Genomic DNA, 112,647 nt, shown 5'->3' on the forward strand with positions numbered 1-112,647 from the left:
CGCGGGAGCCGGCGGGGAAGATGAAGAGTCGGACCCTCGTGCTCGTAGCAACAATGCGCAGCCCCTCGAAGCGGCTCCCAGCGTCAAACAGCTTGCCGGCCTCACCAGCGCCATGAAAGTAACGACATCGGCGGGCGACCCCGCCCACGATTTTCCTGCATGCGCAGCGCCCGGAAGAGACCCAGAAACAGCTTGGGAATCGGGTTGATCGACGGCTTGGGTAGCCGCGCCAACTGATGGAGAAGCCTCGGCCGTTCAGCTTGAGGCTCGTCAACGTGCCGCCGATGGCCGCTGTTGACCGTTACATCGGGCACGTAACGGGCGCGGGCGTCGAGCTGGGCTCGCTATCCCTCAGGCCATGAGTGGGGCTCAATCAACCATGGCTGGCCGGGGTTCTCGCGGTGGGCCACCTGGCCGATCGGAAGGCTCGCCAGCTGAGCCACCGACGAGTTCCGCTCAACGACGTGCATCATGCACGTCACGACCACAGCGCCGGGTTGATTCGGGTCGTTCACGCCGTCACCGACAAGCCAGGAGTTCTCGCCGGTATGGATGACCTCACGCGCTGGCTCTACACCGTCCAGCACGGTTCGTTGGACGACCGCCCCGAGGTTGTCGGGGAACCGGCCATCGCTGAAGGGGAAGGGCAAGGACCTGAACACCTCATGCTGGTCCGAGTGCTCATGAGCCTCGACGTTGCGATCGTCCACGGCGACACCATAGACGCGCCTTGCCTGCCCGGCTGCCACTGTCTGCCGCCGACCCGCCCTCCTGGGGAGCGGGCCGCCGCCCGGTCCGCCACGGTTACACGGCGATCCAGGCCATCCCCGGTCTCGGGACCTGCGGGTCGCCAAGGCGTACCGTCTGCTGCGCGCTGCCCTGAACACCGCCGTTGATGATGAACTCATCCGGCGCAACCCCTGCCGGGTCAAGGGTGCCGGCATCGAGCGCACGGCTGAGCGACCTACTGCCACTGTGGCCCAGGTCTTCCAGCTCGCCGACATCGTGCCTGGCCGGTTTCGCGCCCTGATCCTGCTCGCCGCCTTCGCAAGCCTCCGATACGGAGAGCTGGCCGCCCTACGTCGCCGCGACTTCGACCCCCGCTGTCGGACCCTCACGGTCCGCGCGACCCTGGTCGAGCGCTCAGACGGAAGCCTCACCTTCGGACCGCCCAAGACCGATGCTGGCATCCGGACCGTCACCATTCCCGACGCGATCCGCCGCGACATCCGCGCACACCTGGACGACTTCGTCGACGAGGACCAGGACGCGATCGTCTTCACGGGCGCGAAGGGTGCCGCCCTACGCCGCTCCAACTTCCAGACCGCCTGCAAGTGGCGGGAATCGGTGGCGGCGACCGGGCTGCCCGGCTTCCACTTCCACGACCTGCGGCACACGGGCAACACCCTGGCGTCCCGGACCGGTGCCAGCCTGGCCGACCTGATGGCCCGGATGGGCCATGCCTCCACCCGGGCGGCGATGATCTATCAGCACACGGCCCGCGAGCGCGACGAACACATCGCTGACGCTCAGCTCGCAGATCAAGCAGAGCGGGATCGGGCACGTAACGGGCACGGCCAGCGCAAGAAGCGGTAGCAACGGCTGAGGCCCCAGCCAGGAAACCTGTCCTGAGCTGGGGCCTCGCGTTGGAGCGGGTGACGGGAATCGAACCCGCACTGTCAGCTTGGGAAGCTGATGTTCTGCCATTGAACTACACCCGCAGGCGGCACCACTGTACCTGAGGTCACCGCCTCCGTGCACCCAGGTACCCCATGGCGGCTCCCACGCGCCGCGAACCGGCTCGAAACGATCTTGCAACCTGAGCGCCCGGCCTCAGCAGGAGAAAGTTTCACGGCGGCAAAACATGGCCATTCTCAAATCTGTCGATCGGTTGTAACGTCTCCCCAACGTTTCAGCCACGGCGTGACACACCCCCGGTCGCGCCGCCAGAAAGAGGTGGGCCCATGGGACTTCGTCCCAACCTGCTGACCCGGCGTACCGCCGGTGTCGCGTCGACGACGCTCGCGCTGCTGCTCAGCACCGCCGCGGTGGGCGTCGTCCCGGCCGCTTCGGCCTTCTCGGCCGCCCCGGTGGGCGGCTGCGTCGAGCCGGCCGACGTCCACTCGGACGCCCGGGTCAAGGCCGGCGCGCACGCCAAGCACGAGCCGAACGAGCTCACCGCCGCCCAGGTCCGTGAGCGGGAGGCGGATCTCGCCGCCGCCCAGGCCGAGCGGGCCCGGTTCCGGGCCGGCGCCGGGGTCGCACCCCTGGCAACCGTGACCATCCCGGTCGTGGTGCACGTCATCCAGCGAGACAGCACCCGCGCCGGCGGCAACATCCCGGATTCGATGATCACGCAGCAGATCAGCGTGCTCAACCAGGCCTACAGCGGCGCCACCGGCGGCGCACCCACCGCGTTCAGCTTCCAGCTCCAGAAGATCAACCGGGTCACCAACCCGTCCTGGTACCCGATCATCTCGGGTTCCTCGGCTGAGCGGTCGATGAAGACCACCCTGCGCGAGGGCGGCAAGAACACGCTGAACATGTACCTCGGCGAACTCAGCGACGGCCTGCTCGGCTGGGCAACCTTCCCGAAGCGCAAGCTCGACAGCATGGACGGCGTGGTCGTGCTGAGCGAGTCGCTGCCGGGTGGCACCGCCACCAACTACAACCAGGGCGACACCGGCACCCACGAGATCGGCCACTGGCTGAACCTCTACCACACCTTCCAGGGCGGCTGCTCGGGCTCGGGCGACAGCGTGGACGACACCGCGGCCGAGGCCTCGCCGGCGTACCAGTGCCCGACCGGTCGGGACACCTGCACGGCGCCGGGCCTGGACCCGATCACCAACTTCATGGACTACACCTACGACTCGTGCATGTACCAGTTCACCTCGGGCCAGGCGAGCCGGATGCTGACCGCATGGAACGCCTACCGCGCGGCGTGACCGCCGAGCACAGCGAACCGGTGCCGGCCTCGTCCTCGGACGGGGCCGGCACCGGTGTTCATACGGTCAGGCGGCCGGGCGGCGGGTGTCGAAGCCGTGACGGCCGCGCCGCCCCTCGGGCACAGCCGGGGCACGCCGCGCGGGAGCGGCCGCCTGCGGGTCGAGCCAGACCCGCACCTGCGGCCGGCCCGCGCCGAGGTGGGCCGCCTGGTCGCGCCGGGTCAGCATCGCCACGTCGACGGTGAACTCGAACAGCCGCCAGTCGACGTGCGGCGCGGCCCGGCCGATCCCGGCCACTCGGGCCACGGTCGCCGGGTCGGTCACCGGATGGGCCCGGCCGGCGACGTACGCCTCGTCGTCGCTCTCCTCAGGCGGGAACGAGTGCAGCGCGTAGCGGCCGTCGCGTTCGAGGTCGCGGCGCTTGGGCGAGTCGATGACGAAGCAGTAGAGCCCGTCGTCGGTGATGACCGGGGAGACCGGGTGGACCCGGGGGCCGCCGTCGGCGCGGACCGTGGCGAGGTAGCCGAAGCCCGGCCCGTACTGCTGCAGGAGAACGCGGATCTCGTCGGCGAGCCGGGGCTCGTCGGCGGCGAATTCGGACCAGGAAGCCATGCGGACATTCTATCGAACACGTGTACGAAGATGTAGTCCGACACGCAGGTCGCCCGTACCGGTCGCTATGGTGTTCCGATGCTGCTCTCCGACCGCGACCTGGTCTCCGAGATCAAGGCGGGCGCACTCGCGCTGGAGCCCTTCGAGCCTACGCTGGTGCAGCCGTCCAGCATCGACGTACGCCTGGACCGGCTCTTCCGGGTCTTCAACAACCACCTCTACACGCACATCGACCCGTCCCAGCAGCAGGACGACCTGACCTCGATGGTGGAGGTACCCGAGGGCGAGCCGTTCGTGCTGCACCCGGGCGAGTTCGTGCTCGCCTCAACGCTCGAGGTGATCTCGCTGGGCGACCAGCTGGCCGGCCGGCTCGAGGGCAAGTCCAGCCTGGGCCGACTCGGGCTGCTCACCCACTCCACCGCCGGTTTCATCGACCCGGGCTTCTCCGGGCACGTCACGCTGGAACTCTCCAACGTGGCCAATCTGCCGATCACGCTCTGGCCCGGCATGAAGATCGGCCAGCTCTGCATCTTCCGGCTCTCGTCGCCGGCCGAGCACCCGTACGGCTCGGCGGTCTACGGCTCGCGCTACCAGGGGCAGCGCGGGCCGACCCCGAGCCGGTCCTGGCAGAACTGGCGTACCTGGCCGACCCGCTGAGCACGACGCAGGGGCTTCCGCGACGCGGAAGCCCCTGCGTACCCGTCAGCCCGGGCGGCCGTAGCTGTTGATCTGGCCGTCGTCGACGCGTTTCATCGTGATCGGCTTGCCGGACTGGGAGGCGTGCACCACCCAGCCGCCGCCGACGTACATCCCGACGTGGTGCAGGTCGCTGTAGTAGAAGACCAGGTCACCGGGGCGTAGCTCGCCGCGGCTCACCCGCCGGGTGACGTCGTGCTGCTCGCGGGCGTTGTGCGGCAGGGAGACCCCGGCCTTGGCCCAGGCCGCCATGGTCAGGCCGGAGCAGTCGTAGTGGTCCGGGCCGGCGGCGCCCCAGACGTAGATCTTGCCGATCTGGGCGCAGGCGAACTTGACCGCGACACCGGCCGGGCCGCCCGGGTAGCCGGCGGGGCAGGGCGCGGGACGCAGCGGTCCGCCGCCGCCGTTGCCGTACACCTTGAGCCGGAGCTTCTGGAGCCGGGCGATCTCGGCGTCGATCTGCTTCTTCTGGGCCGCGAGCTGAGCTTCGGTACGGGCCAACTGGGCGACCATCGCGTCCAGCGGCTTCTTCTTCGCGGCCAACTGGTCGCGCAGCTCCATGACGGCCTGCACCTGCTCGTGCTGGTGGTGCGCGTAGCGGTCGAGCAGTTCGAGGCTGTTGACCACCTCGCTCGGCGACCGGCTGCCCAGCAGGGCGTTGACGGTGCTGAGGTTGTTGCCCTTGTACGCGTCGGCAGCCAGCCCGCCGACCTGCCCGAGGGCGGCGTCGACCTGGGCCTCGAGCGGGGCGATCTGCTTCTCCAGCGCGTCGGCCTGCTTGCGCCGGACGGCGAGCTTCTCGCGGGTGGAGTTGACCTGTTCGATGATCGGTTCGAGCTTGTTCCAGTCCTGGTCGATCTGGCGCTCGATCTCGGTGACCGACGGTTCGGCGTGGGCCGCCGTGGCGCCGCCGGTCAGGACGACGGCGGTGCCGACCAGGGCGGCGAGGGCGGTGGTGAAGCGGGACCAGCGTGAACGCGGCGCAGCCGTCGACCGGTCGACCGACCGGTCCGACGGTGGCCGCGGGGCATGGTTTGCCACCGGGCTCCGTACTCCTTCTTCCTGCCCGCCTACCGGGTTAGCTGACGGGTTCGGGCGGGAAGGGAGCCGCCCTACCGCAGTGGCTGCGGATTCACCCCAGGTACCTGGGTCCCCGGCTCGCCTGGCGGCGACTCGGCGGTGTCGGACCGTCACCACCCGGGATGGACGGTGAACCTACCGGTCGACAACTGACCAGAGTAGGGACCGTCGTTATCAATCCGCAACCCGATCCGCCGTGACACTCCGTACGCAGATTCGGAAACCACCCGGCGGTGAAGGTTTTTTACGCCCATCATCACCACCTGGAAAGGTATTGACCTGGGGCCATCTGCGGAGTGAGGGTGGGGACGCAGTCACCCCCATCCCTATCTGGAGGTTCGATGCACCTCTCAGCCCTGCCATCGCGCAGACGGATACTGCTGGCCGCCGCCGTCGCGGCGGCCACCGCTCTCGCGACCAGCGGTCCCACTGTGGCGGCGCCCCTCACCGCCGCCGGCACCACCGACAGCCCGGACCGCCAGCAGCAGTACGCCGCCGCGGCGGCGGAGTACGGCGTGCCGCAGAGCGTCCTGCTGGGCGTCTCCTACCTGGAGTCCCGCTGGGACACCCACTCCGGCCAGCCCAGCACCAGCGGCGGCTACGGCCCGATGCACCTCACCGACGCCGAGCAGGTCGCCTCGACTCCGTCCAGCGCGCACGTGGACGAGAACGAGGACCCCCGCGGCGACGACTCCCGCCCGCTCACCGTCGACCTGACCGCCGCCGCCGCGCCTTCCGGGGACACCCTGCCCGAGGCGTCCCTGCAGACCCTCGACGCCGCCGCCGACCTCACCGGCGTGTCGAAGGAGACCCTGCGCGACGAGGCAGCGGCCAACATCCGGGGCGGCGCGGCGCTGCTGGCCTCGTACCAGCAGGACCTGGGCGGGCCGGTCGGCGCCGGCAGCGACCCGGCGGCCTGGTACGGCGCGGTGGCCCGATACTCCGGCGCGGACACCGAGGACGCCGCGGCGGCCTTCGCCGACGAGGTGTACGACCAGATCGGCCAGGGTGCCAGCCGGACCACCGACGACGGCCAGCGGGTGACCCTCGCCGCCACCACGGTGACGCCGGACCAGTCCGGGCTGCACAAGCTCGGCCTGCGCCGCGCCGAGCGGCCGGATGGCCTGGAGTGCCCGGTCCGCCTCGCCTGCGAGTGGATTCCCGCGCCGTACGGGGAGTACACGATCCCCAAGACGAACATCGTGGACTACGGCAACTACGACATCGGCAACCGGCCGGCCCAGCAGAAGCTCGAATACATCATCATCCACGACACCGAGGGCTCTTTCCGGGGCAGCGTGAACGCGGTCCAGGACGTGACCTACCTGGGCTGGCACTACACGTTGCGTTCGGTGGACGGCTACGTGGCCCAGCACATCAAGGCCAAGGACGTCGGCTGGCAGGCCGGCAACTGGTACGTCAACGCCAAGTCCATCGGCGTCGAACACGAGGGCTACGCCGGCCGCGGCACCTGGTACACCGAGGCGATGTACCGGGCCTCGGCCAAGCTGGTCCGGCACCTGGCGCTGCGGTTCCAGATCCCGCTGGACCGGCAGCACATCCTCGGCCACGACAACGTCCCCGGCATCCTCGCCGGGAACGTCGCCGGGATGCACTGGGACCCGGGCCCGTACTGGGACTGGTCGCACTACTTCGATCTGCTGAAGGCGCCGTTCCACTCGACCGGCACGCCGAACACCGGCCTGGTCACCATCGACCCGGACTACGCCAGCAACCAGCCGGCCTTCACCGGCTGCAACCAGCAGCCCCCGTTGCCACCGGGACCGGTGCCGCCGACGGCCGAGCCCTGCCCGCTGCGGGGCTCCTCCTCCGTCATCCTGCGCACCGCCCCGAGCCCGACCGCGCCGCTGGTCAACGACCTGGGGCTGCGCCCGAACGGCACGCCGAACACCATGTACATCAAGGATCACGGCGCCCGCGCCTCGGCCGGTCAGACGTACGCCCTCGCGGGCATCCAGGGCGACTGGACCGCGATCTGGTACCTCGGCCAGAAGGCCTGGTTCTACAACCCGACCTCGGCGCCGACGGCGAAGTGGGCGAACGGCTTCGTGGTGACCCCCAAGCCGGGCAAGACCAGCATCCCGGTGTACGGGCGGGCCTACCCCGAACGGGCCGCCTACCCGGCCACGATCCCGTACCAGGCCATCTCGCCGCTGCAGTACACCTTCCCGGCCGGTCAGCGGTACGCGGTCGGCGGCGTCCTCCCGGGCGAGTACTACCGGGCCGTCTCCTTCGACGGTTCGGCGCCGGGTGACCGGACGGTGGTCCGCGGCGAGAACAAGTACGTCCAGGTGCAGTTCGGCCACCGGGTGATGTACGTGAACCTCGACGACGTGCAGATCACGCCGGCGTCGATCGGCTCCCCCAGCTGACCCTCGGCGAAACGACGGCCCCCGGTCCACACGGACCGGGGGCCTTCGTGCTGCTCGAGAGGGTTAGCTGACGCGGCGGAAGCCGGCGACCGGCATGTAGCTGATCTTGGTTACCTGGACCGGTTTGCCGGTCCGTGGCGCGTGCACCATCATGCCGTTGCCGAGATACAGGCCGACATGGTGCAGGTCGCTGTAGAAGAAGACCAGGTCACCGGGGCGCGCGTCGCTGCGGGACACGGCCCTGCCCTCGTTCCACTGCGCTCCCGTGAAGTGGGTGAGGGAGATGCCCGCGGCCTTGTAGGCGTACTGGGTGAGGCCGGAGCAGTCGAAGGCGTTCGGGCCGGTGGCGCCCCACACGTACGGATCGCCGACCTGGGCGCACGCGGTCTTGATCGCGGTCCGCGCGGCGCTGCTCACCACGCCGTCGATGGCCGGGCAGCCCGCCGGACGGATCGAGGTCACCGGCAGCATCGCGGTCAGCCGCTTGATCTCGCTGTCGATCTGCTTCTTCTTCGCCGCCAGCTCATTGCTCTGCTTCGTCTGGGTGGCGATCAGCTCGTCCAGCTTCCGCTTCTGCCGGTTGTACTTGTCCCGGACGGCGAGCACGCTGGCGACCTGCTTCTTCTGCTCGGCGGCCAGGTGATCGAGGATGACGAGCTGCTCACCGAGGATGCCCGGCTTGGTGCTCGTCAGCAGGGCACCGATCTCCTGCGAGGGCCCGCGCATGTAGTAGCGGGCCGCCATGTCGCCAACCTGGTTCATCGCCAGGTCCGACTGCAGCTGCAACGGCACCATCTTCTTCTCAAGGTCGTCCGACTTCTTCTTGTTGACCTTGAGCTGGGCGCGGACCTTGTTGTAGTTCTCAATCGTGGGCTCGAGCTGTTCCCACTGCTTGTCGATCTGCGCGTCGATCTCATCCACGGACGGCGCCGCGTGCGCCGGAGCCGCCAGCAGCCCGGCACCGACCGCGACGGCCGCGACCAGGGTGAGGAGACGGCGTACGACCCGGCGCGCCCCGACCGGTGGGGCGGGCGGCTGGCTCGGGGCGTGACGATGAGGGGGCATGGTTGCCACCGGCACGGACTCCTTTGCAACCGACCGCCGGGCGCCTCGCGAGAGGGGAAGTCGAGGCAGACGACCACAGCGGTCGGTGCCCCACATTAGGGAAGGCGACGGGGTGGAATCAAGGCGGCGTATCGCTATATCACGTATGCGCAACCGCTTGCACACAAACGGTGTTCAATCACTTCCCAACGATTGCCGTCAATACATCGTCGAGCGTCACCACACCCAGAGGTCGACGTCCGTCACTCACCAGGACCATGTGCCGTCGCTCGCGCCGCATCGAGAGCAACAGGTCGGCCAGCGTACGGTCGGGTGGCACCACCGCCAGCGGCCGGTAGACCTCGGCGGGCACCGGCGCGCGCCGACTCGCGCCCGCGTACCCGAGCACGTCCTTCACGTGGACGAAGCCGAGCACCCGCCGGGTGGACCGTTGCACCACCGGGAACCGGGACCGGCCGGTACGGGTCGCCAGCACCTCCAGCGAGGCCGGTGACACGTCCTCGGCCACCGTGGTCACCGTCGACCAGGGTTGCAGCGCGTCCGCCGCGGTACGGCTGTGCAGAGCCAGCGCGCCGGTGATCCGGGCATGCTCCTCGGCGTCCAGCAGCCCCTCGGTCCGCGCCTGGGAGACCAGCCCGGCCAGTTCCTCGGCCGTGAACACGGTCTTCACGGCGTCCGTCGCCTCGACCCGCCACCACCGCAGCACCTGCCGGGCCGACCACTTCATGGCCAGCAGCAGCGGCTTGGTGGCCAGGCAGAACGCCAGCATCGCCGGGCCCAGCCAGAGCGCCGACAGCTCCGGACCGGCCAGGGTGATGTTCTTCGGCACCATCTCGCCGACCACGGTGTGCAGGTAGACCACCACGCCCAGGGCGAACACGAAGGCCACCGGGTGCACCCCGGAGGCGGGCAGCCCGAGCGCCTCGAACGGCGTCTCCAGCAGGTGGGCCAGCGCCGGCTCGGCGATCGCGCCGAGGCCGAGCGAGCAGACCGTGATGCCGAGCTGCGCCCCGGCGATCATCAGCGGGATCTGGTTCATCGCGGCGAGCGCCCACCGGGCGCGTTTCGAGGTCACCGCGAGCGGCTCGATCACCGTACGGCGGGAGGCGATCAGCGCGAACTCGCTGCCCACGAAGAAGGCGTTGCCGAACAGCAGCAGGACGGCGACGGCCAGCTCACTCATCGTCGTCCGGCTCCTCGGGGCGGACCACCCGGACCTGCTCGATCCGGTGCCGCTCGACCTCGACCACGGTGAACTCGTACCCGCCCGCCTCGACGGTCTCCCCGGGTACGGGGATATGCCCGAGGCGGGCCATCAGGAAGCCGGCGAGGGTCTCGTACGGGCCCTCGGGCAGCCGGAACCCGGTCTGCTCGGCCAACTCGTCCGCGCGCAGCACGCCGTCCACCAGGACGGTCCGCTCCCCACCCGGCACGGTCAGCTCCACCGGCCCGAGCTCGTCCACCGCGTCCGGGTCGAACTCGTCGGCGATCTCCCCGACCAGCTCCTCGACCAGGTCCTCCACGGTCACCACGCCGTCGGTGCCGCCGTACTCGTCGACCACGATGGCCAGGTCGGCGCCGGCCGACTTGAGGGCGGCGAGCACGCCGTCCAGATCGAGGCTCTCCGGCACGTACACCGGTTCGCGGGCGACCGCGGCGACGGTCGTCCTCGTCCGCTGCGCCAGCGGTACGCCGAGCGCGTCCGGCACCCCGGCGACGCCGGTGACGAGGTCCAGCGTCTCCTCGTAGACGGGGAACCGGGTCCGGCCGGTCTCCCGGGACAGGTCCAGCAGCTCGGCGACGGTCGCGGTGGCCCGCAGCGCAATCACGTCCACCCGGGGCGTCATCGCCTCCGCGGCCCGCTTGTCGCCGAAGCGGATGGTGCGGCGCAGCAGCATCGCTGTGTCCGGCGGGAGCGCACCGGCCCGGGCCGAGATCGCGGCGAGCAGGCCCAGTTCCTCCGGCGACCGGGCGCTGGCCAGTTCCTCCTGCGGCTCCACCCCGAGCCGGCGGACCAGCCGGTTCGCCGAGTCGTTCAGCAACCGGATCAGCCAGCCGAAGGTCCGGGCGAAGGTCCGCATCGGCCCGGCGGTGGCGAGCGCGGCCGGCATCGGCCGGGCCAGCGCGAGGTTCTTCGGCACCAGCTCGCCGAAGAGCATCGAGATCAGCGTGGCCAGCGCGAGGGCGAGCAGCGTACTGAACCGCTCCGCCCCGCTGAGCGGGCGCAGCAGCGGGGCGAAGAGCCGGGCCAGGGCGGGTTCGGCCAGGTAGCCCGTGAGCAGCGCGGTGATGGTGATGCCGAGCTGCGCGCCGGAGAGCTGGAAGGAGAGCTCGCGCAGCGCCCGGCGTACCGTGGCGGCCCGGCCGTCGCCCTCGCCGGCCCGCCGGTCGATCTCCGCGCGGTCCACCGTGACCAGGGCGAACTCGGCCGCGACGAAGAACGCGTTGCCGGCGGTCAGCAGGACGAAGCCGACCAGGGGCAACAGCGTGGTGACCAACAGGGCATCGATGATCGGCTCACCTCGGCGCGATTCTTCCACGGCCCCGCCAGCGGCACGAGTGGACGTGAGCCCGGGGTGGCCCGGCCGGGCTAGCGTGGCGGCCATGAACGGGCTCACTCTCGCCGACGAACTGGTCCTCCTCGCCTACGACGACGCCGGCACCAACCGGCTGGGCCGCCCGCACCTGGACTACGGGCTCGCCGGGGCGGTGCTGCTGGAGCTGACCCTCGCCGGCCGCGTCGAGGTGGTCGAGGGCCGGCTGGCCGTCGTCGACCCGACCCCGGTCGGGCACCCGGTGCTGGACGAGGCCCTGGCCAGGGTCGGCGCGGAGGGCAAGCGCCGCCGGCCCAAGGACTGGGTCGGGCGGCTGGCCCGGCAGCTCTCCGACCGGGTGCTGGCCGGGCTGGTCGAGGCCGGTGTGCTCCGACGCGAGTCGGACCGGGTGCTCGGGCTCTTCCCGCGTACCCGGTATCCCTCGCCCACCGGCGGCGAGCCGGTGCCGGAGACGCAGGCCCGGCGGCGGATGCACGCCGCAGTCGTGGCCGACGGGCCGGTCGACGCGCGGACCGCCGCGCTGATCGCGCTGAGCCGGTCGGTCGGGCTGGACCGCAAACTCTTCCCGGACCTGCCGAAGGACCGGGTCAAGGCCCGGCTGGCCGAGATCACGGCCGGCGACTGGGCGTCCGCGGCGACCCGGAAGGCGATCGAGGAGACCCAGGCGGCGGTGCTCACGGCCATCACGGCCGCCGTCATCGCCACCACCGCCGCCACCTAGACACCACGACGGCGGTGGCACCGCCGGGGGCCACCGCCGTCGAGTGCCGGGCTGTCCCGGCGTACGCCTCAGCCGGCGACCGGCTCGGCTTCCTTGTCGCCCCGGGTGCTCTCCGGCTTGACCGAGCGGAGCAGCACGCTGGCGACGTCGATCACCTCGACCTGCTCCCCGGCGCCCTTGCCGTTGACCCCGTCGTTGAGCATCGTCGAGCAGAACGGGCAGCCGACCGCGATGGTCCTCGCCCCGGTGGACATGGCCTCCTCGACCCGGTCCACGTTGATCCGCTTGCCGATCTTCTCCTCCATCCACATCCGGGCACCGCCGGCACCGCAGCAGAAGGAGCGCTCGCTGTTCCGCGGCATCTCGATCAGGCCGCTGTCGCGGCCCGCACCGGAAGCGCCGGCTGGGCCGCCCTGGCCGCCGCCGAGGGCGGCGCCCAACACCTCGCGCGGCGGGGTGAATACCCGGTTGTGCCGGCCCAGGTAGCAGGGGTCGTGGTAGGTGAGGCCGCCATCCACGGGCTGCACCGGGGTGAGCTTGCCGGTGGCGACCAGGTGGGCCAGGAGTTGGGTGTGGTGAACCACCTCGAACTCGCCGCCGAGCTGGCCGTACTCGTTGCCCAGGGTGTTGAAGCAGTGCGGGCAGGTGGCGACGATCTTGCGCTTGCTCCGCTCCCGGCCCTCGAACGCCTCGTTCAGCGTCTCGACGTTCTGCTGGGCGAGCATCTGGAAGACGAACTCGTTGCCGATCCGGCGGGCCGGGTCACCGGTGCAGGTCTCGCCCTCACCGAGGATGGCGAAGGTGACGCCGGCCTCGTGCAGCAGCGTGGCGACCGCGCGGGTGGTCTTCTTGGCCCGGTCCTCGAACGCGCCGGCGCAGCCGACCCAGAACAGGTACTCGAAGTCCTCGACCTCGCCGACCCGGGGCACCTCGAAGCCGAGGCCCTTGGTCCAGTCCTCCCGGGTGTTCTGCGGGGCGCCCCACGGGTTGCCCTTGTTCTCCAGGTTGCGGAGCATGACGCCGGCCTCGGACGGGAAGCTCGACTCGATCAGCACCTGGTAGCGGCGCATGTCGACGATGTGGTCGACGTGCTCGATGTCCACCGGGCACTGCTCGACGCAGGCGCCGCAGGTGGTGCAGGACCAGAGCACGTCCGGATCGATGACGCCACCGTCGGCGGCGGTGCCGATCAGCGGCCGGTCGGCCTCGGCCAGAGCCAGCACGTCGACGTTCGCCAGTTGCTCCTGGGTGGCCTTCTCCTCACCGGTCAGGTCCTTGCCGCCGCCGGCCAGCAGGTACGGCGCCTTGGCGTACGCGTGGTCGCGCAGACTCAGCACCAGCAGCTTCGGCGACAGCGGCTTGCCGGTGTTCCACGCCGGGCACTGCGACTGGCAGCGGCCGCACTCGGTGCAGGTGCTGAAGTCCAGCAGGCCCTTCCAGGTGAACTGCTCGACCTGGGCGACACCGAACTGGTCCTTCTCCGGGTCGGCCTCCTCGAAGTCGAGCGGCTTGCCGCCGCTCGTCATCGGCCGCAGCGGGCCGAGGCCGGAGCCGGCCGGCTTCTCCGGGTCGCGCTTGAAGAAGATGTTGGGGAACGCGAGGAAGCGGTGCCAGGCGACGCCCATGGTGACGTTCAGCGAGATCACGATGAGCCAGGTCATCGAGATGACGATCTTGACGAGCGCGGCGATGCTCACGCCGGCCGTCCAAGCCGGGAGCGCCGCGCCGACCGCGTGGCTGAGCGGGGTGGCCCAGACCGGGAACTCGAAGTGGTCGGTGGCGACCTTGAAGCCCCGGATCACGAAGCCGAAGATCAGGACCAGCAGGACGACCCACTCCACGAAGTAGCCCTGCCACATGGTGGAGCCGGTGAACCGGGACCGGTTGCCGGGCCGGTTCGGCCGGTTGCGCAGCCGAATCGCCATCAGCACCAGGATGCCGAGCAGGCCGAAGATGCCGATCAGCTCGGTGACCAGGCCGAAGAACGTCCAGTGCCCGATGATCGGCAGGCCGCCGCCGGGCGTGACCACCTCGAAGTACGCCTCGAGCACCAGCAGCGACAGCACGATGAACCCGACCATCACGAACCAGTGCGCGGTGCCCACCACGCTCCACTTGAGCATGCGGGTGTGACCGGCGGTCTCCACCAGCATCTTCGTCGTGCGGGCGCCCTTGTCGGCGAACCGCTCCGGGGCCGGTTGCCCGAGCCGGATGACGGCCACCATCTGCATGACCGCGCGCACCGCAAGCCCCACCGCCACGGCGGTGACGGCGGCCGCGAGGATCGTGGTGACGATCTGGACGCTGCCCATCGAGTTGGCCTCCCGGTCTGCTGCCTGTCGAGCGGCTCGGCGACCGCGCGGGGCTCAGGGCTGGGCCGGCGTTGCGCCGCTCCCACCACCCCGACCCGACCGGTCGATGACCTCGCTCCGCTCGGTCATGCAGTGCAGCCTACGCGCAAGGTTACCCAGCAGTAACGTGAGTCATCTCGCATCCGGCCACGCCGCCCTGCCGACACCTTAGGGGGACCGGGCGCCGTCCGCCGGGCAGGGGCGTCGCGGCGTGACATAACCCCATGGAGCGGATGGTGGAACCGGTCAGCGGCGGCCGCCCGGGGCAGGACAGGGCCGACAGCCCGCCCCGGTACGACAGCTTCAGATCGCTGTGCGGCGTCAGCCGCGCCGAACTGAAGGGTCGCGGGGGGCGGGCCGGACGTCGACCGGTCAGCGCCAGCGGGAGAGCAGGATCAGCGAGGCGACCATCGCGCCGAAGCCCACCGCGAGGTTCCAGTAACCCCACGACATGACCGGGTATGCCTGCTCGGAGAGGTAGTACACGACCAGCCAGCCGATGCCGACGACGATCAGCGTCACGGCCGTGATCGGCAGCCAGATGGGGCTCGGCTTGCGCGTCGCCGCCGTTGCCGTGGGACGAACGTCCGTCGGCGGGGTGTACACCTTCTTCTTGCGGACCTGAGACTTGGGCACGACGCTCTCCAGAGGGGGGTACGACCTCGTCCGGCCTGACAACCGGGCGCGGGGGCGACGGTCCATGGCCAATAATGGTTCGACAGCTAGCGTAGTCCCGACGGAGCGTCCAGGCCACGAATGGGGTCAGGCCAGTGCGCGGAGTGACCGAAAAGGCGGGACTTTTCGGGTCGAACACACCGGTCCGGGTCGACGCGGACCGGAACGAGACGACGGGAAAGGGAACGCCCGGTGGAGTACACGTCCGGCGCCGCCTCCTGGCAGAAGGTCCTCCGGCGGGCGGTCGCCGGCCTGCTGCCCCGACGGCCGCGGCAACGCCGCCCGGGCTGGTCGATCGGCGTACCCCTGATCGCCGCCGCGGCGGGGCTGCTGTTCACCACGACCGCGACCACCGCCGGCGGCACGCCGCTGCGGGAGGACCGCCGGCCCCAGCTCACCCAGTTGATCGAGGACCGGCGGGAAGAGGTTGCGGCGAGCGAGAAGCAGGCCGCCGAGCTGCGCGCCGAGGTCGAGGAGCAGACCGCCGCGCTGGCCGACACCGACGGCCCGATCAAGGCCCAGCGCGACCGGGCCGCCGCCAGCCGGCAGGCTGCCGGGTTCACCGCGCTCACCGGCACCGGGGTCACCATCGAGCTGGACGACGCGCCCCGGCGGGCCGACCAGGCCCTGCCCAAAGGTGCCAGCAATGACGACCTGGTCGTCCACCAGGGCGATGTCCAGGCGGTCGTGAACGCGCTCTGGGCGGGTGGAGCCGAGGCGATGTCAATCATGGACGTCCGCGTCCTCAGCACCAGCGCGGTACGCTGCGTCGGTAACACCCTGCTGTTGCACGGCCGGGTGTACTCCCCTCCGTTCAAGATCGTGGCAATCGGCGACCCCGCCGCTCTTCAGCGCGCGCTCGCCGCCTCCGAGGGAGTCCGGTTGTTCAGGGAAGCGGTCGACCACTACCAGCTCGGGTACAAGGAGACCGCCTCCACGGTCACCGTGCCGGCGTTCGAGGACTCGACCGCGCTCCAGTCCGCGAAGGTGCTGCAGTGAGGCCGGAGGACGCGCGGGAGCGCCACGACGACCGCGAGGGGCCGACCGCGTTCATCCCGAAGGTCGACCGGCCCGCACCGCCCCCGGCCCGGCCCGCGCTCGACCTGCCCTGGCCGGAGGCGGAGGCGCTCGATGCGCCGGGCGGCCGGCCGGCCGCCCGGTTCCCGTCCCCGCCCCCGCCCTGGACCGGTGACTCACAGGCCCGCCCGCCGGCGCCCGCCGCCGGCCCGGAGCGCCGCCACCACGAGCCCCGCCAGCCGGCCTCGGGCAGCTGGGCGGACATCCAGCCGGCCGGCGGCCCCGCCGAGCCGGCCAGCCGCTGGCCGGCGGACCCGGCCACCGCCGGCCCACGCACCAACACAGCCGACGACCGGTTCGACCGCCGGCCGGGGCCGCCGGGCCCGGGGGGCACCGCGCCGGGCCGCTGGAGTGGCGACGACCCCATCGCCCGGTCAGGGCTCAGCACCCACACGCCGGGCCGCCGGACCGCCGACGAGCCGAGCGCAGGCCGGCCGGAGGGCCGCACCGCCACGCCCGGCCACCGCACCTTCGACGGCCCCGGCGCCCGCCGGACAGAGGGTCCCACCGCCGCGCCTGGGCACCGCGCCCCCGATGGCCCCGGCACCCGCCGGGCGGACGGCCCCACCGGCGCGCCCGGGCTCCCTACGCACGTACCGGGCCACCGCGCCCCCGACGAGCCGGTCGCCCGCGGGTTCGACACCGCGGCGGTACGACCGGCCGCGCCGGGCGACGGGCCGACCGCGTTCATCCCCCCGGTCGGCGACCGACCCGCACGCCGCTCCGCCGGGCACCCGTACGAGGGCCATGGCGTTCCGCCGACCGGACGGCCCGGCCGAGACGCGGCCGGCGCCGCCCCTCGGGGCGGGTCACCGGCCGCCGGCGTCCCCCGGGCGGCGGGTCCGACCGGGAGCGGCCCGGGTGGACCGGCCGGCGCCCCGGCGGACCCGGGCGCGACCGCCCTGATCCCCGCTGTCCCGAACCGGCCGGCCCGGAACCCGGCCCTGGACTCGACCGCGCTGATGGGTGCGGTGCCCCCCGTCCAGGACTCCGGCGACGAGCCCGACACCCCCGCCGCGCCGCCCACGCCCCGTCGGGGCGAGCGGGTGGTGCAGCTACGCCCCGAGCAGACCGGCGAGGGCTACAAGAGCGTCTACTCGGAGCTGACCCGGCCCACCGTCGGTTCCCGCCTGCGTACCGTCGTGCGGGGCACCGGCGAACTGCTGATCACCTTCGGCCTGGTGGTGCTGCTCTTCGCCGGGTACGAGATCTGGGGCAAGACGGTGATCGTCGACGCCCACCAGAACGACCTGAACAGCCAGCTCGCCCAGGAGTGGGGGCCCACCGGGGACCCGACGGTCAGCCCGAGCGCGCCCGCGGCGAAGCCCACGCCACCGGCGGAGGGCAAGCCGGTCGCCGGGCTCTACATCCCGAAGTTCGACAAGCACTGGGTGGTGGTCGAGGGAGTCAGCCCGGCCGACATCCGGTACGCCCCCGGCCACTATCCGAAGAGCGCCCTGCCGGGCCAGGTGGGCAACTTCTCCGTGGCCGGGCACCGCATCCGGGCCACCTTCTGGCGGCTGGACGAGCTCCGCACCGGTGACAACATCGTGGTGGAGTCCAAGAGCGACTGGTTCGTCTACAAGGTCTACGAGCAGCGCATCGTCCGGCCGAACCAGGTCGAGGTGGTGGCCCCGGTGCCCGGCAAACCGGGCGCGAAGCCGACCGAGAAGCTGCTCACCCTGACCACCTGCAACCCCAAGTTCGACAACTACCAGCGGCTGATCATCCATGCCCGGCTGGACCACGTGCAGGCGAAGTCGGCGGGCCGCCCGGCCGAGCTGGAAGGTTGACGATGTACGGGTGGATCTGGCGCAAACTCCCCTTCGGGCTGGCGGGCAAGCTGGCCGGCTCGGTGCTGCTCACCGCGGCGGCGGTCGCCCTGCTCTGGTTCGTGGTCTTCCCGTGGGCGGAGCCCCTGCTCCCCTTCGACGACGTGCAGGTCACCCAGGAGTCCGGCGTACCGGGTGAGGATTCGGGCGGCGGGCTCAACGACCCGGGGGTGACCCCGAGCCACGAGGAGATCCCGTACAGCACGGAGACGAACAACGCCCCGCCCCCCACCCCGAACAGGTGACTCCGATGCGCGTCCTGGTGATCGACAACTACGACTCGTTCGTCTTCAATCTGGTGCAGTACCTCGGCCAGCTCGGCGTGGACTGCGACGTCCGGCGCAACGACGAGATCGACGTCGCCGAGGTGGGCCGGGTGGGCGCGGCCGGCGTGCTGCTGTCGCCCGGGCCGGGGAGCCCGGACCGCGCCGGCATCTGCCTCGACGTCATCAAGGAGTACGCCGGCAAGCTGCCCCTCTTCGGGGTCTGCCTCGGCCACCAGGCCATCGGTGAGGCGTTCGGCGCGACCGTGACCCGGGCGCCCGAGCTGCTGCACGGCAAGACTTCCGAGGTGAGCCACCACGGGGTCGGCGTGCTTGCCGGCCTGCCCGACCCGTTCACCGCCACCCGGTACCACTCACTCGCCGTGCTGCCCGAGACCCTTCCGGAGGAGCTGGAGGTCACCGGCTGGACCGGCTCCGGCGTGGTCATGGCGATGCGGCACCGGACCCTGCCGATCGAGGGGGTCCAGTTCCACCCCGAGTCGGTGCTGACCGAGGGCGGGCACCTCATGCTGGCGAACTGGCTGGCCACGTGCGGCTTCCCGGAGGCGCTGGAGCGGGCTCCGGAACTCGCCGCCGAGGTGGACGCCCGCCGCCGGGCCGCCTTCGCCGCCGCCTGACCGTCAGCTCCCCGACCCGGGCGCCGCCGCCCGGCTTGATCCACTCCGCTTACGCGACATCGCGGTGTCGTATGGACTCGGACGCCGCCATGTCGGCGACATTGAGTCGATCATGATGGGCCAAGGCCCGACCGAATCGAGGCCCCGACACGGGGTCGGGGCCCCGATTCGTCACGGCCTGGCGTTGTACGCCGTCGGCGGGGTCGGGAAGGGGAAGCCTCCGCCGCCCCCGGTCGGCGAACCGGTGGGGTCCGGCGTCGCGGTCGCCGAGTCGGACGGCTCCGGCTCGGGGATGTCGACATCGATGGTAACCGTGCTGCCCTTGGGGAGCTTCGTGCCCGATTTCGGGTTCTGTCCGCTCACCTTGCCGGCCTGGTCCGGCGGCACCAGATCGCCATCCCGGGTGCGTACTTCGTAGCCGGCGTCCTTCAGGCGCTTGATGGCCTGTTCCTTGGTGTAGCCACGGACATCCGGCACCTCGTTGACGTTCCCCTTGGAGACCTGCACCTTGACGGTGGAGCCCACCGGCACGGTGGTGCCCTCCTTGGGATCGACGTTGACGACGATGCCCTTAGGCAGGCCGCTGTCAACGTTCTCGGAGTCGACTCTGAGTTCGAGTTTCTTGAGCTGCTGCTCAACATTCGTGAACTGGGAGTTCTCCAACCCGGTCGGGATGGTGGCCATCTTCGGGCCGCCGCAGATCTGGAGCGTCACCACCGAGTTCTTGGCCGCCTCGGTGTTCGGATCTGGGCTCTGGCCGACGACGGTGTCCTTTTCACAGGTGGCGTTCTGCACCGGGTCGCCGAGCTCCCAGCGGAGCCCGGCCTGCTGGATCACCGCCTGCGCCTCCACCTGGCTCTTGCCCTGCACCCCCGGGACCTGGACCTTGTCGGCGCCGGCCTGGCTGAGCCAGAGGGCGGCGGCCAGGGCGATCACCGCGAGTACGCCGAGCGCGGCGAAGGTGGCGATCACCCAGGCAGAGCTCTTGCGCTTGCGCGGGTCGCCGACCCGGGCCGGGACCTGCTGCCGGGTCTGCGGCCCCATCACCTGCGTCTGGTAGCCCCCCGCCCCGGCCGGGGCCATCGGGGCGGTCTCGTCGGCGGGCATGACCGGGGTGGCCAGCACCGGCCGGCCGGCGGCGGCACGGAGCAGGTCCGCCCGCATCTCGCCGGCGCTCTGGTAGCGGTTCAGCGGATTCTTGGACAGCGCCTTGAGCACGATGGCGTCGACCGCGGGGTTGACGTCCGGGTTGATGCTGCTCGGCGTCGGCGGGGCCTCCCGCACGTGCTGGTACGCGACGCTGACCGGGCTGTCCCCGACGAACGGCGGGTGCCCGCAGAGCAGCTCGAAGAGCACGCAGCCGGCCGCGTAGACGTCGGAGCGCGCGTCGACCGCCTCACCGCGGGCCTGCTCGGGGGAGAGGTACTGCGCGGTGCCGATGACGGCGCTGGTCTGCGTCATCGTGGTGGCCCCGCTGGCCAGCGCCCGGGCGATGCCGAAGTCCATCACCTTGACCTGGCCGGTCTGGGTGAGCATGACGTTGCCGGGCTTGATGTCCCGGTGGATGATCCCGTGGCGGTGGCTGAACTCCAGCGCCGCGCACATGTCGGCGCAGATCTCCAGCGCCCGCCGCGGCTGCAGCCGACCCTCGGCGCCCAGCACCTCCTTGAGGGTCCGCCCGTTGACGAACTCCATCACGATGAAGGGCAGCGTCTCGCCGGTCGGCGCGGTCTCCTCGCCGGTGTCGTACACGGCGACGATGGCCGGGTGGTTGAGCGAGGCGGCGTTCTGCGCCTCACGCCGGAACCGCATCTGGAAAGTGGCGTCCCGGGCCAGGTCCGCCCGGAGCATCTTGATCGCGACATCCCGACCGAGCCGGAGATCGCGACCGCGGTGCACCTCCGCCATGCCGCCGTAGCCGAGCAGCTCGCCGACCTGGTACCTGCCACCGAGCAGGCGGGCCTGCGCTGTCATCGCGTCTCTCGTCCTTCGCTCGTCGTCGTGTCGCCGCCAGCCGGCTGGAGCCGTACCTCACGACGGTACGACGTCCGGACCAGATCGTCCCCTCCGTGGGCCCGCACCGCGCCGGAGGTCACGCTCACCGGGGCAAGCGCGCCGGGGTCCCCGGCCAACGTGCCCTTCTTGTACTTGTACGAAATCACGCCCGAGCAGAGCACGACCAGTATGGCCACCACGATCGCGATCACCCACCGCCCGGACCGGGACCCGCGGGGAGCCGGGGCGGCCGGCGGGCTGGCGTACCCGAGGGGGTTGGGCTGCCGGGGCGGCGGGACGGTCGCCGCGCCGCGTGGGGCCAGCGGTGGGCGGGGCTGCGGGGCGGGCGGTGCCACCGCGGCCGGCCGGGCGGCGACCGGCGGGCGGCCGGCCACCGTGGGCGGGTGGGGTTGCGGTCGCGGCGCGGCCGGGACCTGCGCCCGGGCCGCCGGTGCCGCCGACGAGGAGGGTACGGCGGAGACGGGCCCGGGACGTCCGCCGGCACGTGCCTGCTGCGACAGGGCGAGCTTGGCCTGCCGGGCCACGCTGGCCAGGGCGGCGGCGCTGGGCCAGCGGGCCGCGGGGTCCTTCGCCAGGGCCCGCTCGACGATGGCGCGGACCTGGGGCGGGATGTCGGCGGGGAGCGGCCGGGGAGCCTCCCGGACGTGCTTCATGGCGATTTCGAGGGGGTTGTCCCCCTCGAACGGCCGCCGGCCGGCGAGGCACTGGTACGCGACCACGCCGAGCGCGTACACGTCGGAGGCGGGGGTGGCGACGGCGCCGGTGGCCTGCTCCGGGGAGATGTACGAGGCCGTGCCGAGCACCGATCCGGCGGCGGTGAGCTGGCCGACCAGGTCGGAACGGGCGATCCCGAAGTCGGTGAGCACCAGCGTGCCGTTCGGCCGGACCAGCAGGTTGCCCGGCTTCACGTCGCGGTGCACGATGCCCTTCTCGTGGGCCGCGTGGAGCGCGTCGGCGGCCTGCGCGAGCAGGGCCATCGTCCGGGCGGGGGTGAGCCGCCCGACCCGGCTGAGCGTGGCGGAGAGCGCATCGCCCTCGACGTACTCCATGACCAGGAAGGCGATCTGCTGGTCGCTGCCGAAGTCGTAGACGTCCACCACGCCGGGGTGGTTGATGGTGGCCATGGTCCGAGCCTCGCCGCGGAACCGCTCGGCGAAGCCGGGCTCGTCCAGCAGGGCGGGGAGCAGGCTCTTCACGGCGACCGTACGACCCAGCACCTGATCGGTGCCGCGCCAGACGTCGCCCATGCCACCGCTGGCGATCCGCTCGTCGAGGCGGTAGCGGTTGCCGAGCTGCACCCCTGGGCTGAGCATGTCAGCGGCCTCCGGAGCCGGCGATGGCCGCCTCCATGATCCGGCCGGCGATCCGGGCCGCCTCGGCGCTGCCGCCCTTGCCGGCCCGCTCCAGCTCCACGCAGACGGCGGAGATCGGGGTGCCGTTCTTGTCCAGCGCGAAGCCGATGAACCAGCCGTGGTCGGGCGTGTCCGGGCCGGACTGGGCGGTACCGGTCTTGCCGCCGACCGTGTAGCCCTTGATGGCGGCGTTCTCGCCGGTGCCCTTCTTGACGACGCTGACCATCATGTCCTGCAGGTCGGCAGCCACCTGGCCGCTCACCGGCCGGCGCAGCTCGCGCGGCTTGGCGGTGTAGTAGCTGGTGGTGCGGTCCGGGGCGAGCAACTGCTTGACCAGGTACGGCCGCATCTGGCTGCCGCCGTTGGCGACCGAGGCGGCGATCAGCGCGCCCTGCAGCGGCGTCATCCGCACGTTGTTCTGCCCGATCGAGGACTGGGCCAGCGCGGCCGGGTCGGTGCCCCCGTCCGGGTTCTGCATGTCACCGGTCCGGCTGGCCGCCACCGGCAGGCCGCCCTCGTTGAGCTGCCCGACGGTGAGGTCGTCCTGCTCGAAGCCGAACTGGCGGGCCTTCTCCTTGACCTTGTCGGCCCCGAGCTTTACGCCGAGCTGGGCGAAGCCGGTGTTGCAGGAGAAGGTGACGGCGTCCTTGAGGGTCACCGGGGTGCCGGTCGGCCCGGGGCAGATGGTCGTGGCGGCGTTCTTGATCGGCGAGCCTGAGGTCGGCGGGGTGTAGGTCGACCCGGCCGGGATCTCGGTCTGCGGGCCGATGCCGCTCTCCAGGGCCGCCGCGGCCATCACGATCTTGAAGGTGGAGCCGGGGGGCAGGGTTTCGGACAGGGCCCGGTTGGCCAGTGGGCGGTCCGGATCCTTGTTGAGCTTGTTGTACGCCGTCTGGGCCGCCTCCGTGTCGTGGCTGACCAGCGGGTTCGGGTCGAAGCTCGGCATGGAGACCAGCGCCTGCACCGCCCCGGTACGCGGGTCGATCGCGATCGCCGCGCCCCGGGTGGCCCCGACCCGGTTGTTCTGCAGCTGCTTGAAGGCCGTCGCCTGCGCCCCCTTGGAGAGGGTCAGCAGCACGTTGCCGCCACCGGTCTTGTTCCCGGTGAACATGTCCTTCACCCGGTCGCCGATGAGCTGGTCGCTGGTGCCGGCGAGGAAGTCGTTCTCGACCTGCTCGATGCCGATGTCGCCCAGGTTGACCGGCTTGTAGCCGAGCACGTGCGCGTACATCTCGCCGTCCGGGTAGCTGCGCTGGAACTTCAGCTTCCCGCCGGTCTCCTTGCTGAGGGCGTACGCGGTGCCGCCGACCTCGATGTTGCCGCGCTTGCGCTCGTACTCGGCGACCTGGACCCGGCCGTTGTAGTCGCTGTTGCGGTATTCGTCGGCCTTGTAGGCCTGAATCCAGTTCAGGTTCGCGAAGAGCAGCCCGAAAAGGATCATCACGACCACGCCGACGCGGCGCAGGGGTGCGTTCACGGCCGGATCACCTCCGTGGGAGCACCGTGCAGCTGCTCGGGCGGGCCGCCGGACGGCCGGACCGCCGGGCCACCGGGCGCCACCGGCCGGCGAGCGCCGTCGGAGACCCGGAGCAGGACCGCGATGAGCAGCCAGTTCGCCATCAGCGACGAGCCACCGGCGGAGAGGAACGGGGTGGTCTGACCGGTCAGCGGGATGAGCTTGCTGATCCCGCCGACGATGACGAAGACCTGCAGGCCCAGGGTGAAGGCCAGGCCGCCGGCGAGCAGCTTGCCGAACGAGTCCCGCACCGCGAGGGCGGCCCGCAGCCCCCGCTCGACGATCAGCAGGTAGACCACGAGCAGCGCGGAGAGGCCGAAGAGTCCGATCTCCTCGCCAATGCCGGCGAAGATGAAGTCCGTCTGCACCTCGGGCAGCAGGGTCGGCTGGCCACCGCCCGGTCCGGCCCCGAAGAGGCCGCCGGTACCGAGCGTGAGCAGACCCTGGACGAGCTGGTAACCCTTGTCGTACGGGTCACCGAACGGGTCCAGCCAGATCTCCGCCCGTAGGTAGAAGTTGGCGAATGGACCGCCCACCGTCCCGCCCAGCAGGTAGGCCAGGTAGGCGCCGCCGAAGAACAGGATCAGACCGATGAGCAGCCAACTGACCCGTTCGGTGGCGATGTAGAGCGTCACCACGAACATGCCGAAGTAGAGCAGCGAGGTGCCCAGGTCCTTCTCGAAGACCAGGACCAGGAGGCTGATGATCCAAACCACCAGGACCGGCCCGAGGTCCCGCCCGCGCGGGAAGTCGATGCCGAGCACCCGCCGGCTGGCCAGCGACAGCACCTCCCGCTTGCGGACCAGGTAGTAGGCGAAGAAGGCGAGCAGGGCGAGCTTGGCGAACTCACCCGGCTGGATCGAGAACCCGCCGATCCGAATCCACAGCTTGGCGTTGTTGATCTCGGAGAACCGGGCCGGCAGCACCGCCGGGATCATCACCAGCACGATGCCGGCCAGCCCCAGGGTGTACGCGTACCGGGAGAGCGACCGGTGGTCCCGCATGATCGCCAGCAGGGCGGCGGCGAGGATCACCGCGGCGAGCGTCCAGGCGAGCTGCCGGCCGCCCGTACCGGCGAAGATGGCGAGGTGCTCCCGGTCGGCCGGGGCGGCCTGGGCCAGGTCGTAACGGCGCAGGAAGCCCACGCCGATGCCGTTGAGCAGGGCGACCGCCGGCAGCAACGCCGGGTCGGCGAAGGGCGCCAGCCAGCGGATGATCAGGTGCAGGCCGAGGAAGACCAGCCCCAGCGCGGCGGCCGGGATCCAGAAGTCCGGGGTGACCGTGTCCAGCACGGTCGCCTCGACCGTCGCCGAGTATGCCGCCACCAGCACCATGGCGAGCAGGAGCAGGGACAGCTCGGCGTTACGCCGGGACCGGGCCAGGCGCACGCCAGGCTGCTCGCCCGTCGAGACGGGCGAGGTTGCCGGTACGGCGGCTGCGGTCACGGATGAGTCCTCGGGCTCGAGCCGACGGTCACTCCGGCGACCGGCAGCCTGCCGGGTCGACCGGCGGGACCGTGTCGGAGGGGGCGACGTCGGGCGTGGTGGTGGGCGCGGTCGGGGCGGTGGCCGGCGCGCTGGCGGTGGCGCTGACGGCCGGGGCCAGCGGGCTGGCCGTCCCGGTCGGGACAGCGGTCGGGGAGACGGTCGGCGTCGGGCTGACCGCGACCGCCGTCGGGCTGGGCGGGCAGGTCGGCTTGAGGTTCGGGTTGGCCGGATCGTCGCTGGTCAACTCGGCCAGCCGACGCTCGGCGTCCGGCTCGCTCTTCGCCTGGATGCCCTGCTTCACCTGCTCCTGCGCGGCCAGGGTGAGGTCGTCCAGCTTGGCCGGGCTGGTGGCGTGCACGTTCGACAGGTCGAGCCCGGCGATCTGGCCCGGCACCCCGCGGAAGACCGCGAGCTTGCCGTCCTCGGTGGCGCCGACGTAGTACTGGCGCTGGGTGTAGCTCCACCCACCGAAGAGGCCACCGCCGAGGATGACCAGCAGCGCCAGCAGCATCGCCGCGGTGCGCACCGGGCGGTGCCGACGGCGTTCCGGCTCGTCCTCGCGGTCCACCGGATCCTCCGGCGCGGGCGGCCGCGGCGCGGACAGGGCCGAGGCGCGGGCCGCCGGGGTGGACCCGTCCGCAGAGGTGGCCATGCCCCGGTCCCGGGCGGCGGCGCCGCCGACGATCGGGGATGCCTCGACGATGTCCTGGTCGGTGGCGTCAGCGATGATCACCGTGATGTTGTCCGGGCCGCCGCCGCGCAGGGCGAGCTGAACCAGGCGCTCGACACACTGCTGCGGATCGGCGTACTCGCGCATCGTGTCGGCGATGGTGTCCGCGCTGACCACGCCGGACAGCCCGTCGGAGCAGATCAGGTAGCGGTCGCCGGGGAGCACCTGGCGGACGCTGTACTCCGGGTCGATGTCGCGGCCGTCCAGCGCCCGGGTGAGCAGCGACCGCTGGGGGTGACTGCTCGCCTCCTCCGCGCTGATCCGGCCCTCGTCGACGAGCATCTGGACGTACGTGTCGTCCTTGGTGATCTGCGCGAACTCGCCGTTCCGCAGGAGATAGGCGCGCGAGTCGCCGATGTGGACCATGCCGAGCTTGCTGCCCGAGAAGAGGGTGGCGGTGAGCGTGGTGCCCATCCCCTCCAGCTGCGGGTTGGCGTCCACGGTGTCGCGGAGTTGTTGGTTGGCGGTGCCCACGGCGGAACGCAACGCGTCGACGAGGGCGTCCCCGGGGACGTCCTCGTCGAGTGGCGCCATGGCACCGATGACGATGTTGCTGGCGACGTCACCGGCGGCCATGCCGCCCATGCCGTCGGCGACGGCGAGCAGCCGCGGCCCGGCGTAGACGGAGTCCTGGTTACCGTCTCGGATCAGACCGCGGTCGCTGTGGGCCGCATAGCGCAGGGTCAAAGTCATGGCCGTAATTCGAGGGAGGTGCGGCCGATCCGGATCGGCACGCCGAGGGGGACGGGGGTCGGTCCGGTGACCTTAGCGCGATCCAGGTAGGTGCCGTTAGTCGATCCGAGGTCCTCGACAAACCACTGCCCGTCGCGCGGCACCAGCCGGGCGTGTCGCGCTGACGCGTAGTCGTCGGTGATGACCAGCGTCGAATCCTCGGCCCGGCCGATGGTGATCTGCGACTCGCCGAGGGTGATCCGGGTGCCGGCCAGCTGGCCGGCGGTGACCACCAGCTGGTGCGCGGCTCTGCCCCGCTTCACCTTCGCCGGCCTCGCCGCCTGCCCGGTCGAGGCCCCGACCGCGCGCGGCGCGGCCACCAGCCGACCCGACCGGGCCCCCGCGAAGAGATCTCGACGGATCACCCCGACCACCGTGAACACGAAGATCCACAGCAGGATGAGGAACCCGAACCGGGCGACGGTGATGACGAGTTCCGGCAAGGCGGATCAGCCGTCCACGCGGAAGGTCAGGGTGGTCGTGCCCAACTGGATCATGTCGCCCGGGTTGAGGGCGACCGCGGAGACGCGCTGGCCGTTGACCATCGTGCCGTTGGTGGAGCCGAGGTCGGTCAGCACGACCTGGCCGCCGTCGAAGTCGAGCCGGGCGTGCCGCCGCGAGATGCCGACGTCGGGCAGGCGCAGGTTGGCCTGGTCGCCGCGGCCGATCACGGTCGAGCCCATCTGGAGCGGGTACGTGCGGCCGTCACCGGAGACCAGCCGGACGTTGCGACCGCCGCCGTGCCCCGGCGGCGGGCCGTAGCCGCCACCCTGGTCGTACGACGGGTAGGCCGGGCCGGCGTCGTAGCCGCCGGGCGCGGAGACCGGGGCGACGTCGCCGCCGGTGTAGACCTCGGCGGTGACCCGGAACATCCCGGTGTCCAGCCCTTCGCCACGCTCGACCTCGACGATCACGTCGCCGTAGACCGTCCAGGCCTGCTCGCCGATGAACTCCGCCTGCGACTGGGCCAACTCCTGGGCCAGCGCGGCGGCGTACGGCGCCAGCCGACTGTGGTCGTACGGCGAGAGATCGATCACGTAGCGGTTGGGCACCAACGTGCGCCCACCGGCCAGGATCGCCTTGTGCGCCTCGGCCTCCCGCTGCATGGCGTTGAGGATCTCCACGGGGTGGACCACCCCTTTGAAGACCTTGGCGAAGGCCCCCTCGACCAGGCCTTCCAGACGCTTCTCGAAGCGTTGCAGCACGCTCACCGGCTCCTCCTCGGGTTCCGAGGCAATGATGGTATCCGGACACCGCCTCCGCAGCTCACACGCCGCTCGGCCGGCTGCCGGCGGCCCGTTCGTGGCCGGCCCTGCGGTCGTGCTACAGTTTCGTCCGCCACGAACGGTGATCGCTCGTAGCGATGACCGGGAACAGCGTAATATGTCTCGGCACCTGCCGCAGACGGTGGGACCGGGATGAGTTACGGTGTTCCAGGTCAAGGCCACGGGGAAGTGGCGGAATGGCAGACGCGCACGGTTCAGGTCCGTGTGCCCGAAAGGGCGTGGGGGTTCAACTCCCCCCTTCCCCACCATCACGAGGGCTCCGCACATAGCGGGGCCCTCGCGCCATATCGGGGCATGCCGGACGTCACGCTATGCTCCGATGGTTTCCCTGCCCCCTATCGATCAGGAGTGGCGTGTGACTGTCGCGTTGGTGACCGGTTCCGGCGGTCTGATCGGCTCTGAGGCGGCCCGCCACTTCGCGGGCCTCGGTCTCGATGTGGTCGGTATCGACAACGACATGCGGCGGTACTTCTTCGGCGAGGACGGATCGACATCCTGGAGCCTGGATCGGCTCGCCGCCGAACTGGGCAGCGCCTACACCCACTACGCGGTGGACATCCGGGACCGGGACGGCCTGGAGCAGGTCTTCAAGAAGTACGGCTCGGACATCGGCGTCGTGATCCACAGCGCCGCGCAGCCGAGCCACGACTGGGCCGCCAAGGAGCCGTACACCGACTTCGACGTGAATGCCGGCGGCACCCTCAATGTGCTGGAGAACACCCGCCGGCACGCCATCGAGGCGCCCTTCATCCACTGCTCGACCAACAAGGTCTACGGCGACCGCCCGAACAGCCTGCCCCTGGTCGAGCTGGAGACCCGGTACGAACTGCCCGAGGATCACCCCTACCACCAGGGCATCACCGAGGACATGTCGATCGACGAGTCGCTGCACTCGGTCTTCGGCGCCTCGAAGGTCGCCGCCGACGTGATGGTCCAGGAGTACGGCCGGTACTTCGACATGAGGACCGCCTGCTTCCGGGGCGGCACGCTGACCGGCCCGGCCCACTCGGCGGCCGAACTGCACGGCTTCCTGGCCTACCTGATGCGCTGCGTCATGGAGGGCCGGACGTACAACCTCTTCGGTTACAAGGGCAAGATGGTCCGGGACGCGATCCACTCCCGGGACGTGCTGACCGCCTTCGAGGCGTTCTTCCGCGAGCCACGGTCGGCCCAGGTCTACAACCTGGGTGGCGGCCGGCATTCGAACACCTCGCACATCGAGGCGTTCCGGATCGCCGAGGAGATCACCGGTCACGAGGCGAAGATCAACTATGTCGAACAGGCCCGCACCGGCGATCACCAGTGGTACGTCAGCAGCATGGCCCGGTTCGAGGAGCACTACCCGAACTGGAAGATCACCTACGACGTGCCGATGATCCTCCGCGAGATCTACGACGCGAACGTCGACAAGTGGGTGCCAAAGGCATGACCACCGGCAGCACCAAGCGGAACGTGCTCGGCGTACTCGTCGACGCGACCGACTACGCCCGGGCGACCGAGGCGGTGGTCGCGGCGGCGCAGGAGCGCCGTCCGCTGGCGCTGACCGCGCTGGCCGTGCACGGCGTGATGACCGGGGTGCTCGACCCGGCGCACAACGCCCGGCTCAACGCGTTCGACGTGGTCACCCCGGACGGGCAGCCGGTCCGCTGGGCGCTCAACCTGCTGCACGGCGCCGGGCTCACCGACCGGGTCTACGGCCCGGAGCTCACCCTCCGGGTGCTCGCCCGGTTCGCCGACGAGGGACTGCCGGTCTACCTGTACGGCTCCACCGAGGCGACCCTGTCCCGGCTGGTCCCGGCCCTCGAGCGGAAGTTTCCGGCGCTGAAGATCGCCGGAGTCGAGCCGTCCAAGTTCCGGTCCCTGCAGCCGGGCGAGGATGTCGAGATCGCCGACCGGATCAAGGCCAGCGGCGCCCGGCTGGTCCTGGTCGGGCTGGGCTGCCCGCGCCAGGAGGTCTTCACCTACGCCATGCGCCCGCTGCTGGACATGCCGCTGATGGCGGTCGGCGCGGCGTTCGACTATCACGCCGGCCTGCTGCGCAACCCGCCGCCGTGGATGCAGCGGGCCGGGCTGGAGTGGTTCTGGCGGCTCGGGCTGGAGCCGAAGCGGCTCTGGCGCCGGTACGTGATCCTCAACCCGGCCTACCTGGCCCGGCTGACCGCGCAGAAGACCGGCCTGTGGAAGGCGGCCCCGCCGGCACCGGCCACCCAGCGCCCCGCCGGCTTCGACGTCTGACGCCGGAATCGGTCCGCCGGCACCTCGTGCAGGAGCCGGCAACGACGCCCGGCGGCCACCGAGAGGTGACCGCCGGACGCCGGTGGGAAGGTTGGCTCAGGAGACGTTGACCGCGGTGTCGTCGATCACGAACGACGTCTGCAGGGAGATGTCCTCGCTGCCGGTGAACTTCAGCGTGACGGTCTGCCCGGCGTACGCGGCCAGGGAGAACGACTTCTGGCTGTACCCGGCGGCCTTGTTCAGGTTCGAGTAGGTGGCCAGGGTCGCCAACACCGTGCCGGAGGAGTTGAGCACCTGCACCCGCAGCGTGTCGTACGCCGTGGTGGTGGTCGACTCGGCGCTGTCGATGTGCAACCAGAAGCTGAAGTTGTACGACGAGCAGCCGGCCGGCAGGCTCACCGACTGCGACAGCGTGTCGGTGTGGGTGGTGCCGTAACCGTCCAGCCAGGCGTTCCAGGTGCCACCGTGGGTCGGCTGGCCACTGGCGCCGTACTGGCCGATAACCCCGGACGAGGCCGCCCAGACCGTGTTACCCGACTCGAAGCCGGGGTTACCCAGCTTCTGCCCGGCACCCGTGCAGCCACCACCGCTGCCCACGGTGAGCGTGTAGGTGGCCGTCTTCGTGCCCGACGCGGCCGTACCGCTGATCGTCACCGGGTAGCTGCCGGCCGGGGTGCTGGTCGACGTGGTGATGGTGAGGGTGGAGGAGCCGCCGGAGGTCACCGTGGCCGGGTTGAACGAGGCGCTGGCACCGGTCGGCAGGCCGCTCGCGGAGAGGCTGACCGACTGGGCCGAGCCGCTGGTGGTGGCGGTGCTGACGGTGGCCGTCACCGAGCCGCCCGGTGCGGTGGAGCCGGACGTCGGCGACACCGAGACGGAGAAGTCGTTGGTCGGCGTGCCGTTGACCACGTAGAGCAGCTTGTTGGGTGAGCCGGTCCCCGGGTCGGTCACCACGCCACTGGTGGCGTTGTTCACCAGGTAGTCGCGGACCTGCTGCGGCGTCCAGGACGGGTTGGCGCTGGCCACCAGCGCCGCCGCGCCGACCACGTGCGGGGTCGCCATCGACGTACCGCTGATCGTGTTGCTGGCGGTGTCGCTGGTGTTCCAGGCGGAGGTGATCGACGAGCCCGGCGCGAAGATGTCCAGGCAGGTGCCGATGTTGGAGAACGACGACCGCGCGTCGGTGCTGGTCGTCGAGCCGACCGTGATCGCCTCGGTGACCCGGGCCGGTGAGGTGTTGCAGGCGTTCGCACCGCTGTCGTTGCCGGCCGCCAGGCCGTAGGTGATGCCGGCGTTGACGGAGTTGCGCACCGCCGTGTCGAGGGTCGTGTCCACGCCGCCACCGAGGCTCATGTTGGCCACCGCGGGCTTGACCGCGTTCTGGGTCACCCAGTTGACACCGGAGACGACCCCGGCGGTGGTGCCGCTGCCGGCGCAGTTGAGCACCTTGACCGCGATCAGCTGCACGCCCTTGGCCACCCCGTACGACGAGCCGCCGACGGTGCCCGCGACGTGGGTGCCGTGGCCGTTGCAGTCGGTGTTGTTGCTGTCGACGGTGTTGGTGCCCCAGCTGGCCCGGCCGCCGAAGTCGCTGTGCGTGGTCCGGATGCCGGTGTCGATGATGTACGCCCGGACGTTGGTGGCCGTGTTCGGGTAGGTGTACGAGCTGTTCAGCGGCAGGTTCCGCTGGTCGATCCGGTCCAGGCCCCAGGACGGCGGGTTGGTCTGGGTGCCGGCGATCGAGATGACGTGGTTCTGTTCCACGTACGCCACTGCGGGATCGGCGGCGATCCGCGCGGCGGCCGGTGCACCGACCCGGATCTCGAAGCCGCGCAGCGCGGCCGTCCAGGTCCGCGCGACGGTGCCGCCGTGCCGGGCGGTCAGCCGCTGCGCGGTGTCGCCGACGCCCGTCGCGGCGACGGCGCTGTCCTTGAAAACGACGAGGTAGCTGTCGGCCACCGCGGTGGCACCGCCACCGTTCCGGATCACTCCGCGGGGTTCGGCGGCCAGTGCGGGCGTGGCCGCCGTGATCATTGCCAAGGCGGTTACGCCGACGAGTACGGACCTGTGTGGGAGAACCATCTCCCTACCTCCCTCCGACCGGCGCAGGTCGGCCCGCCGGGGACAGGCAGATCGACGTCGACCGATCGAGAAGAGGCTAGATCGAAGAGTCGCCAATGTGAAGATGTCGAATTCTCAATAACGCTGATGGGATGGCCCCTACGGGACGAGGTACGGGGCCAACCGGGGTCGTGCCCCGATTCGATGCCGGCCGAACTGGGCAAAGCTGAGAGACATGGACGACCATCTCGCCGTGCTGCTCCCCGTCGCCGCCACCTGGCTGGCCGCCGGGGTCGTCGCGGACGGACTGCCCCGGCTGGACCGCGCCCGCGCCCTGCGCCGACGTACCGGATGGTTGTCCGGGCTGACCCTGGCCGGCCTGGTGCTGACGGCGGCGGTGCTGGTCCTGGGCCTGCAGAGCGCCGGGACGACGCCGATCGACCGGGCCGCCGGCGGCCTCACCCTCGCCGCGGCCCCGGCGCTGGTCGTCGCGGTCTGCACGCTCCGGCGGGTACGGCGGCTACGGGCCGGCGCGGGTGCCTTCACCGCCGCACCGGACACCCCGGCCCCGCACGGGCTGCGCGCCGCCGCGGCGCACCCGCTGATCGGGCTTCCGCTCCAGGTGACCGCGCTCGCCGTCGTCCCGGCCGTGATCTCGGCCGGGGGCGTCGACCTGCTCGCGACCCCCGCCGTGGCCGGCCCGGCGATCACCGTCGGCGTGCTCGGCGTCCTCGCCATCGGGGTACGCCACGCGTTGCGGCACAACCGGCTCGCCGAGCAGGCGCAGCCGCTGGCCACGATGCCGGCGCAGCCGCCGGCGACACCGACGCCGGCGGTCCCGGTGTCAGCGCGAGCGGCTGGCCCCCTGCACGTATAGCAGTTCGAGGATCGCCCGGGTCGCCTCGAACCAGCGGTCCAGCCAGCCGGGCGGCGGCACGCTGCCGCGCGGGGGCAGTTCCATCAGCAGGCCGCGCAGCAGCGGGTGGTCCGCCAGGGACTCGGCCGGCTCCAACGGCCAGCCGGTCGGCGGGAACGACGGTTCGGTGAGCGGGTTCGGATCCAGCGACGGCAGGGAGAGCGGCGGGGAGCTCTGCTCCGGGGCGTCGCCTTCCCGTCCCCCGACCTCGGCGTCGGTGGAGACCACCTCGGTGAGGACGGTGTCCCGACGCGCCCCGCGGTACTTGCCTCCGAACCGCTCCGGCTTGCCCGGGCCGTTGGTGAGGTTCTCTGAACCGATCGTCGTCATCCGTCTCGCCTGCCTCGTTCGGTTGCCGATCTGTGCGGTTCAACGAGGCGGAACGGAACTGGCGACGGGCGGCCGGAGTGGGCCGGCTCGGAACACGGAATGGTCCCGCCCGGCGACGCTGCCGGGCGGGACCATGCACGCGGTCCGGGTCGCCGGATCAGTCCCGGACGAACACACCGTCCCTGGCGCCGGCGACGAAGGCGTGCCAGTCGCCCGGGGCGAAGACCAGGGCGGGGCCCGTCTTGTCCTTCGAGTCCCGGACGCCGATCGCCCCGGTCACGTATGCGACCTCCACGCAGTTGTCACAGTTCGGCCCGCTCTTGGAGCTCTTGAACCAGGTCGCCTGCGTCAGGTCCACGGGGAACTCCTTGGTCGCCATTTCCACAGTGGCTCCTCTGCCAGTTTTGCGATGTGTGCGATTGATTCCTCCGGGCGAATGGCTGCTGCTCGGATGTGATCGAAGATGAAGCTGTACTTCTGCAGTTCGTCACTCTTCTCCAGGAAGAGCCCACCCGTGGCGTTCTCCGCGTACACGACATCGGGATCACTCGGTTCGGGGAAGCTGAGGATCGTGAAGGTCCCGTCCATGCCGGCGTGTGCGCCCGCCTCGAAGGGCAGGACCTGCAACGTCACGTTCGGCAGTTCGGCCACCTCCACCAGCCGGGTCAGCTGGCCACGCATCACCGCGTCGCCGCCGACCGGCCGGCTCAGCACCGCCTCATCGAGCACCACCCACAGATCGACCGGATCGTCCTGAGTCAGCAACGACTGACGACCGAGGCGGACACGGACACGTTGTGCGACCTCCTCGGCGGTGAAGTCGGGCCGGGCGGCCCGGATCATCGCCGAGGCGTACTCCTCGGTCTCCAGCAGGCCCGGCACGACCTGCTGCTCATACGCCCGGATCGAGCTGGCCGCCGCCTCCAGCCCCACGTACGCCCCGACCAGCACCGTGCTGTACGGGTGCCACCATCCCTTCTGCCGCGCCTCGCGAGCGATCTGCACCAGCTCGTCGCTCTCGGCGCCGACCACCCCGTAGATGCGGAGCATGTCCCGCACGTCGCGGGGCGTGGCCGTGGTGTGGCCGGTCTCGATCCGGGAGATCTTGGAGGCCGAGCACTCCAACTGCTCGGCGACCACCTCGATGGTGATGCCGGCGGCCTCCCGCTGGCGGCGGAGTTCCGCCCCCAGCCGTCGACGCCGGATGGTCGGGCTGCGCCGCTCGCTCACGACGCCGCTCCGCGGCCCGCTGGACGGGGATGCTGACTGCTCGTGCTCACGCTGCCGCCTCGCTCCACCCCGCGGCGTCGCGACGCACCGCGCCGCCGAGCATCACGGTTCGCTCGATCCGCTCGCTCACCCGACCACCTCCGGTCGATCGCGCCCGATGCGACACCCGCTGGGGCGCGGCCGTCGTACGGCGGGCGGTCGTTCGCGGCAGGGGGTGATGCCGGTCGTCGACCGGCCGCGACGGGCGAAACCGGCGTCCAGTGTGCCGTTTGGATGGCACGCGCTTCAAGCGTCCCGTTCACGTGTCCTGCTCGCGTATCGGCAAAACTCGACGTGCAACTTGCATGAAGCACGCCGCTGGTGCACTCTGTCGATATGGCACGGGTTACTCACCGTCTTCGCATGATCTCCCGGCGTGGTGATCCCACGAGGGGTGGGACGGCGGGAGGGGAGCCGTCCCGCGCCTCGCGACCTGCCCCGGGGTGAAGACCCCGCCGCTGCACGCCAGCTTGGCTGCGGCGGTGGGAGCGGTAACCGGGAGCAGCCGGGTGATGGTCGGGCGTCGGCCCGTGACCGCGGGTACGACCCGACCAACACCGACCACCTGATCAGCCGGCCCACGCGGCAGGACCCCGTCACCGGGCCGGAGATGTCCCCCAGATCAGCTTCCCCGCCGGCTCCCCGCCGGCCGATCCTCCCAGGAGCCCATGTGCTTCCCCGCTCCGGTGACGTACTGCAGGTGACTCGCGCGGCGAGTGTCCAGTTCCTCCGACCGATCATGTTCCGGGTGATCCGGGTGCTCGACTGGCCGACCTACGACGGTTGGCTCTGGCTCGACGGCTACGAGTTGAACGCGGCGGGGGACGCGGTCAACCGGCGGTCGATCTTCGTACAGCAGGCGGGGCTGCGGCAGCTCCAGGCCGCGCCGGCGCCACGGCCCCACACCGTACGGACCCGACGGCCGGTCGTCCGGACTCCGGTCCGGGTCGGCTGACCTCCCGATTGCCGGGTCGCGGCAGCTACCGCCGCCATAGAATCGGTACGCCCACCCCGGCGAAGTCTCCACCCCGCGCGTCCCGGACCCTGAACCTGGGATGGTCATGGTCAATCTGCCCGCCGCGCGGCGGCACCACCGGTCCCGTATCGGCTACACCTTCGGACTCCTGACGCTCCTCGGCGCCGCGACCGTACTCGCGCTCGTGGTCCGCCACCCCGCCTTCTCCTCCACCGACCAGTTGACCGAGCCGCAACCGGCTCCGGAGATCACGGTGGTCGGGGAGGGCAGCGCACCGCCCGCCGACCCGGAGGCGGAGCCGGGCTGGGCCGGTACGCCCCGGGCCGGCGCCTCGGGGGCCGGCGCCGGTGCACCGACCACCCCGGATCGGGCGGGAGGCGGCGCCGGCGAGGGCGTACTGGCCGGCGCGGATGGCATGCCGAACGCGAGGGACCTCAGCCGGTCGCTGTTCTACTCGGGGCTGCTGGGCCTCGGCATCTCACTGGCCGGCCTGGGCCTGATCTGCACCAGACGCCGGCAGTGGTGACGCTCAGGGGGTGGGGGTGGCCGTCGGGCCGGGTGTCGGGGTCGCGGTGGCCGTGGTCGGCGCGCCGGCCCTCGCCACCACGACCGTGACCTGATCGTCTGCGGAGACCAGCTCACCGGCGGCCGGGTCAGTCTCGATCACCGTGCCGGCGGGCCGATCCGACGGCCGGCGCACCACGCGGTAGTCCACATTCAGCCGGTCGAGGACCGCCCGGGCGGCGTCCTCCGGCAGCCCGACCAGCGGCGGCACCGGCACCCGGGCGGGAGCGGTGGTGGGCGGAGTGGTCGGTGGCGACGTGCTCGGCGCGGTGGTGGTCGGTGCCGCGCTGGTCTCCGGCGCGCTGCTCGAGGTGGCCGAGGGTACGGGAGGCGGCCCGGAGTTCCGCTCCGCCGCGGTGAGCGCCAGCCAGACACCCAACCCGATCAGCGCGATCAGCACCAGCGCCAGGATGCCGAGCAGGATCGGCATCCACCAGCGGCGCCCGGACTGCTCCTCGGCGTACCACTCCGTGCCGGGCTCGGGGTAGCCGGCGGGGCGCGGCGGGGGCACCCCGGCCCGGCCGGACCAGGCCGGCGCGGCGGCCAAGGGCTCCTGCCAGGCGGTCGCGTCCGCGCCACCGCTCCGATCCGGCGGCAGGGGCCGGGTGGCGTCGTCGTTCCCGGCGGGTGGCTCCTGGCGGTCGTCGCTCATCGGCACGTCCTTTCCCCACCGGGACGGGCGCCCTGGCCCTCGATCGTCCACGGTAACGGTCGGCCGCACCATCGGCCCGGATCAGCGCGGCGAGCCGGCCGTCACGGTGCCGGGGGCGGGGTGGCAGTCGGCCCCGCCGACGGGTCGTCGCCACAGGTGAGGGCGACCTGGTCGTTCCACCGGGCCGAACTGCCGGCGGCCGGGTCCTGGGCGGTCACCGGGCCCCGGCGACCGGTGCGGTAGTGCGGATACAGTCCCGCCGCGACCAGGTCGTTCGCCGCGTCGCCGCAGTCCTGGGCGATCAGGTCGGGCACGGGCACCGCCGGCGGCGGACCGGCGACCCAGAGGGTGACGGTGACGCCGCGCCGGACCGGCGTACCGGGCGCGGGGCTGGTGCGCTCGACGTTGCGGCCGGAGCCGGTGCCGAAGACCAGCCGCCAGCCGAGCTTCCGGTCGTGCAGTTCCCGCCGGGCCTGCACGAAGTCGGTGCCCACCAGATCGGGGACGGTCAGCCCGGCCGGGGTGGTGGTGCGGGTGCCGGACGGGCTCCGCTCGGGCTTGCTGGGCGTGGCCTCGGTCGGCGTACGGTCGCTCGACGCGGGTGCGCTGGTGCCGGCCGTGACCGGTGGCGTGGGCGGATCGGCGTCCCCGGCGAGGATCCATCCGCCGCTCGCCCCGATCACCGCCAGCAGGACCACCGCCAGGCCACCACCGAGGAACAACCTCGTCCGGTCCGGTCCGGGTTCGCCGGCCAACCCGGGTTGCCGGCCCAGGTACCCGTCGTCCGTCATCGCCTCCACCGCCTCAATCACGGGCGACCGTATCCGGCGCCGCCAAGTCCACCCGCGGCAGATCGAGCTCCGTCAAGACTCGCCGCGTCGACCTTGGGACGCTACGCTCCCCGACATGGCCAGACGGGGCTGGGGAGGATCGACCGCCACCGCGCTCGGCGTCGCCGCCGGTACGGGGGCGGCTCAGCTGGGCTTCGGCTACGGGCTCGGCATCATCAACTGGGCACCGGCCGCGACCGGCCGGGTCGAGGCGGCCTGGGTGGCGAGCCTCGCCTGGGCCACCTGGATCTCCGCCACCTCGGTGATCGCCGGGGCGGTCTGCGCCCACCGGCTGCGCGGGACGGCCGACGAGGAGCCGGACGGGACGCCGCGGAAGTTCGGCCTGGCCCTCGCCGCCGCGGTCGGCGCGCTGATCACCGTACTGCTGGTCGCCGTACCGGCCCGGGCGGCCCGGGTGCCGGACACCTCGTCGCCGCAGGCCGTCGCCGCCGGGTACGCCCTCGCCGGGATGCTGCTCGGTCTGCTGCTCGCAACCTGGGCGCTGCACACCCGGGCCGCTGCCGCCAACCTCGTCGCCACCACGAGCTGGCTCTGGCTGCTCGCCGTGGTGTCGGTGCTGGACGGGGTACTGTCCGGCCGTGGCCTGGGCACCGCCCAGCTCGGCATCTGGCAGATCAGCGCGGACAGCGAACGCTTCTGGATCCGGGACTACTTCTACTGGCCCGGTGCCCTGCTCGCGCTGGGCTCCGCCCTGGTGATCGGCGCGCTGGCGGCCCGGCGTACCGCCCGGGTGGCGGAGCAGCGGGTCGGCGCGGCAGCCTCCGGGGCGGCCGGACCGCTCCTGGTGGCGCTGGCGTACCTGCTGGCCGTGCCGAGGCTCGCGGCGATCGCCGCCGAGCAGATGTCCGCCCACCTGATCGCCCCGTACGCCCTGATCGCGGGAGTCGGGGGTTCGGCCCTGGTGGCCGCGCTGGCCCAGCGGGCCGACCGCCGGGCCGCCGCGCGCACTGCGGCGATCGTGCCCCGGCAGCGCACCGGTGAGCCGGACGACCTCGCCCCGCCGGCCGTCGAGGCGCGCCCGGCCGTCGAGGCGGGCCCGGCCGTCCCGGTGCTCCCCGCCGACGTGCCGGGATCCGCCGAGGCGATGCCCGGGGACGGGCAGCCGGCCGGGCCACCGGAGGACGGCACCTCGGCGCGGGCTCCCGGCGCGACCCGCCGTGGCCGGGCGGTCCCGCCGCAGCGGACGCCGGCGCAGGCCGGAGGGAGCGAGCCGGGGGCCACCCGCACGGACGCCGGGGACGGCCCCGCACCGGGCGAGGTCACGAGCCGCAGCGCGGAGGGCGGCTCGCCGACCGCCGGGGCCAAGTCCCGCCGCCGCAGCCGCTGATTTCTCACCGCGATCTGCTGGCCGGCCCGGCGGACGTCGCCGCCGGTCGGGCCGTGCACCGGCCTGCGGTCGGCGGACCCGGAATGCCGGGCCGGCCGGGCCCACGCCGGGGGGTGGTCAGTCGACCGGCCAGGTGTGCACGGGCTCGTTGCTGCGCTGGAGTTCGGCGTAGCGCTGGAGCATGTGGCGCAGCGCCGCCTCCCGATCCATGCCCCGGTGCCGCTCGGCCGCCCACACCGTCTCCGTCTGCCAGGCGGCACCGTTGCGCCCGGTACGGCAGCGCTGCTCGATCACGCCGAGGAGGCGGTCGCGCTCGATCGGGGCGACGCCGAACCGGTCCAAGCCCTGCGCTGCCTTGGGCAGCAGGACATCGAGCACGAGCTTGGTCACCGGCACCTCGCCGAGCCGGGGCCAGTGCAGGACGGCGTCCATCCCCCGCCGCGCGGCGGCGTGGAAGTTCTCCTCGGCCGAGCTGAAGGTGAGCTGACTCCAGATGGGACGGTCGGCCTCGGCGAGGCTGCGGGCGAGTCCGAAGTAGAAGGCGGCATTGGCGAGCATGTCCACCACGGTCGGCCCGGCCGGGAGTACACGGTTCTCCACCCGGAGGTGGGGGCGGCCGTCCATGATGTCGTAGACCGGCCGGTTCCACCGGTAGACCGTGCCGTTGTGCAGCCGCAGCTCGCCCAGTTTGGGCACCCCGCCGGCGTGCAGCACCTCGACCGGGTCCTCGCTTTCGCAGATGGGCAGCAGCGGCGGGAAGTAGCGGACGTTCTCCTCGAACAGGTCGAAGATTGACGTGATCCAGCGTTCCCCGAACCACACCCGGGGGCGTACGCCCTGGGCCTTGAGCTCGTCGGGCCGGGTGTCGGTGGCCTGCTGGAAGAGGGCGATCCGGGTCTCCGCCCAGAGCTGCCGGCCGTAGAGGAACGGCGAGTTCGCGCCGACCGCGGTCTGCGGGCCCGCGATGGCCTGGGAGGCGTTCCAGTAGTCGGCGAAGCTGTCCGGCGCGACCTGGAGGTGGAACTGGAGGCTGGTGCAGGCCGCTTCGGGGGCGATCGAGTCGTTGTGCGTCTGCAGCCGCTCGACACCGCGGATGTCCAGCTCGAAGTCCTCGCCCCGCGCGCCCACGATCTGGTCGTTGAGCGCCCGGTAGCGCTCGTCGGTGGAGAGGTTGTCGGCGATCAGGTGCCGCTCGGTGAGCGTGGGCAGGATGCCGACCAGCACTATCTTGGCGTCCGACCGGCTGGCCCGCTCGTCGGCGCGAGCCAGGCTGTTGCGCAGGTCCCGCTCGTAGTCGCCGAAGCCGGTGCCCTCGATGAGCCGCGGCGGGGCGTTCAGCTCGAGGTTGAACTGGCCGAGCTCGGTCTGGAAGAGCGGGTCGGCGATGTCGGCGAGGATCTTCTCGTTGCGCATCGCCGGCTCGGCGGCGGAGTCGACCAGGTTGAGCTCGATCTCCAGCCCGGTCATCGGCCGGTCGGCGTCGAAGCCGAAGTCGTCCAGCATCAGCGCGAAGACGTCCAGGCACCGCCGGACCTTCTGCCGGTAGCGGACCCGGTCCTCCCGGGAGAAGGCGCCCTGCTCGACGTCTCTGCCCATCTGTCCTCCCGGCGCGAGGCGCAACGGAACCGTACCGTCCCGAAACGCATTGTGAACCATTCACGTTAAGTGCGCCCCGGCTGACGGAGCCAGGGGCGGGGCCCAGGTCGAGACTCCTACCCAGGTCACACCCCGCCGCACCGCCGGCAACCTGTGAACGGGACGTGACAAATCGCACCTCTTCGGCCGACGACGAAACGGGCCCGTGCCGTCGGGTGACGACACGGGCCCGTGGGGTCGTACGGGGAGATCAGGCCTGGCGGATGGCCTCGCCCTCGATCTCGATCTTGATCTTCTTGCCGACCAGTACGCCGCCGGTCTCCAGGGCGACGTTCCAGGTGAGACCGAAGTCCTCGCGGTCGATCTCGGTGCTGGCGGAGAAGCCGAAGATGTCCTGGCCGAACGGGCTGCGGCCGACGCCCTCGAACTCGACCTCCAGCTCCACCGGGCGGGTGACGTCGCGGATGGTCAGCTCGCCGGAGAGCACGAACTCGTTGCCGTTCCGCGACTTCACGCCGGTGCTGCGGAACTCCAGGGTCGGGAACTTCTCGACATCGAGGAAGTCGCCGCTGCGCAGGTGCCCGTCCCGGTCGGCCTGCGTGGTGTCGATGCTGGCCGCCTGGATGGTGGCGGTCACCGCGGACTGCATCGGGTCCTCGGCCACGGTGATCGTGGCGGTCGCGTCGCCGAACTCACCGCGTACCTTGCTCACCATCATGTGGCGGGCGACGAAGCCGACCCGCTTGTGAGCCGCGTCCAGCAGGTAGGTGCCGGCAGCCGGGATGGTGAGACCCTCCCAGTCGCGGGTAACCGCTTCGGTGCTGCTGGTCATGGTGCTGTCCTCCAGGGAGATTGTTGAGTAGTCCAACGACTGACTAAGCAACTATAGGCACGACAACATTCCCTATGTCAAGTACTGCTAGGATGGTGGCGTGGACCAGAACGTGTTCGACGATCCCCGGATCACCGCCGTCGGCCTCCTCGTCGAGGCGCACGCCGGGCTGTCGGCCCGGTTCGCCGCCCAGTTCGAGGAACACGGCCTCTCCCCGGTCGAGTTCGAGGTGCTCACCCGACTCGCCCGCTCACCCGGCAACCAGCTCCGGATGACCGACCTCGCGGCCCAGACCTCCCTGTCCACCAGCGGCGTGACCCGGGTGGTCGACCGGATGGAGCGCGACGGCCTGATCCGCCGCCGGGCCTGCCCCTCCGACCGACGCAGCTCGTACGCGGTGGTCACCGCCGCCGGCCTGACCCGGCTGGACGAGACCCTGCCCGGGCACCTGCAGATCATCGAGCAGTGGTTCACCGGCCAGCTCGAACCGGTAAAGCTGGAGGCCCTCCTGGACGGGCTGCGCCGGGTGCGTGACGCGGTCCACCCGGGGGCGACCGCTGGGAGCAGCGAGCCCGCACCCGCTCCCGCCGGCTGCTGAGCCGGCCCGGGCGATCACCGGCAGAAAGACCGGCAGAACCGGCTAAGCGACCGAACATACCCCTCAAGCGGTCGCAAATCACCCACGCGTCGCGGATAGGGTTCCAGTGCAGCGGGGGCGCACCGGGGGGTGCCGGCGCGAGCGGATGAGCGAGGGGCAACACCAGGGGGCTACTTCGCTCGCGCCACCCCCGCGCCCTCCCGTGCGAGCAACCCGGCGGCGCAACCCCAGCGGTCGACCGTCGGTCAGCGCCGGCGGATGCCGAGGGCCCGGCCGGCCACCAACGCGTACAGCAGGTCCTCTTCCCGGGGCAGCAGGCTGATCCCGTTGGCTCGGCGAGCCTGGTCGAGCCGATCCAGCACGGTCACGTCGGCCGTGCTCGCCGCCAGCCCCACCAGTGCCTCGATCACGTCCCGCCGATGCTGGCCGGGAGCGGCCGCCTCGGCCGCCGCGGCAAACCATTCCGCCGCCAGCTCACGGTCACCCCGGTGCAACGCGAGCTGGCCCTCGATCAGCGCGCAGACCGCGTCCTCCGGCCGGGTGTGCTCCGCCGCGACACCGGCCCGGTCCGCGTGCCCGGCGCCGGACGGCCGCCGCTGCGCCGGCACCGGAACCGCGGGCCGCAGTTCGGCGAGCACCTCCAACGCCTCGTCTCCGCGTCCCGCCTGGGCGAGCGCCAACCCGACCGTGCCGAGCACTCGGCGGCGCCGCCCCGGGTCGCCCAGCTCGGTCAGCGCCGCCGCCACCCGCCGCCCCTGCTCCACGGCGTCGGCGTACCGGCCTTCCAGGCGGGACACCTCGGCGAGGTTGGCCCGGGCCAGCAGCCGCAGCCGCTGCTCACCGGACTGCGCGGCCAGCCGGTCCACGGTAGCCAGCCGGCGCCGCGCCCCGGCCAGGTCGCCCACGCGTACGTCGTGCCAGGTCAGGCACGTCTGGGCGAATGCTGTCTCGCGTACCCGGCCGTGCCGGGTGGCCAGCTTCAGCACCGCCTCGGCCTGCTCCCGGGCCTCGTCGTGTGCCCCCGCCGCGGGCAGCAGCATGCCGAGCACCAAGCGGCTCCACAGCTCGCCGGTCACCTCCCCGGCCTCGCGAAAGGCGGCCAACGCGGTCCGTGCCGCCGGCACCTCCTCCGCGCCCGCGCCGTGCTCGGCGGCCAGCCGGGCCGAGCCGATCAGCGCCCAGGCCCGCAGTACCGGGTCGGCGTCGGCGGTACGCGGGTCGTCCAGCAACCGGCGCAGCCACCGCCGCCCGGAGACGTCCCGCCCACGCAGCCGCCACCACCGGGGCAGGGCCGCTGCCAGTCGCAGCGCGACCACCGGATCGTCGTCGGCGGCGTGCGCCAAGGCGACGGTGATGTCGCTGGTCGCCTCGTCCAGCAGGTGCACGGCGGCGGAGGGCTCCACGCCGAGCAGGTCCGGTGCGTTGCGGACCACCAGCCCGGTGACGACGAGCGCGTGCCGGCGCCGGATCCGGGCCAGCTCGCCCTCGGCCGCGGCCTGCTCGGCGGCGAAGTCGCGTACCGCGTCCAGCAGTCGGAACCGGAACGGGCCGGTGCCCCGGACGCTGAGCAGGCCGAGTTCGAGCAGCCGGTCCAGCAGCGGGACGGCGTCCGCCCGCGGCCCGCCGTCGGCCAGCAGGTCCTCGGCCAGCTCCACCGACCACCGGTTGCGGAAGGCGGAGAGCCGGCGCAGCGCCGCCCGGTCGGCCGACGCGAGCAGGTGGTAGCTGGTCGCCACCGCCTCGCGCAGGGTCACCATGCCGGTGGCGCGGTCGACCGGCGCCCAGCCTGTGGGGCCGCTGGTGGCAAGGTCGAGGACGCGGTCGCCGTACCGGTCGAGCAGCTCGGTGACGTCGAGGATCCGACCGCGCGCGGCCATCAGCTCGATGGCGAGCGGGAGACCGCCGAGCCGCCGGACCAGCGCGGCGAGCGCCGGCAGCTCGGCCGGAGTGGGCGGTTCGCGGCGCACCTGGGCGAGCCGGGCGCTGAACAGCGCCGCCGCCGGCCAGCGGGCCAGCGCCGCCGGGTCCGCCGGCAGCACCCCGGCCGGCGGGACGTCGAGCGGCGCGACCGGCCGGACCAGCTCGCCCGGGAGGCCGACCGGACGTCGGCCGGTCACCAGCACGCGCAGCCCGGGTGCCGCGGTGACCATCGTCCGCAGCGCCTCGGCCACCGGCCCGGGTGCCCGTTCGACCGCGTCCACGAGCAGCAACGCCGGCCGGCCGGCGAGCCGCCCGGGGAGGTCGGTCAGCCGGTGCACGCCGAGCACCGCGACCGAGGCGGCCAGCACGTCGGTCACGTCGGAGCCCTCGCCAACCAGCACACCGGCCACGCCGGCCGGGTGGTCGGCGGCCACGGCGTACGCGACGGTGAGGGCGAGCGCGGTCTTGCCGACGCCGGCCAGGCCGACCAGGCTCACCACCGGATGGTCGGCGGCGAGCAGGGCGGCCACCTCGACGACGTCCCGGTCCCGGCCGATCAGCGGCACCGGCTGCGGCAGCGCGACCGGCGTACCGCTTCCGGTGATGCCGGAGCCGGTGAGCGGGAGGTGCCGTGCGGCCGGACGCGGCGCGGCGGACGGGGCCGGCCGGGCCGCGGCGAGGAACGCCTGCCGGCGGGTGCCGGTCAGGCCGAGCGCGCCGGCGAGCAGGTCGACGGTGGTGCGCTGGGGCCGCGCGGACCGGCCCCGCTCCAGATCACGGATCGTCCGCACTCCGACGCCCGCCCGCGTGGCCAGCTCGGCCTGGGTGAGGCCGGCGGCGAGCCGGTGCCCGCGCAGCAGATCGGACAGGCCGGTACGACCACCCGTGCTCGGCGAGCGATCATGATCCGGAGTCATGGGGACGAAGACTACGGACGGGGTACGACCCGCCACACCAGATCGTCGCCCAACCGACCGTCGGGCGCCGATATCCGACAGCCGGCCGAGCGCGCAGCTTCACCGGAGAGCGTGGTCATCCGAGGCGGAGTGACCACGCTTTCGCTGAGCGTGCGAAGCCAGCGAGCCGGGGCGAGCCCGCCGTCAGATGCCCAGGTCGCGGGCGATGACCATGCGCTGCACCTCGCTGGTGCCCTCGCCGATCTCCAGGATCTTGGCGTCCCGCCAGAAGCGGGCCACCGGGTACTCGTTCATGAAGCCGTAGCCGCCGTGGATCTGGGTGGCCTCGCGGGCGTTGTCCACCGCGATGGTGCTGGCGTGCAGCTTGGCGATCGCGGCCTGGCGCTTGAACGGCTCGCCGGCGAGCATCCGGGCGGCCGCGTCGTAGTACGCCAGCCGGGCGGTGTGCGCCTTCAGCTCCATGTCCGCGATCTTGAACTGGATCGCCTGGTAGTTGCCGATCGGCTGGCCGAAGGCGTGGCGCTCCTTCGCGTACTTGATCGACTCGTCGACGCAGCCCTGGGCGAGGCCGACGGCCAGCGCGGCGATGGCGATCCGGCCCTCGTCGAGGGTACGCAGGAACTGGGCGAAGCCCCGACCGCGCTGGCCGAGCAGGTTGGCTGCCGGGACCCGGCAGTCGTCGAAGGTCAGTTCATGGGTGTCCGAGGCGGTCCAGCCGACCTTGGAGTAGGCGGGGGCGACGGTGAAGCCGGGCGTACCCGACGGCACGATGATGCTGGACAGCTCCTTCGAGCCGTCCGGCTTCGTCCCGGTGACCGCGGTGACCGTGACCAGCGAGGTGATGTCGGTGCCCGAGTTGGTGATGAACGCCTTCGAGCCGTTGATCACCCACTCGTCGCCGTCCAGCACCGCCCGCGTCTGGGTGCCGCCGGCGTCCGATCCGGTACCCGGCTCGGTCAGCCCGAAGCCGGCGAGCGCCTCGCCGCTGAGCAGCTTCGGCAGCCACTGCGCCTTCTGCTCGTCCGTGCCGAACCGGTAGATCGGCATCGCGCCGAGGGAGACCGCCGCCTCCAGGGTGATCGCCACGCTGGAGTCGACCCGGGCCAGCTCCTCCAAGGCCAGGCAGAGCGCGAAGTAGTCGCCGCCCATGCCGCCGTGCTCCTCGGGGAACGGCAGGCCGAACAGGCCCATCTTGCCCATCTGCCGGACGATCTCGTACGGGAAGGTGTGCTGCTCGTAGTGCTCCGCGATGGCCGGCGCCACCACCTCGCGGGCGAAGTCCCGCACGCTCTCCCGCAGCGCCTCTTGTTCCTCGCTGAGCCGGAAGTCCATCTGATCCTCCTGTGTGGATGGTCCGCCGGGCGCTCGTGACGCCGGGACGGGTCGTGCGGGGCCACGTGCGGCGGTGACCGCACACGGCGCGGGTGTCAGACCGGGGTGACGCCGTGGCGGCGCTTCGAGAAGTGCCGGTCCTTGCCGCGCGCGGCGGCGAACCGGCGGACCAGCTCGGCGCGCAACTCGTGCGGCTCGACGATGGCGTCCACGACGAGCTCGCTGGCGAGCCGGACGATGTCGATGTCCCGCTCGTACTCCTCGCGCTTCGCGCTGACGAAGGCGGCCCGCTCGGCCTCGTCCTCGATCGCGGCGATCTTGTTGGCGTAGACCGCGTTGACCGCGGCCTCCGCGCCCATCACCGCGATCTTGGCGGTGGGCAGCGCGATCGTCGCGTCCGGCTCGAAGCCGGGGCCGGCCATCGCGTAGAGCCCGGCGCCGTACGCCTTCCGGACCACCACGCAGATCTTGGGTACGGTCGCCTCACTGATCGCGGTGATCATCTTGGCGCCGTGCCGGATGATGCCCTGCTTCTCCACGGCGCTGCCGACCATGAACCCGGGCACGTCGGAGAGGAACAGCAGCGGCACGTTGAACGCGTCGCAGAGCTGCACGAACCGGGTCGCCTTGTCGGCCGAGTCGACGAAGAGCACGCCGCCCTTGAACATCGAGTTGTTGCCGACCACGCCGACGACCTCGCCGTTCAGCCGGCCGAAGCCGATGGTCAGTTCCTTGGCCCAGAGCGCCTGGATCTCGAAGAAGCTGCCCTCGTCGAGCAGGCCCTTGACGTACCGGCGCATGTCGAACGCCTGCCGCTCGCTGGCCGGGACCAGCGCGGCCAGGTCGGCCTTCTCGGACGCTTCCACGGCGGGCGCCGCGGGCGGCTGCTGCGTCCAGTTGGCCGGCAGGTAGGACAGGTAGCGGCGGACCACGTCGAGCGCCTCGGCCTCGGTCTTGCAGAGGAAGTGCCCGACGCCGGACTCGGCGCAGTGCACCTTGGCCCCGCCCATCGCCTCCAGCGTGGTCTTCTCGCCGGTGACCATCTCGACCATCCGGTCGGAGCCGAGGTACATGCTGGCGTTGCCGTCCACCATGGCCACCACGTCACAGAACGCCGGGATGTACGCCCCGCCCGCCGCGCTCGGCCCGAAGAGGGCGCAGACCTGCGGGATCGAGCCGGAGGCGCGGACCTGGTTCCAGAAGATCTTCCCGGCGCCGCGCCGGCCGGGGAAGAGCTCGACCTGGTCGGTGATCCGGGCCCCGGCCGAGTCGACCAGATACACCATCGGCACCCCGGTGGTGTACGCCCGCTCGATGATCCGGATGATCTTCTCGACGGTACGCGCGCCCCAGCTGCCGGCCTTGACCGTGGAGTCGTTCGCCATCAGGCAGACCGGGCGGCCGTCGATGGTGGCGGTGCCGGTGACGACGCCGTCGGCGGGCAGCCCCTCGGCCAGCGCGTTGGCGTAGAGGCCGTCCTCGACGAATGAGCCCTCGTCGACCAGGAGCGCGACCCGCTCCCGGGCGAAGAGCTTGCCCTTGGCGGCGTTCGCCGCGTGGTACTTGTCCGCACCGCCGGCCTTGGCGCGCTTGCGCAGCTGCTCCAGAGCCTCACCGTCGAGCGTCACGCCGACTCCCTCGCCACCCGCGCCTCGTGAGCGCGCCCACCGACCTGAACGATCGTTAGGGTAGCGCACGCCGACCAGCTCCGGCGACCCAGCCCGCAGCAGCCACCGGCCCCGCCGGCAGCCGGCCGACCGCACCACCCCGGCGTTGTTGATCAAGGAGTTTGCGTCTGTCCGGGCCCGGATCCAGACGCAAACTCCTTGATCGACGCGTTGCTCAGGCGGGGAGGGGGGTCAGGCGGGTGCGGGGGCCGGCGCGGAGGACGCCGGAGGGGAGCTTCTTGCCGACCAGTTCCTCGGCCAGCTCGGCGGCCTCGATCAGGGCGTCCAGGTCGATCCCGGTGTCGATGTCCATGTCGTGCAGCATGTGCACGGCCTCCTCGGTGGCCAGGTTGCCGCTGGCCCCCGGGGCGTACGGGCAGCCGCCGAGGCCGCCCACACTGGCGTCGAACTCGGTGACGCCCAACTCCATCGCGGTCAGCAGGTTCGCCAGCGCGGTGCCCCGGGTGTTGTGGAAGTGCAGCAGCACGGGGATGTGCGCGTTGCGGTCACGTACCGCGGTGATCAGCTCGCGGACGCGTCGGGGCGTACCCATGCCGGTGGTGTCGCCGAAGGCCACCCGGTCGGCGCCGTCGCGGACGACGCGGTCGACGATGCCGGCGACCCGCTGGGGGTCGACGTCCCCCTCGTACGGGCAGCCGAAGCTGGTCGCGACGATCACCTCGGCCCGGGCGCCCGCGCCGTGCAGCAGGTCGATCAGCTCGGCGATGTCGTCGAGGGACTCCTCCGTGGAGCGGTTGACGTTGCGCCGGTTGTGCGTGTCGCTGGCCGAGACCACCACCTCGATCTCGGTGAAGCCGGCGGCCAGGGCCCGGTGGGCGCCCCGCGTGTTCGGCACCAGGGCGGAGTAGCGCACCCCGTCGACCTTGGTGGCCCGCTGCCACACCTCGTCGGCGTCGGCCATCTGTGGGATCGCCTTGGGATGCACGAAGGAGACGGCCTCGATCCGTCGCACTCCGGTACGCGACAGCGCGTCGAGCAGCCGTACCTTGGCGTCGGTGGGGATGGGCTCCTCGTTCTGGAGTCCGTCCCGGGGCCCGACCTCCCGAATGGAGACGAAGTCCGGCAGTTCCGCCATAAGGGGTCACCTCACTGTGACGGTCTTACGTGATGGGTGCCCTCCAGCATGTCACCCCAGCCGCCAGCTGGGGTTGATCAAGGAGTTTGCGGCAAAATCCCAGCCCGGGCTGACGCAAACTCCTTGGTCAACGAGAAGCGCCGGGGTCAGCGCATGCGGGAGACGATGCCGGTGTCGTAGTCGCCGGAGAGGAACTCAGGGTTCTCCAGCAACTCGGCGAAGAAGGGGAGATTGTTCTTCGGGCCGGCGATCTCGAACTGGGCCACCGCCGCCCTGGCCCGCGCGACGGCCTCCGCGCGCGTCGCCCCGCTGACGATCAGCTTGGCCATGAGGCTGTCGTAGAACGGGGTGACCGTGTTGCCGGCGACGTAGCCGGAGTCGACCCGGACACCCTCGCCGGCCGGCTCGTTCCAGGTGGTGATCGCGCCCGGGCCGGGAAGGAAGCGCTTCGGGTCCTCCGCGTTGATCCGCAGCTCGATGGCGTGCCCGCGCGGCGCGAGCGCGTCCGGGTCGAAGGTCGGGGCCAGGCCGGCGGCCACCCGCAGCTGCTCCTCGACCAGGTCGACGCCGTAGACGTACTCGGTCACCGGGTGCTCGACCTGCAGCCGCGTGTTCATCTCCAGGAAGAAAAATTCTTCGGAGCCGTCACCATCGAAGTCCCGCTGGCGCGGAACCAACAGACACTCGACCGTGCCGGCGTTGCGGTAGCCGACCGCCTCGCCGGCCCGCACGGCGGCGGCCAGGAACCGCTCGCGCAGCTCGGCGGAGACCGCCGGGGACGGGGACTCCTCGACCAGCTTCTGGTTGCGCCGCTGCACCGAGCACTCGCGCTCGCCGAGGGCCACCACCCGGCCGTCGGCCAGGCCGAGGATCTGCACCTCGACGTGGCGTACCCGGGGGAAGTAGCGCTCGATCAGCACCGAGCCGTCACCGAACATCCGCTCGGCGAACGAGCGGACCTTGTCGTACTCCGTGCGCAGCGCGGCCTCGTCGGTGGCCACGCCCATGCCCATGCCACCTCCGCCGGCCGCGGCCTTGACCATCACCGGGTAGCCGATCTCGGCGGCGGCGGCCACCGCCGCGGCCAGGTCGGCCGCCGGGTCGGTGGTGCCGGGCGCGACCGGCACCCCGGCCGCCGCCATCAGGTTCCGCGCATTGATCTTGTCGCCCATCGCGGTGATCGCGTCCGCGCCGGGTCCGACCCAGATCAGGCCGCTGGCCTCGACGGTACGGGCGAAGTCCGCGTTCTCGGAGAGGAAGCCGTAGCCGGGGTGGATCGCCTGGGCGCCGGTCGACTTGGCGGCGGCGAGGATCGCCTCGACGTTCCGGTAGCTCTGCGCCGGGTTGGCCGGGCCGAGGCAGACCGCCTCGTCCGCCTCGGTCACGAACGGCAGGCCGGCGTCCGCCTCCGAGTGCACCGCGATCGCACGGATCCCGAGCCGCTTGGCGGTACGGATGATCCGGCGGGCGATCTCGCCCCGATTGGCGACCAGCAGCGACTCGATCATGCTCTCCTCCAGCGTCCAGGGGTGGGGACGCTGTCAGCCAACCACGCCCCCCGGGTTACCCACGAGTTACCCCGACCCACCCCGCGGACTGGGGTCAGGCGGGGTCGGTGGGTGCCAGGAGGGCGGCGAGGGTGGCGCCGCGCAGCAGCTCGGCACGGCGGCGGCGGTCCACCTCGCCGGCGAGGAACGGGGTGGAGTTCATCAGACCGAAAGCGGCGTGGGCGAGCACCCGGGCCTCACCGTCCGGCAGCCCGGGGTGCAGCGTGGTGAGCACGGTCACCCACTCCTCGACGTAGAGCCGCTGCAGCCGGCGGATCCGTCGACGCGGCTCGTCCGGGAGGCGGTCCAGTTCGTGCAGGTGCAGGGCGATCACCGCCGGGTTGGCCAGCGCGAATTCCACGTGGAAGTCGATCAACGACTCCAGGGTCCCGCGCGGGTCGTCCGGGTGGTGGGCGGCCCGCTCCCGGCCACCGGCGAGCAGCCCCTCGCTGACCGGGATCAGCGCGGCGGCGAGCATCGCCTCCTTGCCGGCGAAGTGGTGGTAGAGGGCCGGACCGGTGACCCCCGCAGCAGCGCCGATGTCGTCCATCGACACACCGTGATAGCCGCGGGAGGCGAAGAGGCCCACCGCGATCTCCAGGATCTCGTCCCGCCGGGACCGGCGTCGGCCCGCACCCGTCGCGCCGTTCGCCGCGCCCCGCGCCTGCTGTTCCACCGCCACCGGGCCAGCCTAGACCTCGGGCGCGGCGAGGTGGAGGCTCGGTTACCCGTCGGTTGCCTCACGTTGGCTTGACCCTCGACCCGCTTCAGGCCACAGGCTCCGGCGACATGACCGCTTCCGTCCTCGGCCGCGACTACCGGCTGCTCTGGTCCGCCGCCGTCTCCTCCCGGTTCGGCGATGCCCTGCGTACGCCGGCACTGGCCCTGCTGGCCGCCACGCTCACCCGCGATCCCCGGGCCGTCGCCGCGGTGACCGTCGCCGCCCAACTCCCGCCGCTGCTCCTCGGCCTGCTCGGCGGCGCGTACGCGGACCGGTGGGACCGCCGTCGGACGATGGCGGTGGTGGACGGGCTGCGGTCCGCCCTGGTGGCCGCCCTGGCCGGACTGGTCGCCACCGGCCGGGCCGGGGTGGCCGCGCTGGTGGTCGCCGCCTTCCTGCTCGCCGCCCTGGGCACGGTCTTCGACGCGGCCTCCTTCGCGCTGCTGCCGTCGGTGGTCCCGCCGGCCGCGCTGCCCACCGCCAACGGCCGCCTCCAGGCCGGCACCGCGGTCGCCGGTGGGTTCCTCGGCGCCCCGCTGGCCGGGGTCCTCTTCGCGATCTCCGCGGCCCTCCCGTTCACCCTCGACGCCGTCACCTTCGCCGCGGCCGCCGTCCTCGTCCTCGCCCTGCGCCGCGTCCCGCCGTCCGACGAGCACCGGAATCGCCCGGCGCCGGGACGGGCGAGCGTGTGGCGGGAGGCCTGGGCGGGGATGCGCTGGCTGCGGCGGGACCCGGTGCTGTGGCGGGTGACCGTGGCGACGGCGGGGTCGAACCTCGCGATCAGCGGAGTCATGGCGGTACTGGTGCTGTACGCGCTGACCGTGCTGCGGGTGCCGCCGGCGGCGTACGGGCTGTTCGCGGCGGGGGCGGTGGTCGGTGGCCTGGTCGGGGCGCTCGGCGCCGGCCGGCTGGCGGCCCGGTTCGGCACCCTGCCCGCGCTGCGCAGGGTGCTGCTGGCGCAGACGCTGGCCCTGGCCGGGTTCGCGGTCGCCCGGCACCCGGTGCCCGGCGGGCTGGCCCTGGCCTGCTTCGCCGCCGGCACCACCGTCTGGAACAGCCTGTGGTCGGCGTACGGGCAGCGGCACGTGCCGGCCGGGCTGCTCGGCCGGGTCGGCGCGGCGCAGCGGACGGTCGGTCTGGTCAGCGCGCCGGTCGGCGCGGCCGTCGCCGGGTTCGCCGGTCAGGTCTACGGGGTGGCTCCGGTCGGCTGGGCGGCGGCAGGAGTGTTCGCCCTGGTCACCGCCGGTGCGTGGCGGACGTTGCGGGAGGGGGTTTCGCGCGCCGAGCGCCGGACGGAGCCGGTGCCGCGTCCCTAGGCTGGACCGGACAGCGACAGGAGGACGGGGTGACGCAATCCGACGATGTCCGTACGCGGGACCGGCAGCGGATGCTGGCCGGCGTGCTGCTCGCCGGGGGCGGCCTCGCCGACGCCGTCTCCGGGGTCACCGACCTGGACGACGACCCGTACGTGGTGATCACCAAGGAAGGGCTCTACCACCTCGACCTGACCGGCTGGCTGTGGGCGCACCTGGTGACCGGGATTCTCATGGTGCTGGGCGGGGTGCTGCTCTTCTCCGGCCGCCGCTGGTCGATCCGGTTCGCCGCGGTGGTGGCGGTGGTGGGCATCGGCCTGCACGTGCTCCTGCTGCCCTTCCGGCCGATCTGGGCGCTGATGGTGATCGGGCTGGCGGTGGCGGCCCTCGTGCTGCTCCGGCGGTGCCGGCGGGAGACGCCGAGCGAACCGGTCAACTCGGCTGGCAGATTTCCTCGCTGAAGGCCGGGTCGGGCACGTGCTTGGCCCGCCAGACCGGGTTGAGCGAGAGCGGCAGCGGCGGAGCGTGCCAGGCAGCGGCGGCGTTCTGGAGCTCGCTGTAGCCGCGCTGCGGCCGGCTGACCGGCTCGCCCTCGAGGAAGTGGACCAGGCGCGCCTGAACGACCGGTGTGGCCAGCAGGCCACCGTGCAGGGCCGGCATCTGGAAGACCGGAACGCGGCTGTACTGGCCGGGAGGCGCCTCGATCGCCGTGGTGGTCGGCAGGAACGCCACGATGCGTACGCCGGGCACCGGGCACATCAGGCCGTTGCGGTAGAAGGGGGCGTTGTCCAGCACCGACCGGATGAACGGCTCCTCCGGCCCGCTGCCCGTGTGGGCGAACGAGTCGAGGACGCCGAAGACGAACCGCAGCTCCCACCCGGCGGCGACGCCCCAGCCGCTGGACGCCCCGGCGGGCGGGTAGTAGGAGCGGCCGGCATTGATCAGCGGGCTGAACATGGCCAGCGTGTCCACGGCCGGGTGCGGCCGGACGGCCAGGTAGGTCCGGGCCACCAGAGCCCCCTCGCTCTGCCCCACCAGCGCCACCGGCCGTCCGGTCCGCCGATGCAGCAGGTCCACCTGGGTGGCGAGCAGCCCCACGCTGGACTCGATCGACCGGTAGGTGTCCCGGGCGGAGTACGGCAGCGGCCGGCCCTGCGGGTCCAGGCCCCGATAGGAGAACTGCTGCACGTTCGGGTCGACGGCCGGCTGCCCGCCGGACGTGCTGCCGTGGCCGTCGAGGAAGATCACCGCGTGCCGGACGCCGGCCGGCAGGGACCGGTCGAGCACCATGGCGCGGCCCTTCGGCGACGTCCCGGGCACGAGCTGCAACACGGGCTGCACCACCACCGGCACGGCGAAGACGAGCAGCACGGCCAGCGGCGCCACCGGCACCCGCGCCCACTTCACCGGGCGGCGCGGCAGCAGGGCGGCCCGCACCGTGCGCTGCCAGAGCAGCCCGTTGATCACCCCGGCGACCGCCGCCACCGGTGCCGACCACCCGGTCGGCGCCGCCCAGACCAGCGCCCCACTCATGGTGAGCACCACGAAGTTGAGCAGGGACCAGCCGACCAACTCGATCGAGGGCAGCCCACGCCACCAGGCGCCGCGCACGGCGGCGCGCTGCAGGAACGGCGCGAGCAGGAACAGCGGCAGCAGCGAGGCGAACAACAGCCAGGAGAGCGCGACCACCGAGGCGGCGATCGACAGGGCCGCCCAGGGCGAGACCACCACGGTGATCACCACGGTGAGCACGAGGTTCCGCCGGACCAGCCAACCCAGGCCTGGCCAAGGCACCTGCCGGGGCCAGGCCAGCGCGACCAGCCCGGTGGTGAGCGATGCCCGGAACAAGATGAGCCCGACGAGCCCGACGGCGAAGGTCAGCCACGAGTCGTGGTAGACGAACAGCCATCGCAGGTCGTGGTACGTGTCGTACGGCCAGACCGCAGTGACCTGCGGCGCCAGCCCGTCGGCGGCGCGGAACCCCGAGGCGTCGAGGATGACACCCTCGACGGCCGGCGGCACGGCGGCCAGCACGAGCAGCGCGACGAACCGCTTGTCCAGGCGCCCCACGCCCCCTCCTCGGCGATCCGACGGCTGCTTAGCAGCCTGCCCCGCCGTGCGTGGGCACGGCGGGGCAACGCCGGATTGCCGCCCGGAAGCGTCATCCCCGGGCCGGACGGGCGGTCAGCCGGTGAGGCCGCCGGGCTGATCGCCCTTGACGACGGGGGCGCGGACCAGGTTGCCCCACTCGGTCCAGGACCCGTCGTAGTTGCGGACCTGCGGGTACCCGAGCAGGTGGTGCAGCACGAACCAGGTGTGGCTGGACCGCTCACCGATCCGGCAGTACGCGACCACGTCGTCGGCCGGGCTCAGCCCGAGCTGGTCGGCGTAGATGACGCGCAGTTCCTCGGCGGACTTGAAGGTGCCGTCGTCGTTCGCGGCGGACTTCCACGGCTTGTTCACCGCGCCGGGGATGTGCCCGCCGCGCAGCGCGCCCTCCTGCGGGTAGTCCGGCATGTGCAGCATCTCGCCGGTGTACTCGCCGGGCGAGCGGACGTCGACCAGCGGCCGGCCGGCAGCGATGTGCGCCATCACCTGCTCCCGGTACGCCCGGATCGGCGCGTCGTTCCGCTCCGGCACCGGATAGTCGGCGCGCGGCCGGGTGACCTTCTCCCGGGTCAGCTCGCGCCCCTCGGCGATCCACTTCTGCCGACCGCCGTCGAGCAGCCGGACGTCCGGGTGGCCGAAGAGGGAGAACACCCAGAGGGCGTACGCCGCCCACCAGTTGAAGTTGTCGCCGTAGAAGATCACCGTGTCGTTCCGACCGATGCCCTTGGCAGCGCACAGCTCGGCGAAGCTCTTCGCGTCCAGGTAGTCCCGGGTCACCTGGTCGTTCAGCTCGGTGTGCCAGTCGACCTTGACGGCGCCCGGGAGGTGGCCGGTGTCGTAGAGGAGCACGTCCTCGTCGGACTCGACCACCACGAGGCCCTCGTCGCCCAGGTGCTCGGCCAGCCATTCGGTGGTGACCAGGCGCTGCGGGTCGGCGTACGACTGGAAGCGGGGATTCGGATCGCTCGGCACAGGCATGAGCCCCAAGGTACGCCCGATCGTCCGGGCACGACCGGCCATCGCGCATCGGGTACGACGGATGTGGCGGGTCGCACGACAGCGCGCACCGATGGTCAGGCGCGGCGCTGCACGAGGCGCCCGGCAACCACTGTGGCCAGGCAGGAGCCGCTGTCGGCGAACACGGCGAGATCGGCCCGACCGCCGGGGGCCAGCGCCGGCGGCCGGACGGCGTCGAGCACCGCGACGTCGTTGCGGGCGGCGGCGGCCCGCAGGCCCGGCTCGGCCACGTGCGCGGCGAGCACCGCGGCGGCGCCGCGGCGGAACAGGGCGTGCACCCGCTCGCGCGGGGTGGGGGCGGGCGGCAGCGGCCCGTCGTGCACCAGCGCTGGCCCGAGGGTCCCGGCCCACCGCCGCACCCGCACCCCCGGGTACGCCTCCGTCAGCTCGGCCAGCGGCGCGACCGCCTCGACCCGGTCGCCGGACACCAGGACCGCGTGATCCGGCCGGGGCTCGTCGTCCAGGGTCAGCCGCAGCAGCGGTGCGGCGTGGATCGTCCGCACCGGTCAGTCGGCGATCGGCCCGAGCACGGGCCGCTTGGCGGTGATGAAGTCGCCGGAGGAGCGGCCGGTCAACCGGCGCTTGATCCACGGCGCCAGGTGCTGGCCGGCCCAGCGCAGGTCGGCGGCGCGGGCGGCGAGCCACGGGGCCGGCGCGGGGTGCGGCGGCACCAGCAGCCACTCCTCGTCACAACCCACCCCGAGGGCGGCGAGGACCTGCCCGGCGACCCGCCGGTGCCCGGCCGCCGACAGGTGCAGCCGGTCGGTGCTCCACAGCATCGGGTTCAGGTAGGTGTCGTCGGCGTACAGGTCGACCAGGATGGCGCCGTGCCGCTCGGCGACCTCGCCGACCACCCGGTTGAGCAGGTCCACCCGGGGCGCCACGAGCCGCTGCCCGGGGAGCCGGGCCATCACGTCGGCGAACCGGAACAGGACCACGTCGGCGCCGCTGCCCCGCAGCTGGCCGATCACGGCGTCGAAGCGGGGCACGAAGGACTCCGCGTCGAAGGACCGGCGCAGCACGTCGTTGCCGCCGGCCGCGAAGCTGATCAGGTCGGGCTGCATGGCCAGGGCGGCCGGCACCTGCTCGGCGACGATGTTCGGGAACAGGCGGCCCCGGATGGCCAGGTTGGCGTACCCGAAGTCCGGGCCGGCCTCGGCGGCGAGCCGGGTGGCGACGAGGTCCGCCCAGCCCCGGTACGTCCCGTCCGGATACGCGTCATCCATGCCCTCGGTGAAGCTGTCACCCACCGCCACGAAGCTGCGCCAGCGCACCTGTTGTCCCCCCGGCTACCGGAATTCCCATCGGTGTCGGCCATTCTGGCACCGGAGACGGTCGACCGGCGCTCCTGCCACGTGCGGACGTGGTGCTGCCCACGCCGCCGGTGGCTGGCACGGGGCAGAGAACCGGACGCTCGGACGGAAATAATGGCGCGACCCCAGTCGGGGACGGCCCCTGAGTGGGTGGCGACCCGACGCGTCGGACACGAGCGAGGACGCACGCCATGACCGAGGGACCGCCTGCCGTTCCCCCGCCGGGACACCCCGGACCGTACGCCCCACCGCCCGCCGGGCCACCCGCCCGCCCGGCTCCGCCCGGCACACCCGGGCCGTACGGGCAGCTGCCCTACCCGCCGCCGGGCGGGTACGTTCCGCCGCCGGCACCACCGGCCCGGCGGTCCCGGCGCGGCCTGTGGATCGGGCTCGGCGCGGGGGTGCTGGTCCTGGCCCTGTGCGCCACGGTCGGGCTGGTCGGGCTGGTGTCGTATCTCGACGAGCGGACCGACAGCTCTGCCGCGCTCGACGACCCGAACCCGATCCGGCAGGCGAAGATCGGGTCCTTGCTGGCTGAGCACACCAGGGCGCTCACCAAGCGGGACGAGAAGGCGTTCGTCGCGCCGTTCGACCCGGCCGACAAGGACCTGGTCGCCGCGCAGACCAGCCTCTATCGCAACCTCAGCAAGCTGCCGCTGGCCGACGTCCGCTTCGCGTACCTCCACAAGGGCGAGTTCCGACCGGTGGGCGGCGGGCACGAGGTCGACGTGACGGTGGCGTTCGTGCACCGGTTCGACGGCTTCGACCTCGGCCCGGTCGAGGAGTGGTACCAGTGGACGATCGCCCAGGCCGGCCAGGACGCGCCGCTGAAGGTCATTCGGGCCGGGGGCGTTCCGGAGCAGCGCAGGCGGGACACGGTCACCCACTACCCGGCCCCCTGGGACAAGTGGCGGGACATTCACGTCGAGCGGACGCCGCACACGCTGCTGATCGTCGACGCGTCGCTGCGGGCGGAGGCGCAACGGTACGCCCCGATCGCCGAGCAGGCCGCAGCGGACGACCTGGCCGCCTGGCGGGCCGGCGGGGTGACCGGCGAGACGCCGCCGGGCTTCGTCATCTCCCTGGTCAAGGGGCGGTCCGAGTTGGGATCCCTCTACCGGACCACGAAGGAGACCCCCGCCGAGTCCGGGGTCGCGATCCCGGTGCCGCCGGAGGGTGTGCTCGACGGCGACGAGAACGACCCCGTCGTCGGGGCGACCCGGGTGGTGGTCGACGTCCGCGACGAATACCACTTCACGAGGGGAACCCGCGAGCGGCAGCTGAACCTGTTCCGGCATGAGATCGGGCACGCCCTGGTCGGCCGGCTCACCGGCCGCGCCCCCGGATCCTCGCTCGTGGGCGAGCGGGAGCGATGGGTGGTCGAGGGGTTCGCGGAATACCTGGGCCACGGCCGAAAGCCCTGGCTGACCAGCGAACGCACGGCCAGCTCCCGGGCGGTGATCCGCCAGACCGGCTACTCGTCCTCGCTGCCGGGAGGCCCGGCGTGGGACCTGAAGGGCCGGGTCGAGTACCACTACTGGTTGGGCCACTCGGCCATCGGCTACCTCGTCGAGCGGTACGGGGAGCAGAAGATGTTCCAGCTCGTGGCCGAGCACTACCGCGGCAGGCCGATCGACACTGTGACGCGGGACGTCCTCGGCGTGTCGTACGAGGAGTTCGAGAAGGGTTGGGCCGCCTACCTCAAGGCCGAGGTGCGCTGAACGTCGAGCGGGCCGCCCTCGTGGGGCGGCCCGCTCGGCGGTGGCGCATGCTCAGGGCACGTACGCCAGCAGCGTCATCCGCTGCACCTCCTGGGGTTCCGCCACCTCGCCGATCTGGCGGAATCCGGTGTCCAGCACCACGACCCGGGTCGCCTGCCGCACCAGCACCTTGCCGTCCGCCGCGAACTGGATGCTCTTGATCTCCCCGGTGACGGGCAGCTTGACGACCTTGCTGGTGGTGGTGTCGACCACCGCGAAGCTGCCGTCGTTGCGCGAAACGTCGGTGTTCATCCAGCCAACCGAGACGTACCGGCCGTCCATCGACACGCTCCGCACTCGCCAGCCGTCGTGGTGCGCGGCTTCGGCCTTCGGCGGCGTGTAGTGGTAGAAGTGCCCCCCGCTCCCGTCGGTGGCGTACGGCTTGCCCTCGGAGACCGCAGCCCAGCTACGGCCGTCGGCGGACCACCACTTGAGGGTCTCGTTGCCCGCGTCGCCATCGGCCGGCTTGTTCGCCGCCACATCGATCAGCACCGACCGCCGGCCGTCCTGCACCATCAGCAGGTCGTTGGAGTTCCACACCAGCGAATTGCTGCCGAGGCAGTTGGCTTTCCCCCGGAAGGGCGCCGCCCGCGCGACGGTGCGCTTCCGGGATCCGTCGATCATCGACGTCACCAGGGCGCCGCTGTCCTGGCCAGTGCCGCCCTCCACCCAAGCCAGCCGCTCGCCGTACGGCGAGATGGTGATCGTGTTGCGGACGCAGTGGCCGGAGCCGAGGGGAATCCGCGCGGTCACCTGGTCGACTTCGCCCCGGACGGCGTGGACCACCGCTTCCTGGCCGGTCATCCCCAGGTAGTAGCGCGTGCCGGTGAGCACGGTGGCCGAGGCGTTGGAGTTGCTGGCCGGAGCCGCACTGGCGACGGCTGCCGGGGTGGCGGAGGTCGGAGCGGCGGAGGTCGGCGCGGTGGCCGGAGTGGTCGTTCCTCCGCCGCAGGCGCCCAGGCTCACCGTCGTGATGGCGGCGGCCGCAAGGCCCACGACGTGGCGGAGGCTACGCGGACGACCAGTGCGGGCGGCGGGGGCGGCGGCGGCGAAAACGTTCACGGTTCCAGTCCTCGGTTTCGATGGCGCAACGGGTTGACGCACTCCCAGACGTTGAGTTCTCAAGGGAGGGTTGCCGTATCGGCGAAGGAATTTTGGGGAACGTTCGAGACGCGGTCCAGCCACGACACAGGCCCCCAGCACCAGGTGCTGGGGGCCTGCTGAGGGCCGTGGCTCGACGGCTCAGGGCACGTACGCCAGCATCGCCATGTTCCGCAACGAGGCGGGCTCGGTGACCGTGCCGAGCGGCGTGAGGGTGCTGTCCAACACGGTGATGCCGGTCGCCCGCTTCACGATCACCTTGTTGTCGTTGGTGAACATGACGCTGCGGATGTCGCCGCGGCCCGGCAGGTCGACGACCTTGCTGGTGGTGGTGTCGACCACCGCGAAGCTGTCGTCCCGGCGGGACGGGTCGGTGCCGATCCAGCCGACGGAGACGTAGCGGCCGTCCATCGACACGCTCCGGGCCTCCCAGCCGCCCCATTGTGCGGCCTCGTCCTTCGGCGGTGTGTAGGTGTACTGGCGCAACTGCGTCTCGTCCGTCACGTACGGCTTGCCCTCCGACACCGCGGCCAGCCACCTGCCGTCCGCCGACCAGCACCGATTGGTCTCCTGGCCCGGGTCACCGTTGACCCGCTTGTTGGCCGCCACATCGAACAGCACGGACTGCCCGGTCTTGTTGCGCACCATCAGCAGGCCGCCTCCCTGCCAGCGCAGCGGCCTGCTGTCGAGGCAGCTGACGTCGTCCAGCAGCCTGGTCGCCCCCTGCTCCCCGATCCTGCTGGCCAGGAGCACACCGCTGGTGTCGCCGTCCGTGCTGTCCTGCACCCAGGCCGCCCACGTCCCGTCCGGCGAGACGGTGATGGTGTTCCACTCGCAGCCGTACGTGTCGTACGCGATCTGGCGGACCACCTGGTCCGAGCTGCCTCGGACCAGGTGGATCCGGACCCTGGTGGACGTGCTCTCCAGGTAGTACCGGGTGCCGGCGAGGACGGACGCCGGCTTCGTCGGCGAACTGGTCGGCTCGGAGCTGGTTGACGGGTCCGGAGTCGGGGTGCCGTCGGCCGGGGGCGGGGTGACGGTGGTCGACGGGCCGGCAGGCTGTGGCACGGGTGCCTGCCCGTCGGGCCGGATCGCCAGGGCGGTGCCGGTGGCGGCGGCGATCATCACCAGCGCGGCGGCCGAGGTGGCGATGGCCCGCTGGAGGCCGAGCCGGCGGGAGGTACGCAGGGCCCGGTCCCGCAGGTCGACCGGGGTGACCTCCTCGGCCAGGCCGGCCAGGTCGAGTCGAAGGCGGTCGTGGTTCATCGGGCGCTCCCTTCCAGGACGTACAGCTCGGCGAGTTCCGGGGCGACGGTGCGCAACTTGGCCAGGGCCTTCGAGGTCTGGCTCTTGACGGTGCCGACGGTGACGCCGAGCAGGTCGGCGGCCTCGGCCTCGGTGCGGTCCTCGAAGAACCGCAGGACCAGCACGGCCCGCTGCTTGGCGGAGAGCTTCGCCAGCGCGGCCCGAAGGGTGAGCCGGAGGGTGGTCTGGTGGGCGTGGTCGGGGCCCGAGTCGCCTCCGCGCGGCTCGGGCAGGTCGCCCGGCATCGACTCGGCCACCCGGCGCCGCCGCCACCAGGAAACCTGCAGGTGGTACATGGTCTTGCGGGTGTACGCCTCGGCGTTGCCGCTGTCATGCAGTCGGTTCCATGAGCGGTGGGTGCGGGCCAGGGCGGACTGGACGAGGTCTTCCGCCAGGTGCTGGTCCCCGGTCAGCAGGTACGCCGACCGCAGTAGTGCGGGGGTGCGGGTTCGCACGAACGAGTCGAACTCACTCAGGAGAGGGTCCACACGAGCCGATCCTTGGGGTGAGGTGTTGCACCATCGTGACGCCTCCCCAGACGCCACTTTGAACAGGCAGGGTTGCCGTCGCGGTTGAAGGAATCTTGGGCGTGGTGGCCGGAGCGCCTGGCGTGATCGGGAAGACGACGTTGCCCCGAAAGGTGGAGGTGCCGGGCGAATGGCCAACAAATTTCCGCCGGGCTCCCACTCTTATAAAGCGCCTGAATGCGGCCGGACGCCGAGCAGCCGGAGGAGTGCACGCCCCATGAGTCAGGAAACCAGGACCGAGCAGGCTGGACGCACTGGTGGCAACCAGTCAGCCCGCCAGAACAAGCTCACCAACGAGGACGGCAAGATCATGATTGCCGAGAACGTGGTACAGAAGGTCGCCGGGATGGCGTGCCGGGAGGTGGCCGGCGTCCATGCCATGGGCAACGCTGGCACCCGCGCATTCACGGCCATCCGGGAGCGCATTCCGGGCAGCAGCGGGCCGAACGTGTCCCAGGGGGTCGGCGTCGAGGTCGGCGAGACCGAGGCGGCGGTCGACCTCGACGTCATCGTCGAGTACGGGGTCAGCATCGCCGATCTGGGCCGGAACATCCAGCGCAACGTGAAGACGGCCGTCGAACGGATGACCGGCCTGAACGTCGTCGAGGTCAACATCAGCGTCGACGACGTGCACCTGCCCGAGGCCGATGGCCAGCGGCAGGGTCAACAGCAGCAGCCGCGGGTGTCATGACCGCCACGCCTGGCCGGCGCGACGCGGTGGTCGACGGCGTCGACGTGGATGCCGTGGCGGCCGCGGTCTGCGCCTGTCCGGACGTGGTTGGCCTGACCGCGGGTTGGGTGGGGGGCCGGGCCACCTACCTGCCCGGCCGCCGGGTCGAGGGGGTGGCCGTCGACGCCGACGCCGTGGTGGTCCAGGTCCGGAGCCGGTGGGGGGTCACCGCCGGCACACTGGCCGGCCAGGTCCGGTCGGCGGTGGCACCGCTGGCGGCCGGCCGTCGGGTCGACGTGGTGGTCGCAGATCTGGAGGACCCGCCGCCGGCCGGGGCGGACGGGGCCCGCGGTGGGGGTAAGAACCTCGTCGGTCCGTGACCGGTACACACCGGTGATCCGCGTGCCCGCCTGTCGCGCCCGTGCGATCCGCCGCCGGACGGCGCTCATCGCTTCACAGTCGATACAGCATGATGGGAGGAGACGACCGCATGACCAAGTTGACAGGGTCCGTCGTCGGCCTGGCATTGGGTTTCGCCCTGGCATTCGGCAGCTTCGGTCAGATGCTGATCGTCGCGCTGTTCGCGGCAATCGGCTACGGGGTGTCGAAGTTCTTCGCCGGCGAGGTTGACCTCGGCGCGTACGTCCAGGGCCGGCGGACCAGCCGGTGACCGCGGTGACCGACGCCCCGGCCGGCGGGTCGGCACCGGCACACGGTGATCTGGGCTGGCTGCACATCCACGACCGGGTGGTGGAGAAGATCGCCGCGCAGGCGGCACGGGAGGTCGCCGAGGCCGGCAGCGCACGGCCGCGCGTGCTCGGGCGGTCCCTGCCCGGCGCGGGTCGCTTCGGCATCCGCCGTGCCGACCAGGGCGCTGCCCCGACGGCGTCCGCGGCCATCGAGGGATCGGTGACCCGCATCGAGTTGTCCATCAGCGTCCGCTGGCCGGCATCCATCCCGGAGGTCACCGCCCGGGTCCGCGACCGCGTCCGGACCCGCGTGTCGGACCTGACCGGGCTGCGGGTCCAGGAGGTGGGAATCACCGTCACCGACCTGGTCACCGACCGGACCCCGGCCAGCCGGGTGCACTGAATCGGGGCCCCCGTGAGAATCACCAACCGTCTGTTCGCGTTCCTGTTGAGCCTGGCGCTGACCCTCGGCGCCGTACTCGTGTTGATCGAGATCGTCGCCTACGCGGTCGGGGCGAAGGCGATCGTGATGAACTGGCCCGGCCTCTACCGCTGGGCGTCCGGCACCACCTGGGGCAGCGGGATCGTACGGCTGGTCGGTGTGGGCCTCGCCGTCATCGGGCTGCTGCTGCTCGCCGCGCAGCTCAAACCCCGCCGGCCCCACCGGCTGCACCTGCAGCCCATCGATCCCGCCACCGACGCCGCCATCACCCGGCGCGGCCTGGCCCGGACGCTGCGGGACGCGGCCATCGAGGTGGAGGGCGTCCACGACGCCCACGTCACAGTCGGCCGGCACCTCGTGCGCGTTCACGCCGAGGTGCTCGACGGGGCGGCACCCAACGGGGACTACCTGAACGGCGCGGTGGCCTCGGCCGCCCAGCACCGCCTCGACGCCCTGCGCCTGGACCCGGCACCGACCCTGTCCGTGCGGATCAGCAAGGAGGAGCTGCAGTGATTCGCGCCGATCGCCTCAACCGGATCGTGCTCACCCTGCTCGCGTTGGTGCTGCTCGCCGCCGGTGTCGCGATCCTCCTCGCAGGCGCCGACGTGTACGGCCGAGGCTTCAGCCGGCGGCACCTGCTCGACAACCCGGCCACGCGCTTCGTCGGTGCCCACGGCGGCTGGTTCTGGCCGGTGGCGGGCGTGGCAGCCGCGATTGTCGCGTTGCTCGGCCTGCGCTGGCTGGCCGCCGTCGTCACCACCGAACCCGGCCAGCGGCGCATCAACATCGGCACCAACGGCGACAGCGGACGGACCGTCCTCGACTCCGGTGCGCTCGCCGACGCCGTCAGAGCGGAGGTCGAGGACTGCCCGGGCGTCGACGAGGTCGACACCAGGCTCTCGGGGAGCCCGTACACTCCCCGCCTCGCGCTGACCGTCACGGCCGATCCCGACGCCGACATCGCCGCGCTGCGCGAGCGGCTCGAAGCCCTCGTGTTGCCCCGCATCCGCTACGCCCTCGGCAGACCGGACCTGCCCGTCACCCTCGATCTCACCCAACGCACCCGCCGACGCATTCGAGTGGGCCTGCCGTGAACCTCGCGCGAGCTGAGAGCCGGTGGGTGCGGACGGCACCGCGGCTAAGAGTCCGGCGACCCCGGCGGCTCGACCAGCGGTCTCCGGTACGGGCCCCAGGCGACGAACCGCTCGAATAGTTCGCGCGGCGTCGGGCCGTCCTGCGGGTTGAGCCGGAACAGGTCGTGGGTCGCCTCGTGATAGAGCCCGGACAGGTAGATGGCCAGGTCAACGGGCTGGTTGTCGTACTCGGCGCGGAGCAGCAGGCGGGCCTGGGCGCAGGGCCACGGCTGCCCGCAGGCCCGGCACAGCCACAGTGGGCGGATCGGCAGGTGCGGCGGATGGCCGGGCGGGTAGGCGCGAGGCCGATCGGGGTACGGCCCGAGGCGCGGCACCGGAAGCATGCGGGCCCGCCATTCGCCGGTCACCAGCGACCGCCGTTGGCCCGCCACTCCTGAGCCCGGGTCAGCCGGCCGGGTCTGCCCGGCCGCATGGTCGGGATGACTCGGGTCGGCTCGCGCATCCAGTCCGGCAGGTTGGCGCCTTTCGCCCGGCGGGGCAGCGCCGGCGGGGGCACGGTGTCTCGGCACCGGAACCAGCGGAGCGGGTTGCGCATTCCGACCTCCTCTTTCGGTACGGGGCGGGGCCGCCCCGGCATCGGGGGATCCAAGGGCGGCCCCGCAGCGGGCCGGACGGGAGACGGCTCGCTGCGTGACAGTCTGCTGAAGGCGGCACTACGCTCGGAAGCCGTCGGGGCCGGTCCGGGCAGGGTCAGGTCGGCCGTCGCGAATGGACGGAAGCGCCGCAGAGGTCGCCGAGGAATCGTGGAGGACGCGTGGAGAGTGCACCGACCGCAGAGCTGATCCGGGCACAACTCCGGCGGCTGCGGTTGAAGGCCGAGCTGAGCCAGGAGGAGTTCGGGAAGCTCGTGCACTTCTCGGGTTCGCAGGTGTCCGCCGTCGAGCTGGGGCAACGGCCGCTCGACCGGTTCTTCCTCAAGCGCGCCGATGAGGTGCTGGACACCGGCGGCCTGTTGCTGGCGCTGCTCAAAATGGCCGAACGGGACGGCCAACCGAGCTGGCTACGACCCTGGCTTGACGCCGAGCGCGATGCCCAGCAGCTCTGGTGTTACCACCCGACACTCATTCCCGGTCTGCTGCAAACGGAGAACTACGCACGCGTGGTGATCCGAGCCGACGACATGCTGAGCGACGACGAGGTGGAGCGGCGGGTGGCTGTTCGCCTCGATCGGCAGGCCGTGCTAAGCCGGCCACAGCCGCCCAAGCTCGTGGCGGTGATCGAGGAGGCCGCGCTCCGCCGAGCCGACGAGAGCTTCCGGGGGCTGATGACGCAGCAGATCGCCCACCTGATCCAGTGCACCGAGCGGCCGCACATCAGCGTGCACGTCATCCCGGCGGACGTCAGCACGCACGTGGGACTCGCCGGCCCGTTCACCCTGGCACGTGGCGACGACGGCGGGTGGATCGGCTACTTGGAAAACCAGCTCGGCGGCACGACGGTCGACAAGGACGAGGACGTGGCTATCGTGGTCGGGAGATGGGAGAGCGTCCGCAGCGAGGCGCTGCCTCGCCGGCAGTCGATCGAGCTGATGAAGGAAGTGATGACGTCATGGAGCTGATCGGCGCTACCTGGCGCAAGGCCACTCGCAGCGGTAACAGCGAGTGCGTCGAGGTGGCCGACAACGTGCCCGGCGTCGTCGGCGTGCGCGACAGCAAGGACCCGGCCGGCCCGGTCCTCGCCTTCGACCCCCGGACCTGGCGCGCCTTCGTCGAACACGTCAAGCGCTCCTGATCCGACGACGACTCTCCACTCCGCCAACGAGACTTGACGACGCAGACGATCAAGGCCGGGCGACTCCGGACCGGGCGACCGCGGTAGCGCTTGAATCGTCTACGCCATCAAGTTCGTAGTGTCTGACCAGCGGTGGCTGTCCCGGCCGGAGAAAGGCGGCCAGAGCCAGGCGGCCGAGCACAAGTCCACCGGCTTCGTCAGCGCGTGGCCGTGATCAGCACGCTGTGTTTGCGTACCCGACAACTGCCCTCGGTGTCGATGCGGGCCTGGATGAGGTTGCGGCGGGACCGTGCCGCATGTCGCCGTCGCCGTCGCCGACCTGAGCCGTGCCGGCATGGGGTCATGTGTTTCCCGGTGAGGCGACATGATGTGCCGGTGATCGAAGGGCAGGACGCAGGATCGGCGGCGGCGGATCGCGCCGGGGATTACGCCGGTTTGCCGGCGGACCAGCGGATCGAGGCGGTCGCGCGGCTGTGGGAAGCACACCTGCGGGCCCCGTTTCCGCCTCGGCTACGCGGCCTGGACATCGCCGGCGTCGAGATGATCCTGCTCGACGCCGACATCGCCGGCTGCGTCAGCGTCTGGCTCGACAGCAACGGCCAGCTCGACGATTGGCGGCGCACAGCCGTGGCGTCCTGCCTACGCCAACTCGATCTCGTCCAGCCACTGCTCGCCGGCCAGGAGGCCGCGTACTACCGCCGGCTCCGTGACCTGGCCGAGCTCATCGCCTGACCCACTCCAGATACGCGATGTCGCGGTATACCGGTCGGTCGGATACCGCGACATCGGCGACCCCGGAGTCGATCAAGCAACGCGTCCGGAATAGGTTCGCCGGTCCGGCCGGCCCGCCGTACGCTGCGGCAATGCTGCTGCGCATGTCGACCTTGCTGCTCCGGACCCTGCGCGAGGACCCGGCCGACGCCGAGGTGCCGAGCCACCGCCTCCTGCTCCGCGCCGGCTACGTCCGCCGCGCCGCCCCCGGCGGATACACCTGGCTGCCGCTGGGCAAGCTGGTGCTGGACCGGGTCACCGAGATCGTCCGGGCGGAGATGGCGGCGATCGGCGACCAGGAGGTGCACTTCCCGGCGCTGCTGCCGGCCGAGCCCTACCGGACCAGCGGACGGTGGACGGAGTACGGCGACGACATCTTCACCCTCGCCGACCGGAAGGGCGCCGAGCACCTGCTCGCCCCGACCCACGAGGAGATGGCCGCGCTGCTGGTGAAGGACCTCTTCACCTCGTACCGCGATTTGCCGGTGACGCTGTTCCAGATCCAGACGAAGTTCCGGGACGAGGCCCGGCCCCGGGCGGGGCTGCTGCGCGGGCGCGAGTTCCTGATGAAGGACGCGTACTCGTTCGACCTGGACGAAGCCGGGCTCCGGAAAGCCTACGAGCGGCATCGGGCGGCCTACGAGAAAATCTTCAACCGACTCGGGCTGGACTTCACGGTCGTGCACGCGATGTCCGGGGCGATGGGCGGCTCGGCGTCGGAGGAGTTCCTGGCCGCCACCCCGGTCGGGGAGGACACCTTCGTCGGCTGCACCGCCTGCGACTACGCGGCCAACACGGAGGCGGTGGTGACCCGCGCGCCGGCCGCCGGTGATCCCGATGCGCACCCGCTGATGGAGGTGCACGACACCCCGGAGACGCCGACCATCGCCGCCCTGGTCGAGCTGGCCAACGCCCGGACCCTCGGCGGCCGGACGGACTGGACCGCCGCCGACACGCTGAAGAACGTGGTGCTGACCGTCCGCCGGCCGGGCGCCGAGCAGGCGGAGCTGCTGGTGATCGGGCTGCCGGGGGACCGCGAGGTGGACCTCAAGCGGGTGGCGGCGGTGCTCGCCCCGGCCACGGTGGCGGTCTTCGAGGACTGGGCCGACCATCCCGAGCTGGTCCGCGGCTACCTCGGGCCGCAGATCCTCGCCAAGCACGGCGTCCGCTACCTGGTCGATCCCCGCGTGGTCGCCGGCATCGCCTGGCTGACTGGGGCGAACGAGCCGGGCCGGCACGCGGTAAACGTGGTGTGCGGGCGGGACTTCGTCCCGGACGGCACGATCGAGGCCGCCGAGGTGCGGCCCGGTGACCCCTGCCCGGCCTGCGTGACCGGCGAGCTGACCATGCGGCGAGGCATCGAGGTGGGGCACATCTTCCAGCTCGGCCGCCGCTACACCGACGCCTTCGCCGTCGACGTGCTCGGCCCGGAGGGCAAGCCGGTCCGGCCCACCATGGGCTGCTACGGCATCGGTGTCTCGCGGGCGGTCGCGGCGGTCGCCGAGCAGCACCACGACGAGCGGGGGCTGGTCTGGCCGGCGGCGGTCGCGCCGTGCGACGTACACCTGGTGGCGGCGGGGAAGGGGCCGCAGCTCGACGCGGCGCTGGACCTCGGCGGGCGGCTCTCCGCCGCCGGCCTGCGGGTGCTGGTCGACGACCGCACGCACGTCTCGGCCGGGGTCAAGTTCACCGACGCCGAGCTGGTCGGCATCCCGCGCGCCGTGGTGGTCGGCCGCCGGCTCGCCGACGGGTACGTCGAGCTGCGCGACCGGTCCTCCGGCGAGCGGATGGAGCTGCAGGTGGACGGCCTGGTCGAGCGCCTGCTCGACGAGGTGCCCGGGACGCGCCGCGACCGGGTGTAGCGGACGCGCCACCGGGTACCGCTCCCGGATCGAGTGTTCGGAGGCTCTCATGTATCGGGTCAGCGACGTGATGACCAAGCAGGTGGTCTACCTGCCGGCCGAGACCATGCTGGACGAGGCGGCCAGAGTGATGAAGGAGTCGGACATCGGCGATGTGGTCGTCACTGACGGGGCGACCCTCGCCGGCATGCTGACCGACCGCGACATCGTGGTCCGGGCGGTCGCCGAGCGGGCCAACCCGGCGACCACCACCATCGGGTCGGTCATCACCCGCGAGGTGGTGATGATCGAGCAGCACGCCACGGCGAGCGAGGCGGCCACCCTGATGCGGGAGCGCAACATCCGGCGGGTGCTGGTCTGCGACAGCGACCGGAAGCTCGTCGGCATCGTCAGCCTCGGCGACCTGGCCATGCAACTCGACCCGAACTCCGCCCTCAGCGACATCAGCGAGGCCGCCCCGAACATGTGAGTGGAGGGGCCCGTTGACGCCTCCGGTAGTGGCTCGGCCCTCTCCACCCCTCCCCACGGCGGCGACCCGGCCGGCGTGCGGCCGGCGGTAGCCTGGCGGAATGCCCGAGATGCCGAGCAAGCTGGCCGAGATCGTCGACGAGTTCGCCGCCGCGCCCCGCGACGTCGTGCTGGAGATGCTCCTCGAGTACGCCGACGTCATCCCGCCCCTGCCAGAGGGCATGGACCGGGAGGGCATGGAGCAGGTGCCCGAGTGCCAGACACCCTTCTTCCTGCGGGCCCAGGTCCAGCCGGACGACACCGTGATCACCTGGTTCGACTGCCCGCCCGAGGCACCGACCACCCGCGCGTTCGCCGGCATCCTGGCCGAGGGGCTGGCCGGGGCGACCGCCGACGAGGTGCTGGCCGTGCCGGACGACCTCTACCAGCGGATGGGGCTGGCCCAGGCGATCAGCCCACTGCGGGTACGCGGCGGCACGGCGATCCTGGCCCGGCTCAAGCGCCAGGTCCGGGAACAGAATTCCTGATCGACGGGTTGTTCCTCGGCATGGAGATCGAGATCTACGCCGACGTCGTGTGCCCGTGGTGCTGGATCGGCAAGCGCCGGCTGGAGCAGGCGCTGGCGTCGTACGACGGTGAGGTGAGCGTCCGGTTCCGGCCGTTCCAGCTCGACCCGACGCCGGTGACCGAGCCGAAGCCGCTGGTCGAGGCACTGGCCGCGAAGTTCGGCGGCCGGGAGCGGGCCGAGGGGATGTTCACCCACGTAACCCAGGTCGCCGCCGGCGTGGGGCTCGACCTGCACTTCGACCGCGCGGTGCACGCCAACACCTTCGAGGCGCACCGGCTGATCCGGTTCGCCACCGAGCGGGGCCGCGCCGCCGAGCTGGTCGAGGCCCTCTACCAGGCGCACTTCACCGACGGGGTGGACGTGGGCTCGACCGACGCGCTGGTCAAGGTCGCCGCCGGGGTGGGCCTGGACGAGACCGAGACCCGGGCGTACCTGGAGTCGAACCTGGGCCGGCGCGAGGTGGCCACCGACCTGACCGAGGCGCGCCAGCTCGGGGTTTCCAGCGTGCCGACCTTCGCGCTGGCCGGGAAGTACGCCGTCACCGGCGCCCAGGAGCCGGAGACCCTGCTCGCCGCCCTGCGCGAGGTCGAGCAGCGCGAGTCGGGCGAGTAACCTTCATCGATCTTGTTCCACGTGAAACAAGATCGATGATGCTGACTCCCTAGGCCGGCCTGGCCAGGTCCTCTACCACCGTCGCCCCGGGCAGCACGCCGAGTGCCGGCCCGGGCAGCGCGATCTTGCTGTGCCGTACGCCGGATCCGATGATCACGTGCGGCGTCGCGACCACCCGCGAGTCGACCAGGATCGGCCAGTCCTCCGGCAGGCCGATCGGGGTGATCCCGCCGTACTCCATCCCGGTCAACTCGACCGCGTCGGCCATCGGCGCGAAGCTCGCCTTGCGGACGTCGAGCATCCGGCGGACCACGCCGTTCACGTCGGCCCGGGTGGTGGCCAGCACCACGCAGGCCGCGTACCGGGTCTCGCCACCCCGCTTGCCGGCGACCACCACACAGTTCGCCGACTCCTCGAGCCCCACCTCGTACGCGGCGCAGAACGCGGCCGTGTCGGCCAGCTCCGCGTCGATCGGGGCGACCAGCACGTCGTCGACGTCCACCGGCGCCTCACCCGGCCACCGCTCGACCGCGGCGGCGACCGGCGGTGCCAGCAGGTCCAGCCGGGTACGGGCCGGCTCTGTCTTCAGCGTCCCCATCACGGCTGCGATCCTCGCATCCGTGACGGGGTTCCGCTCACTGACCTGCCGCCCTGCCCGCCTGTCGGGAGACTCCGCCGGTCGGGAAACCGGTCCGCCGCGCCGGTGCCGGGCGGCCCGGGACCAGCGTCAGTTGTTGGAGAGGAAGGCGTTCTCGCGGGCGAACTCGCGGTCCTGGGCGGAAGCGAGATGCGCCCGCTGCAGTACCTCGGGCCGATGCGCCTCGACGTCCTCCATGCCGTGCCGGACACCCAGCCGGACCACGCCGTAGAGGAAGACGAAACCGAACACGTACAGGATCACCGTGGTGACGAAGACCAGCATGCGGCCACGGTAAGGCGAACATGAGCGGCTGAAGGTTTCATCTTCGGCCGGTTCCCCCATACGTGTCAGCGAGGTGATCGGCCCAGGTCCGGGTGCCGGTCGGGGTGGCGGTGGTGGTGAGCCCGCCGGCGCGTAGGGCCCGGCCGAGCCGCCCCGGGATGCGTACCCGCAGCAGCGGGCGGCGGGAGCGGCGGGCCGCCCGCCATGCGTGGACCGCCTCGTCGAAGCGCAGCACCTGCGGGCCGCCGTACTCCTCGACCACGTACGACGGGCCGGCGGCCAGCATCCCGGCGAGCCGGGCCGCCACGTCGGCCGGGTCGACCGGCTGGGCCAGCACCGCCGGGTCCCCGATCACCGGGCCGAGCCGGCCGGCGGCGCGCAGCAGTTCCTCCAGGAACTCCGGGAACTGGGTCGCCCGCAGGATGCTCCACGGCACCGGGCCGGCCGTCACCACCTGCTCGGCGGCGAGCTTGTGCCGGTAGTAGCCGAACGGCACCCGGTCGACGCCCACGATCGAGACGAACACGAGATGCCCCACGCCGGCCTGACCGGCCGCCTCCACCAGCCGCCTGGTGCCGAGCACGTCGACCTCGTGGGTACGCCGGGTCGGCGAGGACGCCAGGTGCAGCACCGCCTCAACCTCGGCGACCGCAGCCGTCAGCCCCTCGCCGGTGGCGAGATCGGCCACCACCCACTCCACGTCGGAGCCCCCGCGAGGATGCCGGCTCACCGCCCGCACGGCGAATCCGTCCCGCAGGCGCGGCAACACCACCCGCCCGAGCCGCCCGCTCGCCCCGGTGACCAGCACCCGCATCGCCCGCTCCTCTCCCCGACGTACCCTCTCAGGGACGGAGCGCCCAAGCGGTTCGTGACAGGCGGACACCCGAGGCGACCCCGTCTCAGGCGGCCGCCGCGACCGTACCGAGGGCGACGCAGACCAGCAGGCCGACCAGCGCCGCCGGCCATCGCCCCGCCCGCTGCCCGGTGGGCAGCTCGCCGGCCCGCGCCAATGCCGCGAATCGTGGTCACCGTTCACACTAGCCGTCGTAGAACGCCCCATACGAATAGAGGTCCATCGTGCTGGAGTCTTTACGAATCCCGCCCATGACGTCCTTCGTGGTGTCCTCTACCCAGTCAAAGTTGCACTTGGCCCACGTGCCAGCCCCATGGGGGTTACGGCAGAACCGCTCAGAAAGAGAGCCCGCATAGGGCGTGCCAATCCACCCCATTGCCGAATGGCCGTCTGACTTGCCATCCTTCACATAGACGATGTCGCCGTCGAATTTGATGCAGACCTGCGTGTCGGCGGCGTAGTCTTTCGACTTGCACCAATCGACGCCAGTGGGCGGGCTTACCTCGACTCCGGTCTGACACGCGACGAAGGAGTAGGAGCAAGAGCCGTAGTAGTTGTCGTCGGCCCAGCTCGGTGACGGCAAGCCGAAAACCGCGGCGCCGACGGCAACGGCACATACTGCGGCGCGAGATGCTGTGCTGCGGCCGAGGGCGGACGGGATGAGCCGGTTCTTCACGGACATGGTGCTCCTTCTCTTACTACTCCGGCCTAGCCTTGTGGTCAGGCAGCTTTCCGGCGGTGATCCCGGCGCCGGAGGTGAGCAGCAACCTGCGGGCTGCACTCGGGACTTGTCCGCACAGGGAGCACGCTATGACGCGGCATCCTGCCGCAGCCACCGTGCACGATGCTCAGATTCCTCAGCGGAGTGTGCACGGTGCCCACTCACGGCACGGGGGGCGCGGACAGCAGCTGCACAGGGCTATCGTCGGCATCGAGGCTGATCAGCATCCGCCCCACCGTGGTCGTGACCGGGACACCCCGGACGGGCCGGCAACGCGGTTCGTGACAAGCGCCTCCGGCCGACCCGGTCAGGCGGTGGCCGGGCGGACCACCACCCGGGCGGCGAGCAGCACGCCGAGCAGCCCGCAGCCGGCCGCCACGGCCAGGGTGGCGGCGTAGCTCGCCGGACCGGGGGCCGGGCCCGCAGCCAGCACCGCGCCGGTCAGCGCCAACACGGTGGCTGCGGCGAGTGAGTCGCCCAGTTGCAGGGCGGAACTGTTGCGCCCCTGCTCGCCGGGGGCGGAGAGCTCCAGGGTGAGCACCGACAGGGACGGGTAGAGCAGGCCCATGCCGAGTCCGGCGACGGCCCAGCCGAGCACCGTCACCGCCACCGGCACCCCCGGCAGGACGGCCGACGCGACGGTGGCCGTACCGAGGGCGATGCAGCCCAGCCCGGTCCGGGGCAGGGTGGCGGCCGAGCGCGGCGCGGCGATCCGGCCCTGCAGCCACGAGCCCACCGACCAGGAGAGCGCGCCGACGGTCAGCACCAGGCCCGCCGCGGTCGGTGAGAAGCCGCGTTCCCGGGACAGCATCAGTGGAATGACCACCTCCGCGCCGGCGAACGCCGCCGAGGCGAGCCCACGCAGGCCGATCACCGTCGGCAGGCCCCGGCCGGCGCGCAGGAAGCCGGCCGGCAGCAGGCGCGGGGCGCAGACCAGCAGGCCGGCCAGCGCCACCGCCACCAGCGCCCCGCCGAGCACGCCGCGCTGCTGCCCCCCGTGATGCAGCAGCGCGGCGCTCGCCCCCGCCCCGCAGGCCCAGCCGATCCGGGCCAGGGCCCCGGCCGGTGGCCGGACCGGGACCTCAGCGCCGAGCGCCCGCAGCCCGGGCTGGATCAGCAGCACCGCCGGCACCGCGACGGCCGGCACCGCGAGGAAGACCCAACGCCAGCCCAGGTGCTCGACGATCAGGCCGGCCAGCGCCGGGCCGACCAGCGACGGCACGACCCAGGCCGCGGCGAACGCGGCGAAGACCCGCCGCCGCAGTTCCTCCGGGTACGCCTGCCCGACGATCACGTAGAGCGCCACCGACAGCAGACCCGAGCCGAAGCCCTGCACCACCCGGCCGACGACGAGCAACCCCATGGTCGGGGCGGCGCCCGCGACGACCAGCCCCGCCACGAACCAGGCCACCCCGTGCCACATCGGGGCGCGCGGCCCACGCGCGTCGCACCAGATCCCCGAGACCACCATCGCCACCACACCGGAGGCGAACGGGCCGCCGAAGGCCAGCGCGTACAGGGTGAGCCCGTCGAGGCTGCGGGCGACGGTAGGCATCGCGGTGCCGACCGCCAGGGCCTCAAACGCCAGCAGCGACACCAGGGCGACGCTGCCCACGGTCATCGCCCGCAACCGCGGGGAGTACAGGTGCGCGGGTGGGGCCGCCGGCGCGGCGGTGGCGGTCACCGGCGGCCCGGCGTACGTGCGGTCAACATGGGATCAAGCCTGCGACCTCAACCCGGATTGAGGTCAACGGTGACACCGGTCTCGTCAGGCCGACTCCAGCGCCTCGCCGACCCCCTTCGCCACCCCGGACAGGTGCTGGTCGGCCAGCAGGTGCCCGGCGGTGATGACCAGGGCGATCGGCCACTCGATCACCTGAAGCGCGGCGAGCACGCCCAGCCCCGCGTAGTAGGCGAGCTTGTCGGGCGGCGGCACCGCCACCTCGCCCAGCACCGGGATCTCCACCCGCCGGTTGTACTTCCTGACCATCTCGCACGTCCCGCCGAGATGTCGCGTCACTGCGCTCATTCCGCCTCCCCGGATCCGACGACCACATCGATGTCCGACCAGGCATTCCACCGGCGACCCGGTCCATGCCCCACGCAGCCGGGAAACTTCCCTCGCTCAGGGGGCATAACGGACGCGACGCCGGGAAGTCGGGGCCGCCGGGGACAAGGGGTACGGGAGGCGAGATGGCGTACGGCTGGCGCGGCGGCGGGAGCACCGGGGAGCGCGGCCGGCGGCTCGGCCGTACGCCTCGATGACCTCGCTGGGCCGGTACGCCGGCCTCCTGCTCGCGCCGGACGCCGTCGCGCGGGTCGCCCGTACCGTCGTCGGGGCCGTGCCGGACGCAGCCCGGACGGTCGGGTCGGCCCTGCCGCAAGCGGTGCCGGGAGCGGCCCGGGCCGGCGGAGCCGCCGTGCCGCGCGGCGTCGCCGAGGCGGCGGGCAAGGTGGGCCACGGAGCCGCCCGGCTGGCCCAGCTGGCCGGACTGAGCAAGCGTCGGGTCTGGACCCGGGACGGCCGGCACCACATCGAGGTACACGGCGTGTGCCAGGACGGCGCGAACAAGCTGGCCCGGCAGGTCGAGCAGGCGCTGGAGCAGATGCCCGGGGTGGCCTGGGCCCGGGTCAACGCGCCCTCCGGCCGGGTGGTGGTGGCGGTCGAGGAGCCGAAGCCGAGGCTGCGCGACCTGATCGCCACGGTGGCGCGTACCGAGCGGGTCTGCCCGTACGAGCCGGACCCGGAGATCCCCCCGCCGCACCCGGCCGAGGAGGGCCCACGTACGCCCCGGACCCTGGGCGGGCTGGTCTCGGACGCGCTCGGCCTGACCATCTCCGCCGCCACCCGGATCCTGCCGTTCACCCCGGTCCCCGGCGAGGTGGCCGGCTTCCTCGCCGCGATCGACCTGCACCCGAAACTGCACGCCCTGGCCGACCGGGGGCTGCGCGCCGATCCCCGCGCCGACGTGCTGTTCCCGCTCGCCGAGGCGGTGGTGCAGGGCCTCACCGGCGGCTGGGCCGGGATAGTGCTGGACGGCGCGCAGCGGGTGGTGCAGTGGGGCGAGGCGCGAGCCCAACTCTCCGCCTGGACCAAGGCCGAACCGAGGCTGACCGGCGACCCGGAGCGGGCGGTGGCCCGGGTGCCCAAGGGCGAGCGGCCCCGTCCGGTCCCCGACGGCCCGGCCGAACGATACGTGAAGCGGGTGCTCGCCGCGGGTGCGGCGGCCGGCGCGGCGGCGGTGCCCGTGGTGGGCCCGAAGCGGGCCGCCTCGCTGGCCCTGTCCGCGCTGCCCAAGGCGCCGAACAACGGACGCGAGGGGTACGCGGCCCAGCTCGGCCGGATGCTGGCCCGGCGCGGCGTGATCGCCATGGACCGCAGCGTGCTGCGCAAGCTGGACGGCATCGACACGGTGGTCTTGGACAGCGCGATCCTCGGCTCGGACCGGGGCTTGCTGGCCGACCTGGCGCCGCTGGCGGGGGCCGACACCGGGCAGGTGGCCGCCCGGGCGTTCGCCCTCTTCGACCCGGAGGCCCCGGACGCCGTACAGCAGGCCGACGGCTGGCGGCTCGGGCCGCTGGACCGGATCGACGCCCGCGACCCCGGGGACACCCCGGACCGGCGCCGGCTCACCGAGCACGGCGGCCTGCTGCTCGGCCTCGCGGACGGCGACACGCTCGCCGCCGTGCTCCGAGTGGATCCGGAACCCGCGCCCGGGGTCGACGCCCTGCCCACCGCCGCCCGCCAGGCGGGTCTGCGCCTCGTGGTGGCCGCGGACGACGACGAGCGGTACGGCTTCGCCGACGCCGTGGTGCCCGGCGGCGACCAGCTCGTCGACTCGGTACGCGCCCTCCAACGAGACGGTGCGGTGGTCATGCTCATCTCCGGTGACCGCGCCGCGCTCAGTGCCGCCGACTGCTCCCTCGGCGTCTCCGCCCCGGAGGCTCTCCCGCCCTGGGGTGCCCACCTGCTGGTCGGCGACGACCTGCGGATCCCCGCACTGTTGATCGACGCGGCCGGGGTGGCCCGCCGGATGACCAGGCAGAACATCCGGATCTCGATGGCCGGCAGCGGGCTCGGGGCGCTGGGCGCGCTCACCGCCGACCCGATGCTGCTGCCCGGCCGGACCCTCGCCGCGGTGAACGCCGCCGGCGCGCTCGCCTTCGGGCACGGGGTGTGGCGGGCCCGCCGGCTGCCGGACCGGACCCGCACGCCGGTGCCCGCGCTGACCGCCTGGCACCTGATGCCGGTGGAGACCGTCCTCGACCAGCTGGGCACCCGGCCGGCCGGGTTGGCCAGCGCGGAGGCGGGCCGCCGGCGGCGGGCCGTCGCCGGGGACCACGCGGGCCCGGCCGGTCTGCTGAAGGCGTTCGTGGACGAGCTGACGAACCCGCTCACCCCGGTGCTCGCCGCCGGGGCGGTGCTCTCCGCCACGTTCGGCTCGCTGGTCGACGCGGCCCTGGTCGGCGGGGTGGTCGGCGGCTCGGCGCTGATCGGCGCGGTGCATCAGCGCAACACCGAGCGGTCCCTGGCCGAGCTGCTGTCGCGCACCGCGGTGACCGCGCGGGTGCTCCGCGACGGCGCCGAGCAGGTGGTGCCGGCGGAGGAGCTGGTGGCGGGGGACGTGGTCGCGATCGGCCCCGGCGACGCGGTCCCGGCGGACTGCCGGGTGCTCAGCTCGGACGGGCTGGAAGCCGACGAGTCGTCCCTGACCGGCGAGTCGCTGCCAGTGAGCAAGACCGCCGAACCGGTGGTGGCGGCGGCCGTCGCCGAGCGGCGCTCCATGCTGTACGAAGGCACCACCGTCGCGGCCGGCCGGGGCACCGCCGTGGTGGTGGCGACCGGCGAGGAGACCGAGGCCGGGCGCAGTCTCGCCCTGGCCCGGGAGGCCCCGCCGCCCAGCGGGGTGGAGGCGCGGCTCGGGAAGCTGACCAGTGCCGCCGTACCGCTGGCCGCCGGCTCGGCGATCGCGGTGGCCGGGGCGGGACTGCTTCGGGGCGTACCCCTGGCGGAGACGGCGGCGACCGCCGCGAACCTGGCCGTCGCCTCGGTGCCGGAGGGACTGCCATTCCTGGTCAGCGCCGCGCAGCTGGCAGCAGCCCGGCGGCTGGCCGAGCACGGCGCGCTAGTCCGCAACCCGCGGACCATCGAGGCGCTGGGCCGGGTGGACGTGCTCTGCTTCGACAAGACCGGCACCCTCACCGAGGGCAAGCTGCTGCTCGCCGGGGTGGGTGACGGTGCCGGCGACCGGTACGCGCCACCGGACCGGCTGGACGAGCCGCTGCGACTGACCCTGGCTGCGGCGCTGCGGGCCACTCCGGCGGCGGCCGACCCGGACGAGCTGCCCCAGCAGACCGACCGGGCGGTACGCCGGGGCGCGGACACCGCCGGCGTGGTCGAGCAGACCGGCGCGGCGGACTGGACGGCGGTGGGCGGGTTGCCGTTCGAGCCGTCCCGCGGCTACCACGCCACCATCGGCCGGACCCCGGACGGCCTGCTGCTCAGCGTCAAGGGGGCACCCGAGTCGGTGGTGCCGCGCTGCGCGGCGCGGCGTGCCGCCGGTGGTGACCAGCCGCTGGACGAGGCGGGCCGGAACGCGCTGCACGCGATGCTCGCCGAGCGGGCCGCGGCCGGAAACCGCATCCTCGCCGTCGCAGAGTGCCCGGTGGACAGCGAGTCGGTGACCGACGAGCACGTCGAGGGGTTGGTCTTCGTCGGCTTCCTGGCGCTCGCCGACGGGGTGCGGGAGAGCGCGAAGCCCGCGGTCCGGCGGATCCGGCAGGCCGGCGTGCACACCATCATGATCACCGGCGACCACCCGGCGACCGCCGAGGCGATCGCCGCGACCATCAGCCCCGCCGACGGCGGTCAGCGGGTGGTCACCGCGACCGACCTGGACCGGCTCGACGACGAGGCGCTGGCCGAGCGGCTCATGGCGACCGACGTGGTGGCCCGCTGCACCCCGGCGCACAAGGTCCGGATCATCCAGGCGCTTCAGCGCCGCGGCCGGACCGTGGCGATGACCGGGGACGGCGCCAACGACGCTCCGGCGATCCGGCTGGCCGACGTGGGCATCGCGCTGGGCCAGCGCGGCACCCCGGCGGCTCGCGCCGCCGCCGACCTGGTGGTCACCGACGACCGGCTGGAAACGATCATCGCCACCCTGGTGGAGGGGCGAGCGATGTGGTCGTCGGTCCGCCACGCGCTGAGCATCCTGGTCGGCGGCAACCTCGGCGAGATCGCGTTCAGCGTGCTGACCGCCGCCGCCACCGGCCGGTCCGCGCTGACCGGACGACAACTGCTGCTGGTCAACCTGCTCACCGACCTGGCACCCGCGCTGGCCATCGCGGTCCGCCCGCCGGCCGCCCACGGTGCCGACCACCTGCTGCGGGAAGGGCCGGACACCTCACTCGGCGCGACGATGACCCGGGAGATCGGGCTGCGGGCGAGCGCCACCACGCTGGGCGCGACCGCCGGCTGGAGCCTGGCCCGGTGGACCGGCAGCCAACGCACGGCCGGCACGGTCGCGCTGGCCTCGCTCGTGGGCACACAACTCGGCCAGACCGTGCTGGCCGGCGGCACCAGCCCCACCGTGCTGGCGTCCACCGCCGCGTCCATCGGCGTCCTGGTCGCGGTGGTGCAGACGCCCGGGGTCAGCCAGTTCTTCGGCTGCACCCCGCTCGGCCCGGTGAGCTGGACGATCGCCGCCGGCTCCGCGCTCGGCGCGACCTTCGCCAACGGCGCGCTCACCCGGCTGGTCGACCGCCTCCCGCAGCACGGCAGCCATGCCCGGTAATGCCATCGGCCGTCGTCGCCGACCGTCACTAGAGTGCCGGCATGTCCTCGCCCCGCCTCGAGAAGATCACGCCGGACAACGTCCTGGCCGCCTGCGCCATCGCGATCCGACCCGACCAGGAGGGCCTGGTCGCGCCGGTCGCCCGATCGCTCGCCGAGGCGTACGCCCAGCCGGCGGTCGCCTGGCCACGGCTGATCGTCGACGGCAACCGTCCAGTGGGCTTCATGATGGGCTTCCTCGACGTGCCGTGGCGCCCCGACGACGATCCGACCGACGTCCGCTCGGGGCTCTGGCGGCTCAACATCGCCGCCGATGAGCAGGGCAAGGGGTACGGGCGGTTCGCCGTCCAGACGCTGGCGGCGGAACTCCGCCAGCGCGGCCGCACCAGGCTGACCGTCACCTGGGTGCCGGGCGACCACGGTCCGGAGCGCTTCTACCGGCAGCTCGGCTTCCGGTTGACCGGTGAGACAAGCGGCGACCAGGTGGTCGGCGAGTTGGACCTGTGACGGTCAGTGCCAGGTGGCGGCGGCGCGCCGCAACCGGTCGTTGATCGCCCGACCCACGCCGACCTCGGGGACCGGCTCGGCGACGATCTCGGTCACCCCGGCCGCGTCGAGCCGGTGCAGGGCGTCGAAGAGCCGCGCGGCCGCCGCGGTCAGCTCACCCTCGGGCGACAGCACCTCCACCGCCGCCCACCCGGCGGCCGTCGGGCGTTCACGGAAGGCCAGGAAACCCCGCCGGCCGCCGTCCCCCGGCGCCGACTCCGCCGTCCCCAACCGCAACGGGGTACGCGGGGCGTAGTGCGCGGCCAGCGTCCCGGGTGCCACCGGCTGCCCCGAACTGCCCGGCCGTACCTCGACCGGCCCGACCGCCTCGATTAGCGCCTCGACCGGCAGCGCACCCAGCCGAAGCACCACCGGGCGCTCGCCGCGGGCGTCCACGATCGTCGACTCGATCCCGCACCGGGTGGGCCCGCCGTCCAGCACCACGTCCACCGCGTCGCCCAGCCCGGCCACCACGTGCTCGGCCCGGGTCGGGCTGAGCTGCCCGAACCGGTTGGCGCTCGGCGCGGCCACCGGCACCCCGGCGGCAGCGATCAGCGCCCGGGCGGACGGCTCGTCCGGCACCCGGACCGCCATGGTGTCCAGGCCTGAGGTGACGATCGACGGGATCGCCGCCGGCCGGTCCACGATCAGAGTGAGCGGGCCGGGCCAGAAGCGCTCGACCAGCGCGGCGACCGCCGGTGGCACCGCACCGACCAGGCCGGCCAGGTCGGCGGCGTCGGCCAGATGGCTGATCAGCGGGTCGAAGCTGGGCCGGGCCTTCGCCTCGAAGATGCGGGCGGCCGCCCGGGCGTCGAGGGCGTTCGCGCCCAGCCCGTAGACCGTCTCGGTGGGAAAGGCGACCAGCCCACCGGCTCGCAGGACGGAGGCGGCCTCGGCGATGCCGCTGTCGGCCGGCAGGACGCGCGGGGATCCGGTGCTCACGCCCCGACGCTAGCCTGCCGCCGGAGGCGGGTCGCGCCGGGTCGACCGAGCTGTTGCCGTCGGCCCCGAAACCGGGTTGTCCGGCTCGGCGGAACCACCCAGGATGTTCGCCATGGCCCGGGTGAAGATGCACGTCGACGAGGTGGAGACCGACGTCGCCCTCGTCCGTCGACTGGTCGCCGGGCAGTTCCCGCACTGGGCCGACCTGGCGATCCGGCTGGTCCCCTCGTACGGGACGGACCACGACATCTACCGGCTCGGCGCGGATCTGGTGGTCCGGCTGCCCCGGATCGGCTGGGCTACCGAGCAGGCGGCGCGGGAGGCCGAGTGGCTGCCCCGGCTGGCCCCGCACCTCCCGCTCGCCCTGCCGGTGCCACTCGTGCGCGGACGCCCCGCCGAGGGCTACCCGTTCGACTGGTCGGTGTACGAGTGGCTGCCCGGCGAGAACGCCAACGGCACCCTCGCCGACCTGGACCAGGCGGCGGTCGACCTCGCCGCGTTCATCACCGCGCTGCGGGGAATCGACACCACCGGCGCGTACCCCCGGAAGCCCGGCGGCCGGGGCAGCGACCTGGCCGAGTTCGACGACGGCGTACGCCGGTCGGTGGCGCAGCTCGGCGACCGCGTCGACGGCGCCGCGACGCTGCGCGCCTGGCAGGAGTCGCTGGACGCCCCGGCGTGGGACGGGCCGGGCGTATGGGTGCACGGGGACCTGCTGCCCGGCAACCTGCTGGTCGTGGCCGGCCGCCTCTCCGCCGTCATCGACTTCGGCGGGCTCAACGTCGGCGACCCGGCCTGCGACCTGCAACCGGCCTGGAACGTCTTCGCCGGTCGCAGCCGGGAACGGTTCCGCGCCGAGCTGGACGTGGACGATGCCTCGTGGCTGCGCGGCCGCGGCTGGGCCCTGCTCCAGGCGGTGAACGCGCTGCCGTACTACTGGGACACCAACCCGGGGATCGTCCGTCAGACGTCGCACGCGCTGGCCGAGGTCCTCGCCGACGCCGCCCGCTGACGGGATCCTCAGGGCGTCAGCGGGCCGTCCAGGATGCGCTGGCCGGCCTGCTGGGTCAGGCATGGACACCGAGGTGCTCACCGCTTGACACGCACCCGGCATTCATACATCCTGATTCCACTAGTAACCTAGTGAAACGGAATTATGGGTGATCGACTTCCACGTCGACGCGCGCTCGGGTATGGCGCCGTACCTGCAGATCGTCAGGCAGGTACGGCAAGCGCTGCTGCTGGGGCTGCTCACCGAGGGCGACAAGCTGCCCACGGTCAAGGAGGTGGTCGCCAAGGTGGCGATCAATCCGAACACCGTGAGCAAGGCGTACCGCGAACTCGAACACCTCGGCCTGGCCGCGGGAAAGCCGGGGGTGGGCACCTTCATCACCCAATCGCTCGGCCACGCATCGCTCACCGAACACGGTCCGCTGCAGCAGGAGCTGCGCGCCTGGATGGACAAGGCCCGCGCTGCGGGCCTGACCGAGCCGGGCATCGAGGCGATGTTCCAGAACACCCTGCGCGAGAGCGCCGAAGGGGAGAAATGAACGCGATCCTGCAAGCCCACGCGCTAGGCAAGAGATACGGCCAGCGCCAGGCGCTGGCCGACTGCACCCTGGAGCTCCCACCGGGACACGTCGTCGGCCTGATCGGGCCCAACGGCGCGGGCAAGACCACCCTGCTGAAGATCGCCTGCGGCATGCTCGCGCCGACCACGGGGCGGATCGAGGTGCTGGGCGAACAACCCAACGGCGCAACCGCGCAACTGGCCCGGGTCGGGTACGTCGCCCAGGACACCCCCACCTACGCGAGCCTGTCCGTCGCCGACCACTTGAAGTTCGGCGCCAAGATGAACCCGGCCTGGGACGCGAAGCTCGCACAGGCCCGCATCGAGCAACTCGGCCTGAACCCAAAGCAGAAGGCGGGCAAGCTCTCCGGCGGGCAGCGCGCCCAGCTCGCCCTGACCGTCGCGGTGGCCAAGCGACCCGAACTGCTCATCCTCGACGAACCGGTCGCCAGCCTCGACCCGCTGGCCCGCCGCGACTTCCTGCGCCACCTGATGGAGTCGGTCGCCGAGCACGACACCAGCGTCATCCTCTCCTCGCACCTGGTCTCCGACCTCGAACGCGTCTGCGACTACCTGGTCGTGCTGGTCTCCTCCCGCGTACAGCTCGCCGGCGAAACCGACGATCTGCTCGCGCAGCACCACCGGATCGTGTGCACGCGGCGCCAGGAGTCCGACCTGCCCACGGGGTTGAAGGTCATCTCGGCGGAGCACACCGATCGGCAGTCCACGTTCGTGGTGCGAAGCGAAAGCGAACTGCCCGCCGGGGACTGGTCCGCCGAACACCTCGAACTGGAGGACCTCGTGCTGACCTACCTGGAGCGGCCCGTCGACCACGGCGCCGATACCGCGATGCAACCGACGGGAGAAGCGCGATGCTCTGGCTGACCTGGCGGCAGTTCCGTGCCCAGGCCCTCACCGTCCTGGCCTTGCTCGCCGCCGCGGCGATCGTGTTCCTGGTCACCGGGTTGCCGATGCACCACAGTTACACCGCGGCCCTGGCCGCGTGCGCCCCGCTGGACGCCTGCGACGGCGCGACCCCCGCGGCGCGGGCGTTGGGTGCCCAGCTCAGCCAGTTGCAGCGAAGCTATGAGCCCATGTTGATGCTCCTGCAACTCCTCGTGATCGCCGTACCGGCGCTGATCGGCATCTTCTTGGGCGCGCCGCTGATCGGCCGGGAACTGGAAACCGACACGCACCAACTCGCCTGGAACCAAACCGTCACGCGCACCCGGTGGCTCGCGGTCAAACTCACCGTCGTCGGCGTCACCGCGATCGCCACCACCGCGATCCTCAGTTGGCTGCTGACCTGGTGGGCCGGGCCGCTGGACAACCTCAACGGCAACCGGTGGGCGGCGATGACCTTCGCCTCACGCGACATCGTCCCGCTCGGCTACACCGCGTTCGCCTTCGCCCTGGGTACCACGCTGGGACTACTGCTGCGCCGCACTCTGCCGGCCATGGCTATCACCCTCGCCGTGTTCATCGCCTTCCAGATTCTCGTACCCACCCTTATCCGACCCCACCTGCTGTCCTCGACCACAACCACCTTCCCGATCAACCAGGCCAGCACGAGCCAGTTCCACGACTTCCGGGGCACGCAGACGGAATTCCACTTCGACCTGCCGACACCGCGAGGCGCCTGGCTGACATCCCAGCCGCCCGTGAAGAACCCGGCCGGCCAGGTGGTCCGCATCGACAGTTACCCCGAATGCTTCCCAAACAGCCAGGGCGACGCCCCAGACCTGAGTCAGATCGGCGCCTGCCTCGCCAAGGACAACCTCCACCAGACAGTCACCTATCACCCCGCGAGCAACTACTGGCCCCTGCAGTGGATGGAAACCGGGATCTTCCTCGTGCTCGCCGGGGCGCTGGCCGGTACCTGCTTCTGGTGGATCCGGCGCCGACAGAACTAACCGTTCGCCCGCCCCGATACCCGAAGACTGTCGTGAGTAGCGTCTACGGCGGTGCCTGCGTTGGCGTTGGCCGCAGACCCGAACGCCCCTGCCGACCGGCTTCCGCCCAATTGACGGTCTCGCCCACCGGGCGTACGGCGACATCCGCCGGCCGCGCTGAATGGCTCCGGTCCGGGGGCGGTGCGGGACCGCCCCCGGACCGGTCATCGGCAGGTCCAGCGCACCGGCCGGACCTGGTCGTCGGACTCGAGCTTCCCGCCGAGCACCCGACCGTCGTCGCTGAAACTGGTCACCGCGCCCTGCCGCTGGCCGCGCCAGCCGTCCGGCATGGGCAGTTTCACCGACCTCGTGTCCGTGATCACGCTGGGGACGTCATCGGAGACCCAACCGGCCATCCAGCCCCGACCGTTGCCGGTCCCGGCCCAGAGGACGCCCTTCAGTACGTCCGCCTGCCCGGTCCGCAGGTCGATCCGCACCGGGTAGCGGGGTATGCCGTTCCGGGGAACCACCTTGGTGTCGCGTTCGGCGGTGCCGGTCACCCAGCCACCGGCCAACGACAGGGGCAGGAACCGGTCGGCCTTCCCGCCGGGCACCTGCGGCAGCGGCAGCACCTCCGGCCGGGCGGCGCCCGGACGCCACACCACCGCGCGGGTGGGCTTGTCGGGGTGCCCGTCGGACATCGCGCCCAGGATGGTGCCGTCTTCGTCGATGTCGATAGCCGTGCCCTCCCACTGCGGGCCGGGCAGTGGCAGGTCGACCGGCCGGCTCTGGTACGAGTCCCAGACCACCGGCAGTTGCTTGAACCCCGGCTCCCAGGGAGCCCCCAGGCTGCGGTAGCCGACGATCCGGCCAGCGTCGTTGACGGCCGTCGCGCCCTCGGCCGTTCCCCCGGGCAGGCGGATGACCTCGCCGTCGCGCACCGCCCACGCCCGCCCCTCGTTGCCGGCCCCTAACGACGAACCCACAGCCAGGCCTGCCCGGTTCACATCCGTCAACTTCTGCATCGAGCCCGGCAGCTCGACCTCGCGGACCCGGTCCCCCTCCCAGATCAGCAGGCCGAAATCCATGCGACCCTGCCCCTGCGGGGCCCGACGGCCCAACAGCCACCGGCCGTCCGGGTCACCGCCGGTGACCGCGGCCCGTGGATCGCCCGGCACAGGCAGCAGTGTGGCCGTGCACACCCCCTGCCACGGGCCGGTCGGCCGCGGTTCCGGCAACGGCATCGACGGGCTGGGGCTCGCGGCCGGCGCAGGCGCCGCCCGCCCGTCCCCGCCCAGCGCCGCCGGCAGCGCGGCCATCGCCAGCACACCCAGCGCGGCCACCCCGGCCGCCGCCACCCGGCGGTTGCGCCGCCGCCGGCGGGCCTCCCGGATCGCCCCCGGCAGGTCGATCCGGGGCGGGCCGGGCGGCTCGTCGTCCAGCCACCGCAGCCGGTCGGCGACGTGTTCGTCATCGGTCCTCATGCCCACCGCTCCTTTCCGGTCCGGCCGGCCATCTCGCGGTCCCCGAGCAGCCGTCGCATCGCCGCCAGACCGTGCGAGGTCTGGCTCTTCACCGTGCCGGGCGAGCAGCCCAGCGTCCGGGCCACCTCCTCCACTGGCAGGTCGTGCAGGAAACGCAGCACCAGCACCGCTCGCTGGCGGGGCGGCACCTTGGCCAGTGCGTCGCGCAGCACGGTCTGCTCCTCGACGCTCCGGTCCTCGGTGGACCGCACGTCGGGTGGCCCGCCGAACAGGTGCACCCGCCACCAGCCGCGCCGCCGGGTGTCCAGGAAGTGCCGGACCAGCACCGTCCGGACGTACGCGTCGAGCTGCTCGACCTCAGCGATCCGCGCCCAGCGCAGGTAGAGCCGCGTGGCGGTCTCCTGCACCAGGTCGTCGGCCAGGTCGCGGTCGCCGCAGAGTCCGTACGCGAGCCGCCGCAGCGCCGGCAGGCGCGCCGTGACGTACTCGACGTATTCCTGGTCCGATGCGTCCGGCATCCGGCTACCTCCCTGGGGTTCACTTGTTCCAGACGGCACCGTGCCGGAAACGGTTGTACGCGATCATGGAAAAGGGCCCGAGGATGGCCGGATGGAAGATCCCTGAGAGCCTTCGGTGGACCGACCAGATCCCGGCGGGCCGGCCCTGGCGGGCGGTGCTGCCGGACCAACTGGCGGAGTGCGTCGCGCAGTGGGACCTGCGGGTGGTGGACCCCCGTTCGGGTACGCATTCGCCTCGCTGGCCATACCGATCAAGCTGCCGGCCGGCCGCGCATCGGTCTTAGCCGGCGCTTGAGGTGACCGTGATCAGCGACGATCAGGCGCGCTTCGGCACTTCTTCGCCACGACGCTAATCACGAACCACGCCGAGCCGCAGGAGGTCCAACGGACGCTCCGGCACAAGACGCTGCGGATCACGCTGGAGACATACGTGCACTGGTGGCCGAAGCGGGACCGACCGCGCGGCATCGTCGGGAGCGGCCCTACGGGCGGCGCTCTCAATCCAAGATCAAGCCTGATCTGTACTGCCGTTGCGCTAGTCGATCATGCCGGTTAAGAAACCGCAGGTGAGGAGTGGAGATGGTGGAGCCCAGGGGACTTGAACCCCTAACCCCTGCCTTGCAAAGGCAGTGCTCTGCCAGTTGAGCTAGGGCCCCGAGGCGGGCGGAGTCGCCCGGTGCTGGCAGTCGGAGGGAACGCTCAGCGCAGGTCAGGCGCGGTGGTCGCTTCGTGCCACAGAGCGCGCTCGTCGTTCGCCGCCTTCACCTTCTTGGCCACCACGGCGGCCACCCCGACCACGCCGACCAGGATCAGGAGCTTCTTGAACATGGGCCGACCCCTCGCGCTCGACTATCGTCGGACGATGTGCGGTGGGGCTAGCTGGAATCGAACCAGCGACCTCAGAGTTATCAGCTCTGCGCTCTAACCGACTGAGCTATAGCCCCGCGTAGCGACGAGCAAGGTTAACCCATCGCCGCCTCCGGTCCCAAATCGGGGGCCGGTGCGCCGCGCCAATGAAGAACCTACCCGGATATGCGATGCCGGGGCGACCGCATTACGCGGTGCCCCGGCGTCGTCGGAGTCAGTCCCGCTCGGCGAGCGTCAGCTCGATCCCGCCGACCAGGTCGGCGCAGACGTTGTAGACGAACGCGCCCAGCGTGGCGAGCGCGGTGAAGAGCACGACGTTGACCAGGCCGATCAGCGCGGAGCTCAGGATCACGCCCTTGGCGGTGATCTGGAAGCCGCCGGAGCCGCCCGAGCCGCCACCTGCGTTGACCAGGTCGGTCAGGCTGTCGTTGACGCTCTTGAACACGCCCATCGCGTCCAGGGCCAGATAGAGCACCGAGGTGGCGACGACCACCACGATGAAGAGCACCACCGAGACCGCGAACGCGAACTTCATCACCGACCAGGGGTCGATCCGCTTGAGGTTCAGCCGGGCCCGGCGCGGTCCGCGCGACGCGGCCGAGCTGACCGAGGTACGCGCAGCGCGTACCGCCTCACCCACGCGCGCGGCCCCGACGGCGGCCGCACCGCTGATACTCGGCGGCAGGCCACCACCGTTGGCGGGGCGGCCGGCGGCGCCGGCGCGGGCGCCGTCCGGCGACGGCTTGGGCGCGGTGCCGAGACCGGCGCCCACCTTCGGCGGGGTGCCGGGAGTCCCGGGCGACGGCCGGCCCGTACCCGGTGTCTTGATCGCCTGGGTGGTGCCGGGCTTCGCCGTGGTGACCGACGGCCCGGCCGGCCCGTCGGCGGAGGTCGGGGCGTCGACCGGGGCCTTCTCGGCCTTCTCGCTCGTCCCCGAGTCCTCCCCGGGCTTGTCCGGCGGGGGTGCCATGCCGGGGGCCCGGGTGAACTTCGGGGCAGGCGCGTCGGCGGGGACCGTGGCCCGGCCCACGGCCGCCCGGCCCGACGCTGGTGTACCGCCCTGCGCGGCCTCCTCGTCGACCGGGTTGGCCGAGGCCCCCGTGTTCCCCGACTTCGCCTGTGTCTCCGTCATCAACTAGTCCTGTTCGTCAGGCTCGTCGGCATTGCGAGCAATTGCCACGATAGTCACGCCGTCCGGGAGGTCCATCAGCTTGACCCCCATTGTGTTCCGATCACGCGTACGGCGTACAGGCTTCACCGGAGTCCGGATGACGCCCCCGTTGCTGGTGATAGCGAAGAGTTCGTCGTCGGGGCTGATCACCGCAGCTCCGACCAGACCGCCACGTCGCTCGGTGATCTTCGCAGTCAGCACGCCCTTACCTCCCCGGCCCTGGACCGGGTATTCCTCGATCGGGGTACGTTTCGCGTATCCGCCGTTCGTCGCGACCAGCACGTCCATGTCCATACCCTCGCGGACGACCTCCATGGCCAGCAGTTCGTCGTCGTCGCTGAACCGCATGCCGATGACACCGGAGGTGGCGCGGCCCATCGGGCGCAGCGCCTCGTCCGTGGCGTTGAAGCGGATGGCCTGAGCGTTCTTGGAGACCAGCAGCAGGTCGTCCGTCGAACTCACCAGGGCAGCACCGACCAGCTCGTCCTCATCGCGCAGGTTGATCGCGATGATGCCGCCTGACCGGGGGGAGTCGAACTCCTCGAGCCGCGTCTTCTTCACCAGGCCGTTCTTCGTGGCCAGTACCAGGTAGGGCGCCACCTGGTAGTTCGGAATTTCGATGATCTGCGCGATCTGCTCGTCCGCTTGGAACGCGAGCAGGTTGGCCACGTGCTGGCCCTTGGCCACCCTACTGGCTTCGGGAAGCTCGTAGGCCTTGGCCCGGTAGACCCGACCCTTGTTGGTGAAGAACAGGATCCAGTCGTGCGTAGAGCATACGAAGAAGTGGCTGACGATGTCGTCCTGACGGAGGGTGGCGCCGCTGACGCCCTTCCCGCCCCGCCGCTGCGAGCGGTACAGGTCGACCTTGGTGCGCTTGGCGTACCCGGTGCGGGTGATGGTGACGACGACGTCCTCGCGGGCGATGAGGTCCTCCATCGAGACCTCGCCGTCGAACGGCACGATCTTGGTGCGCCGGTCGTCGCCCCACTTCGCGACGATCTCGCCCAGCTCCTCGGAGACGATCCTCCGCTGCCGCTCCGGCTTGGCCAGAATGTCCTTGAGGTCGGCGATCTCCAGCTCGAGCTTGGCCAGGTCGTCGAGAATCCGCTGCCGCTCCAGGGCGGCCAGCCGGCGCAGCTGCATGTCCAGGATCGCGGTCGCCTGGACCTCGTCAATCTCCAGTAGCCGGATCAGGCCCTGGCGGGCGTCCTCGACCGTGGGCGAGCGCCGGATCAGGGCGATCACCTCGTCCAGCGCGTCGAGAGCCTTGGCCAGACCGCGCAGGATGTGCGCCCGCTCCTCCGCCTTGCGCAGCCGGAACGCGGTCCGCCGGCGGATGACCTCGATCTGGTGCTCGACGTAGTAGCGGATGAACTGGGCCAGGTTGAGCGTGCGCGGCACGCCGTCGACGAGCGCCAGCATGTTGGCGCCGAAGGTCTCCTGGAGCTGGGTGTGCTTGTAGAGGTTGTTCAGCACCACCTTGGCGACCGCGTCGCGCTTGAGCACCAGGACGATCCGCATGCCGGTACGCCCGGAGGACTCGTCGCGGATGTCGGCGATGCCGCCGAGCTTGCCCTCCTTGATCAGCTCGGCGATCCGCTCGGCGAGGTTGTCCGGGTTGACCTGGTACGGCAGCTCGCTGACCACCAGCGCCGGGCGGCCCCGCTTGTCCTCCTCGACCTCGACCACGGCCCGCATCCGGATCGAGCCGCGCCCGGTCCGGTACGCGTCCTGGATGCCGGCCTGGCCGACGATCAGACCGTAGGTCGGGAAGTCCGGGCCCTTGACGATCTCCAGCAGCGCCTCGAGCGTGGTGGGCTCGTCGGCCTCCGGGTGCTCCAGGCACCACTGCACCGCCGCGCCGATCTCCCGCAGGTTGTGCGGCGGGATCTTGGTGGCCATGCCGACCGCGATGCCCTCGGAGCCGTTGATCAGCAGGTTGGGAATGCGGGACGGCAGGATCGTGGGCTCCTTGGCCCGGCCGTCGTAGTTGTCCTGCAGGTCGACGGTGTCCTCGTCGATGTCCCGCAGCATCTCCATGGCCAGCGGGTCGAGCTTGCACTCGGTGTACCGCATGGCCGCGGCCGGGTCGTTGCCGGGCGAACCGAAGTTGCCGTTGCCGTCGACCAGCGGGTAGCGCAGCGACCAGGGCTGCGCCATCCGGACCAGCGCGTCGTAGATGGCCGAGTCACCGTGCGGGTGGAACTGACCCATCACGTCGCCGACGACCCGGGAGCACTTCACGTAGCCGCGGTCCGGCCGGTAGCCGGAGTCGAACATGGCGTAGAGGATCTTGCGGTGAACCGGCTTGAGCCCGTCCCGGACGTCCGGCAGGGCCCGCCCGACGATGACGCTCATCGCGTAGTCGAGGTACGAGCGCTGCATCTCGACCTCGAGGCCGACCGGCTCGATCCGGTCGTGCGCGACGACCGCGGCCAGTGTCTCCGGGGTCTCCGGCTCGTTCGGGGTGGACTCGGGAGTATCGGTCACTGTTAACCCTTATCAGACTCAGAGTCGTGTTCGTGCTGTGGATAACGGCTGTGGAAACCGGCCAGACTGTGGATAACTCTGTGGACCGCCGGGCCGGCCGGTGGATCTCCGGCCGGCCCGGCCGGACCCGTCAGATGTCCAGGAACCGCACGTCCTTGGCGTTGCGTTGGATGAACGAACGGCGTGCCTCGACGTCCTCACCCATCAGAACGCTGAACAGCTCGTCGGCGGTTGCGGCGTCGTCGAGCGTCACCTGGCGCAAGGTACGGGTGGCCGGGTTCATCGTGGTCTCCCACAGCTCGGGGTAGTTCATCTCGCCGAGACCCTTGAACCGCTGGATGTCGTCCGGCTTGGCGTTGGGCTTCTTCTGCTGGCGCAGCGCGATCAGCCCGTCCCGCTCCCGGTCCGAGTACGCGTACTGGGCGTCGTCGCCCTTCTTGTTCCACTTGATCTTGTAGAGCGGCGGGGCGGCCAGGTAGACGTGCCCCAGCTCGACCAGCGGCCGCATGAACCGGAACAGCAGCGTGAGCAGCAGCGTCTGGATGTGCTGGCCGTCCACGTCCGCGTCGGCCATCAGCACAATCTTGTGGTAGCGCAGCTTCTCGATGTCGAAGTCGTCGTGGATGCCGGTGCCCAGCGCGGTGATCAGCGCCTGGACCTCGTTGTTCTTCAGCACCCGGTCGATCCGGGCCTTCTCCACGTTGAGGATCTTGCCGCGGATCGGCAGAATCGCCTGGGTACGCGGGTCGCGGCCCTGCTTGGCGGAGCCGCCCGCCGAGTCACCCTCGACGATGAAGACCTCGGACTCGCGCGGGTCGGTGGACTGGCAGTCGGCCAGCTTGCCCGGCATCGAGCCGGACTCCAGGAGCGACTTGCGCCGGGCCAGCTTCCGCGCCTGCTGCGCGGCGATCCGGGCGCGGGCCGCCTGGGACGCCTTGGTGATGATGATCTTCGCCTCGGCCGGGTTCCGGTCGAACCAGTCGACCAGCGACTCGTTGCAGACCCGCTGCACGAAGCTCTTCACCGGGGTGTTGCCCAGCTTGGTCTTGGTCTGGCCCTCGAACTGCGGGTTGGTCAGCTTGACCGAGATGATCGCGGCCAGCCCCTCACGGATGTCCTCGCCGGAGAGCCTCTCGTCGCCCTTGAGCAGCTTCTTGTCCGCGCCATACCGGTTGACGACGCTGGTCAACGCGGCCCGGAAGCCCTCCTCGTGGGTGCCGCCCTCGTGCGTGTTGATGTTGTTGGCGAAGGTGTAGACCGACTCGCCGTACGACTCGTTCCACTGCATGGCGATCTCGACCGACATGCCCTCCTCCTCGGCGCCGAACTCGACCACCGTCTTGTGGATCGGGGTCTTCGACGCGTTGAGGTGCCGGACGAAGTCGGCGATACCGCCCTCGTAATGGAAGGTCACCTCGCGCGGCTTGCCCTCCTCGGTCTCCTCGACCCGCTCGTCGAGCAGGTGGATGGTGAGGCCACGGGTGAGGAAGGCCATTTCCTGCAGGCGCCGGTAGATGGTCTGGAAGTCGAAGTCGACGGTCTCGAAGACGTCCGGGTCGGGCCAGAAGGAGACCGCCGAGCCGGTGCGGTCGGTCGGCTCACCCTTCTCCAGCGTGGTCGGCTTGGAGTGGTGGTACTGCTGCCGCCAGACGAAGCCGTCCTTGTGGATCTCCACCGCCATCTTCGTGGAGAGGGCGTTCACCACGGACACGCCGACGCCGTGCAGACCACCGGAGACTGCGTACGCCTTGCCGTCGAACTTGCCGCCTGCGTGCAGCACGGTCAGCGCGACCTCGACACCCGGCTTCTTCAGCTTCGGGTGGAGGTCGACCGGGAAGCCACGCCCGTTGTCGGTGACCCGTACGCCGCCGTCGGCCAGCAGCACCACGTCGATGGTGTCGCAGTATCCGGCCAGCGCCTCGTCCACCGCGTTGTCGACGACCTCCCACACGAGGTGGTGCAGACCGCGTTCGCCGGTGGAGCCGATGTACATACCGGGCCGCTTCCGGACCGCCTCCAGCCCCTCGAGAACGGTGATCGACTCGGCGCCGTACTTCTTGTTGTCCTCCGCTGCCACCCTCGGCCACTTTCTCGCACCGACCACGCCAGGGCGCGGGGCGCGGGTTCGGCGGACAGCACGCGACGTCGGCGCACGTACCGGTCCCCGGATCTCCAGGTCACGGATCGCGTGCGCCGGGCGCCGCGGTCGCCCGCGGATCGCGATCGGCTCGACCCGATCCGGGACAATGATCAAGGGCCCTCGGGCCCCTGTCCGTCGCTCCGTGTCGGGTTTTTCGTCTCGCCGTCAATCTTACTCTGCGCGCACGACTAAACCGCCACTCGGCACCCCTGCGCGGCGGCTGAGAACTCCGTAGCCGGCCGAATCGCGTCGTCCGCGACTCCCCCTACACACCAACGACGGCTTCCGGTCGCGGCGGGGCTTCAGGCCGGCCTTCATTCGGTCGGGGGCACCGGAGGCCGGATCGTGGCCGCCAGTCGAGCTGAAGCGTCGCTGCGCCCCGATCCAGGGTGCCATCCCATCGGTACCGGCGCGTAACCGACCGGGGGTCGCGGCGGGCCCCGCCGTGCCGTACCTTTGCGGCGCCGCCGCAGCGGTCTTGATCTTTGGCGGACGGAACCGGGACGATCGACCCGATCGGTCCGACAACGCGCTTGGTAAGAGGTGACGCCAGATGGGGCTGGACAACGTCGCGGTGCACTGGCCGCGGACCGGCCGCTTCTACGACCCGGTCGCGCCGGCCGAGTTCGTCGACTTCGGCGAGATCGTGGACCTGCCACGAATCTCCGCCCCCACCGCGGCGCTCGCCGAGTTGATCGCCAAGACCGGCACGGTACGCGCGACCGCGTACACCGAGCTGGTCGACCTGATCCTCGGCCTGGAAAATGTGCTCTACGCCACGGAGAACGCGGCCGAGGACGAGGACCCGGTGATCGACCCGGACGGCTGCTCCTGGATCGCCGACGGGCTGGAGAAGTTCGTCGCCCGGCACCGGCCGATCGGCGAGGCGGTGACCTTCGAGTCGGTGAGCGAGGTGCTCCGGTCGCTGCTGGGCGACGGCCGCCTGGCCGAGCAGCAGCTGCGCTGGCTGGACAGCCGGCTCGACCGGCTGCGCGACGAGAACGGCGACCCGCCGCAGTGGAACTTCACCTGCGCCGAGCTGGGCGTGCTCGCGGCCTTCTACCGGCGCTGCGCCGACCGCGGCTTCGCCGTCTACGCCGACGCCTGACCGACGCCTGTTCCCCTGACCGATCCCCTCCCCGGGGAGGGGATCGGTCTCGGCCGGATGTCCGCAGGTCGGCGAAGCGGCGGGGTCGGCGGCGCTCGGAAGCCGCCACCTCGGCGAGGTGGCCGTCGACCCGGGCCGCCGGACGGTCAGCCGTAAGTGTCGCGGGGTCCGCGGCCGCGGACCCGGCGCGGGCCGCGCGACCAGGACGGCGCGGCCGGGCCGTGGATGTGGAGCTTGCGCACCACGTTGTGACCGACCTCGCGGGCGATCTGCTGAAGCAGTGAGCCGGCAAGCAGCCGCAGCTGGGTCGCCCACGCCGTGGAGCGGGCCTCCACGGTCAGCTCGCCGTCCTCGAGCTTGACCGGCCGGCTGTGCTGCGCCACCTCCGGCCCGACCACGCGTTCCCAGGCGCCGAAGACCGTCGCCTCGGCCGCCGGCTGCTGCCAGCCGCGCGCCTTGACGAGCTTGTCCAGCACCGCACCGAGCGGCTGCGGGTCGCGCGGATCCGGTCCGGGACCGGAGTAACCGCGCAGCCGCCGCTCCCCGTCCCCGCGTACCGCGCTGCGCCGGCGGTTAGTGGCAGCTGCCTGCCGGCGGGCCTTCGCCGCGTCCAGCACCGCCCGGGCCAGCTCCGGCCCGGACGCCCCGGCCGGCAGATCGCCCGCAGCGCCCGACTCGACACCAGCGGCGCCGTCCGCACCGCGGCCGTCCTCGGGGGTACGCCCGCCGCGTCCCGGCCCCAGCCGGGCCGGCGGAAGCTGGACCTCATCCGACACGGCGCACCGTCCCCTCGCCCACCGCGTACCGGGTGCCGCGCAGGGCCGCCGGCACGTCCTCGTCGACCGCGCAGGTCACCAGGAGCTGGCTGGCACCGCCGACCAGCTCGGCCAGCCGCTCCCGGCGGCCGGCGTCCAGCTCGGCGAAGACATCGTCCAGCACCAGCACCGGCTCGATGCCGTCGGCGCGCAGCAGGTCGTACCCGGCGAGGCGCAGGGCCAGCGCGTAGGACCAGGACTCGCCGTGGCTGGCGTACCCCTTGGCCGGCAGCGGGCCGAGGGTGAGAGCCAGGTCGTCGCGGTGCGGGCCGACCAGCGTGGTGCCGCGTTCGATCTCCGCCGACCGGTTCTCGGTCAGCGCGGCGCGCAGCGCGTCCGCCAGCACCGTACGGTCGGTGGTCGGCTCGGTCAGCTCCACCGACGGCCGGTAGGCGATCCCCGCCGCGCCCTTGCCCGCGGCCACCGCGTCGTACGCCTTGGCCACGTGCGGGGCGAGCGCGGCGACCAGCTCCAGCCGGGCGGCGAGCAGCTCGGCCCCGTGCTGCGCCAGATGGGTGTCCCAGACCGCGAGGGTGGAGAGGTCCCCACCCCGCGACCCGCCCGTCTTGCGGGCCAGGTACGCGGTCCGCAGCAGGGCGTTGCGCTGCTTGACCACCCGCTCGTAGTCGGCGCGCACCCCGGCGTACCGGGGCTGCCGGGTGACCAGCAGGTCGTCGAGGTAGCGGCGGCGCTCGGCCGGGTCGCCGCGGACCAGCTCCAGGTCCTCGGGGGCGAACAGCACCAGCCGCAGCGCGCCCAGCACGTCCCGGGCGCGCCGGGCCGGTGACCGGCCCAGCCGAGCCCGGTTGGCCTTGCCGGGGACGATCTCCAGCTCGACCAGGAGCTCCCGGCCCTCGTGCACCACGGCGCAACGGATCACCGCCGAGGCGGCGCCCATCCGGACCAACGGGGCGTCCGTGGCGACCCGGTGCGAGTCCAGGGTCGCCACGTAGCCGAGCGCCTCGACCAGATTGGTCTTGCCGACCCCGTTGGGGCCGATCAGCACGTTCGGGCCCGGCTCCAGGTCGACGCCGACCCGCTCGTACGAGCGGAAGTCGACAAGTTCGAGCCGGCGGACGTACACAGGCGGTGGATACCGGTCAGCTGGCGCGACGGACGACGGCGTGCCCGCCGAACTGCTGGCGCAGCGCGGCGACGGCCTTCATGGCGGGCGAGTCGTCCTGGCGGGACGCGAACCGGGCGAACAGGGAGGCGGCGATGACGTTCAGCGGCACGGCCAGCCGGACCGCCTCGTCCACCGTCCAGCGGCCCTCGCCGGTGTCCTCGGTGTAGCCGCTCAGCTCGGCCAGCTCCGGGTCCTCGTCCAGCGCCCGGTCGAGCAGGTCGAGCAGCCAGGAGCGGACCACCGTGCCCTCGCGCCAGGACTTGAAGACGCCCGGCACGTTGGTCACCAGTTCCGACTTGGCCAGCAGCTCGTAGCCCTCGGCGTACGCGTGCATCAGGCCGTACTCGATGCCGTTGTGCACCATCTTGGCGTAGTGGCCGGCGCCGACCGGGCCAGCGTGCACGAAGCCGAACTCACCCGCCGGCTTGAGCGCCTCGAAAATCGGCATCAGCCGCTCGACGTGCTCCTGGGCGCCGCCGACCATCAGGGCGTACCCGTTCTGCCGGCCCCAGACGCCGCCGGAGACGCCGACGTCGACGTAGCCGATGCCCTGCTCGTTCAGGCGCTCGGCGCGCGGGGCGTCGTCGCTGAACCGGGAGTTGCCGCCGTCGATGATGATGTCGCCCTCAGCGAGGACGCCGGCGAGCTCGTCGATGGTGGCGTCGGTGACTCCGGCCGGGACCATCACCCAGACCGCACGGGGCGACTCCAGCTTCTCGGCCAGTTCCGCGAGGCTCGCGACGTCACTCAGCTCCGCGTTGCGGTCGTAGCCGACCACCTCGTGGCCGGCGGCGCGCAACCGCTCCCGCATGTTGCCGCCCATCCGGCCGAGTCCTACCAGGCCGAGCTGCATCTGCTCCTACCTCCGTACGTCTGTCTTGCTGGGGCGCGATCAGCGGGACACGCGGATCGGCATGATGAGGTACCGGTACCCCGGGATGACCTCGCCATCCTCACCCGCGGGAGAGAGGACCGCGGGCTTGAAGGCGTCGACGAACGAGAGCAGGGCGTACTGGGCGCCGAGGTTGGCCAGGCCGTCGATCAGGTACTGCGGGTTGAAGCCGATGGTGAGCGCGTCGCCGGTGAAGGTGGCCTCCATGGCCTCGCTGGCCCGGGCTTCCTCGGTGCCGCCGGCCTCCACGACCAGGCCATCGGCGCTGAAGCTCAGCAGCACCGGCGTGGTCCGCTCGGCGACCAGCGCGACCCGCTTGACCACCTCGATCAGCGTGCTGACCGGCACCCGGGCCTCGGCGTTGTGGCTGGCCGGGAAGAGCGAGCGGACCGGAGGGTAGTTGGCCCCGTCGAGCAGCCGGCTGGTGGTGCGGCGGGTGCCACCGGAGAAGCCGATCATGCCCTCGCCCGCGCCCCCCTGGGACAGCGCCATGGTCACCTGGCCGCCGAGCGGGCCGAGGGCCTTCGCGGTGTCGTGCAGGGTCCGGGCGGGCACCAGCGCGTTGAGGCTCACCTCGGGGTCGTCCGGGTTCCACTCCATCTCGCGCAGCGCGAGGCGGTAGCGGTCGGTGGCGAGCATCGCCAGGGTGCTGCCGGAGAGCTCGATGCGAACGCCGGTCATCATCGGCAGCGTCTCGTCCCGGCCGGCGGCGACCGCCACCTGGGCCACCGCGGCGGCGAAGGCGGCGGCGTCGACCGTGCCGGCGCTCTCCGGCATCTCCGGCAGGGCCGGGTAGTCCTCGACCGGCATGGTCGGCAGGGTGAAGCGGGCGCTGCCGCAGACCAGCTCCAGGTGGGCACCGACGGCGGCGATGTCCACCGGCTTGGCCGGCAGCGCCTTGGTGATCTCGGCGAGCAGGCGGCCGGAGACCAGCGCGGCGCCGTCGGCGTCGCCCTGCACCTCGACGGTGACCTGGCTGGAGACCTCGTAGTCGAAACCGGAGACCTGGAGATTGCCGTCGGTGACCCGGAGCATCACTCCGGCCAGCACCGGTACGGAGGGTCGGTTGGGCAGGCTCTTGGCGGTCCACGCGACCGCCTCGGCGAGCGCGTCGCGCTCCACTCGGAACTTCATCAATGCCTCCGCGTCGACGTCAGCGACAACTCTCTCATGCCGACCGCTGCCACCCGTCCCGCCCGACCGGCGGGTACCCCTCGCACCTTAGGTCGCGCGGGCATCGGCTGTGCGCCCGACCCCGTGGATCCAGGTGCCGGGGCGACTGCCGACGGCAGCGTTCCGGCCCGATCCACAGGAAGTCCAACGGTGATGATTGGTTTTTGTTGTTTAGAAGAGATAACTCATCGTCTTCATCGCACCTGTGCAAACTGTGGAGAACCGGCGTCCGCGCAGGTCAGACAGGTTATCCACCAGTGGTTTGGCTGTGGAGAACCAGGGGTACAACCCGTGTTCTGGTCCACAGCCCGCGCCGGCCCCCAGGTTGTCCACGGTTGTCCACCGGTTGTCCACCGCTAATCCACGGGGTTTCTCCCCAGTGTTGTGGACGGGCCGGCCCGCGTCGATCGACGTCATCCCCAGAACCTTCAACAGGCCGCCCACAGGCCGACCGTCGGCCGTGGACAACCCGGCCGTCGTCCCCAGGCGTCCACAGCGTCGTCCCCAGGAGTTGTCCACAGTCTGTGGGTAACCGCGCCGGGACGTAGCGTGGTTTTCCACCGTCTGTGGAACAGGGGGTGTGGACAACGAAGCCGTGCTGTGGACGAACACGACGCCGATCGTGGGCCCTCGACCGGGTGGACGGTCAAGTTTCCGACGTCCGCCGGCACGAAAAAGGCCCGGCCGGAAGTCCGGCCGGGCCCTGCGCCACCGTTCTGTGGCGGCGAAGGAGTCAGGTGGTCTGCTTGATCCGGTTGGTCAGCTCGGCGATCTGGTTGTAGAGCGAGCGCCGCTCCGCCATCTGCTGGCGGATTTTCCGGTCGGCGTGCATGACCGTGGTGTGGTCCCGGCCGCCGAACGCCTGCCCGATCCGCGGCAGCGACAGGTCGGTCAGCTCGCGGCACAGGTACATGGCCACCTGGCGGGCGTTGACCAGCACCCGGGAGCGGGAGTGGCCGCGCAGGTCCTCCAGGCTCACCCCGAAGTAGTCGGCGGTGGAGACCATGATCTGGTCGGCGGTGATCTCCGGGCCGGCGCCGTCCGGGATGAAGTCCCGCAGCACCTCCTCGGCGAGCGACAGCTCCACCGACGAGCGGGTGAGGCTGGCGAACGCGGTGACCCGGATCAGCGCGCCCTCCAGTTCCCGGATCGAGTTCGACACCCGCGAGGCGATGAACTCCAGCACGTCCGGCGGCGCGTAAAGGCGCTCCTGCGCCGCCTTCTTCTGCAGGATCGCGATCCGGGTCTCCAGGTCCGGCGGCTGGATGTCGGCGAGCAGCCCCCACTCGAACCGGGTCCGCAGCCGGTCCTCCAGCGTCGCCAACTGCTTCGGCGACCGGTCGGAGGTGATCACGATCTGCTTGTTGGCGTTGTGCAGGGTGTTGAAGGTGTGGAAGAACTCCTCCTGGGTCCGCTCCCGGTTCTCCAGGAACTGGATGTCGTCGATCAGGAGGATGTCCACGTCCCGGTAGCGGCGCTGGAACGCGCTGGTCTTGTCGTCGCGTAGCGAGTTGATGAAGTCGTTGGTGAACTCCTCGGTCGAGACGTACCGGACCGAGCGGGCGTTGCCCAGCGTCGTGGCGTAGTGCCCGATGGCGTGCAGCAGGTGGGTCTTGCCCAGCCCGGAGCTGCCGTAGATGAAGAGCGGGTTGTACGCCTTCGCCGGCGACTCGGCCACCGCGACGGACGCCGCGTGCGCGAAGCGGTTCGAGGAGCCGATGACGAACGTCTCGAACATGTACTTCGGGTTGAGCCGGTTGCCGCCGGTCTCCCCGCCACCGGGTAGCCGCCGGTCGGCCTGGCCGCCGGGGCGGTGGTCCGGGCCACTCCGACCCGGCCCGCTGTCGGTGGCGCCGTCCCGGGGCAGCCCGCGCAGCGGTGTGTCGGCCGGGCCGGGGTGCTCCCGGTAGCGGGGCTCGTACCCGCCGGCGTCGGGAGCCGGGGGCTCGACCCGGGACCGCTCGTCGAAGCCGCGGCGCTCGGGGGCGCGCATCGGCTCGGTGAAGGCCGTGCTGAACAGGGTGTCCTGACCGTCCCGGCTGGCCGGGATCAGGTGCGGCCGGCCGCCGTCGGGTGTGCGCTGCCGCGGCGCCGGCTCCTCGATCGGGAGGTCGGCCGGCTCATCGGCGTACGGCGGGGCCTCGGGCCGGCCCGGGTAGCCGAGCTCGGGGAAACCGGGTGCCTCGACCGGCGGGCCGGGCTCGAGGCCGGCGAGCAGGTCCAGCGGGACGTCGCGGTCCGCCGGTTCGGGACCGGTGCGGTAGACGGTGCCGGCCGCACGGCTGCCCGCCTCCTCGGCGACCCGCACGGTGACGGCCACCTGGATGGGCCGGCCGAGCCGCCGGCTGAGGGCCTCGGTGATCGCCGGGCGCAGCCGCGACTCGATCACGTCCCGGGTGAAGGCGTCCGGTACCGAGAGCAGGGCGGTGTCCTCGACGATCGCCCGCAGCCGGGTGAGCCGGAGGTACGCCCGTTGCTGCGCGGAGATGATCTCGTCGGCGAGTTCCTCGGTCGTCGCCGTCCACACCGCGGCAAGGTCGGTCGCTCCGGTCACCGTCGTGCCACCCCCTCGCCTCTGCTCCCGACCACCGCTGCTGTCCATCGGCAGTCCCGGCCCGCCACCGCGTACGCGCGGGCGTACGCCACGCCCACCCGGACGGCTGACCGGTCGTCATCCACAAGTTATCCACAGCCTGTGTGTACCGACCGATTGTGGCCGCCCACCGGACGCGGGTCGGACCTGCCCCCCTGGTTCCCGGGAGGCGCTGAAGCGGGTTCACCGTGCCGAACGATTCACTACCTTGTCCGGTCTTGCCGATCAGCGACAACCCGGAGCCCGACGCTGACCGCAATCGGGCACGCTAACAGCGGGGACCCCGCGCGTTCAACCGTCGACACCGTGGCAGCCTTGTCAACATCCGCGAAAACCGCCCCTTCGGTCGCGCTCCCAAGGGCGGCCGGGGTGGGAGTGTGTGATGTTTGACGGCTATTGCCCCCCTGCGTAGGCTGGAGCGGCTGCTCTCTCGCCCTCTGCTAGGGTGATGGGTGCTTGCTGTCCGCGGTCGCTTCCCCGTATCGCCGAGGTCCCGCGTCGCCGGGCAGCACCGATCGGAGGTCACCGGGAAGGTGGCCTGGACCACCACACGACCCCGGGCGATCCCCCGCGCGGGGCGTACGACAACGGAGAGCCTGACGTGAGCAAGCGCACCTACCAGCCGAACAACCGCCGGCGCGCGAAGACCCACGGCTTCCGGCTGCGCATGCGCACCCGTGCCGGCCGCGCCATCATCTCGACCCGTCGCGCCAAGGGCCGCGCCCGCCTGGCGGCCTGAGGCCGACCGGTCCGGTCCGGGGACGTGGGCAGAGGTGCTGGCCGCCGCGCAGCGACTGCGGCGCAGTAGCGACTTCGCCGCAGCGGTCCGGGGTGGCCGACGCGTCGGCCGTGGTGCCGTCGTGGTGCACCTGACCCTCCCCGAGCAGACCGGACCCACCGCGACAACCTCGCCGGAGCCGGCGCGGGCCAGCGGTGCGGAATCCACCGCACCGAGCCGCGCCGGCTTCGTCGTGTCCAAGGCGGTCGGTAACGCGGTGGTCCGCAACAAGGTCCGACGCCGGCTGCGGCACCTGGTCCGCGAGCGCCTGGCGGACCTGCCGGCCGGTGCCACGCTGGTGGTACGCGCACTGCCTCAGGCCGCCGACGTGTCGTACGCCCGGCTGGGGGCCGACCTTGACGCCGCCGTCGCCGCCGCGCGTACCCCCCGGGGTCGGCGGGCCCGGTGAGCGGCGGGAACGCCGCGCCGCGGCCGACGACTAGCGGTGCCCGCATGCTGCTGGTGCCCATCATCGCGTACCGTCGGTGGATAAGTCCGGCACTGCCGGCCCGCTGCCGGTTCTACCCGTCGTGCAGTGCCTACGCCGTCGAGGCGGTCTCCCGGCACGGCGCACTGCGGGGAGCCTGGTTGACGGTCCGGCGGCTGTCGCGCTGCCACCCCTTCCACCCTGGTGGACACGACCCGGTGCCGGAGCCGGGCGACCGCCGCCGTGCCGACGTGACTGGAGCCTGAGTGTTTAGCCTCGACTGGGTCTACTACGCCATTTCGTGGATCCTGCTGACCTGGCACTCGGCCTGGGACGCCATCGTTCCGGCCGAGGCGGTGATCGGGACGAACTGGCCCTGGATCCTCGCCATCGTCTTCCTGGTGGTGACGGTCCGGGTGATCCTCTTCCCGGTCTTCGTCAAGCAGATCAAGTCGCAGCGGGCGATGCAGGCGCTCCAGCCCAGGGTCAAGGAGCTCCAGGAGAAGCACAAGGGTGACCGGGAGACGCTCCAGAAGGAGATGATGGAGCTCTACCGGAAGGAAAAGGCCAACCCGCTGATGGGCTGCCTTCCGATGTTTCTCCAGATTCCGGTCTTCCTGGGCCTCTTCCACGTGCTGCGGCGCCTCGACCCCAACAAGCAGGCCAAGACGCTCTACGGCTGGACGGTCGACCAGTTCGAGAGCGCCTCGCACGCCAAGCTCTTCACCGCCCCGATCTCCGGCAAGTTCGGCTCCACCCCGGCCGAGCTGGCCAGCCTTGGTGCGAACGGTCACACGGTGAAGCTGATCGCCGGCGTCCTGGTGCTGATCATGATCGCCACAACGTACCTCACCAGCCGTCAGATGATCCTCAAGACCGGCTGGGCGGAGGACCCGCAGCAGCGGATGGTTCAGCGGCTGATGCTCTACGGCATCCCGGTGTCGCTGCTGGTGTCCGGCGCGATCTTCCCGATCGGTGTGATCATCTACTGGGTCACCAACAACCTCTTCACCCTCGGCCAGCAGCAGTGGGTGCTGCGGAAGTTCCCCCCGCCGCCCACCGCGAAGACCGGCGCTGCGGCCCGCACCACGGCCCAGCCGGCCAAGACCGGTGGCCTGCTCGGCCGCAAGGCCCAGCCGGCGGTGAAGGCCCCGGCGACCGCGCCCAAGGTGGCCGGCCCTAAGCCCGGCGCCAAGCCGGCCAACCCGAAGAAGAACCGCCCCGCCAAGCGGCAGGGCTGAGCCTCCGGGCCGCCACCGGGATCCCGGTGGCGGCCCGTTCCGGCCCCCGAGCTGCCGCCGTACGGTCGGCGCCGGGCCGGAACCGCCGCGCGGAGCGCGGTCACGGGCGAAACTGGCCCGTACAGACGTGCCCGAGGGCATCGGCGAACCCCGCGCCGCCCCGGGAGACCAGCGGACCCGACGGTCCGGCCGAGCGAGTACGGAGATGAGACCGTGACCGACACCAGCATCCCCAGCGCCGAGCAGTCCCTGGACGAGGAGACCGTGCCCACCGAGGAGGCCGAGGAGACCGAGGCCGAGTCGGCGGCCGCGGAGAAGAAGGCCCCGGCCGACAGCGACCTGTTCCGGCAGAGCGAGATCGCGGCGGACTACGTCGAGGGTCTGCTCGACATCCTCGACTACGACGGCGACATCGACGAGCTGGTCTCCGGCGGCCGTCCGGTCGTCGAGGTGGTCGGCGGCCGCCTGCAGAACCTGATCGGTCAGCGCGGCGCCACCCTGGAGGCGCTCCAGGAGCTGGCCCGGCTGGCGGTGTTCCGGCAGACCGGTTCGCCCAGCCGCCTGCTGCTCGACGTCGGCGGCTACCGGGCCGCCCGGCGCAAGGAACTCGCCGCCGTCGCGAAGAACGCGGTGGAGAAGGTCAAGGAGTACGGCGAGCCGGTGCGCCTGGAGCCGATGTCCGCGTTCGAGCGCAAGTGCGTGCACGACGTGGTGAACGCGATGAGCGGCGTGGAGAGCGAGTCCGAGGGCGTCGAGCCGAACCGCCGCATCGTTGTCCGGCCGGCGGCGGACTGACGGGGTGACCCACGACGAGACGACGGCGGGTGCCGTGGCCGGCCCGGGTGGTACGCCGCCCGGGCCGTCGCCTGTCCGGCCCGACCCGACGGTCGACCCGATCTTCTCCGACGACCACGCCGCCTCCCCGGCCCGGCCGTCGTTCACCGGCACGCCGTCGGCCGCGGACCCCACCTTCTCCGGTGGCGGACCTGCTGACGAGCCTTCGATTCCGGTCGATTCCTCGGATGCCGTGACTCCGGCCTTCTCGACCGAACCGGTGGCGGAAGAGGAAACGGCCCCGGCGGCGCCGGTGGGTGCCGTCGAACCGGTGTTCGCCGAGCCGGCGACGCCTTCCCTTCCAGAGGGCGGTAACGGTGAGGGGACGCCGTCCCCGGGCACGGCGACGCTGCCGCCCGAGCTGGCGGCGGCCGCCCGCACCCTCTTCGGCGACCGACTCGACCTGGCTGCCGCGTACGCCGAACTGCTCGCGACGGACGGCGTGGTGCGCGGCCTGATCGGCCCCCGCGAGACGCCGCGGCTCTGGGAGCGGCACCTGCTCAACTGCGCGGCGATGGCGGAGCGGATTCCGGAGGGCGCGAGCCTGATTGACGTCGGCTCCGGCGCCGGACTGCCCGGCCTGGTCCTGGCGATCGCCCGTCCCGACCTCACCGTCACGCTGGTCGAGCCACTCGCCCGACGGACCGCGTTCCTGATCGAAGCGGTGCAGCAGCTCGGCCTGACCGCATCGGTCCGGGTCTTCCGGGGCCGGGCGGAGGAGGCGGCGGCCGGGTCCCGGGACGTCGCCGCGCTCAGCGCGGACATCGTGACCGCGCGGGCGGTGGCCGCGCTGGACCGGCTCGCCGCGTGGTGCCTGCCGCTCACGGCGCCGGGCGGCCGGCTGGTGGCACTCAAGGGGGCCTCCGCCGCCGAGGAGATCGCCGAGCACGCCGACGCGGTCGCCCGGCTCGGCGGTGGCGAGCCGGAGCTGCACCGGTGCGGTGTGGGCGTGATCGACCCGCCGGCCACGGTGATCGAGGTGGTGCGGGAGCGAGTGGTCGGCTCGGTCCGTAAGAAGGGCCCCAAGCGCTCGCGCGGCGGCCGCCGCCGTGGTGGGCACGGCCGGGATCGCTGACGCCGATTTTGCCGTTGCCGCGACGCGAGATGGCCGACCGATCCGAACCCGACGTGGACCGGCTGCGCCCGTCGGCCGTAGGCTGGCCGCGCGTCGATAATGTGGAACGGCGGTGCCGGGTGGCACCGAACCCGACGTTCCCGCCGGGCCGTAGGCCGCGCCGCGAGCGCGGGGGCCTGATTGACGGGGTGCGGACCGACCATCCGGAGCGGGCAGGGATGACAGGTGCATGACGACGGCAGGTACGAAGATCCACGGGTGACCGGGCCAGGAGGACGACCCTCTGCCGCCGACCCCGTTTCACGTGAAACCGACTACCCGGGCTGGCCGGCGAGTGGCGAGTCCCACGACCCGTCCACGCGCCCGCCGGACGTCGACCCGGAGGCACGCCGGGACGTACCGGCCGGAGCAGGCACCCGGCCCCCCTCGGCGGTGCCGGCGAACGTGCCGCCGACCCGGGATCCACACGAGCCGACCGGGCACCCCGTGAACGCCCCCAGCTCGCGTCCCACCCCGGTACGCGGCAACGCGGCCGTTCCGGGGCGCTACGAGCCGCAGCCGCCGGTCTCGGCGGTGCCGCAGCAGCTCACTCCGCAGAGCGCACCGGATGTCGCGGCCGACACGCCACCGGCCGCCGCCTACGGTGCCGAAGTCGCCGACAGCACGTACGTTTCAGGTGAAACCCCGACGCGCGAAGAGGATGATCCACCGTTGGCTATGGAGGCTATGCGCGCCGTGCAGATCCTGAATCCCAGTGGCGAGGTGACCATGCCTCGGCCCGAACGGACCCGGGTGATGTGCGTCGCCAACCAGAAGGGCGGCGTGGGGAAGACCACGACCACGGTGAACCTGGCGGTGGCGCTCGCCCTGCACGGCAACCGGGTCCTGGTGGTCGACCTCGACCCGCAGGGCAACGCCTCCACCGGGCTCAACGTCCCGCACCACACCGGCGTCCCCGACGTGTACGACTGCCTCATCGAGGGCGTGCCCCTGGCGGACGTCGCCCAGACGGTCGAGGGCATCCCGAACCTGTGGTGCGTACCGGCCACCATCGACCTGGCCGGCGCCGAGATCGAGCTGGTTTCGGTCGTCGCCCGGGAGTCCCGGCTGGCCCGCGCCATCGCCGCGTACCCGGGGCACTTCGACTACGTGTTCATCGACTGCCCGCCCTCGCTCGGTCTGCTGACCGTCAACGCGCTGGTCGCCGCGCAGGAGGTGCTGATTCCGATCCAGTGCGAGTACTACGCGCTGGAGGGCCTCAACCAGCTGATCAACAACATCAACCTGGTCCGCCAGCACCTCAACCCGCGACTCGAGGTCTCCACCATCCTGCTCACCATGTACGACCGGCGTACCCGGCTGGCCGACGCGGTGGAGCAGGACGTCCGGAACCACTTCGGGGACAAGGTGCTCCAGGCCGTGATCCCCCGGAACGTCCGGGTCTCCGAGGCCCCCAGCTACGGGCAGTCGGTGATGACCTACGATCCCGGTTCCCGCGGGGCCACGAGCTACTTCGAGGCCGCCCAGGAGATCGCCGAGCGAGGCGTCAAGGAGCCGGTGAGCCGGAATGCGTAGTGCGAAGAAGTCGCTGGGAGGCGTCGCATGAAGAACCGTCCTCGCGGCGGTCTGGGCCGAGGGCTGGGTGCCCTCATCCCCACCGGGCCGGTGCCGGGCAGCAGCCCGACGGTCGCCGAGCCCGAAAGTACGGCGGCTGCGCCGGTACCGCCCCCCGCCGTGGCGGGCGCCGCCGCTGCCGTCCTCGGGGCGGCGGCAGCGGTCGAGGAGTCCGAGCCGCAGCTGAGCCCGGTGCCGGGAGCCCGCTTCGCCGAGATCCCGGTCGACGCCATCGTGCCGAACCCCAAGCAGCCCCGGCAGGTCTTCGACGAGGAGGCCCTGGAAGAGCTGAAGACCTCGATCCAGGAGGTGGGGTTCCTCCAGCCGATCGTCGTACGCCAGCTCGACGGCGAGAAGTACGAACTCGTCATGGGCGAGCGGCGCTGGCGGGCGGCCCAGGCGGTGGGCCGGGAGAGCATCCCCGCCATCGTCCGGGACACCAAGGACGATGCGATGCTCAGGGACGCGCTGCTGGAGAACATCCACCGGGCCAACCTGAACCCGCTGGAGGAGGCGGCCGCGTACCAGCAGCTCCTTGAGGAGTTCGGGGCCACCCACGAGGAGTTGGCCCGCCGGATCGGCCGGAGTCGGCCGCAAATCTCGAACACCATCCGGCTGATGAACCTGCCCGCTCAGGTGCAGCGCCGGGTTGCCGCCGGGGTGCTCTCGGCCGGCCACGCTCGGGCGCTCCTCAGCCTCGACGACGCCGAGGCCCAGGAACAGCTCGCCAAGCGGATCGTCGCCGAGGGCATCTCCGTACGCGCCACCGAGGAAATGGTGGCCCTCGCGCTCGCCGACGGGCCGGCGAAGACGTCGACCGCGAAGCGCCGGCCGAAGCCGCACGCGCCGGCGCTGACGGACCTCGCGGACCGGCTCTCCGACCGGTTCGACACCCGGGTGAAGGTCGACATCGGCCGCAACAAGGGCAAGATCACGATCGAGTTCGCCACGGTCGACGACCTGGAGCGGATCGTCGGGATCATCGGAGTGGGCCAGGAGGAACAGCCAGGCGAGTGAGCACCAGCTCGTCGGTTTCGGCCGCGTCGTCCCTGTGGCGGCGCGGCCGACTTGTCTGGGGGCTGCGACTGCTCGTCGAGGTCGCCGGAGAGTGGTCCGTTGACGCCGATGGCCCCGGCGGCCTGCGCCGCGTCCCGCCGTCCGGCGACACCGGCACCGCCCGGCGCCGGGACGGGCGAGCCTGTGGCGGGATACGGGAAGGCGGACTGGCTGTTGCCGGGACGCCTCGGTTGCCGCCGCTCGGTTGCCGCGGCTCGGTTGGCTGGCGCCGGAATGCAGACGACCCCGCTCTGCGGCCCGCCTGCCGCCAATTCCGGCATGGAGGTGCCCTCTACTGGCCCGCTGCCCTGCCGTTGTGCTCACGGGCCTCTGGGAGGCTCGGACGGCGAGGTAGCGGGCCCTCGGCGGTCCGCGTGAAGGACTCGAGCCGGGTGATCTCGCAGAGTTGCTCGCCGCGATCCACAGCGTGGCCGACGGCGGGGCGCACACCTCCGGGTCGGTGGATCGACAGGCGGCCTCGTCGAGGAGCCGCGGTCGCTCTGGCGCTTCTAGTCCATCGTGGGGACCGCCGACGCTTGCGGCCGACGCTTCACGTGGAGCGGTGGCGAGGAGAGGCTGCTGGGGGTTACCGAGGTTGTCGGCGGTTTGGGTAGGCCGGCTGCTCAGCGGGCACACCGGCATCCTCGGCCGGAGCATCGCGGGTTTCACGTGAAACGGCACCGGCGGAGCGGATTGGCGCATGGCCGGTAGCGCGGTGCGCGGCGACGTGCCAGTCGCGACGCCGGCGTGGGCGGTCCGACGTGGGTGGTGGTTGCGGGGTTGGCCGTTGGGGTTGCGCCGGGGCGCGCGCCTCGGCTCCGAAGCCGGCCGTGTGCCGGGCCGGCTGCGCCGGTAGGACGTAGGGCGCTTCGGGTCCATCCCCGCACTCGCTGGTTTCACGTGAAACGAGGCCGCTCGTCCGGGCGATGGCAGAACCTGGTCCTTGGCGCTCGCCGCCATGTGACCGATTGCAGGTCGCTCGCTGGCCGGACTTTGGGTCGTCGCCAGCACCGCACTAGGGCCTGCCTTCTGCCTGCCTCCGTGACGTGACGCGCGGCGCTCTAACGTGGCTCTGGGCCCAACTTACTGTCAGTGCCCGCGACGCTTTCTTCGGCGGCCCGGTCCCCGCCTTGCCGTCCCTGCCCAAGAGGGCACGGGCGGAGCGAGGAACAGAGCCACGCCGGCAGGCCGGCCGTTTCACGTGAAACAGGCGAGCCAGCGGGAGGAGTAACCGGCGCGTTTCAGAGCAACGAGCAGCGGTCGCCGGCGTCGGCACGGGCGGAGCCCACCAGGGGTCGACTCAGGCCGGACATGGTGGCGGCGGTGCCAAGGACCTGCCGTCAACGGCTGCCGCGCGCGTCGCCGCCGGCGGCCGGCGGTCAGCAGTCAGCTGGCTTCCTCGGCCGCCTCGACAGTTGCACCACTGACCCGGACCCGACGTTGCGCGAACCGCCGACCGGGCCGCAGTGCAAAGCCGCATCGCGCGCTCGCGAGCGCAACCGGCACTCCGCCCCTGTGTGGCGGAGGGGAAGACGTGGTTCCGCTGGCCGGGGAAGTCCGACCTCGCGGGCGTGAACACCCATGCCCGCCCGGCGGCCTTCCGGGGCGCCGGACCTGACCCCGGCGACGACCCCGGCTCGGGCTGGGTTGGAGTGCAGCCGAATCGCCCGTCGGCGACACCGTTGGTCGTCCTCCGGCCGTCCGCACCCTTGGTCGTACTCCGGCCGTCCGCACCGTTGGTCCTCCGGCCGTCCGCACCCTTGGTCGTCCTCCGGCCGTCCGCATCGTTGGTCTACCTCCGGCCGGCCGCGCCCGGGGTCCCCACCGCCGAGGCGTGCCGTCACCGGCGCGCCCCCCGACGGGCGGGACCGGCCGTGGCCGTGGCGGTCGTGGCAGCACCATCGCCCGCACGGCGGCCCCCATGGAGTGCGGCGGCCCCGGCGAGTCGGGAGGCGGCTGATGCCCCGATCGGGGGGTATGGGCTGGCCGACGGGCGGTGTCGGACGACGAAGGGCCGCTGGCGCACCCCGTTGAGGGCCTCCACGGCGACGCCCCGGTGGCCCACCTCACCATCGCCAACCGGCCCGGCGGCACGGTATGCGGGTGCCCATCGCGATCCGGCCGGATTGGCCGAGGCCGAGCCAACGCACGCTGCCGAAGCCGACCGCGCTTCACCGGCGTCCGGAGCTAGGGCACCATGTGACGCCGCCCGGCGAACCGGTGCCGCCTCAGCCCTGCGGGCGGGGCAGATGCAACGCCCAGGGGCATCCGAGGCGGAGCGCCGTCGGCCGGGTTCGCGGCTGGGACAGAACCGCCTCCGGGGGCGAGGCGCGGCAGGGCGGGAGGCAGCCTCGGGAAGTCAAGCCGAGCATCTGGTCAGGGCCGAACCAGGGCAGCCCGGCCCTGGAACCAAACGAGCGAGGCCGATGCCCATCGGCCCGTCGCTCGTTAGGTAGGAAGGCCCGGCCATGGGGTGAACATCCGGTGGACAACCAGCCTCGATCCCCGGTGGGTTATCCACAGTCGTTGTCCACAGGGTGCCCTCGTTTCACGTGAAACAGCGCTGCGAAAGCCGTGTTGAGCTGTGGATGACGCGGTGTGGTGGTGAGCTCAGCGGCCTGTGGACAACGCGGTGGACAAACATCGCGGTGGCCGACGACGGACGCTCGTCAACCGACGAAACGGGTAGGGACAGGCGTCGCCGACTCGGTTAGGGTCAGCCTCGTGCAGGACACCCCTCCCTCAGTGCCGGACTTCACCCAGTGGCCCTCCTTCCCCTTCGAGGGCGACCTCCGTGTCAAGCAGCTCGACGATCCGGTACCGGTCGAACCGCCCCGCCGGGGCGAGGGAAACCGGGAATGCACCGCCTGCAACGCCCCGGACGAGGCGTACATCTGGGTCGGTGAGCGGTGGCGGGTGCGCGCGATGGACCGACCCACCGGCCTGCCGATGGTGTTGATCCTGGAGTCCCGCTCCCATCTCGATCTCGGCGACCTGCCGAACCTGCTCGCCGCCGAGCTGGGCGTGATGACCGTCCGCCTGGAGCGGGCCATCCGCTCGCTGGACGGCGTCGCCCGGGTACACGTCAACCGCTGGGGCGACGGCTCGGCGCACCTGCACATGTGGTTCCTGGCGCGGCCGTACGGGCGCCTGCAACTGCGCGGCACGTTCCTCTCCCTGTGGGACTCGATCCTGCCCCCGATCGCCGAGTCGCAGTGGCGGGAGAATCTGGCCCTGGTCGCCGCGTGGCTGGCCGAGTTCGGCGGCCGCCCGCTCGCCGAGCCGCCCCGCATCCAGTGGCAGGCTCCGTCGAGCCTCTCCTCGCCGTCCCCGGAGCGGGTGACGGCTGAGGAGGAGGAGAGCGTGTCGGTGATCGAGGCGGCGGAGGAGATCCCGGAGCCGGAGAGCGACCCGGCCGCGAGCACCGAGCTGGAGCGCGAGCAAGCGGCAGCGGGCAAGGAGCAGGCGGGCAAGGAGCAGGCGGGCAAGGAGCCGGCGGGCAAGGAGCCCGCCGGTTGAGCGACCGAGCGGGCGATTTACGGGCGACGGGCGGCGGCCCGGGTGACCAGTGCGCCGAGCACCCGCCCGAAGTCCAGCCCGGCGGCCTGGATGGCCAGCGGCAGCAGCGAGGTCTCGGTCATCCCCGGGGAGACGTTGACCTCCAGCACGTGCGGTTGGCCGTCCGCGTCGACGATCAGATCGACCCGGGAGAGGTCGCGCAGGCCGAGTGCGCCGTGGGCGGCGAGCGCCACCTCGGCCACCCGCTCGGTCGTCTCCCGGTCCAATCGGGCGGGTGCGTGCCAGGTGGTCCGGCCGGCGGTGTAGCGGGCGGCGTAGTCGTACACGCCGTTGCGCGGCACGATCTCGACCGGAGGCAGCGCCTGCGGTCCCTCGCCTAGGTCCACCACCGAGACCGCCACGTCCATCCCGGGCACGTAGCGCTCCACCAGCGCGGTCTGGTCGTACGCGAAGCAACCGACCATGGCGGCCGGCAGCGACGCGGCGTCCCGGACCACCGCGGCGCCCAGTCCGGAGCCACCCTGCGCCGGCTTGATCATCAGCGGCAGGCCGAGCCGGTCGGCGATCCGGTCCAGCACGGCCACCGCGCCCAGCTCGGAGAAGCGGTCGTGCGGCAGGGCCACCCAGTCGGGGGTGGGGA

The 112,647-nt window shown here is 72.0% G+C and carries 105 protein-coding genes, 4 tRNA genes and 1 riboswitch (1 of these 110 only partly in view); of the genes, 49 read left to right on the plus strand and 60 right to left on the minus strand.

Features of this window, described 5'->3' with window-relative positions; genetic code table 11:
• Positions 1-344: 344 nt before the first annotated feature.
• The gene (locus ACGF4F_RS22210; RefSeq protein WP_393079854.1) at positions 345-710 is read right to left on the minus strand and encodes a hypothetical protein; all 366 of its coding nucleotides are present in this window, start codon (positions 708-710) and stop codon (positions 345-347) included.
• 265 nt (positions 711-975) lie between these two features.
• Between ACGF4F_RS22210 and ACGF4F_RS22215 the strand changes: the two genes are divergently transcribed.
• Positions 976-1,596: a site-specific integrase gene (locus tag ACGF4F_RS22215; protein ID WP_393079857.1), complete on the plus strand. Its 621-nt coding sequence runs from the start codon at positions 976-978 to the stop codon at positions 1,594-1,596.
• 51 nt (positions 1,597-1,647) lie between these two features.
• Here the strand turns inward: ACGF4F_RS22215 and ACGF4F_RS22220 are convergent.
• Positions 1,648-1,721 (minus strand) — tRNA-Gly (locus ACGF4F_RS22220).
• A 243-nt stretch (positions 1,722-1,964) separates the two neighbouring features.
• Between ACGF4F_RS22220 and ACGF4F_RS22225 the strand changes: the two genes are divergently transcribed.
• Entirely contained in the window at positions 1,965-2,948 is a 984-nt protein-coding gene (locus ACGF4F_RS22225; protein WP_393079860.1) for a zinc metalloprotease, read from the plus strand.
• Between the two features lie 66 nt (positions 2,949-3,014).
• Here ACGF4F_RS22225 and ACGF4F_RS22230 read toward each other — a convergent pair whose 3' ends face one another.
• Positions 3,015-3,560: a pyridoxamine 5'-phosphate oxidase family protein gene (locus ACGF4F_RS22230; protein ID WP_357434507.1), complete on the minus strand. Its 546-nt coding sequence runs from the start codon at positions 3,558-3,560 to the stop codon at positions 3,015-3,017.
• A 78-nt stretch (positions 3,561-3,638) separates the two neighbouring features.
• Between ACGF4F_RS22230 and dcd the strand changes: the two genes are divergently transcribed.
• Positions 3,639-4,217, plus strand: a complete 579-nt coding sequence (gene dcd, locus ACGF4F_RS22235) for a dCTP deaminase (RefSeq protein ID WP_073836893.1) — start codon at positions 3,639-3,641, stop codon at positions 4,215-4,217.
• 45 nt (positions 4,218-4,262) lie between these two features.
• Here dcd and ACGF4F_RS22240 read toward each other — a convergent pair whose 3' ends face one another.
• On the minus strand, positions 4,263-5,297 hold the full coding sequence (locus tag ACGF4F_RS22240) for an NlpC/P60 family protein (RefSeq protein WP_393079864.1): 1,035 nt from the start codon (positions 5,295-5,297) through the stop codon (positions 4,263-4,265).
• 12 nt (positions 5,298-5,309) lie between these two features.
• Positions 5,310-5,445: riboswitch (cyclic di-AMP (ydaO/yuaA leader) on the minus strand.
• A gap of 232 nt (positions 5,446-5,677) precedes the next feature.
• Between ACGF4F_RS22240 and ACGF4F_RS22245 the strand changes: the two genes are divergently transcribed.
• Positions 5,678-7,729 (plus strand): N-acetylmuramoyl-L-alanine amidase, encoded by a 2,052-nt coding sequence (locus ACGF4F_RS22245; protein WP_393079868.1) that lies wholly within the window; start codon positions 5,678-5,680, stop codon positions 7,727-7,729.
• Positions 7,730-7,792: 63 nt separating this feature from the next.
• Here ACGF4F_RS22245 and ACGF4F_RS22250 read toward each other — a convergent pair whose 3' ends face one another.
• From ACGF4F_RS22250 to ACGF4F_RS22260, 3 genes are all read right to left on the minus strand, one after another.
• Positions 7,793-8,794 carry a C40 family peptidase gene (locus tag ACGF4F_RS22250; protein ID WP_393079871.1) on the minus strand — a complete coding sequence of 334 codons (1,002 nt, stop codon included), beginning with the start codon at positions 8,792-8,794 and terminating at the stop codon, positions 7,793-7,795.
• 178 nt (positions 8,795-8,972) lie between these two features.
• Positions 8,973-9,977 carry a hemolysin family protein gene (locus tag ACGF4F_RS22255; protein ID WP_393079875.1) on the minus strand — a complete coding sequence of 335 codons (1,005 nt, stop codon included), beginning with the start codon at positions 9,975-9,977 and terminating at the stop codon, positions 8,973-8,975.
• On the minus strand, positions 9,970-11,277 hold the full coding sequence (locus ACGF4F_RS22260; RefSeq protein WP_393080232.1) for a hemolysin family protein: 1,308 nt from the start codon (positions 11,275-11,277) through the stop codon (positions 9,970-9,972). The genes ACGF4F_RS22255 and ACGF4F_RS22260 overlap by 8 nt, the downstream gene beginning before the upstream one ends.
• 121 nt (positions 11,278-11,398) lie before the next feature.
• Between ACGF4F_RS22260 and ACGF4F_RS22265 the strand changes: the two genes are divergently transcribed.
• The gene (locus tag ACGF4F_RS22265) at positions 11,399-12,070 is read left to right on the plus strand and encodes a GPP34 family phosphoprotein (RefSeq protein WP_393079879.1); all 672 of its coding nucleotides are present in this window, start codon (positions 11,399-11,401) and stop codon (positions 12,068-12,070) included.
• Positions 12,071-12,138: 68 nt separating this feature from the next.
• Here the strand turns inward: ACGF4F_RS22265 and ACGF4F_RS22270 are convergent, their stop codons facing one another.
• A complete protein-coding gene (locus ACGF4F_RS22270) occupies positions 12,139-14,382 on the minus strand; it encodes a heterodisulfide reductase-related iron-sulfur binding cluster (RefSeq protein ID WP_393079882.1) in 2,244 nt (747 codons plus the stop codon).
• 411 nt (positions 14,383-14,793) lie between these two features.
• Positions 14,794-15,057 (minus strand): cell division protein CrgA, encoded by a 264-nt coding sequence (locus ACGF4F_RS22275; RefSeq protein ID WP_357434499.1) that lies wholly within the window; start codon positions 15,055-15,057, stop codon positions 14,794-14,796.
• A 231-nt stretch (positions 15,058-15,288) separates the two neighbouring features.
• On the opposite strand from ACGF4F_RS22275, the gene ACGF4F_RS22280 reads away from it, so the two are divergent.
• Genes ACGF4F_RS22280 through ACGF4F_RS22295 form a run of 4 tightly spaced genes read left to right on the plus strand, consistent with a single transcriptional unit; the run spans position 15,289 to position 18,906 of the window.
• The gene (locus ACGF4F_RS22280; RefSeq protein ID WP_357434498.1) at positions 15,289-16,095 is read left to right on the plus strand and encodes a DUF881 domain-containing protein; all 807 of its coding nucleotides are present in this window, start codon (positions 15,289-15,291) and stop codon (positions 16,093-16,095) included.
• Positions 16,092-17,966 (plus strand): class E sortase, encoded by a 1,875-nt coding sequence (locus ACGF4F_RS22285; RefSeq protein ID WP_393079886.1) that lies wholly within the window; start codon positions 16,092-16,094, stop codon positions 17,964-17,966. Before ACGF4F_RS22280 ends, ACGF4F_RS22285 begins: the two co-directional genes overlap by 4 nt.
• A gap of 2 nt (positions 17,967-17,968) precedes the next feature.
• A complete protein-coding gene (locus tag ACGF4F_RS22290; RefSeq protein ID WP_393079889.1) occupies positions 17,969-18,250 on the plus strand; it encodes a hypothetical protein in 282 nt (93 codons plus the stop codon).
• Positions 18,251-18,255: 5 nt separating this feature from the next.
• Positions 18,256-18,906, plus strand: coding sequence for an aminodeoxychorismate/anthranilate synthase component II (locus tag ACGF4F_RS22295; RefSeq protein ID WP_357434495.1), 651 nt, complete (start codon positions 18,256-18,258; stop codon positions 18,904-18,906).
• Between the two features lie 171 nt (positions 18,907-19,077).
• Here the strand turns inward: ACGF4F_RS22295 and pknB are convergent, their stop codons facing one another.
• The 7 genes from pknB to ACGF4F_RS22330 all read right to left on the minus strand — a co-directional run bounded on the left by pknB (position 19,078) and on the right by ACGF4F_RS22330 (position 27,950).
• Complete coding sequence (gene pknB, locus ACGF4F_RS22300; protein ID WP_357434494.1) at positions 19,078-20,880, minus strand: Stk1 family PASTA domain-containing Ser/Thr kinase; 1,803 nt, start codon at positions 20,878-20,880, stop codon at positions 19,078-19,080.
• Positions 20,877-22,235, minus strand: coding sequence for a serine/threonine-protein kinase (locus ACGF4F_RS22305; RefSeq protein ID WP_393079894.1), 1,359 nt, complete (start codon positions 22,233-22,235; stop codon positions 20,877-20,879). The genes pknB and ACGF4F_RS22305 overlap by 4 nt, the downstream gene beginning before the upstream one ends.
• Before the next feature lies 1 nt (position 22,236).
• Entirely contained in the window at positions 22,237-23,751 is a 1,515-nt protein-coding gene (locus ACGF4F_RS22310) for a penicillin-binding transpeptidase domain-containing protein (RefSeq protein WP_357434492.1), read from the minus strand.
• Positions 23,748-25,178, minus strand: coding sequence for an FtsW/RodA/SpoVE family cell cycle protein (locus tag ACGF4F_RS22315; protein WP_387421732.1), 1,431 nt, complete (start codon positions 25,176-25,178; stop codon positions 23,748-23,750). Before ACGF4F_RS22315 ends, ACGF4F_RS22310 begins: the two co-directional genes overlap by 4 nt.
• Before the next feature lie 85 nt (positions 25,179-25,263).
• A complete protein-coding gene (locus ACGF4F_RS22320; protein WP_357434491.1) occupies positions 25,264-26,700 on the minus strand; it encodes a PP2C family serine/threonine-protein phosphatase in 1,437 nt (478 codons plus the stop codon).
• Positions 26,697-27,182 (minus strand): FHA domain-containing protein, encoded by a 486-nt coding sequence (locus tag ACGF4F_RS22325; RefSeq protein WP_357434490.1) that lies wholly within the window; start codon positions 27,180-27,182, stop codon positions 26,697-26,699. Before ACGF4F_RS22325 ends, ACGF4F_RS22320 begins: the two co-directional genes overlap by 4 nt.
• A gap of 6 nt (positions 27,183-27,188) precedes the next feature.
• Entirely contained in the window at positions 27,189-27,950 is a 762-nt protein-coding gene (locus ACGF4F_RS22330) for a DUF3662 and FHA domain-containing protein (RefSeq protein WP_073836910.1), read from the minus strand.
• 237 nt (positions 27,951-28,187) lie between these two features.
• On the opposite strand from ACGF4F_RS22330, the gene ACGF4F_RS22335 reads away from it, so the two are divergent.
• The 3 genes from ACGF4F_RS22335 (at position 28,188) to ACGF4F_RS22345 (ending at position 30,260) form a co-directional block, all read left to right on the plus strand.
• A tRNA-Leu gene (locus ACGF4F_RS22335) sits at positions 28,188-28,273 on the plus strand.
• A 107-nt stretch (positions 28,274-28,380) separates the two neighbouring features.
• Positions 28,381-29,454 carry an NAD-dependent epimerase/dehydratase family protein gene (locus tag ACGF4F_RS22340; protein ID WP_073836911.1) on the plus strand — a complete coding sequence of 358 codons (1,074 nt, stop codon included), beginning with the start codon at positions 28,381-28,383 and terminating at the stop codon, positions 29,452-29,454.
• Positions 29,451-30,260 carry a WecB/TagA/CpsF family glycosyltransferase gene (locus ACGF4F_RS22345; RefSeq protein WP_357434489.1) on the plus strand — a complete coding sequence of 270 codons (810 nt, stop codon included), beginning with the start codon at positions 29,451-29,453 and terminating at the stop codon, positions 30,258-30,260. Before ACGF4F_RS22340 ends, ACGF4F_RS22345 begins: the two co-directional genes overlap by 4 nt.
• A gap of 96 nt (positions 30,261-30,356) precedes the next feature.
• Here ACGF4F_RS22345 and ACGF4F_RS22350 read toward each other — a convergent pair whose 3' ends face one another.
• A complete protein-coding gene (locus ACGF4F_RS22350; protein ID WP_357434488.1) occupies positions 30,357-32,342 on the minus strand; it encodes a S8 family serine peptidase in 1,986 nt (661 codons plus the stop codon).
• Between the two features lie 214 nt (positions 32,343-32,556).
• On the opposite strand from ACGF4F_RS22350, the gene ACGF4F_RS22355 reads away from it, so the two are divergent.
• Complete coding sequence (locus ACGF4F_RS22355; RefSeq protein WP_357434487.1) at positions 32,557-33,198, plus strand: hypothetical protein; 642 nt, start codon at positions 32,557-32,559, stop codon at positions 33,196-33,198.
• Here ACGF4F_RS22355 and ACGF4F_RS22360 read toward each other — a convergent pair.
• The 3 genes from ACGF4F_RS22360 to ACGF4F_RS22370 form a co-directional block, all read right to left on the minus strand.
• Entirely contained in the window at positions 33,166-33,567 is a 402-nt protein-coding gene (locus ACGF4F_RS22360) for a hypothetical protein (RefSeq protein WP_357434486.1), read from the minus strand. The genes ACGF4F_RS22355 and ACGF4F_RS22360 overlap by 33 nt on opposite strands.
• 157 nt (positions 33,568-33,724) lie before the next feature.
• The gene (locus tag ACGF4F_RS22365) at positions 33,725-33,946 is read right to left on the minus strand and encodes a DUF397 domain-containing protein (protein WP_357434485.1); all 222 of its coding nucleotides are present in this window, start codon (positions 33,944-33,946) and stop codon (positions 33,725-33,727) included.
• Positions 33,916-34,797, minus strand: a complete 882-nt coding sequence (locus tag ACGF4F_RS22370) for a helix-turn-helix transcriptional regulator (protein ID WP_073836915.1) — start codon at positions 34,795-34,797, stop codon at positions 33,916-33,918. The genes ACGF4F_RS22365 and ACGF4F_RS22370 overlap by 31 nt, the downstream gene beginning before the upstream one ends.
• Positions 34,798-35,506: 709 nt before the next feature.
• On the opposite strand from ACGF4F_RS22370, the gene ACGF4F_RS22375 reads away from it, so the two are divergent.
• Positions 35,507-35,791: a hypothetical protein gene (locus ACGF4F_RS22375; protein ID WP_387421698.1), complete on the plus strand. Its 285-nt coding sequence runs from the start codon at positions 35,507-35,509 to the stop codon at positions 35,789-35,791.
• A gap of 100 nt (positions 35,792-35,891) precedes the next feature.
• On the plus strand, positions 35,892-36,338 hold the full coding sequence (locus ACGF4F_RS22380; RefSeq protein WP_357434483.1) for a hypothetical protein: 447 nt from the start codon (positions 35,892-35,894) through the stop codon (positions 36,336-36,338).
• Positions 36,339-36,341: 3 nt separating this feature from the next.
• On the opposite strand, the gene ACGF4F_RS22385 is transcribed toward ACGF4F_RS22380, so the two are convergent.
• Both ACGF4F_RS22385 and ACGF4F_RS22390 read right to left on the minus strand, forming a co-directional pair.
• Entirely contained in the window at positions 36,342-37,028 is a 687-nt protein-coding gene (locus ACGF4F_RS22385) for a PASTA domain-containing protein (RefSeq protein WP_357434482.1), read from the minus strand.
• 101 nt (positions 37,029-37,129) lie between these two features.
• Positions 37,130-37,819 (minus strand): PASTA domain-containing protein, encoded by a 690-nt coding sequence (locus tag ACGF4F_RS22390; protein WP_357434481.1) that lies wholly within the window; start codon positions 37,817-37,819, stop codon positions 37,130-37,132.
• 115 nt (positions 37,820-37,934) lie between these two features.
• Here ACGF4F_RS22390 and ACGF4F_RS22395 point away from each other — a divergent pair, with 115 nt between their 5' ends.
• Positions 37,935-39,206, plus strand: a complete 1,272-nt coding sequence (locus ACGF4F_RS22395; RefSeq protein ID WP_393079906.1) for a hypothetical protein — start codon at positions 37,935-37,937, stop codon at positions 39,204-39,206.
• Between the two features lie 117 nt (positions 39,207-39,323).
• On the opposite strand, the gene ACGF4F_RS22400 is transcribed toward ACGF4F_RS22395, so the two are convergent.
• Complete coding sequence (locus tag ACGF4F_RS22400; protein WP_393079909.1) at positions 39,324-40,802, minus strand: glutamate--cysteine ligase; 1,479 nt, start codon at positions 40,800-40,802, stop codon at positions 39,324-39,326.
• Positions 40,803-41,052: 250 nt separating this feature from the next.
• The gene (locus ACGF4F_RS22405; protein ID WP_357434478.1) at positions 41,053-41,634 is read right to left on the minus strand and encodes a YceI family protein; all 582 of its coding nucleotides are present in this window, start codon (positions 41,632-41,634) and stop codon (positions 41,053-41,055) included.
• A 100-nt stretch (positions 41,635-41,734) separates the two neighbouring features.
• Between ACGF4F_RS22405 and ACGF4F_RS22410 the strand changes: the two genes are divergently transcribed.
• Positions 41,735-42,232, plus strand: a complete 498-nt coding sequence (locus ACGF4F_RS22410; protein ID WP_357434477.1) for a MarR family transcriptional regulator — start codon at positions 41,735-41,737, stop codon at positions 42,230-42,232.
• Between the two features lie 245 nt (positions 42,233-42,477).
• Here ACGF4F_RS22410 and ACGF4F_RS22415 read toward each other — a convergent pair whose 3' ends face one another.
• From ACGF4F_RS22415 to ACGF4F_RS22440, 6 genes are all read right to left on the minus strand, one after another.
• Positions 42,478-45,069, minus strand: coding sequence for an ATP-binding protein (locus ACGF4F_RS22415; protein WP_393079914.1), 2,592 nt, complete (start codon positions 45,067-45,069; stop codon positions 42,478-42,480).
• Positions 45,070-45,252: 183 nt separating this feature from the next.
• Positions 45,253-46,401 carry an acyl-CoA dehydrogenase family protein gene (locus ACGF4F_RS22420; RefSeq protein WP_357434475.1) on the minus strand — a complete coding sequence of 383 codons (1,149 nt, stop codon included), beginning with the start codon at positions 46,399-46,401 and terminating at the stop codon, positions 45,253-45,255.
• Positions 46,402-46,496: 95 nt separating this feature from the next.
• Positions 46,497-48,029 (minus strand): acyl-CoA carboxylase subunit beta, encoded by a 1,533-nt coding sequence (locus ACGF4F_RS22425; protein ID WP_357434474.1) that lies wholly within the window; start codon positions 48,027-48,029, stop codon positions 46,497-46,499.
• A 214-nt stretch (positions 48,030-48,243) separates the two neighbouring features.
• Positions 48,244-49,164: a hydroxymethylglutaryl-CoA lyase gene (locus ACGF4F_RS22430; RefSeq protein WP_393079918.1), complete on the minus strand. Its 921-nt coding sequence runs from the start codon at positions 49,162-49,164 to the stop codon at positions 48,244-48,246.
• A 146-nt stretch (positions 49,165-49,310) separates the two neighbouring features.
• Positions 49,311-50,672, minus strand: a complete 1,362-nt coding sequence (locus ACGF4F_RS22435) for an acetyl/propionyl/methylcrotonyl-CoA carboxylase subunit alpha (RefSeq protein WP_393079921.1) — start codon at positions 50,670-50,672, stop codon at positions 49,311-49,313.
• Positions 50,673-50,766: 94 nt separating this feature from the next.
• The gene (locus tag ACGF4F_RS22440) at positions 50,767-51,393 is read right to left on the minus strand and encodes a helix-turn-helix domain-containing protein (protein WP_357434471.1); all 627 of its coding nucleotides are present in this window, start codon (positions 51,391-51,393) and stop codon (positions 50,767-50,769) included.
• A gap of 107 nt (positions 51,394-51,500) precedes the next feature.
• Between ACGF4F_RS22440 and ACGF4F_RS22445 the strand changes: the two genes are divergently transcribed.
• Both ACGF4F_RS22445 and ACGF4F_RS22450 read left to right on the plus strand, forming a co-directional pair.
• Positions 51,501-52,748, plus strand: a complete 1,248-nt coding sequence (locus ACGF4F_RS22445) for an MFS transporter (protein ID WP_393079926.1) — start codon at positions 51,501-51,503, stop codon at positions 52,746-52,748.
• A 29-nt stretch (positions 52,749-52,777) separates the two neighbouring features.
• Positions 52,778-53,206, plus strand: a complete 429-nt coding sequence (locus tag ACGF4F_RS22450) for a hypothetical protein (RefSeq protein ID WP_357434469.1) — start codon at positions 52,778-52,780, stop codon at positions 53,204-53,206.
• Here ACGF4F_RS22450 and ACGF4F_RS22455 read toward each other — a convergent pair.
• The 4 genes from ACGF4F_RS22455 to ACGF4F_RS22470 form a co-directional block, all read right to left on the minus strand.
• Complete coding sequence (locus ACGF4F_RS22455) at positions 53,178-54,815, minus strand: hypothetical protein (RefSeq protein ID WP_393079930.1); 1,638 nt, start codon at positions 54,813-54,815, stop codon at positions 53,178-53,180. The genes ACGF4F_RS22450 and ACGF4F_RS22455 overlap by 29 nt on opposite strands.
• 114 nt (positions 54,816-54,929) lie before the next feature.
• Positions 54,930-55,832 carry a sulfurtransferase gene (locus ACGF4F_RS22460; protein WP_357434467.1) on the minus strand — a complete coding sequence of 301 codons (903 nt, stop codon included), beginning with the start codon at positions 55,830-55,832 and terminating at the stop codon, positions 54,930-54,932.
• A gap of 95 nt (positions 55,833-55,927) precedes the next feature.
• Positions 55,928-56,374, minus strand: a complete 447-nt coding sequence (locus ACGF4F_RS22465) for a hypothetical protein (protein WP_393079934.1) — start codon at positions 56,372-56,374, stop codon at positions 55,928-55,930.
• Positions 56,375-56,377: 3 nt separating this feature from the next.
• Positions 56,378-57,145: an SGNH/GDSL hydrolase family protein gene (locus ACGF4F_RS22470; RefSeq protein ID WP_393079937.1), complete on the minus strand. Its 768-nt coding sequence runs from the start codon at positions 57,143-57,145 to the stop codon at positions 56,378-56,380.
• A 230-nt stretch (positions 57,146-57,375) separates the two neighbouring features.
• Between ACGF4F_RS22470 and ACGF4F_RS22475 the strand changes: the two genes are divergently transcribed.
• Entirely contained in the window at positions 57,376-58,905 is a 1,530-nt protein-coding gene (locus ACGF4F_RS22475) for a hypothetical protein (RefSeq protein WP_393079940.1), read from the plus strand.
• A 51-nt stretch (positions 58,906-58,956) separates the two neighbouring features.
• Here ACGF4F_RS22475 and ACGF4F_RS22480 read toward each other — a convergent pair whose 3' ends face one another.
• From ACGF4F_RS22480 to ACGF4F_RS22490, 3 genes are all read right to left on the minus strand, one after another.
• Positions 58,957-60,006: a hypothetical protein gene (locus tag ACGF4F_RS22480; RefSeq protein WP_393079943.1), complete on the minus strand. Its 1,050-nt coding sequence runs from the start codon at positions 60,004-60,006 to the stop codon at positions 58,957-58,959.
• A gap of 180 nt (positions 60,007-60,186) precedes the next feature.
• A complete protein-coding gene (locus tag ACGF4F_RS22485) occupies positions 60,187-61,311 on the minus strand; it encodes a hypothetical protein (protein ID WP_393079946.1) in 1,125 nt (374 codons plus the stop codon).
• Positions 61,308-61,838 (minus strand): SigE family RNA polymerase sigma factor, encoded by a 531-nt coding sequence (locus ACGF4F_RS22490; protein ID WP_393079948.1) that lies wholly within the window; start codon positions 61,836-61,838, stop codon positions 61,308-61,310. Before ACGF4F_RS22490 ends, ACGF4F_RS22485 begins: the two co-directional genes overlap by 4 nt.
• A gap of 169 nt (positions 61,839-62,007) precedes the next feature.
• Here ACGF4F_RS22490 and ACGF4F_RS22495 point away from each other — a divergent pair, with 169 nt between their 5' ends.
• The 6 genes from ACGF4F_RS22495 (at position 62,008) to amaP (ending at position 64,772) form a co-directional block, all read left to right on the plus strand.
• Positions 62,008-62,568, plus strand: coding sequence for an Asp23/Gls24 family envelope stress response protein (locus tag ACGF4F_RS22495; RefSeq protein ID WP_357434460.1), 561 nt, complete (start codon positions 62,008-62,010; stop codon positions 62,566-62,568).
• On the plus strand, positions 62,565-62,927 hold the full coding sequence (locus ACGF4F_RS22500; protein ID WP_393079953.1) for a hypothetical protein: 363 nt from the start codon (positions 62,565-62,567) through the stop codon (positions 62,925-62,927). The genes ACGF4F_RS22495 and ACGF4F_RS22500 overlap by 4 nt, the downstream gene beginning before the upstream one ends.
• 110 nt (positions 62,928-63,037) lie before the next feature.
• Complete coding sequence (locus ACGF4F_RS22505; protein ID WP_357434458.1) at positions 63,038-63,217, plus strand: hypothetical protein; 180 nt, start codon at positions 63,038-63,040, stop codon at positions 63,215-63,217.
• Positions 63,214-63,639, plus strand: coding sequence for an Asp23/Gls24 family envelope stress response protein (locus ACGF4F_RS22510; RefSeq protein WP_357434457.1), 426 nt, complete (start codon positions 63,214-63,216; stop codon positions 63,637-63,639). Before ACGF4F_RS22505 ends, ACGF4F_RS22510 begins: the two co-directional genes overlap by 4 nt.
• Before the next feature lie 12 nt (positions 63,640-63,651).
• A complete protein-coding gene (locus ACGF4F_RS22515) occupies positions 63,652-64,191 on the plus strand; it encodes a DUF6286 domain-containing protein (RefSeq protein WP_357434456.1) in 540 nt (179 codons plus the stop codon).
• Positions 64,188-64,772: an alkaline shock response membrane anchor protein AmaP gene (amaP, locus tag ACGF4F_RS22520; protein WP_357434455.1), complete on the plus strand. Its 585-nt coding sequence runs from the start codon at positions 64,188-64,190 to the stop codon at positions 64,770-64,772. Before ACGF4F_RS22515 ends, amaP begins: the two co-directional genes overlap by 4 nt.
• Positions 64,773-64,816: 44 nt before the next feature.
• On the opposite strand, the gene ACGF4F_RS22525 is transcribed toward amaP, so the two are convergent.
• Both ACGF4F_RS22525 and ACGF4F_RS22530 read right to left on the minus strand, forming a co-directional pair.
• Positions 64,817-65,155, minus strand: coding sequence for a hypothetical protein (locus ACGF4F_RS22525; RefSeq protein ID WP_357434768.1), 339 nt, complete (start codon positions 65,153-65,155; stop codon positions 64,817-64,819).
• 20 nt (positions 65,156-65,175) lie between these two features.
• Positions 65,176-65,367 (minus strand): hypothetical protein, encoded by a 192-nt coding sequence (locus ACGF4F_RS22530; RefSeq protein ID WP_357434454.1) that lies wholly within the window; start codon positions 65,365-65,367, stop codon positions 65,176-65,178.
• Between the two features lie 219 nt (positions 65,368-65,586).
• On the opposite strand from ACGF4F_RS22530, the gene ACGF4F_RS22535 reads away from it, so the two are divergent.
• The 7 genes from ACGF4F_RS22535 to ACGF4F_RS22565 all read left to right on the plus strand — a co-directional run bounded on the left by ACGF4F_RS22535 (position 65,587) and on the right by ACGF4F_RS22565 (position 70,844).
• Positions 65,587-66,390: a helix-turn-helix transcriptional regulator gene (locus ACGF4F_RS22535; RefSeq protein ID WP_357434453.1), complete on the plus strand. Its 804-nt coding sequence runs from the start codon at positions 65,587-65,589 to the stop codon at positions 66,388-66,390.
• Entirely contained in the window at positions 66,381-66,563 is a 183-nt protein-coding gene (locus ACGF4F_RS22540; protein WP_357434452.1) for a DUF397 domain-containing protein, read from the plus strand. Before ACGF4F_RS22535 ends, ACGF4F_RS22540 begins: the two co-directional genes overlap by 10 nt.
• Before the next feature lie 375 nt (positions 66,564-66,938).
• Positions 66,939-67,295 (plus strand): hypothetical protein, encoded by a 357-nt coding sequence (locus ACGF4F_RS22545; RefSeq protein ID WP_357434451.1) that lies wholly within the window; start codon positions 66,939-66,941, stop codon positions 67,293-67,295.
• 131 nt (positions 67,296-67,426) lie between these two features.
• Positions 67,427-69,196 (plus strand): proline--tRNA ligase, encoded by a 1,770-nt coding sequence (locus ACGF4F_RS22550; RefSeq protein ID WP_393079962.1) that lies wholly within the window; start codon positions 67,427-67,429, stop codon positions 69,194-69,196.
• A gap of 49 nt (positions 69,197-69,245) precedes the next feature.
• The gene (locus ACGF4F_RS22555) at positions 69,246-69,665 is read left to right on the plus strand and encodes a CBS domain-containing protein (RefSeq protein WP_357434449.1); all 420 of its coding nucleotides are present in this window, start codon (positions 69,246-69,248) and stop codon (positions 69,663-69,665) included.
• Between the two features lie 100 nt (positions 69,666-69,765).
• On the plus strand, positions 69,766-70,191 hold the full coding sequence (locus ACGF4F_RS22560) for a SufE family protein (RefSeq protein WP_073836942.1): 426 nt from the start codon (positions 69,766-69,768) through the stop codon (positions 70,189-70,191).
• 20 nt (positions 70,192-70,211) lie between these two features.
• Positions 70,212-70,844, plus strand: coding sequence for a DsbA family protein (locus tag ACGF4F_RS22565; RefSeq protein ID WP_393079966.1), 633 nt, complete (start codon positions 70,212-70,214; stop codon positions 70,842-70,844).
• Positions 70,845-70,893: 49 nt separating this feature from the next.
• On the opposite strand, the gene ACGF4F_RS22570 is transcribed toward ACGF4F_RS22565, so the two are convergent.
• The 6 genes from ACGF4F_RS22570 to ACGF4F_RS22595 form a co-directional block, all read right to left on the minus strand.
• Entirely contained in the window at positions 70,894-71,442 is a 549-nt protein-coding gene (locus tag ACGF4F_RS22570; protein ID WP_393080236.1) for a YbaK/EbsC family protein, read from the minus strand.
• A 129-nt stretch (positions 71,443-71,571) separates the two neighbouring features.
• Entirely contained in the window at positions 71,572-71,766 is a 195-nt protein-coding gene (locus ACGF4F_RS22575; RefSeq protein ID WP_357434447.1) for a hypothetical protein, read from the minus strand.
• A gap of 37 nt (positions 71,767-71,803) precedes the next feature.
• The gene (locus tag ACGF4F_RS22580; protein ID WP_393079970.1) at positions 71,804-72,580 is read right to left on the minus strand and encodes an SDR family oxidoreductase; all 777 of its coding nucleotides are present in this window, start codon (positions 72,578-72,580) and stop codon (positions 71,804-71,806) included.
• A 223-nt stretch (positions 72,581-72,803) separates the two neighbouring features.
• A complete protein-coding gene (locus ACGF4F_RS22585; protein WP_393079973.1) occupies positions 72,804-73,301 on the minus strand; it encodes a hypothetical protein in 498 nt (165 codons plus the stop codon).
• Between the two features lie 346 nt (positions 73,302-73,647).
• The gene (locus ACGF4F_RS22590; protein WP_393079976.1) at positions 73,648-75,024 is read right to left on the minus strand and encodes an MFS transporter; all 1,377 of its coding nucleotides are present in this window, start codon (positions 75,022-75,024) and stop codon (positions 73,648-73,650) included.
• 84 nt (positions 75,025-75,108) lie between these two features.
• Positions 75,109-75,369: a hypothetical protein gene (locus tag ACGF4F_RS22595; RefSeq protein WP_357434443.1), complete on the minus strand. Its 261-nt coding sequence runs from the start codon at positions 75,367-75,369 to the stop codon at positions 75,109-75,111.
• Between the two features lie 232 nt (positions 75,370-75,601).
• On the opposite strand from ACGF4F_RS22595, the gene ACGF4F_RS22600 reads away from it, so the two are divergent.
• Both ACGF4F_RS22600 and ACGF4F_RS22605 read left to right on the plus strand, forming a co-directional pair.
• Positions 75,602-80,137, plus strand: coding sequence for an HAD-IC family P-type ATPase (locus tag ACGF4F_RS22600; RefSeq protein ID WP_393079979.1), 4,536 nt, complete (start codon positions 75,602-75,604; stop codon positions 80,135-80,137).
• Between the two features lie 41 nt (positions 80,138-80,178).
• Positions 80,179-80,643 carry a GNAT family N-acetyltransferase gene (locus tag ACGF4F_RS22605; RefSeq protein ID WP_393079982.1) on the plus strand — a complete coding sequence of 155 codons (465 nt, stop codon included), beginning with the start codon at positions 80,179-80,181 and terminating at the stop codon, positions 80,641-80,643.
• 3 nt (positions 80,644-80,646) lie between these two features.
• Here ACGF4F_RS22605 and ACGF4F_RS22610 read toward each other — a convergent pair whose 3' ends face one another.
• Positions 80,647-81,600 carry an L-threonylcarbamoyladenylate synthase gene (locus tag ACGF4F_RS22610; protein ID WP_393080239.1) on the minus strand — a complete coding sequence of 318 codons (954 nt, stop codon included), beginning with the start codon at positions 81,598-81,600 and terminating at the stop codon, positions 80,647-80,649.
• Positions 81,601-81,736: 136 nt separating this feature from the next.
• Between ACGF4F_RS22610 and ACGF4F_RS22615 the strand changes: the two genes are divergently transcribed.
• The 4 genes from ACGF4F_RS22615 to ACGF4F_RS22630 all read left to right on the plus strand — a co-directional run bounded on the left by ACGF4F_RS22615 (position 81,737) and on the right by ACGF4F_RS22630 (position 85,107).
• Positions 81,737-82,636 (plus strand): aminoglycoside phosphotransferase family protein, encoded by a 900-nt coding sequence (locus ACGF4F_RS22615; protein ID WP_393079985.1) that lies wholly within the window; start codon positions 81,737-81,739, stop codon positions 82,634-82,636.
• 148 nt (positions 82,637-82,784) lie between these two features.
• Positions 82,785-83,174, plus strand: a complete 390-nt coding sequence (locus ACGF4F_RS22620; protein WP_357434439.1) for a GntR family transcriptional regulator — start codon at positions 82,785-82,787, stop codon at positions 83,172-83,174.
• Positions 83,171-84,079 carry an ABC transporter ATP-binding protein gene (locus ACGF4F_RS22625; RefSeq protein WP_357434438.1) on the plus strand — a complete coding sequence of 303 codons (909 nt, stop codon included), beginning with the start codon at positions 83,171-83,173 and terminating at the stop codon, positions 84,077-84,079. Before ACGF4F_RS22620 ends, ACGF4F_RS22625 begins: the two co-directional genes overlap by 4 nt.
• Positions 84,067-85,107 carry an ABC transporter permease subunit gene (locus ACGF4F_RS22630; RefSeq protein WP_393079990.1) on the plus strand — a complete coding sequence of 347 codons (1,041 nt, stop codon included), beginning with the start codon at positions 84,067-84,069 and terminating at the stop codon, positions 85,105-85,107. The genes ACGF4F_RS22625 and ACGF4F_RS22630 overlap by 13 nt, the downstream gene beginning before the upstream one ends.
• A gap of 203 nt (positions 85,108-85,310) precedes the next feature.
• Here ACGF4F_RS22630 and ACGF4F_RS22635 read toward each other — a convergent pair whose 3' ends face one another.
• The 8 genes from ACGF4F_RS22635 to gyrB form a co-directional block, all read right to left on the minus strand.
• On the minus strand, positions 85,311-86,570 hold the full coding sequence (locus ACGF4F_RS22635) for a hypothetical protein (RefSeq protein WP_393079993.1): 1,260 nt from the start codon (positions 86,568-86,570) through the stop codon (positions 85,311-85,313).
• Positions 86,567-87,088 (minus strand): SigE family RNA polymerase sigma factor, encoded by a 522-nt coding sequence (locus tag ACGF4F_RS22640; protein WP_357434435.1) that lies wholly within the window; start codon positions 87,086-87,088, stop codon positions 86,567-86,569. Before ACGF4F_RS22640 ends, ACGF4F_RS22635 begins: the two co-directional genes overlap by 4 nt.
• Positions 87,089-87,668: 580 nt before the next feature.
• Positions 87,669-87,744, minus strand: a tRNA-Ala gene (locus tag ACGF4F_RS22645).
• 43 nt (positions 87,745-87,787) lie between these two features.
• Complete coding sequence (locus tag ACGF4F_RS22650; RefSeq protein ID WP_241825427.1) at positions 87,788-87,916, minus strand: DLW-39 family protein; 129 nt, start codon at positions 87,914-87,916, stop codon at positions 87,788-87,790.
• Positions 87,917-87,958: 42 nt separating this feature from the next.
• Positions 87,959-88,032 (minus strand) — tRNA-Ile (locus ACGF4F_RS22655).
• A gap of 137 nt (positions 88,033-88,169) precedes the next feature.
• A complete protein-coding gene (locus ACGF4F_RS22660) occupies positions 88,170-89,087 on the minus strand; it encodes a DUF3566 domain-containing protein (RefSeq protein WP_393079997.1) in 918 nt (305 codons plus the stop codon).
• Positions 89,088-89,090: 3 nt separating this feature from the next.
• Positions 89,091-91,616: a DNA gyrase subunit A gene (gene gyrA, locus ACGF4F_RS22665; RefSeq protein WP_357434432.1), complete on the minus strand. Its 2,526-nt coding sequence runs from the start codon at positions 91,614-91,616 to the stop codon at positions 89,091-89,093.
• A 130-nt stretch (positions 91,617-91,746) separates the two neighbouring features.
• Complete coding sequence (gene gyrB / locus ACGF4F_RS22670; RefSeq protein ID WP_357434431.1) at positions 91,747-93,693, minus strand: DNA topoisomerase (ATP-hydrolyzing) subunit B; 1,947 nt, start codon at positions 93,691-93,693, stop codon at positions 91,747-91,749.
• A 616-nt stretch (positions 93,694-94,309) separates the two neighbouring features.
• Here gyrB and ACGF4F_RS22675 point away from each other — a divergent pair.
• Complete coding sequence (locus ACGF4F_RS22675) at positions 94,310-94,864, plus strand: hypothetical protein (RefSeq protein ID WP_357434430.1); 555 nt, start codon at positions 94,310-94,312, stop codon at positions 94,862-94,864.
• 146 nt (positions 94,865-95,010) lie between these two features.
• Here ACGF4F_RS22675 and ACGF4F_RS22680 read toward each other — a convergent pair whose 3' ends face one another.
• The 5 genes from ACGF4F_RS22680 to dnaA form a co-directional block, all read right to left on the minus strand.
• Complete coding sequence (locus ACGF4F_RS22680; RefSeq protein WP_393080242.1) at positions 95,011-95,607, minus strand: DUF721 domain-containing protein; 597 nt, start codon at positions 95,605-95,607, stop codon at positions 95,011-95,013.
• 22 nt (positions 95,608-95,629) lie between these two features.
• Entirely contained in the window at positions 95,630-96,763 is a 1,134-nt protein-coding gene (recF, locus tag ACGF4F_RS22685) for a DNA replication/repair protein RecF (protein ID WP_357434429.1), read from the minus strand.
• 16 nt (positions 96,764-96,779) lie between these two features.
• The gene (gene gnd / locus ACGF4F_RS22690; protein ID WP_393080002.1) at positions 96,780-97,658 is read right to left on the minus strand and encodes a phosphogluconate dehydrogenase (NAD(+)-dependent, decarboxylating); all 879 of its coding nucleotides are present in this window, start codon (positions 97,656-97,658) and stop codon (positions 96,780-96,782) included.
• 39 nt (positions 97,659-97,697) lie between these two features.
• The gene (dnaN, locus tag ACGF4F_RS22695; RefSeq protein ID WP_357434427.1) at positions 97,698-98,831 is read right to left on the minus strand and encodes a DNA polymerase III subunit beta; all 1,134 of its coding nucleotides are present in this window, start codon (positions 98,829-98,831) and stop codon (positions 97,698-97,700) included.
• Positions 98,832-99,603: 772 nt separating this feature from the next.
• Positions 99,604-101,424, minus strand: a complete 1,821-nt coding sequence (gene dnaA / locus ACGF4F_RS22700) for a chromosomal replication initiator protein DnaA (protein ID WP_393080005.1) — start codon at positions 101,422-101,424, stop codon at positions 99,604-99,606.
• 640 nt (positions 101,425-102,064) lie between these two features.
• On the opposite strand from dnaA, the gene rpmH reads away from it, so the two are divergent.
• The 9 genes from rpmH (at position 102,065) to ACGF4F_RS22745 (ending at position 112,007) form a co-directional block, all read left to right on the plus strand.
• Entirely contained in the window at positions 102,065-102,202 is a 138-nt protein-coding gene (gene rpmH / locus ACGF4F_RS22705; protein WP_073836962.1) for a 50S ribosomal protein L34, read from the plus strand.
• 34 nt (positions 102,203-102,236) lie between these two features.
• Entirely contained in the window at positions 102,237-102,650 is a 414-nt protein-coding gene (gene rnpA, locus ACGF4F_RS22710) for a ribonuclease P protein component (RefSeq protein WP_357434425.1), read from the plus strand.
• 44 nt (positions 102,651-102,694) lie between these two features.
• Positions 102,695-102,934, plus strand: a complete 240-nt coding sequence (gene yidD, locus ACGF4F_RS22715; protein WP_222870422.1) for a membrane protein insertion efficiency factor YidD — start codon at positions 102,695-102,697, stop codon at positions 102,932-102,934.
• Entirely contained in the window at positions 102,935-103,909 is a 975-nt protein-coding gene (yidC, locus tag ACGF4F_RS22720) for a membrane protein insertase YidC (protein ID WP_357434424.1), read from the plus strand.
• Between the two features lie 213 nt (positions 103,910-104,122).
• The gene (locus ACGF4F_RS22725) at positions 104,123-104,704 is read left to right on the plus strand and encodes a R3H domain-containing nucleic acid-binding protein (protein ID WP_357434423.1); all 582 of its coding nucleotides are present in this window, start codon (positions 104,123-104,125) and stop codon (positions 104,702-104,704) included.
• A 388-nt stretch (positions 104,705-105,092) separates the two neighbouring features.
• Positions 105,093-105,818, plus strand: a complete 726-nt coding sequence (gene rsmG / locus ACGF4F_RS22730) for a 16S rRNA (guanine(527)-N(7))-methyltransferase RsmG (protein ID WP_357434764.1) — start codon at positions 105,093-105,095, stop codon at positions 105,816-105,818.
• A 225-nt stretch (positions 105,819-106,043) separates the two neighbouring features.
• Positions 106,044-107,393 carry an AAA family ATPase gene (locus ACGF4F_RS22735; protein ID WP_393080012.1) on the plus strand — a complete coding sequence of 450 codons (1,350 nt, stop codon included), beginning with the start codon at positions 106,044-106,046 and terminating at the stop codon, positions 107,391-107,393.
• A gap of 27 nt (positions 107,394-107,420) precedes the next feature.
• A complete protein-coding gene (locus tag ACGF4F_RS22740) occupies positions 107,421-108,449 on the plus strand; it encodes a ParB/RepB/Spo0J family partition protein (protein ID WP_357434421.1) in 1,029 nt (342 codons plus the stop codon).
• Between the two features lie 2,763 nt (positions 108,450-111,212).
• Positions 111,213-112,007: a hypothetical protein gene (locus ACGF4F_RS22745; RefSeq protein ID WP_393080016.1), complete on the plus strand. Its 795-nt coding sequence runs from the start codon at positions 111,213-111,215 to the stop codon at positions 112,005-112,007.
• Between the two features lie 17 nt (positions 112,008-112,024).
• Here the strand turns inward: ACGF4F_RS22745 and ACGF4F_RS22750 are convergent, their stop codons facing one another.
• Positions 112,025-112,647, minus strand: partial view of a D-alanine--D-alanine ligase gene (locus ACGF4F_RS22750; protein WP_357434420.1) — the 3' portion only. Its footprint extends 376 nt past the window's final position; the window shows 623 of its 999 coding nt (coding positions 377-999); its start codon lies off the right edge, out of view — the gene reads right to left on this strand; its stop codon occupies positions 112,025-112,027.

Origin of the sequence: Micromonospora sp. NPDC047740 (assembly GCF_043204735.1) — a bacterium.
Classification (GTDB): Bacteria; Actinomycetota; Actinomycetes; order Mycobacteriales; family Micromonosporaceae; genus Micromonospora.

What these genes read in the sequence shown, in the direction of transcription:
- ACGF4F_RS22225 (WP_393079860.1), top strand. Translation starts at nt 1,965, where the DNA reads ATGGGACTTCGTCCCAACCTGCTGACCCGGCGTACCGCCGGTGTCGCG.
- ACGF4F_RS22230 (WP_357434507.1), bottom strand. Translation starts at nt 3,560, where the DNA reads ATGGCTTCCTGGTCCGAATTCGCCGCCGACGAGCCCCGGCTCGCCGAC.
- dcd (WP_073836893.1), top strand. Translation starts at nt 3,639, where the DNA reads ATGCTGCTCTCCGACCGCGACCTGGTCTCCGAGATCAAGGCGGGCGCA.
- ACGF4F_RS22245 (WP_393079868.1), top strand. Translation starts at nt 5,678, where the DNA reads ATGCACCTCTCAGCCCTGCCATCGCGCAGACGGATACTGCTGGCCGCC.
- ACGF4F_RS22250 (WP_393079871.1), bottom strand. Translation starts at nt 8,794, where the DNA reads ATGCCCCCTCATCGTCACGCCCCGAGCCAGCCGCCCGCCCCACCGGTC.
- ACGF4F_RS22255 (WP_393079875.1), bottom strand. Translation starts at nt 9,977, where the DNA reads ATGAGTGAGCTGGCCGTCGCCGTCCTGCTGCTGTTCGGCAACGCCTTC.
- ACGF4F_RS22265 (WP_393079879.1), top strand. Translation starts at nt 11,399, where the DNA reads ATGAACGGGCTCACTCTCGCCGACGAACTGGTCCTCCTCGCCTACGAC.
- ACGF4F_RS22270 (WP_393079882.1), bottom strand. Translation starts at nt 14,382, where the DNA reads ATGGGCAGCGTCCAGATCGTCACCACGATCCTCGCGGCCGCCGTCACC.
- ACGF4F_RS22290 (WP_393079889.1), top strand. Translation starts at nt 17,969, where the DNA reads ATGTACGGGTGGATCTGGCGCAAACTCCCCTTCGGGCTGGCGGGCAAG.
- ACGF4F_RS22295 (WP_357434495.1), top strand. Translation starts at nt 18,256, where the DNA reads ATGCGCGTCCTGGTGATCGACAACTACGACTCGTTCGTCTTCAATCTG.
- pknB (WP_357434494.1), bottom strand. Translation starts at nt 20,880, where the DNA reads ATGACAGCGCAGGCCCGCCTGCTCGGTGGCAGGTACCAGGTCGGCGAG.
- ACGF4F_RS22305 (WP_393079894.1), bottom strand. Translation starts at nt 22,235, where the DNA reads ATGCTCAGCCCAGGGGTGCAGCTCGGCAACCGCTACCGCCTCGACGAG.
- ACGF4F_RS22320 (WP_357434491.1), bottom strand. Translation starts at nt 26,700, where the DNA reads ATGACTTTGACCCTGCGCTATGCGGCCCACAGCGACCGCGGTCTGATC.
- ACGF4F_RS22345 (WP_357434489.1), top strand. Translation starts at nt 29,451, where the DNA reads ATGACCACCGGCAGCACCAAGCGGAACGTGCTCGGCGTACTCGTCGAC.
- ACGF4F_RS22350 (WP_357434488.1), bottom strand. Translation starts at nt 32,342, where the DNA reads ATGGTTCTCCCACACAGGTCCGTACTCGTCGGCGTAACCGCCTTGGCA.
- ACGF4F_RS22355 (WP_357434487.1), top strand. Translation starts at nt 32,557, where the DNA reads ATGGACGACCATCTCGCCGTGCTGCTCCCCGTCGCCGCCACCTGGCTG.
- ACGF4F_RS22360 (WP_357434486.1), bottom strand. Translation starts at nt 33,567, where the DNA reads ATGACGACGATCGGTTCAGAGAACCTCACCAACGGCCCGGGCAAGCCG.
- ACGF4F_RS22365 (WP_357434485.1), bottom strand. Translation starts at nt 33,946, where the DNA reads ATGGCGACCAAGGAGTTCCCCGTGGACCTGACGCAGGCGACCTGGTTC.
- ACGF4F_RS22380 (WP_357434483.1), top strand. Translation starts at nt 35,892, where the DNA reads ATGGTCATGGTCAATCTGCCCGCCGCGCGGCGGCACCACCGGTCCCGT.
- ACGF4F_RS22385 (WP_357434482.1), bottom strand. Translation starts at nt 37,028, where the DNA reads ATGAGCGACGACCGCCAGGAGCCACCCGCCGGGAACGACGACGCCACC.
- ACGF4F_RS22390 (WP_357434481.1), bottom strand. Translation starts at nt 37,819, where the DNA reads ATGACGGACGACGGGTACCTGGGCCGGCAACCCGGGTTGGCCGGCGAA.
- ACGF4F_RS22395 (WP_393079906.1), top strand. Translation starts at nt 37,935, where the DNA reads ATGGCCAGACGGGGCTGGGGAGGATCGACCGCCACCGCGCTCGGCGTC.
- ACGF4F_RS22400 (WP_393079909.1), bottom strand. Translation starts at nt 40,802, where the DNA reads ATGGGCAGAGACGTCGAGCAGGGCGCCTTCTCCCGGGAGGACCGGGTC.
- ACGF4F_RS22405 (WP_357434478.1), bottom strand. Translation starts at nt 41,634, where the DNA reads ATGACCAGCAGCACCGAAGCGGTTACCCGCGACTGGGAGGGTCTCACC.
- ACGF4F_RS22415 (WP_393079914.1), bottom strand. Translation starts at nt 45,069, where the DNA reads ATGACTCCGGATCATGATCGCTCGCCGAGCACGGGTGGTCGTACCGGC.
- ACGF4F_RS22420 (WP_357434475.1), bottom strand. Translation starts at nt 46,401, where the DNA reads ATGGACTTCCGGCTCAGCGAGGAACAAGAGGCGCTGCGGGAGAGCGTG.
- ACGF4F_RS22430 (WP_393079918.1), bottom strand. Translation starts at nt 49,164, where the DNA reads ATGGCGGAACTGCCGGACTTCGTCTCCATTCGGGAGGTCGGGCCCCGG.
- ACGF4F_RS22435 (WP_393079921.1), bottom strand. Translation starts at nt 50,672, where the DNA reads ATGATCGAGTCGCTGCTGGTCGCCAATCGGGGCGAGATCGCCCGCCGG.
- ACGF4F_RS22445 (WP_393079926.1), top strand. Translation starts at nt 51,501, where the DNA reads ATGACCGCTTCCGTCCTCGGCCGCGACTACCGGCTGCTCTGGTCCGCC.
- ACGF4F_RS22460 (WP_357434467.1), bottom strand. Translation starts at nt 55,832, where the DNA reads ATGCCTGTGCCGAGCGATCCGAATCCCCGCTTCCAGTCGTACGCCGAC.
- ACGF4F_RS22475 (WP_393079940.1), top strand. Translation starts at nt 57,376, where the DNA reads ATGACCGAGGGACCGCCTGCCGTTCCCCCGCCGGGACACCCCGGACCG.
- ACGF4F_RS22485 (WP_393079946.1), bottom strand. Translation starts at nt 61,311, where the DNA reads ATGAACCACGACCGCCTTCGACTCGACCTGGCCGGCCTGGCCGAGGAG.
- ACGF4F_RS22495 (WP_357434460.1), top strand. Translation starts at nt 62,008, where the DNA reads ATGGCCAACAAATTTCCGCCGGGCTCCCACTCTTATAAAGCGCCTGAA.
- ACGF4F_RS22500 (WP_393079953.1), top strand. Translation starts at nt 62,565, where the DNA reads ATGACCGCCACGCCTGGCCGGCGCGACGCGGTGGTCGACGGCGTCGAC.
- ACGF4F_RS22505 (WP_357434458.1), top strand. Translation starts at nt 63,038, where the DNA reads ATGACCAAGTTGACAGGGTCCGTCGTCGGCCTGGCATTGGGTTTCGCC.
- ACGF4F_RS22525 (WP_357434768.1), bottom strand. Translation starts at nt 65,155, where the DNA reads ATGCTTCCGGTGCCGCGCCTCGGGCCGTACCCCGATCGGCCTCGCGCC.
- ACGF4F_RS22530 (WP_357434454.1), bottom strand. Translation starts at nt 65,367, where the DNA reads ATGCGCAACCCGCTCCGCTGGTTCCGGTGCCGAGACACCGTGCCCCCG.
- ACGF4F_RS22540 (WP_357434452.1), top strand. Translation starts at nt 66,381, where the DNA reads ATGGAGCTGATCGGCGCTACCTGGCGCAAGGCCACTCGCAGCGGTAAC.
- ACGF4F_RS22550 (WP_393079962.1), top strand. Translation starts at nt 67,427, where the DNA reads ATGCTGCTGCGCATGTCGACCTTGCTGCTCCGGACCCTGCGCGAGGAC.
- ACGF4F_RS22555 (WP_357434449.1), top strand. Translation starts at nt 69,246, where the DNA reads ATGTATCGGGTCAGCGACGTGATGACCAAGCAGGTGGTCTACCTGCCG.
- ACGF4F_RS22560 (WP_073836942.1), top strand. Translation starts at nt 69,766, where the DNA reads ATGCCCGAGATGCCGAGCAAGCTGGCCGAGATCGTCGACGAGTTCGCC.
- ACGF4F_RS22565 (WP_393079966.1), top strand. Translation starts at nt 70,212, where the DNA reads ATGGAGATCGAGATCTACGCCGACGTCGTGTGCCCGTGGTGCTGGATC.
- ACGF4F_RS22570 (WP_393080236.1), bottom strand. Translation starts at nt 71,442, where the DNA reads ATGGGGACGCTGAAGACAGAGCCGGCCCGTACCCGGCTGGACCTGCTG.
- ACGF4F_RS22575 (WP_357434447.1), bottom strand. Translation starts at nt 71,766, where the DNA reads ATGCTGGTCTTCGTCACCACGGTGATCCTGTACGTGTTCGGTTTCGTC.
- ACGF4F_RS22580 (WP_393079970.1), bottom strand. Translation starts at nt 72,580, where the DNA reads ATGCGGGTGCTGGTCACCGGGGCGAGCGGGCGGCTCGGGCGGGTGGTG.
- ACGF4F_RS22585 (WP_393079973.1), bottom strand. Translation starts at nt 73,301, where the DNA reads ATGTCCGTGAAGAACCGGCTCATCCCGTCCGCCCTCGGCCGCAGCACA.
- ACGF4F_RS22595 (WP_357434443.1), bottom strand. Translation starts at nt 75,369, where the DNA reads ATGAGCGCAGTGACGCGACATCTCGGCGGGACGTGCGAGATGGTCAGG.
- ACGF4F_RS22600 (WP_393079979.1), top strand. Translation starts at nt 75,602, where the DNA reads ATGACCTCGCTGGGCCGGTACGCCGGCCTCCTGCTCGCGCCGGACGCC.
- ACGF4F_RS22605 (WP_393079982.1), top strand. Translation starts at nt 80,179, where the DNA reads ATGTCCTCGCCCCGCCTCGAGAAGATCACGCCGGACAACGTCCTGGCC.
- ACGF4F_RS22615 (WP_393079985.1), top strand. Translation starts at nt 81,737, where the DNA reads ATGGCCCGGGTGAAGATGCACGTCGACGAGGTGGAGACCGACGTCGCC.
- ACGF4F_RS22625 (WP_357434438.1), top strand. Translation starts at nt 83,171, where the DNA reads ATGAACGCGATCCTGCAAGCCCACGCGCTAGGCAAGAGATACGGCCAG.
- ACGF4F_RS22630 (WP_393079990.1), top strand. Translation starts at nt 84,067, where the DNA reads ATGCTCTGGCTGACCTGGCGGCAGTTCCGTGCCCAGGCCCTCACCGTC.
- ACGF4F_RS22635 (WP_393079993.1), bottom strand. Translation starts at nt 86,570, where the DNA reads ATGAGGACCGATGACGAACACGTCGCCGACCGGCTGCGGTGGCTGGAC.
- ACGF4F_RS22640 (WP_357434435.1), bottom strand. Translation starts at nt 87,088, where the DNA reads ATGCCGGACGCATCGGACCAGGAATACGTCGAGTACGTCACGGCGCGC.
- ACGF4F_RS22650 (WP_241825427.1), bottom strand. Translation starts at nt 87,916, where the DNA reads ATGTTCAAGAAGCTCCTGATCCTGGTCGGCGTGGTCGGGGTGGCCGCC.
- ACGF4F_RS22660 (WP_393079997.1), bottom strand. Translation starts at nt 89,087, where the DNA reads ATGACGGAGACACAGGCGAAGTCGGGGAACACGGGGGCCTCGGCCAAC.
- ACGF4F_RS22675 (WP_357434430.1), top strand. Translation starts at nt 94,310, where the DNA reads ATGGGGCTGGACAACGTCGCGGTGCACTGGCCGCGGACCGGCCGCTTC.
- gnd (WP_393080002.1), bottom strand. Translation starts at nt 97,658, where the DNA reads ATGCAGCTCGGCCTGGTAGGACTCGGCCGGATGGGCGGCAACATGCGG.
- dnaN (WP_357434427.1), bottom strand. Translation starts at nt 98,831, where the DNA reads ATGAAGTTCCGAGTGGAGCGCGACGCGCTCGCCGAGGCGGTCGCGTGG.
- yidD (WP_222870422.1), top strand. Translation starts at nt 102,695, where the DNA reads ATGCTGCTGGTGCCCATCATCGCGTACCGTCGGTGGATAAGTCCGGCA.
- ACGF4F_RS22740 (WP_357434421.1), top strand. Translation starts at nt 107,421, where the DNA reads ATGAAGAACCGTCCTCGCGGCGGTCTGGGCCGAGGGCTGGGTGCCCTC.